General features: G+C 69.4%; 100 protein-coding genes, 5 tRNA genes and 2 pseudogenes (1 of these 107 only partly in view). 69 read left to right on the plus strand and 38 right to left on the minus strand.

Annotated elements, in window-relative coordinates; all coding sequences use genetic code 11:
* Positions 1–414 precede the first annotated feature (414 nt).
* From BLU84_RS08375 to thpR, 7 genes are all read left to right on the plus strand, one after another.
* Positions 415–1,977 (plus strand): protein adenylyltransferase SelO, encoded by a 1,563-nt coding sequence (locus BLU84_RS08375; protein WP_074865153.1) that lies wholly within the window; start codon positions 415–417, stop codon positions 1,975–1,977.
* A gap of 170 nt (positions 1,978–2,147) precedes the next feature.
* Positions 2,148–3,029, plus strand: a complete 882-nt coding sequence (locus BLU84_RS08380) for a GNAT family N-acetyltransferase (protein ID WP_074865157.1) — start codon at positions 2,148–2,150, stop codon at positions 3,027–3,029.
* A gap of 49 nt (positions 3,030–3,078) precedes the next feature.
* Complete coding sequence (locus BLU84_RS08385) at positions 3,079–4,974, plus strand: ATP-binding cassette domain-containing protein (protein WP_074865160.1); 1,896 nt, start codon at positions 3,079–3,081, stop codon at positions 4,972–4,974.
* Between the two features lie 279 nt (positions 4,975–5,253).
* Positions 5,254–5,817 carry an SRPBCC family protein gene (locus tag BLU84_RS08390; protein WP_074865163.1) on the plus strand — a complete coding sequence of 188 codons (564 nt, stop codon included), beginning with the start codon at positions 5,254–5,256 and terminating at the stop codon, positions 5,815–5,817.
* Entirely contained in the window at positions 5,814–6,614 is an 801-nt protein-coding gene (locus BLU84_RS08395; RefSeq protein ID WP_074865166.1) for a helix-turn-helix domain-containing protein, read from the plus strand. Before BLU84_RS08390 ends, BLU84_RS08395 begins: the two co-directional genes overlap by 4 nt.
* 38 nt (positions 6,615–6,652) lie before the next feature.
* Positions 6,653–7,774: a hypothetical protein gene (locus tag BLU84_RS08400; protein WP_139174824.1), complete on the plus strand. Its 1,122-nt coding sequence runs from the start codon at positions 6,653–6,655 to the stop codon at positions 7,772–7,774.
* Between the two features lie 90 nt (positions 7,775–7,864).
* Complete coding sequence (thpR, locus tag BLU84_RS08405; RefSeq protein WP_074865170.1) at positions 7,865–8,455, plus strand: RNA 2',3'-cyclic phosphodiesterase; 591 nt, start codon at positions 7,865–7,867, stop codon at positions 8,453–8,455.
* A gap of 28 nt (positions 8,456–8,483) precedes the next feature.
* Here thpR and BLU84_RS27730 read toward each other — a convergent pair whose 3' ends face one another.
* Entirely contained in the window at positions 8,484–8,876 is a 393-nt protein-coding gene (locus BLU84_RS27730; protein ID WP_170849118.1) for a hypothetical protein, read from the minus strand.
* Positions 8,877–8,916: 40 nt separating this feature from the next.
* Between BLU84_RS27730 and BLU84_RS27735 the strand changes: the two genes are divergently transcribed.
* Positions 8,917–9,462 (plus strand): YdeI/OmpD-associated family protein, encoded by a 546-nt coding sequence (locus BLU84_RS27735; RefSeq protein ID WP_324610478.1) that lies wholly within the window; start codon positions 8,917–8,919, stop codon positions 9,460–9,462.
* 491 nt (positions 9,463–9,953) lie between these two features.
* Here the strand turns inward: BLU84_RS27735 and BLU84_RS08415 are convergent, their stop codons facing one another.
* The gene (locus BLU84_RS08415; protein ID WP_074865173.1) at positions 9,954–10,802 is read right to left on the minus strand and encodes an endonuclease/exonuclease/phosphatase family protein; all 849 of its coding nucleotides are present in this window, start codon (positions 10,800–10,802) and stop codon (positions 9,954–9,956) included.
* A 270-nt stretch (positions 10,803–11,072) separates the two neighbouring features.
* The gene (locus BLU84_RS08420) at positions 11,073–12,842 is read right to left on the minus strand and encodes a M14 family metallopeptidase (RefSeq protein WP_074866476.1); all 1,770 of its coding nucleotides are present in this window, start codon (positions 12,840–12,842) and stop codon (positions 11,073–11,075) included.
* A gap of 308 nt (positions 12,843–13,150) precedes the next feature.
* On the opposite strand from BLU84_RS08420, the gene BLU84_RS08425 reads away from it, so the two are divergent.
* From BLU84_RS08425 to BLU84_RS08435, 3 genes are all read left to right on the plus strand, one after another.
* Positions 13,151–13,792, plus strand: a complete 642-nt coding sequence (locus BLU84_RS08425; RefSeq protein ID WP_074865176.1) for a glutathione S-transferase family protein — start codon at positions 13,151–13,153, stop codon at positions 13,790–13,792.
* 297 nt (positions 13,793–14,089) lie between these two features.
* Positions 14,090–15,712: a POT-type proton-dependent oligopeptide transporter gene (locus BLU84_RS08430; protein ID WP_074865179.1), complete on the plus strand. Its 1,623-nt coding sequence runs from the start codon at positions 14,090–14,092 to the stop codon at positions 15,710–15,712.
* Between the two features lie 94 nt (positions 15,713–15,806).
* Positions 15,807–16,427, plus strand: a complete 621-nt coding sequence (locus tag BLU84_RS08435) for a rhomboid family intramembrane serine protease (protein WP_074865184.1) — start codon at positions 15,807–15,809, stop codon at positions 16,425–16,427.
* Between the two features lie 169 nt (positions 16,428–16,596).
* On the opposite strand, the gene BLU84_RS08440 is transcribed toward BLU84_RS08435, so the two are convergent.
* Positions 16,597–16,788, minus strand: a complete 192-nt coding sequence (locus tag BLU84_RS08440; protein ID WP_074865187.1) for a hypothetical protein — start codon at positions 16,786–16,788, stop codon at positions 16,597–16,599.
* Between the two features lie 284 nt (positions 16,789–17,072).
* On the opposite strand from BLU84_RS08440, the gene BLU84_RS26275 reads away from it, so the two are divergent.
* The 6 genes from BLU84_RS26275 (at position 17,073) to cfa (ending at position 22,661) form a co-directional block, all read left to right on the plus strand.
* Positions 17,073–18,641 carry a histone H1-like repetitive region-containing protein gene (locus BLU84_RS26275; RefSeq protein ID WP_074865190.1) on the plus strand — a complete coding sequence of 523 codons (1,569 nt, stop codon included), beginning with the start codon at positions 17,073–17,075 and terminating at the stop codon, positions 18,639–18,641.
* Between the two features lie 125 nt (positions 18,642–18,766).
* The gene (locus tag BLU84_RS08450; RefSeq protein ID WP_074865195.1) at positions 18,767–19,042 is read left to right on the plus strand and encodes a GNAT family N-acetyltransferase; all 276 of its coding nucleotides are present in this window, start codon (positions 18,767–18,769) and stop codon (positions 19,040–19,042) included.
* Positions 19,043–19,314: 272 nt separating this feature from the next.
* Positions 19,315–20,028, plus strand: coding sequence for a pseudouridine synthase (locus tag BLU84_RS08455; RefSeq protein WP_074865196.1), 714 nt, complete (start codon positions 19,315–19,317; stop codon positions 20,026–20,028).
* Between the two features lie 136 nt (positions 20,029–20,164).
* A complete protein-coding gene (locus BLU84_RS08460; protein ID WP_074865199.1) occupies positions 20,165–21,004 on the plus strand; it encodes a DUF3298 and DUF4163 domain-containing protein in 840 nt (279 codons plus the stop codon).
* Positions 21,005–21,093: 89 nt separating this feature from the next.
* Positions 21,094–21,189 carry a DUF6053 domain-containing protein gene (locus BLU84_RS28410; protein WP_425479353.1) on the plus strand — a complete coding sequence of 32 codons (96 nt, stop codon included), beginning with the start codon at positions 21,094–21,096 and terminating at the stop codon, positions 21,187–21,189.
* A 326-nt stretch (positions 21,190–21,515) separates the two neighbouring features.
* Positions 21,516–22,661: a cyclopropane fatty acyl phospholipid synthase gene (gene cfa, locus BLU84_RS08465; RefSeq protein ID WP_074865201.1), complete on the plus strand. Its 1,146-nt coding sequence runs from the start codon at positions 21,516–21,518 to the stop codon at positions 22,659–22,661.
* A 154-nt stretch (positions 22,662–22,815) separates the two neighbouring features.
* On the opposite strand, the gene BLU84_RS08470 is transcribed toward cfa, so the two are convergent.
* Entirely contained in the window at positions 22,816–24,258 is a 1,443-nt protein-coding gene (locus tag BLU84_RS08470; protein ID WP_074865205.1) for an amino acid permease, read from the minus strand.
* Between the two features lie 216 nt (positions 24,259–24,474).
* Here BLU84_RS08470 and BLU84_RS08475 point away from each other — a divergent pair, with 216 nt between their 5' ends.
* Entirely contained in the window at positions 24,475–24,774 is a 300-nt protein-coding gene (locus BLU84_RS08475) for a hypothetical protein (RefSeq protein ID WP_074865207.1), read from the plus strand.
* A 403-nt stretch (positions 24,775–25,177) separates the two neighbouring features.
* Complete coding sequence (locus tag BLU84_RS08480) at positions 25,178–26,500, plus strand: glycerophosphodiester phosphodiesterase family protein (protein ID WP_074865210.1); 1,323 nt, start codon at positions 25,178–25,180, stop codon at positions 26,498–26,500.
* 124 nt (positions 26,501–26,624) lie between these two features.
* On the opposite strand, the gene BLU84_RS08485 is transcribed toward BLU84_RS08480, so the two are convergent.
* The 5 genes from BLU84_RS08485 to BLU84_RS08505 form a co-directional block, all read right to left on the minus strand.
* Positions 26,625–27,449 (minus strand): NAD-dependent protein deacetylase, encoded by an 825-nt coding sequence (locus BLU84_RS08485; protein ID WP_074865212.1) that lies wholly within the window; start codon positions 27,447–27,449, stop codon positions 26,625–26,627.
* Between the two features lie 35 nt (positions 27,450–27,484).
* The gene (locus tag BLU84_RS08490; RefSeq protein WP_074865214.1) at positions 27,485–28,000 is read right to left on the minus strand and encodes a hypothetical protein; all 516 of its coding nucleotides are present in this window, start codon (positions 27,998–28,000) and stop codon (positions 27,485–27,487) included.
* Between the two features lie 253 nt (positions 28,001–28,253).
* Positions 28,254–31,604: a YadA family autotransporter adhesin gene (locus BLU84_RS08495; RefSeq protein ID WP_074865217.1), complete on the minus strand. Its 3,351-nt coding sequence runs from the start codon at positions 31,602–31,604 to the stop codon at positions 28,254–28,256.
* 319 nt (positions 31,605–31,923) lie between these two features.
* Positions 31,924–32,691 carry a response regulator transcription factor gene (locus tag BLU84_RS08500; RefSeq protein ID WP_074865222.1) on the minus strand — a complete coding sequence of 256 codons (768 nt, stop codon included), beginning with the start codon at positions 32,689–32,691 and terminating at the stop codon, positions 31,924–31,926.
* Positions 32,692–32,990: 299 nt separating this feature from the next.
* The gene (locus tag BLU84_RS08505) at positions 32,991–35,228 is read right to left on the minus strand and encodes a M3 family metallopeptidase (protein ID WP_074865225.1); all 2,238 of its coding nucleotides are present in this window, start codon (positions 35,226–35,228) and stop codon (positions 32,991–32,993) included.
* A 183-nt stretch (positions 35,229–35,411) separates the two neighbouring features.
* Here BLU84_RS08505 and BLU84_RS08510 point away from each other — a divergent pair, with 183 nt between their 5' ends.
* The 3 genes from BLU84_RS08510 to BLU84_RS08520 all read left to right on the plus strand — a co-directional run bounded on the left by BLU84_RS08510 (position 35,412) and on the right by BLU84_RS08520 (position 40,623).
* Positions 35,412–35,801, plus strand: coding sequence for a VOC family protein (locus tag BLU84_RS08510; RefSeq protein WP_074865229.1), 390 nt, complete (start codon positions 35,412–35,414; stop codon positions 35,799–35,801).
* A 70-nt stretch (positions 35,802–35,871) separates the two neighbouring features.
* On the plus strand, positions 35,872–37,926 hold the full coding sequence (locus BLU84_RS08515) for an amidohydrolase family protein (RefSeq protein WP_074865231.1): 2,055 nt from the start codon (positions 35,872–35,874) through the stop codon (positions 37,924–37,926).
* 408 nt (positions 37,927–38,334) lie between these two features.
* On the plus strand, positions 38,335–40,623 hold the full coding sequence (locus BLU84_RS08520) for a TonB-dependent receptor (protein WP_074865234.1): 2,289 nt from the start codon (positions 38,335–38,337) through the stop codon (positions 40,621–40,623).
* Between the two features lie 83 nt (positions 40,624–40,706).
* Here BLU84_RS08520 and BLU84_RS28415 read toward each other — a convergent pair whose 3' ends face one another.
* Positions 40,707–40,955 carry a DUF6053 domain-containing protein gene (locus BLU84_RS28415; RefSeq protein ID WP_425479341.1) on the minus strand — a complete coding sequence of 83 codons (249 nt, stop codon included), beginning with the start codon at positions 40,953–40,955 and terminating at the stop codon, positions 40,707–40,709.
* Between BLU84_RS28415 and BLU84_RS08525 the strand changes: the two genes are divergently transcribed.
* A complete protein-coding gene (locus tag BLU84_RS08525) occupies positions 40,954–41,439 on the plus strand; it encodes a glutathione peroxidase (protein WP_074865236.1) in 486 nt (161 codons plus the stop codon). The two genes, BLU84_RS28415 and BLU84_RS08525, sit on opposite strands and share 2 nt — an antisense overlap.
* Positions 41,440–42,030: 591 nt before the next feature.
* Here BLU84_RS08525 and BLU84_RS08530 read toward each other — a convergent pair.
* Entirely contained in the window at positions 42,031–43,224 is a 1,194-nt protein-coding gene (locus BLU84_RS08530) for an acyltransferase family protein (protein ID WP_074865238.1), read from the minus strand.
* A gap of 153 nt (positions 43,225–43,377) precedes the next feature.
* On the opposite strand from BLU84_RS08530, the gene BLU84_RS08535 reads away from it, so the two are divergent.
* Positions 43,378–44,325: a LytTR family DNA-binding domain-containing protein gene (locus BLU84_RS08535; protein ID WP_083382440.1), complete on the plus strand. Its 948-nt coding sequence runs from the start codon at positions 43,378–43,380 to the stop codon at positions 44,323–44,325.
* 36 nt (positions 44,326–44,361) lie between these two features.
* Here the strand turns inward: BLU84_RS08535 and BLU84_RS08540 are convergent, their stop codons facing one another.
* Positions 44,362–44,799 carry a TlpA family protein disulfide reductase gene (locus BLU84_RS08540; protein ID WP_170849124.1) on the minus strand — a complete coding sequence of 146 codons (438 nt, stop codon included), beginning with the start codon at positions 44,797–44,799 and terminating at the stop codon, positions 44,362–44,364.
* Positions 44,800–44,953: 154 nt separating this feature from the next.
* Positions 44,954–45,748, minus strand: coding sequence for a ferredoxin--NADP reductase (locus BLU84_RS08545; protein ID WP_074865241.1), 795 nt, complete (start codon positions 45,746–45,748; stop codon positions 44,954–44,956).
* A gap of 256 nt (positions 45,749–46,004) precedes the next feature.
* Here BLU84_RS08545 and BLU84_RS08550 point away from each other — a divergent pair, with 256 nt between their 5' ends.
* A complete protein-coding gene (locus tag BLU84_RS08550; protein ID WP_074866484.1) occupies positions 46,005–48,398 on the plus strand; it encodes a Tex family protein in 2,394 nt (797 codons plus the stop codon).
* A 191-nt stretch (positions 48,399–48,589) separates the two neighbouring features.
* On the opposite strand, the gene BLU84_RS08555 is transcribed toward BLU84_RS08550, so the two are convergent.
* Both BLU84_RS08555 and BLU84_RS08560 read right to left on the minus strand, forming a co-directional pair.
* Positions 48,590–49,783, minus strand: coding sequence for a PQQ-dependent sugar dehydrogenase (locus BLU84_RS08555; protein WP_074865244.1), 1,194 nt, complete (start codon positions 49,781–49,783; stop codon positions 48,590–48,592).
* Between the two features lie 246 nt (positions 49,784–50,029).
* Positions 50,030–51,907, minus strand: a complete 1,878-nt coding sequence (locus BLU84_RS08560; protein ID WP_074865247.1) for an ABC transporter ATP-binding protein — start codon at positions 51,905–51,907, stop codon at positions 50,030–50,032.
* Between the two features lie 223 nt (positions 51,908–52,130).
* Here BLU84_RS08560 and BLU84_RS08565 point away from each other — a divergent pair, with 223 nt between their 5' ends.
* From BLU84_RS08565 to BLU84_RS08575, 3 genes are all read left to right on the plus strand, one after another.
* Positions 52,131–52,358, plus strand: coding sequence for a hypothetical protein (locus BLU84_RS08565; RefSeq protein ID WP_074865249.1), 228 nt, complete (start codon positions 52,131–52,133; stop codon positions 52,356–52,358).
* Between the two features lie 132 nt (positions 52,359–52,490).
* Positions 52,491–52,913, plus strand: a complete 423-nt coding sequence (locus BLU84_RS08570; RefSeq protein WP_139174830.1) for a hypothetical protein — start codon at positions 52,491–52,493, stop codon at positions 52,911–52,913.
* A 71-nt stretch (positions 52,914–52,984) separates the two neighbouring features.
* On the plus strand, positions 52,985–54,571 hold the full coding sequence (locus BLU84_RS08575; RefSeq protein WP_233431104.1) for a fumarate hydratase: 1,587 nt from the start codon (positions 52,985–52,987) through the stop codon (positions 54,569–54,571).
* A 199-nt stretch (positions 54,572–54,770) separates the two neighbouring features.
* Here the strand turns inward: BLU84_RS08575 and BLU84_RS08580 are convergent, their stop codons facing one another.
* The 3 genes from BLU84_RS08580 to BLU84_RS08590 all read right to left on the minus strand — a co-directional run bounded on the left by BLU84_RS08580 (position 54,771) and on the right by BLU84_RS08590 (position 57,745).
* Positions 54,771–55,742 (minus strand): patatin-like phospholipase family protein, encoded by a 972-nt coding sequence (locus tag BLU84_RS08580; protein WP_074865254.1) that lies wholly within the window; start codon positions 55,740–55,742, stop codon positions 54,771–54,773.
* A gap of 212 nt (positions 55,743–55,954) precedes the next feature.
* Positions 55,955–57,112, minus strand: a complete 1,158-nt coding sequence (locus tag BLU84_RS08585; protein ID WP_074865257.1) for a phospholipase A — start codon at positions 57,110–57,112, stop codon at positions 55,955–55,957.
* 147 nt (positions 57,113–57,259) lie between these two features.
* On the minus strand, positions 57,260–57,745 hold the full coding sequence (locus BLU84_RS08590; protein WP_074866490.1) for a DUF456 domain-containing protein: 486 nt from the start codon (positions 57,743–57,745) through the stop codon (positions 57,260–57,262).
* Between the two features lie 215 nt (positions 57,746–57,960).
* Between BLU84_RS08590 and BLU84_RS08595 the strand changes: the two genes are divergently transcribed.
* Positions 57,961–58,170, plus strand: a complete 210-nt coding sequence (locus tag BLU84_RS08595) for a cold-shock protein (RefSeq protein WP_057943363.1) — start codon at positions 57,961–57,963, stop codon at positions 58,168–58,170.
* A gap of 552 nt (positions 58,171–58,722) precedes the next feature.
* On the opposite strand, the gene BLU84_RS08600 is transcribed toward BLU84_RS08595, so the two are convergent.
* The 3 genes from BLU84_RS08600 to BLU84_RS08610 all read right to left on the minus strand — a co-directional run bounded on the left by BLU84_RS08600 (position 58,723) and on the right by BLU84_RS08610 (position 61,265).
* Positions 58,723–59,832: a M35 family metalloendopeptidase gene (locus tag BLU84_RS08600; protein ID WP_074865259.1), complete on the minus strand. Its 1,110-nt coding sequence runs from the start codon at positions 59,830–59,832 to the stop codon at positions 58,723–58,725.
* 220 nt (positions 59,833–60,052) lie between these two features.
* Positions 60,053–60,565: a glycine zipper 2TM domain-containing protein gene (locus BLU84_RS08605; protein ID WP_074865263.1), complete on the minus strand. Its 513-nt coding sequence runs from the start codon at positions 60,563–60,565 to the stop codon at positions 60,053–60,055.
* Positions 60,566–60,809: 244 nt separating this feature from the next.
* Positions 60,810–61,265, minus strand: a complete 456-nt coding sequence (locus BLU84_RS08610; RefSeq protein ID WP_074865265.1) for a cytochrome c — start codon at positions 61,263–61,265, stop codon at positions 60,810–60,812.
* Between the two features lie 272 nt (positions 61,266–61,537).
* Between BLU84_RS08610 and BLU84_RS08615 the strand changes: the two genes are divergently transcribed.
* Positions 61,538–62,374: a tRNA threonylcarbamoyladenosine dehydratase gene (locus BLU84_RS08615; protein WP_074865269.1), complete on the plus strand. Its 837-nt coding sequence runs from the start codon at positions 61,538–61,540 to the stop codon at positions 62,372–62,374.
* A 130-nt stretch (positions 62,375–62,504) separates the two neighbouring features.
* On the opposite strand, the gene BLU84_RS08620 is transcribed toward BLU84_RS08615, so the two are convergent.
* Positions 62,505–63,293, minus strand: a complete 789-nt coding sequence (locus tag BLU84_RS08620; RefSeq protein WP_074866493.1) for a TatD family hydrolase — start codon at positions 63,291–63,293, stop codon at positions 62,505–62,507.
* Between the two features lie 25 nt (positions 63,294–63,318).
* Entirely contained in the window at positions 63,319–63,537 is a 219-nt protein-coding gene (locus BLU84_RS08625) for a DUF6116 family protein (protein WP_074865274.1), read from the minus strand.
* Positions 63,538–63,753: 216 nt separating this feature from the next.
* Between BLU84_RS08625 and BLU84_RS08630 the strand changes: the two genes are divergently transcribed.
* The 7 genes from BLU84_RS08630 (at position 63,754) to BLU84_RS08660 (ending at position 73,253) form a co-directional block, all read left to right on the plus strand.
* Positions 63,754–64,590, plus strand: a complete 837-nt coding sequence (locus BLU84_RS08630) for a glycine zipper 2TM domain-containing protein (RefSeq protein ID WP_074865277.1) — start codon at positions 63,754–63,756, stop codon at positions 64,588–64,590.
* 371 nt (positions 64,591–64,961) lie between these two features.
* Positions 64,962–66,125: an acyl-CoA dehydrogenase family protein gene (locus BLU84_RS08635; RefSeq protein ID WP_074865279.1), complete on the plus strand. Its 1,164-nt coding sequence runs from the start codon at positions 64,962–64,964 to the stop codon at positions 66,123–66,125.
* A 181-nt stretch (positions 66,126–66,306) separates the two neighbouring features.
* On the plus strand, positions 66,307–66,864 hold the full coding sequence (locus tag BLU84_RS08640) for a GNAT family N-acetyltransferase (protein ID WP_074866496.1): 558 nt from the start codon (positions 66,307–66,309) through the stop codon (positions 66,862–66,864).
* Positions 66,861–67,511, plus strand: coding sequence for a glutathione S-transferase family protein (locus BLU84_RS08645; RefSeq protein WP_232518461.1), 651 nt, complete (start codon positions 66,861–66,863; stop codon positions 67,509–67,511). Before BLU84_RS08640 ends, BLU84_RS08645 begins: the two co-directional genes overlap by 4 nt.
* A gap of 123 nt (positions 67,512–67,634) precedes the next feature.
* Complete coding sequence (locus BLU84_RS08650; RefSeq protein WP_074866498.1) at positions 67,635–69,872, plus strand: thiamine pyrophosphate-dependent enzyme; 2,238 nt, start codon at positions 67,635–67,637, stop codon at positions 69,870–69,872.
* A gap of 5 nt (positions 69,873–69,877) precedes the next feature.
* The gene (asnB, locus tag BLU84_RS08655) at positions 69,878–71,857 is read left to right on the plus strand and encodes an asparagine synthase (glutamine-hydrolyzing) (RefSeq protein ID WP_074865286.1); all 1,980 of its coding nucleotides are present in this window, start codon (positions 69,878–69,880) and stop codon (positions 71,855–71,857) included.
* 199 nt (positions 71,858–72,056) lie between these two features.
* Positions 72,057–73,253 carry a S1 family peptidase gene (locus BLU84_RS08660; protein WP_074865289.1) on the plus strand — a complete coding sequence of 399 codons (1,197 nt, stop codon included), beginning with the start codon at positions 72,057–72,059 and terminating at the stop codon, positions 73,251–73,253.
* A 65-nt stretch (positions 73,254–73,318) separates the two neighbouring features.
* Here BLU84_RS08660 and BLU84_RS26280 read toward each other — a convergent pair whose 3' ends face one another.
* On the minus strand, positions 73,319–73,534 hold the full coding sequence (locus BLU84_RS26280) for a hypothetical protein (RefSeq protein WP_139174834.1): 216 nt from the start codon (positions 73,532–73,534) through the stop codon (positions 73,319–73,321).
* Between BLU84_RS26280 and BLU84_RS08665 the strand changes: the two genes are divergently transcribed.
* Positions 73,524–73,991: a hypothetical protein gene (locus tag BLU84_RS08665; RefSeq protein ID WP_074865291.1), complete on the plus strand. Its 468-nt coding sequence runs from the start codon at positions 73,524–73,526 to the stop codon at positions 73,989–73,991. The two genes, BLU84_RS26280 and BLU84_RS08665, sit on opposite strands and share 11 nt — an antisense overlap.
* An 81-nt stretch (positions 73,992–74,072) precedes the next feature.
* Here the strand turns inward: BLU84_RS08665 and ygfZ are convergent, their stop codons facing one another.
* On the minus strand, positions 74,073–74,936 hold the full coding sequence (gene ygfZ / locus BLU84_RS08670; RefSeq protein WP_074865294.1) for a CAF17-like 4Fe-4S cluster assembly/insertion protein YgfZ: 864 nt from the start codon (positions 74,934–74,936) through the stop codon (positions 74,073–74,075).
* A gap of 30 nt (positions 74,937–74,966) precedes the next feature.
* Here ygfZ and BLU84_RS08675 point away from each other — a divergent pair, with 30 nt between their 5' ends.
* From BLU84_RS08675 to BLU84_RS08755, 18 genes are all read left to right on the plus strand, one after another.
* Positions 74,967–75,188, plus strand: a complete 222-nt coding sequence (locus BLU84_RS08675) for a DUF1674 domain-containing protein (protein WP_074865297.1) — start codon at positions 74,967–74,969, stop codon at positions 75,186–75,188.
* A gap of 106 nt (positions 75,189–75,294) precedes the next feature.
* Positions 75,295–75,690 carry a succinate dehydrogenase, cytochrome b556 subunit gene (gene sdhC, locus BLU84_RS08680; protein ID WP_074865300.1) on the plus strand — a complete coding sequence of 132 codons (396 nt, stop codon included), beginning with the start codon at positions 75,295–75,297 and terminating at the stop codon, positions 75,688–75,690.
* Positions 75,687–76,085, plus strand: coding sequence for a succinate dehydrogenase, hydrophobic membrane anchor protein (sdhD, locus tag BLU84_RS08685; protein ID WP_074865303.1), 399 nt, complete (start codon positions 75,687–75,689; stop codon positions 76,083–76,085). The genes sdhC and sdhD overlap by 4 nt, the downstream gene beginning before the upstream one ends.
* A 42-nt stretch (positions 76,086–76,127) precedes the next feature.
* Positions 76,128–77,882 carry a succinate dehydrogenase flavoprotein subunit gene (sdhA, locus tag BLU84_RS08690; RefSeq protein WP_232518517.1) on the plus strand — a complete coding sequence of 585 codons (1,755 nt, stop codon included), beginning with the start codon at positions 76,128–76,130 and terminating at the stop codon, positions 77,880–77,882.
* A 15-nt stretch (positions 77,883–77,897) separates the two neighbouring features.
* Positions 77,898–78,686 carry a succinate dehydrogenase iron-sulfur subunit gene (locus BLU84_RS08695; protein WP_074865308.1) on the plus strand — a complete coding sequence of 263 codons (789 nt, stop codon included), beginning with the start codon at positions 77,898–77,900 and terminating at the stop codon, positions 78,684–78,686.
* Between the two features lie 229 nt (positions 78,687–78,915).
* Positions 78,916–79,335 (plus strand): MAPEG family protein, encoded by a 420-nt coding sequence (locus BLU84_RS08700; RefSeq protein WP_074866502.1) that lies wholly within the window; start codon positions 78,916–78,918, stop codon positions 79,333–79,335.
* A gap of 65 nt (positions 79,336–79,400) precedes the next feature.
* Complete coding sequence (locus tag BLU84_RS08705) at positions 79,401–79,673, plus strand: FAD assembly factor SdhE (RefSeq protein WP_074866505.1); 273 nt, start codon at positions 79,401–79,403, stop codon at positions 79,671–79,673.
* A gap of 70 nt (positions 79,674–79,743) precedes the next feature.
* Positions 79,744–80,250 (plus strand): hypothetical protein, encoded by a 507-nt coding sequence (locus tag BLU84_RS08710; RefSeq protein ID WP_233431105.1) that lies wholly within the window; start codon positions 79,744–79,746, stop codon positions 80,248–80,250.
* 102 nt (positions 80,251–80,352) lie between these two features.
* On the plus strand, positions 80,353–81,597 hold the full coding sequence (locus tag BLU84_RS08715; protein ID WP_074865311.1) for a lipoprotein-releasing ABC transporter permease subunit: 1,245 nt from the start codon (positions 80,353–80,355) through the stop codon (positions 81,595–81,597).
* Between the two features lie 79 nt (positions 81,598–81,676).
* The gene (locus BLU84_RS08720) at positions 81,677–82,462 is read left to right on the plus strand and encodes an ATP-binding cassette domain-containing protein (protein WP_074866511.1); all 786 of its coding nucleotides are present in this window, start codon (positions 81,677–81,679) and stop codon (positions 82,460–82,462) included.
* A gap of 307 nt (positions 82,463–82,769) precedes the next feature.
* Positions 82,770–85,175 carry a DNA internalization-related competence protein ComEC/Rec2 gene (locus tag BLU84_RS08725; protein ID WP_074865313.1) on the plus strand — a complete coding sequence of 802 codons (2,406 nt, stop codon included), beginning with the start codon at positions 82,770–82,772 and terminating at the stop codon, positions 85,173–85,175.
* A gap of 27 nt (positions 85,176–85,202) precedes the next feature.
* Positions 85,203–85,862: a MotA/TolQ/ExbB proton channel family protein gene (locus BLU84_RS08730; protein WP_074865316.1), complete on the plus strand. Its 660-nt coding sequence runs from the start codon at positions 85,203–85,205 to the stop codon at positions 85,860–85,862.
* A gap of 12 nt (positions 85,863–85,874) precedes the next feature.
* Positions 85,875–86,348: an ExbD/TolR family protein gene (locus tag BLU84_RS08735; RefSeq protein WP_074865319.1), complete on the plus strand. Its 474-nt coding sequence runs from the start codon at positions 85,875–85,877 to the stop codon at positions 86,346–86,348.
* Positions 86,345–88,099 carry a lipid A export permease/ATP-binding protein MsbA gene (gene msbA / locus BLU84_RS08740; protein WP_074865322.1) on the plus strand — a complete coding sequence of 585 codons (1,755 nt, stop codon included), beginning with the start codon at positions 86,345–86,347 and terminating at the stop codon, positions 88,097–88,099. Before BLU84_RS08735 ends, msbA begins: the two co-directional genes overlap by 4 nt.
* Positions 88,096–88,275: a hypothetical protein gene (locus tag BLU84_RS26285; RefSeq protein WP_139174836.1), complete on the plus strand. Its 180-nt coding sequence runs from the start codon at positions 88,096–88,098 to the stop codon at positions 88,273–88,275. Before msbA ends, BLU84_RS26285 begins: the two co-directional genes overlap by 4 nt.
* Positions 88,272–89,309 carry a tetraacyldisaccharide 4'-kinase gene (gene lpxK / locus BLU84_RS08745; RefSeq protein WP_074865325.1) on the plus strand — a complete coding sequence of 346 codons (1,038 nt, stop codon included), beginning with the start codon at positions 88,272–88,274 and terminating at the stop codon, positions 89,307–89,309. Before BLU84_RS26285 ends, lpxK begins: the two co-directional genes overlap by 4 nt.
* Before the next feature lie 177 nt (positions 89,310–89,486).
* On the plus strand, positions 89,487–90,302 hold the full coding sequence (kdsB, locus tag BLU84_RS08750) for a 3-deoxy-manno-octulosonate cytidylyltransferase (protein WP_074865328.1): 816 nt from the start codon (positions 89,487–89,489) through the stop codon (positions 90,300–90,302).
* A 3-nt stretch (positions 90,303–90,305) separates the two neighbouring features.
* Positions 90,306–90,782, plus strand: a complete 477-nt coding sequence (locus tag BLU84_RS08755; protein WP_074865331.1) for a low molecular weight protein-tyrosine-phosphatase — start codon at positions 90,306–90,308, stop codon at positions 90,780–90,782.
* 51 nt (positions 90,783–90,833) lie between these two features.
* Here BLU84_RS08755 and BLU84_RS28425 read toward each other — a convergent pair whose 3' ends face one another.
* On the minus strand, positions 90,834–91,100 hold the full coding sequence (locus tag BLU84_RS28425; protein ID WP_425479343.1) for a DUF6053 domain-containing protein: 267 nt from the start codon (positions 91,098–91,100) through the stop codon (positions 90,834–90,836).
* A gap of 162 nt (positions 91,101–91,262) precedes the next feature.
* Between BLU84_RS28425 and uvrC the strand changes: the two are divergent.
* The 7 genes and pseudogenes from uvrC to BLU84_RS08790 all read left to right on the plus strand — a co-directional run.
* Positions 91,263–93,203: pseudogene (uvrC, locus tag BLU84_RS08760) on the plus strand (excinuclease ABC subunit UvrC); the annotation flags it as partial.
* An 86-nt stretch (positions 93,204–93,289) separates the two neighbouring features.
* On the plus strand, positions 93,290–93,862 hold the full coding sequence (gene pgsA, locus BLU84_RS08765) for a CDP-diacylglycerol--glycerol-3-phosphate 3-phosphatidyltransferase (protein ID WP_074865335.1): 573 nt from the start codon (positions 93,290–93,292) through the stop codon (positions 93,860–93,862).
* Between the two features lie 139 nt (positions 93,863–94,001).
* A tRNA-Gly gene (locus tag BLU84_RS08770) sits at positions 94,002–94,077 on the plus strand.
* 142 nt (positions 94,078–94,219) lie between these two features.
* A tRNA-Cys gene (locus tag BLU84_RS08775) sits at positions 94,220–94,293 on the plus strand.
* 44 nt (positions 94,294–94,337) lie between these two features.
* A tRNA-Gly gene (locus BLU84_RS08780) sits at positions 94,338–94,413 on the plus strand.
* A 115-nt stretch (positions 94,414–94,528) separates the two neighbouring features.
* Positions 94,529–94,604 (plus strand) — tRNA-Gly (locus BLU84_RS08785).
* Positions 94,605–94,876: 272 nt separating this feature from the next.
* A pseudogene (locus BLU84_RS08790) lies at positions 94,877–95,169 on the plus strand (DUF5713 family protein).
* A gap of 445 nt (positions 95,170–95,614) precedes the next feature.
* Here the strand turns inward: BLU84_RS08790 and BLU84_RS08795 are convergent.
* The 3 genes from BLU84_RS08795 to BLU84_RS08805 form a co-directional block, all read right to left on the minus strand.
* Positions 95,615–97,129 carry a SulP family inorganic anion transporter gene (locus tag BLU84_RS08795; protein WP_074865338.1) on the minus strand — a complete coding sequence of 505 codons (1,515 nt, stop codon included), beginning with the start codon at positions 97,127–97,129 and terminating at the stop codon, positions 95,615–95,617.
* Positions 97,130–97,139: 10 nt separating this feature from the next.
* A complete protein-coding gene (locus BLU84_RS08800) occupies positions 97,140–97,820 on the minus strand; it encodes a carbonic anhydrase (RefSeq protein ID WP_074865341.1) in 681 nt (226 codons plus the stop codon).
* 246 nt (positions 97,821–98,066) lie between these two features.
* Complete coding sequence (locus BLU84_RS08805) at positions 98,067–98,468, minus strand: hypothetical protein (protein ID WP_074865344.1); 402 nt, start codon at positions 98,466–98,468, stop codon at positions 98,067–98,069.
* A gap of 824 nt (positions 98,469–99,292) precedes the next feature.
* On the opposite strand from BLU84_RS08805, the gene BLU84_RS26290 reads away from it, so the two are divergent.
* Positions 99,293–100,063 (plus strand): hypothetical protein, encoded by a 771-nt coding sequence (locus BLU84_RS26290; protein ID WP_139174838.1) that lies wholly within the window; start codon positions 99,293–99,295, stop codon positions 100,061–100,063.
* A 62-nt stretch (positions 100,064–100,125) separates the two neighbouring features.
* Here BLU84_RS26290 and BLU84_RS26295 read toward each other — a convergent pair whose 3' ends face one another.
* From BLU84_RS26295 to BLU84_RS08815, 3 genes are all read right to left on the minus strand, one after another.
* Complete coding sequence (locus BLU84_RS26295) at positions 100,126–100,521, minus strand: hypothetical protein (protein ID WP_139174840.1); 396 nt, start codon at positions 100,519–100,521, stop codon at positions 100,126–100,128.
* Positions 100,522–100,684: 163 nt separating this feature from the next.
* Positions 100,685–100,771: transfer RNA gene (locus BLU84_RS08810), tRNA-Leu, on the minus strand.
* 101 nt (positions 100,772–100,872) lie between these two features.
* Positions 100,873–101,880 carry a VOC family protein gene (locus BLU84_RS08815; RefSeq protein ID WP_074865347.1) on the minus strand — a complete coding sequence of 336 codons (1,008 nt, stop codon included), beginning with the start codon at positions 101,878–101,880 and terminating at the stop codon, positions 100,873–100,875.
* 218 nt (positions 101,881–102,098) lie between these two features.
* On the opposite strand from BLU84_RS08815, the gene BLU84_RS08820 reads away from it, so the two are divergent.
* Positions 102,099–102,968: a helix-turn-helix domain-containing protein gene (locus tag BLU84_RS08820; RefSeq protein ID WP_074865350.1), complete on the plus strand. Its 870-nt coding sequence runs from the start codon at positions 102,099–102,101 to the stop codon at positions 102,966–102,968.
* A gap of 72 nt (positions 102,969–103,040) precedes the next feature.
* Here BLU84_RS08820 and BLU84_RS08825 read toward each other — a convergent pair whose 3' ends face one another.
* The 5 genes from BLU84_RS08825 to BLU84_RS08845 all read right to left on the minus strand — a co-directional run bounded on the left by BLU84_RS08825 (position 103,041) and on the right by BLU84_RS08845 (position 108,442).
* Positions 103,041–103,550, minus strand: coding sequence for a DNA-binding protein (locus tag BLU84_RS08825; protein WP_074865354.1), 510 nt, complete (start codon positions 103,548–103,550; stop codon positions 103,041–103,043).
* A gap of 8 nt (positions 103,551–103,558) precedes the next feature.
* Positions 103,559–104,224 (minus strand): hypothetical protein, encoded by a 666-nt coding sequence (locus tag BLU84_RS08830; RefSeq protein ID WP_074865358.1) that lies wholly within the window; start codon positions 104,222–104,224, stop codon positions 103,559–103,561.
* Complete coding sequence (locus tag BLU84_RS08835; RefSeq protein WP_074865361.1) at positions 104,224–105,840, minus strand: vWA domain-containing protein; 1,617 nt, start codon at positions 105,838–105,840, stop codon at positions 104,224–104,226. The genes BLU84_RS08830 and BLU84_RS08835 overlap by 1 nt, the downstream gene beginning before the upstream one ends.
* 229 nt (positions 105,841–106,069) lie before the next feature.
* Positions 106,070–107,302, minus strand: a complete 1,233-nt coding sequence (locus tag BLU84_RS08840; protein WP_083382445.1) for a toxic anion resistance protein — start codon at positions 107,300–107,302, stop codon at positions 106,070–106,072.
* Positions 107,303–107,314: 12 nt separating this feature from the next.
* Positions 107,315–108,442: a hypothetical protein gene (locus tag BLU84_RS08845; protein WP_074865364.1), complete on the minus strand. Its 1,128-nt coding sequence runs from the start codon at positions 108,440–108,442 to the stop codon at positions 107,315–107,317.
* A gap of 283 nt (positions 108,443–108,725) precedes the next feature.
* Between BLU84_RS08845 and BLU84_RS27100 the strand changes: the two genes are divergently transcribed.
* From BLU84_RS27100 to BLU84_RS08860, 4 genes are all read left to right on the plus strand, one after another.
* On the plus strand, positions 108,726–108,896 hold the full coding sequence (locus tag BLU84_RS27100; protein WP_170849125.1) for a hypothetical protein: 171 nt from the start codon (positions 108,726–108,728) through the stop codon (positions 108,894–108,896).
* 280 nt (positions 108,897–109,176) lie between these two features.
* Complete coding sequence (locus BLU84_RS08850) at positions 109,177–109,701, plus strand: HD domain-containing protein (RefSeq protein WP_074865369.1); 525 nt, start codon at positions 109,177–109,179, stop codon at positions 109,699–109,701.
* Positions 109,702–109,825: 124 nt separating this feature from the next.
* Complete coding sequence (locus BLU84_RS08855; RefSeq protein ID WP_074865371.1) at positions 109,826–110,809, plus strand: NAD-dependent epimerase/dehydratase family protein; 984 nt, start codon at positions 109,826–109,828, stop codon at positions 110,807–110,809.
* A gap of 186 nt (positions 110,810–110,995) precedes the next feature.
* On the plus strand, positions 110,996–111,513 hold the 5' portion of the coding sequence (locus BLU84_RS08860) for a 2-amino-4-hydroxy-6-hydroxymethyldihydropteridine diphosphokinase (protein WP_074865374.1). It continues 43 nt past the right edge of the window; the window shows 518 of its 561 coding nt (coding positions 1–518); its start codon is at positions 110,996–110,998; its stop codon lies off the right edge, out of view.

The following is a 111,513-nucleotide window of genomic DNA, read 5'->3' on the forward strand; positions in this document are numbered from 1 at the left end:
CATGACTCTGAAGTCTCTGGATCCCCGTCTTCGCGGGGATGACGGCTTGGAGCGGGGCGGCGAAACCCGGTTGCCGCTACACCCGCCTATCGGCATGCCCGCGAAGGCGGGCATCCAGGGCTTCACCCAGGCATGACTCTGAAGTCTCTGGATCCCCGCCTTCGCGGGATGACGGGCTGGAAAGGGCGCGACGAAACCTACCTATCGTCATGCCCGCGAAAGCGGGCATCCAGGGCTCCATCGAGGCATGACTCTGAAGTCTCTGGATCCCCGCGTTCGCCGGGATGACGGTCTGGCGGAAACGCCGCGAAGCCCATCTGCCTCCGACTCCGCCTTCGCAACGCTCCATGCCACGGCTTGGGTTCGCCATCGCCGGCACCCATCTCCTTCCCACCTCCAAACCCGCCCCCGCCCATGCACGCTCTGCGCTTCGACAACGCCTTCGTCCGCGACCTGCCGGGCGATCCGGACGCCGCGCCGGGCGTGCGCCAGGTCCACGGCGCGCTGTATTCGCGGGTCGATCCCACGCCGGTGGCGGCGCCGCGCTTGCTCGCGCATTCGGCCGAAATGGCCGCGGCGCTGGGCTTCAGCGAGGCCGAGGTCGCCAGCCCCGCGTTCGCCGAGGCGTTCGGCGGCAATGCGCTGTTGCCGGGCATGCAGCCGTATGCGGCCAACTACGGCGGCCATCAGTTCGGCGCCTGGGCCGGCCAGCTCGGCGACGGGCGCGCGATTTCGCTGGGCGAGGTCGTCGCCGACGACGGCCGGCGCTGGGAACTGCAGCTCAAGGGCGCCGGGCCGACGCCGTACTCGCGCAGCGCCGACGGCCGCGCGGTGTTGCGTTCCTCGATCCGCGAATTCCTGTGCAGCGAAGCCATGCACCACCTCGGCGTGCCGACCACGCGCGCGCTGAGCCTGGTCGGCACCGGCGACAGCGTGGTCCGCGACATGTTCTACGACGGCCACCCGCAGGCCGAGCCCGGCGCGATCGTCTGCCGCGCGGCGCCGTCGTTCATCCGCTTCGGCAACTTCGAGCTGCCGGCCTCGCGCGGCGACACCGCGTTGCTGAAGGCCTTGCTGGATTTCTGCATCCGCCGCGATTTCCCGCACCTGGCCGACGCCGGCGAAAACGCCTACGCGCAGTGGTTCGGCGACGTGGCGCAGCGCACCGCGACGCTGATGGCGCACTGGATGCGGGTCGGCTTCGTGCACGGGGTGATGAACACCGACAACCTGTCGATCCTCGGTCTGACCATCGATTACGGCCCGTACGGCTGGATCGACAACTACGACCCGGACTGGACCCCGAACACCACCGACGCCGGCCGCCGCCGCTACCGCTACGGCCAACAGCCGCAGGTGGCGTACTGGAACCTGAGCCAGCTGGCCGGCGCGCTGTCGCCGCTGATCGCGACGGAGGCCTTGCAGGACGGGCTGCGGCGCTATGTGGAGACCTACAACCAGGCCGAGCGCGACGCGATCGCGCGCAAGCTGGGCCTGCGCGACTGCAGCGACGGCGACGTGGCGCTGATGCAGGAACTGCGCGGCTGGCTGCAGGCCAACGAGATCGACATGACGATCTTCTTCCGCGCGCTGGCCGATATCGACGTGCGTGTCGAACGTCCCGACCCGGCGCCGCTGGCCGAGGCCGCGTACGACCCGGAGCGCGCCGCCGCGGCCGAGCCGGCGCTGCGCGACTGGCTGGCGCGTTACGCCGCGCGGGCGCGCGAGGACGGCTCGCCCGCGGACGAGCGCGAAGCGCGCATGGACGCGGCCAACCCGCGCTACGTGCTGCGCAACTATCTGGCGCAGCAGGCCATCGACCGCGCCGAGCAGGGCGATCTGGCCGGCGTGCATGAATTGCTGGACGTGATGCGCCGGCCTTACCACGACCAGCCCGGCCGCGAAGCGTTCGCCGCCAAGCGCCCGGACTGGGCGCGCGAGCGGGCCGGCTGTTCGATGCTTTCCTGCAGCTCGTAACCGCGTCATTTCCCTGTAGGAGCGGCGCGAGCCGCGACTGCGACAACGCAACCATTGCGCAAGTGTCGGCGTAGTTGCGTTGTCGCGGTCGCGGCTCGCGCCGCTCCTACAGGGGTGCTGCGATACAAAACGAAACGCATGGCGGACAGCGGGCGGCGCACAATCGCGGCATGTCATCGCAACCGACCCTGCGCATCCTCGACCACACCGACCTCGCCCTGCATCCGGCGTACTGCGATTACGTCGCGCAGGTGTTCTCCCAGGCCGATTTCCGCCGCTGGTGCGAATGGGACCAGTGGGCTCCGGGCTATCGCGCCTACAGCCTGTTCGAGGACGGACGCGTCGTCGCCAACGCCTCGACGATGCGCCAGCGCTTGATCGTCGGCGGCGAGGAGATCGTCGCATTCCAGTTCGGCGCCGTCGGTTGCCTGCCCGAACGGCGCGGCCGCGGCCTGGCGCGGCGGGCGATGCAGGCGGCGCTGGCCGAGTGCGGCGACGCCCCGGCGCTGCTGTTCGCCAACGACAGCGTGCTGGCGTTCTACCCGCGCTTCGGCTTCGCGCCCGCGCCGCAGGCCTTGTTCGAGGCGCCGCATGCGGTCGAGCCCGCGCCGCGGCGCGCGCCGCGACTGGATCTGGCCGATCCGGCCGTGCGCGCACGCTTTCTCGCCCTGGCCGCGCGCGCCGCGCCGACCGGCGGGCGCTTCGCCAGCCGCGACTACGGCCGCGTCGCCACCTGGTACGCGGCCAACGGCTTTGCTGCGCCGCTGTTCGAACTCGACCCGGACACCTGGGTTTTCGCCAGGGAAGAAGACGGGGTGCTGGAGATCGAGGACGTGGTCGCCGCCGCGCCCTCGCACGCGGCGCTGGCGGCGGCGTTGCCGCGCCTGATCGAACGCCCGGTGCGGGCGCTGCGCTTCGGTTTCGACCCCGAACGGCTGTGGCCGCAGGCCCGCGCCAGCGGCCCGGACGACGACGCCGGGCTGTTCCTGCGCGGCCTGGACCCGTCCCGGCTCGGGCCGCACAGCCGGTTTCCGGTGCTGGCGCGCACCTGATCGCGGCGCGGACGGCGCGCGCGGCCGCCGCGCCGGCTAGAATGCGCGCATGCCTTTGATCACCGTACAGAACGCCGACTACAGCGTCGGCGGCCCGCTGCTGCTCGAAAACGTCGAATTGGCCATCGAACCGGGCGAACGCATCGCCCTGATCGGCCGCAACGGCGCGGGCAAGTCCACCCTCATGAAACTGCTCGCCGGCGAACTGGTGCCCGACGACGGCGAGATCCGCCGCGAGGGCGGCGTGCGCGTCGCCCGCCTGGAGCAGGAAGTCCCGCCGGGCGCCGCCGGCAGCGTGTTCGACGTGGTCGCCGACGGCCTCGGCGAGCTCGGCCACTGGCTGGCCGAATTCCACCACCTCAGCCACGCCGAGCACTACGACGCCGACGCGGTGGCCAAGGTCCAGACCAAGATCGAGGACGCGCAAGGCTGGGGCCTGGACCAGCGCGTCGAAGAAACCCTGACCCGGCTCGGCCTGGACGGCGAGGCCGAGTTCGCCGGCCTGTCCGGCGGCATGAAGCGGCGGGTGCTGCTGGCGCGCGCGCTGGTGTCGGCGCCCGACCTGCTGTTGCTGGACGAACCGACCAACCACCTCGACATCGAAGCCATCGACTGGCTCGAACAGTTCCTCAAGTCCTGGAGCGGCGCGCTGCTGTTCGTCACCCACGACCGCCGCTTCCTGCGCGCGCTGGCCACCCGCATCGTCGAGATCGACCGCGGCCGCGTCACCAGCTGGCCCGGCGACTGGGACAACTACCTGCGCCGCCGCGAGGAGCGTTTGAACGCCGAGGCGCAGGAAAACGCCCGCTTCGACAAGCTGCTGGCGCAGGAAGAGGTGTGGATCCGCCAGGGCATCAAGGCCCGCCGCACCCGCGACGAAGGCCGCGTGCGCCGGCTCAAGGCGATGCGCAACGAGCGCGCCGTGCGCCGCGACACGGTCGGCAATGTGCGCATGGAGTTCGCCCAGTCCGAGCAGTCCGGGCGCAAGGTGATCGAGGCCAAGGACGTGCTGTTCGACTACGGCGGCCGGCCGATGCTGCGCGATTTCTCCAGCACCGTGTTCCGCGGCGACCGCATCGGCCTGATCGGCCCCAACGGCAGCGGCAAGACCACGCTGCTGAAGGTGCTGCTGGGCGAACTGGCGCCCAAGGCCGGCGAAATGCGCCTGGGCAGCAATCTGCAGATCGCCTATTTCGACCAGTACCGCGCGACCCTGCGCGAGGACTGGAACGCGATCGAGAACGTCGCCGAGGGCCGCGAGTACGTCGAGGTCGGCGGCAAGAGCAAGCACATCATCGGCTACCTGCAGGATTTCCTGTTCACCCCGGAACGCGCGCGCGCGCCGATCACCCGCCTGTCCGGCGGCGAGCGCAACCGTCTGCTGCTGGCCAAGCTGTTCGCCCAGCCGTCGAACCTGCTGGTGATGGACGAACCGACCAACGACCTGGACGTGGAAACCCTGGAGCTGCTGGAAGAGCTGCTCGGCGATTACCCGGGCACGCTGCTGCTGGTCAGCCACGACCGCGACTTCCTCGACAACGTGGTCACCTCGACCCTGGTGATGGAAGGCGAGGGCGAGGTCGGCGAATACGTCGGCGGCTACAGCGACTGGCTGCGCCAGCGTCCGGCCGCGTTCGCGCCGGCCAAGTCCACGGCCGCGGCGATGGCCAAACCGGCGGCGGCGACCGTCGCGGCGCCGGCGGCGGCGCCCGAGCCCGCGGCGGCCAAGCGCAAGCTGAGCTACAAGGACGCGCGCGAGCTGGAACAGTTGCCGGCGCGGATCGAAACGCTGGAAACGCGCCTGGCCGAGCTGACCGAGCAGATGAACCAGCCGGCGTTCTACCAGCGTGACAGCGCGGCGATCAACGCCCACAACGCCGAGCTGGCCAAGACCCAGGCCGAGCTCGACCACGCGTACGCGCGCTGGGCCGAACTGGACGGCTGAGGCGACGGCCGCGGCGGTTGTCGCGGCCGATCGGATGAGTCGGGGCTCGCCGCCCCGACGCGGCGGGCTCGGTGCGAACGTGCATCGGGCCGGCCCGATGCCCGCGCGTTCGCAGCCATCGCGGACCGTTCCGGGCCGGCGCGCCGCACACCCCGCCGCGTCTGCGCCTGCGAACCGCGCCGCGCCGCACGCCATCCCAACTTCCGGCCATTGCCGCCGCCGCGCGCACGGTTCCTAATTCGCCCATCGGCGCCGCAGGCGCGGCGCGGGAGCCAGCCGATGCGCACCGTCCGCCTTGCCCTGATCGCGATCGGCCTCGCCGCCGGCGTCTCCGCGCCCGCCGCCGCGGCGGTGAAGGACGCCGCCGCCAACGGTTTCACGGTCGAAAACGAACGCACCGTCGCGGTCGACGCCGCCACGGCGTGGAAGGCGCTGACCGGCGATGTCGACCGTTGGTGGCCGAAGGACCACACCTGGTGGGGCCGCGACTCGCGCCTGTCGATCGACGCACGCGCCGGCGGCTGCTTCTGCGAGCGCAGCGAAGACGGCCGGCGCCAGGCGGCGCACATGACGGTGAGCTTCGTCGACCCGGGCAAGACCCTGCGCCTGCTCGGCGGGCTCGGCCCGCTGCAAGGCATGGGCCTGAGCGGGGCGATGGAATTCCGGCTCAGCCCGGCCAAGGACGGCGGCACCCGCATCGTCCTGTTCTACCGCGCCGGCGGCTACACGCCCGACGACCTGTCCAAGTTCGCGCCGGTGGTCGACAAGGTCCAGGGCCTGCAACTGGGCGGCCTGGCCGACTACCTCGAGCGCGGCCGCGCGGGCGCCGCGCCGCGCCCATGAGCGAGGCCTACCGCACCCGCCACGAACGCAACGCGGCGCTGGCCACCCATCGCCACCGCGAGGCTTACGCGGCGCTGGTGCTGGACGGCGACTACACCGAATCCAGCCTCGACGGCCCGCTGCCGTGCGCGCCGGGGACGCTGGTGCTGCACCCGCCGTTCCACGCCCACGGCGACCGCTTCGGCCGCAGCGGCGCCAGCGCGATCAACCTGGAACTGAGCGCGAGCCTGACTCCGGGGGTGATCGCCGACGCCGGCTTCGCCGCGCGCGCCTGGCGCGTGCACGACCTGCGCGAGGCGCGCGAAGTGTTCGAACGCGCGCCGCAGCGGCTGGGCGAACTGCTGGCCTGCGCCGCGCCGCAGGCCGCCGCCGCGCTGCCGGACTGGCAGGGCGAACTGCTGCGGCGGATGGCGCAGGACGAGCGCGAGATCGCCGAACTGGCGCGCGAACTCGGGGTCTCGGCCGAACACGCCAGCCGCGCGCTCGGCCGCAGTTTCGGCATGCCGCCGCGCGCGCTGCGGCGCGAGGCGCGCTGGCGCCGAGCGTTGCAGCTGCTCGGCGCGCCGATGGCGCTGGCCGAAGTCGCCGCTGCGGCCGGCTTCGCCGACCAGAGCCATCTGCACCGGATCGTGGTCGCCCACGCCGGCTGCACGCCGCTGCAATTGCGCCGCGAGCTGGCTCAAGCGGCGTCGCCGGCGTCCGCCCGGCCCACCGGCCAGGGCCGCGCCGGTTCGCGGCGGCCCGATGCGGGACACATCAAGTGCGTACAAGATTCGCCGGCCGCGCTGGCCGCCTAATGGGCTCCACAGCCCACCGCGCGAGCCCGGAGTCCCCCATGCGTAATCGTTCCCCGCTGTTGTCCCTGCTGCCGGCGGCCGCATTGCCGGTGTTGATCGGCTGGATGATCGGCGCCACCGCCGCGCCGCTGTCGCCGGGCAGCGGCCCGCAGGCCGCCGACGCGGTCAGCCGCGCGCTCGGCGCGGTGCTGCGCGCGCAGGCGCCCGAGGCGCTGGACGCGCTCAAGGCCGCGCCGGCCGAGCAGTTCGACGGCAAGGACGCGGCCTTCCGCCAGTGCATGCTCGAACGCCACGAGCGCAAGGCGCCGCCGCCGACGGTGGGCGCGCCCAAGGACGCGTTCGCGGCCAAGGTGCTGGACATCTACCAGCGCTACTGGTGGCACGCGGTGCGCGAGCCGCAGCGCCGCGCCGAGCTCGACCGCGCGCTCAAGAACGACCTCGCCGCGGCGATCGGCGAGCCGCCGCCGGGCGAGGGCGACGAGGCCTTCGAAGCGCTCTACGCCAAGATCGACGCGCGCCTGCGCGAGAGCGGCTTGCATCCGCTGCAAGGCCGCACGCCGCCGCTGTACGACCTGTTCCTGTGGGGCGGGCAGGAGGTGCGCGACTACACGGTCGAGCTGCCGGGCGGGGTCGAGCAGCCGGTCAAGGTGTTCGTGATGGACGCCTGGATCAGCCGCGGCTGGAGCCACTACGCCGCTTGCGGCGCCACCGGCGCGGCCGGCTGGGCCAAGCCCGAAGGGCTGTACGCGGTGCGCGAAGCCTACGGCGATCTGCAGGGCGAAGACTTCAAGGTCAGCTTCCTCGGCCACGAAGCGCAGCACTTCGCCGACCTCAAGCGTTGGCCCAAGCTGCCGCCGTGGCGGCTGGAATACCGGGCCAAGCTGGTCGAACTGGCCAAGGCCGACAGCAGCCGCGGCAAGCTGCTCGACCGCTTCTACCGCAGCCAGGACGACAACCTCGATCACCCGCATCCCTACGCCAACAAGAAGGTGCTGGCCGATACCGTCGCCGCGCTCGGTCTGAAGCCCGATGCCGACCTGCGCACGGCCGACCCGGCCGCGGTGCGCCGCGTCGCCGCCGAGATCCTCGGCGCCGACACGCGCAAGATCGAGAGCGAGCCGGCCGGAACTTACGCCGAAGACGCCAAGCCCAAGCCCTGAGCGCATAGCGGGCGCGCGGCCGCAGCGCCGCGCGCCCGTCGCGTCGTGCGCGGCCCACGGCCGGCGCGCCCCAGCGGTTAGACTTCGCGCATGCATCAGTCTTCTTTGTTCGGCGAGCCTTCGCCGCGCCAGCCCGCCGAGCTGCATCGCCTGTTCTTCGCCCTGTGGCCGGACCCCGACGCGCGCGCGCAGATGCGCCAACGCGCGCTGGCGCTGGAGACGGCGCAGCAGCCGGGCGGGCGCATGATCGGCGCCCATCGCTATCACCTCACCCTGCAATTCCTCGGCGATTTCGATGCGTTGCCGCAGTCGCTGGCGCAACGCGCCGCGGCCGCCGCGGCGACGGTGCAGGCCGCGGCCTTCGACCTCGCGCTCGACCGCGCCGGCAGCTTCGCCAATCGCGACATCCCGTGGTGGCTCGGCAGCGCCCAGCCCGATCCGGGCCTGAGCCTGCTGTGGGACCGGCTCGGCGTGGCGCTGGCCAAGCACGGGGTCAAGGTCGTCGCCAGCCATCGAGCGCACGCGCCGCACGTCACCATCGTGCGCCAGGCCGAGCGCGGCCTGGCGGCGATGCCGATCGAGCCGTTGGTGTGGCGGATCGATCGTTTCGTGTTGCTGCATAGCGAGCTGGGGCGGCGCAATGAGTATTCGTTGCTGGGCGAGTGGCGTCTGCCGGATTGAGCGGCGGGGGCGATTGGGCTGGCGCGGATTAAGCCGGTACCGATTGAGCCGGCGCGCGCGGGCGGCGCAGAATGGGCCGTCTTCGGTACGGAGTGCGGGTCATGGCTCGGCGCGAATCGGATCCGGGTAGTGCGCTGCCGGTGAAGGCCGGCGTGAAAAAGGCGGCGAAGAAGGTGGCTACGGGTAGGTCGGTCGCGTCGGCGGCCGCTGCGAAGCGCGCTGAACCGAAAAAAATCGACTCGAAACGAGCCGCCGCGAAGGTATCTGCCCCGAAGACGGCGACTGCGAAGCCGGCCATCGCCAAGAAAACATCGGCGAAGAAAACCGCGCCCGCATCGGCGCCGACCCGGCCGAAACCATCGGCCAAACCCGCAGCGGCATCGGCGCCCGCCGCCACGACGTTCCCGCGCGAGCCGCGCATCGACGCCTACATCGCCCGCGCCGCGCCGTTCGCGCAACCGATCCTGCGCGACCTGCGCGAGCGCGTGCACGCCGCCTGCCCGCCGGTGCAGGAGACGATCAAATGGGGCATGCCCAACTTCGTCTACCGCGGCAAGATCCTGTGCGGTATGGCCGCGTTCAAGCAGCACGCCAGCTTCGGCTTCTGGCAGGGCGCCAACATCGTCGGCGCCGAACAGTCGGCCGGCAGCGACGCGATGGGCCAGTTCGGCCGCCTGACCGCGCCTGCCGACCTGCCGGGCCGGCGCGAGTTCGCGGCGCTGGTGAAGCGGGCGATGGCGCTGATCGAAACCGGCGCCAAGCGCCCGCCGAGCAAAACCGCGCAACCCAAGCCGCCGCCGCGGCCCCCGGCCGACCTGGCCGCGGCATTGGCCGCCAACCCCGCCGCGCGCAAGACCTTCGACGGTTTTCCGCCGAGCCAACAACGCGAGTACGTGGAGTGGGTGGAGACCGCCAAGCGCGAAGAAACCCGGCGCGCGCGGGTGGCGCAGGCGGTGGAGTGGATGGCGCAGGGGAAGGTGCGCAATTGGAAGTACATGGCGAAGTGAGTCCGCGCGATGCGGGGCAGGGCGCTGAAGTCTCTGGATCCCCGCGTTCGCGGGGATGACGGTTTGGAGGGGCGCGGCGAAACCCATTCCCCGCCAAAGCCACCTATCGTCATGCCCGCGAAAGCGGGCATCCAGGGCTTCATCGAGGCATGGCTCTGAAGTCTCTGGATCCCCGCCTTCGCGGGGATGACGGCCTGGAGGGGCGCGGCGAAGCCCATTCGCTATGAAAGCCACCTATCGTCATGCCCGCGAAGGCGGGCATCCAGGGCTTCATCGAGGCATGGCTCTGAAGTCTCTGGATCCCCGCCTTCGCGGGGATGACGGCTTGGAGAGGCGCGGCGAAACCCGTTTGCCGTGCAACCCGCCTATCGTCATGCCCGCGAAGGCGGGCATCCAGGGCTTTATCGCGACATGGCTCTAAAGTCTCTGTATCCCCGCCTACGCGGGGATGACGGTCTTGGAGACGCGCCGCAAAACCCACCGGTCGTCATTCAACGCAACGGCCGCAACCTCACGAACAAGCCGAAGTGATCCGACGGCCACACCCCGTCGCGGCTCTGGTTCAGCACGATCCGCGCCTCGGTCACCGAGAACCCGTGCGGATCGTAGAACACATGATCGATCCGCTGCGCCGGCAGATACGCCGGGTTGAGCGTGCTGGCTCGCCCGGCATCGCCGGCCAGGTCGGGATGCGCGGTGGCGAAGGCATCGGCGTAGCGGGCGCGCAGCGCCGCCAGTTCTGGCGCGTCGGCGTCGGTGTTGAAGTCGCCGGCAAGGATGGTGCGGCGGCCGTGCGCGGTGGCGTCGACGAAGCCGAGCAGGCTGTCGATCTGGCGCCGGCGGATCGCGCCGCCGTCGCGCTCGTTGTGCAGATGCGTCGCGTAGAAATCCACGCCGGGGCGCTGCGCGTCGCCGCCAGCGAGCACATGCGCAGCGGTGCGGTAATCGTTCAAGGGTTCGAGCTTGCGCTCCTGCGCCGGCGAACCGGCGCCGGCGAGCAGGATCGCGTTGCCGTAGCGGCGCGCCGCCGCGGGCGGATCGACCGAGACGAAGCTGACCCGGTAGCCCAGCGCCTGGCCGAGGTCTTCGGCCTGATTGGTCAGGCCCGGGCGTTGCAGCACTTCCTGCAACGCGATCAGGTCGGGCTTGAGCCGGCGCACCTCCTCGACGATCAAGGCGCGCCGCTTGGGCCAGTCGCCCTTGTCGTGCCACAGGTTGAGCGTGAGCACGCGCACCTCGCCGGCCTGCGCAGGTTCGGCGGTGCGTTCGGCGACGGGCGCACCGGCGCAGGCGCTCAGCGCGACGGCCACGGCGGCGAGAAAGAAACGGCGCGTAAGCATGCGGCGTATCCCGATGACGACGATACCGCGAGGATAACGCGACACCGATCGGATCGCCGCACAGCCGCGGCCGCCCCCTGTAGGAGCGGCGCAAGCCGCGACCGCGACACCGCAACTACGCCGCAACTGCGGTTCGCAATGCGCGGGCTGCGATTGCGGCGCGACTACGATGCTGGCGCCGCAAGCGCGGTGTCGCGGTCGCGACTCGCGTCGCTCCTACAGGGAGGCAATCCGGTCGACGCGCGGCGGCGTGCGCGCTGGGGATTGCGCTCAGCGCGGAACGGTCTCGGTGCGCAGCACGGGATACAGGTTGTAGCGCTCGTCCCAAGCGGTGTGGCGGCGGTAGAAGAAGTCCAGGCGCGCCTGCGGGCTCTTGGCGAACGCGGCATCCTCGCGCAGCTTGGTCTCGAACTCGGCCTTGACCTTGGGATCCTTGAGCATCTCGCGCGCCACTTCCTCGGCGACGTAATCCTCCATGTACTCCTTGCGCTCGAAGGCGTTGTTGAACTCGCCCCAGGCCGCCAGCGAATCGGGCGCCTGCGGTTCCAGCAGGGCCATGACCAAGCGCGACTTGGCCTGGGCGATGGGCACGAACAGCGCGCCGGCGACCAAATCCTGGGTTTCGTTCTTCCACTGCCCGCTCAAGGTGTTGCGCTGATGGCCTTCGCTGGACTGCGGCGAGAACTCGGCTTTGTCGGCGCGGAAGGCTTCGACCGGGGCGCCGCTGAGCGCCGCGTCCAGGCGCCGGTATTCGACGCCGTGCTGATCGAGCTTGGCCGCCACCCACGCCGCCTGCGCGGCCGGCACCAGATAACCGCCGCGCGGCGCCGGCACCTGGCGCGAGGGCTGGATGTCGTATTTGAGCGGCACGTTCCACACCTGCGGCTTGCTCTCGTCGTAGCGCGTCATCAGCGCACCGGACACGTCCGACGGCGTGCGCGTGTATTCGTAGCCGCGGAAGGCGACGGTGCGGCTCTTGTCGCTGGCCTTGTAGTCCAGCGCCACGGTCTGCCCGCCGAGCTGCTGCGCGCGGCGGTCGGCGGCGAGCGCATCGCTGCGCCACTGCGCGCCGTCGGCAGCGACCAGTTCCAGCAGGTCGACGATGGTGTTGCGGGTGATCCGCACGCGCGTGGGGTAGTCCTTCCACGAGTGGGTTTCCACCAGCATCGCCAGGCGGTTGCGCAGGTAGAAATAGCCGTGCGAGAAGCGCGGCGGCGGCACGCTGTCCTCGAAGCCGGAGGTCGGGTCGTCGGATTCGACGAAGGACGGGTAATAAGGCAGCGGCAGCGAACCTTGCTTGGACAGACGGGCGATGGTGCCGTCGCGCAGCGCGGTGCCGGCCTTGCGCAGGGCTTCGTCGCCGGCGTGCACCGGCTCGACCTGGATCGACACGTCGTGTTCGAACTTGGCCCCATCGGTGACGTGCAGGTCGATGTAGGCCAGCGGATCCCAGCGCTGCACCAGCTTGAGCATCGCCTGCATTTCCGGCGCGTCGGCCTTGAGGTAATCGCGGTTGAGGTTGTAGTTCTGCGCGGTCGTGCGCCAGCCCATTTCTTCCGGGCCGCGCTGGTTGGGACGGTTCCAGGCGCCGAAGCGCTCGTGGCCGTCGATGTTGAACACCGGCACGAACAGCAGCACCTGCTTGGCCAGCGCGCCCTTGGCCGCTTCGCCGTCGAGCGCCTGGCGCAAGGCCAGGAAGCCGGCGTCCTTGCCGTCGATCTCGCCGGAGTGGATGCCGCCCTGGATCAACAGCACCGGCAGGTTCTTGGCCTGCGCCTGCTGCGGGGTGAACGCGCCGCTGCGGGTCACCACCAGCACCTTCATCGGCCGGCCTTCCGGGGTGGTGCCGAAGTCTTCGCAGCGCACCGCGTCGGGATAGCGCTGGGCGAAGCGCGCGCACAGTTCGATCACTTCCTGGTAGCGGCCGGTCTTGAGGAAGCCGCTGCGCTCGGACACGGTGGTGATCGGCGCATCGGCGGCCCGCGCCGGCGCGGCGAAACCGCCGGCGAAAGCCAGCGCGAGGGCGAGGGCGGAGGGCAGGGCGGCGCGGAACTCGGGCTGGCGGGTCATTGGTACTTCCGAAGGTTGAGAGCGGCGCAGGGCGGCGGCGCGGCGGCCGCGGCGAGGCGCGGACGCGGGCGGCGCCGACGGCCGCGGGATCGGGCTGGGTCGGGCTGAGCAGGGTCGAACGTAGGGCCGGCTAAATGTAAGGGATCGCGCCGGCGCCTGCCTGTGCGCGGATCGGCCTGCTGACGGGAAGTGACAGCAGTCATGCCGCGCGGCTGCGTCCGCGCGCGGCGCCATCGCCTAGACTTCCGCATCCCGCACACCCGCCGTCAGGAGCGTCCATGTACGCGCTGTACTACTCGCCCGGAACCGCCAGCTTGGTCGTCCATTGGCTGTTGATCGAACTCGACCTGCCGCACGAGTTGCGCAGCGTCGATATGGCCGGACGCGCGCACAAGGGCGCGGACTATCTCGCGCTCAATCCCAACGGCGTGGTGCCGACCTTGCTGGTCGACGGCCAGCCGCGCTACGAGGCCGCGGCGTTGACCGTGTATCTGGCCGACCGCCACGGCGACGGCGCGTTCGCGCCGGCACCCGAGGATGCGCAGCGCGCCGAGTACCTGCAGTGGATGTTCAATCTGGTCGCGACCTTGCAGGCGCCGCTGCGCCTGTGGTGGTACCCGGGCGACCTGCAGGCCGACGACGAAGCCGTGCGGCGCGGCGCGCAGGCGCGCATCGAGGCCGCTTGCGAACGCCTGGACGCGCACCTGGGCGCGTCGCTCGCGCAGGGACGCGGGCCGTATCTGCTCGGCGAGCGCCTGAGCGCGGCCGATTTCTATCTGACCATGCTGATGCGCTGGACCCGCAAGCTGCCGCGCCCGGCGCACGAGTGGCCGCACCTGGGCGAACTGGCGCGGCGGATGAAGGCGCGGCCGAGCTTCGCCGAGCTGTACCGGCGCGAAGGCCTGGAGGAGTGGGCCTGAGGCAGGGCCGGGGCGGCGCAAGCCGGGAAACGGCTCGAGCAGGAACGCAGGCGCGCGCGCTCGGGCCTGGCCGTCCCACGCATTTTTTAGCGAGTTGCTGACTCCGCGCCTGTCGTCCCGCGCGGCTGAAATCTGAACGGCCGGTCGCCGGGCCGCTGCGCGGCCCGGCAGCGTTGGCGACCGCGCCGGCCAAGCCGGCGGCGCGGGCGATGGGGTAGTCTGTGGGGCTGGACCGCCCGGCGCATGCGCCGGGTCCCGCGAAGGACGCGCGATTCGACCGACGACCAGGACCGCCGCATGACCCAAGCCGCCACCGCCCCCGCCGATTCGCAGGGCAAGATGCCCCGCCAGATCGCCTTCATCATCGGCAACGAGGCGGCCGAGCGCTTCAGTTTCTACGGCATGCGCAACATCCTGACCGCGTTCCTGGTCGGCACCTTGCTGATGGCCTCCACCGGCGACCTCGCCGAGCGCGAGCGCATGGCCAAGGACGTGTTCCACACGTTCATGATCGGCACCTATTTCTTCCCGCTGCTCGGCGGCTGGCTGGCCGACCGCTACTTCGGCAAGTACAACACCGTCATCTGGTTCTCGCTGGTCTACTGCGCCGGCCACGCCTGTCTGGCCTTGTTCGAGCACAACCAGACCGGCTTCTACACCGGCCTGTTCCTGATCGCGTTCGGCGCCGGCGGCATCAAACCGCTGGTGGTGTCGTTCTGCGGCGACCAGTTCGACCAGAGCAACAAGCACAAAGCCAAGCTGGTGTTCGACGCGTTCTATTGGACGATCAACTTCGGCTCGCTGTTCGCGTCCTTGCTGATGCCGATCTTCCTGCGCGAATACGGCCCCTCGGTCGCCTTCGGCATCCCCGGCGCGCTGATGTTCCTGGCCACCTTCATCTTCTGGCTCGGGCGCAAGCGCTATGTGCTGGTGCCGCCGACGCGCAACGCGCCGGATCCGGATTCGTTCTTCAACGTCGCCCGCACCGCGCTGCGCGCCAAGACCGCGGGCCAGGGCAATCCGGGCGTGGCGGTGGCCGCGGTCGGCGTGGCCCTGGCTGCCGGCGCGCTGGCGCTGATTCCGAGCCTGGGCTTCGTCAAGAGCGCCTGTCTGGCGCTGGGCCTGCTGATCGGCTTCGGCGGCTACGGCATCTCGCTGCAGCTCGAACGCGCGCGCGGCATCCATCCCGACGCGGCCGTCGACGGCGTGCGCGCGGTGCTGCGGATCCTGATCGTGTTCGCCTTCGTCACCCCGTTCTGGTCGCTGTTCGACCAGAAGGCCTCGACCTGGGTGCTGCAGGGCCAGCGCATGGTGGTGCCGACCGAACTGTGGTGGTGGCCGAGCTGGCTGATCTCCGGCGAGGGCGGGGCCAAGGCTGCGGCCTCGCAGATGCAGGCGATCAACCCGCTGCTGGTGATGCTGCTGATCCCGTTCAACAACCTGGCGCTGTACCCGGCGCTGCGCCGGATCGGGATCAACCCCACGCCGCTGCGGCGCATGGGCTTCGGCATCGCGGTCTCGGGCCTGTCGTGGATCGTCGCGGCGGTGCTGCAGTTGTATATGGACGCCGGCCACCCCATGTCGCTGGCATGGCAGATCGTTCCCTACATCCTGCTGACCTTCGGCGAGGTGCTGGTGTCGGCGACCGCGCTGGAATTCGCCTACAGCCAGGCGCCGCCGTCGATGAAGGGCGTGATCATGGCCCTGTGGTACCTGACCAGCACCTTCGGCAACCTGTGGGTGATGCTGACCAACGCCGCGGTGCGCAACGAGGCGGTGACCTCGCACATCGCCGCCACCGGCCTGAGCGAGAACGCGTTCCTGATGTTCTTCTTCGCCGGCTTCGCGTTCGTGGCGGCGGCGGCGTTCGCCTTGTACGCGCGGCGTTATCAGATGCAGGACCATTACCGCGTCGCCTGAATCGCCGCGCCGCTTGAGCTGCGGTGCGGCCTGAACCGCCGCGCCGCTTGAACCGCCCTACTTAGTTCCCTCCACCCGCGAGCCCGACCCGACCATGATCACTTTCGTCCTGATCGCCGTGACCGTGCTGGTGTCGTGGCAGGCCTTCGAGAAGCCCAAGCTGTTCGAGCGACTGGTGCTGTGGCCCCCGGCGGTCGATCGTTTTCATCAGTACGACAGGCTGGTGACTTACGGTTTCGTGCATACCGATTGGCGGCATGTGCTGTTCAACATGATCACCCTGTACTTCTTTGGCCGTTCGGTCGAGAACATCTTTGCGCAGTTGACCGGGCAGGGCATGTTCCTGCTGTTTTATCTGTCGGCGCTGGTGGTTTCCATTCTTCCCAGCTACCTGCGGCATCGCAAAGATCCCGGCTACAGAACCCTGGGCGCGTCGGGTGCGGTGGAAGCGGTGTTGTTCGCGTTCGTGCTGTTCGACCCGTGGAACTGGATCATCTTCTTTGTGATTCCGGTGCCGGCGATCGTTTTCGCGGTGGCCTTCATCGGCTACTCGTATTGGGCCGACAAGCGCGGGGGCGGCAAGTACAACCACAATGCGCACCTGTCCGGGGCCATCTACGGCGTGCTGTTCATGCTGCTGCTGGAGCCGCGCGTGTTCCTGCTGTTCCTGGAAAAGCTGGCCAACCCCCGCGGACCGAGCTTCTTCGGGGGCTGACGGCGGGCGGATCCGGCGTTCGGCCGATCCGATTCCGACGGACCTGCCGAGCCCGGCAGATCGGTTCAAAACAGGCGCGTCGCCCTAAAACCGACGGGCCCGAAGGCCTCCCGCGCAGCGGGACGGACTTCGGGCCCGAGTCGTTTGTTGCGTTGCGGCGAACGGCGGCTCAGGCCGCGATCGAGCGCTCCAGTTCGAGCTCGCCTTCGCCGTAGGCCGCCGCCAGGCCGGCCTGAATCTGCGCGTCGAGCTCGCGCAGCTCGGCATCGTCGCCGATGCCGTCGCGGGCGAGGTCGAACAGGCGGGCGATGACGGCGTTGCTGTGGACGTCGTCGCTGTAGCGGTCGATGTGGCGAGCCATTGGATTTCCCCTTCGTCGTAACTGTGGACTTACGCACAGTTCTACGCAGGTTCCATGCCAGGGTTTTCCCTAGCTTGCATGACCGAAAAGTGACGCGAGAGGTCAACACCGGCCGGACAAGATCAGTCGCGTGACGCAACGCGGCGATACCTCACTTGCGCTCACTCACCATGAAGGTGCCGCGTGCTAACACGAAGGCGTGTTGGCAGCAGCACAGGCTGATGTAGTTACGGGGGCAGCCGCTATCATTCGCGCATTCGCAAACACTCGACGAGGAGTCAAGCATGGCGAGCAAGAAGGCGGGCAAGTCCGCAAGCAAGCAATCGGCAAAGAAACAATCGGCGAAAAAATCGGCCCAGCCGGCGCGCAAGCGCGCCGCGGGCAAGCAGGTCGCGGCCAAGAAGGCGGCGCTGAAGAAGCCCGCGAAGGCCGCCAAGACCGCGGTCAAGAAAGTGAAGCAGGCCGCGGCCAAGCCGGCGGCGAAGAAGACGGCGGCGAAGAAGACCGCCGCGGCGAAGCCGGCCAAGAAGGTCGCGGCGAAGAAGACCGCGAAGAAGGTTTCCGCCGGCAAGGTCGCCAAGCGGGCCACCGGCAAGAAGGTCGCGAACAAGAAGGTCGTGAGCAAGCAGGCCGCAAGCAAGCAGGTCGCGGCGAAGAAGGTCGTCAAGCAGGCGGCCAAGCCCGCGGCCAAGAAGGCGCTGGCGAAGAAATCGGTAAAGAAGGCGGCGACCAAGCAGGTCGTGGCCAAGAAGCCTGCCGCCAAGGCCGCGGCCGCGAAGAAGCCGGTCGCGAAGAAAGCGGCGACGAAGCAGGCGGCCGGCAAGCAGGCCGTCGCCAAGCAGGTCGTCGCCAAGAAGCCTGCGGCGAAGAAGGCCGTGGCGAAGAAGCCGGCCGCCAAGCCGGCGGTGGCGAAGAAGCTCGTCCAGGCGGTGCCGGCGACGGCAGCGGCGAAGCAGCCCGCGATCGCGACGGGCAAGCCGGCCCCGGACAAGGCGACGAAGCCTGCGAAGACCACGAAGCCCGCGGCCGCCAAGCCGGTCGTCGCGGCCAAGCCCGCACCGGCGCCGGTCGCTGCGCCCGCAGCCGCCAAGCCCGCGAAGACCGCCAAGCCCGTCGCGCCGAAGGCCGAAGCCGCGAGCGCGCCCAAACCGGCCGCCGCCAAGCCCGCGCGTCCGCGCGCCGAGCCCAAGCCCGCGCCGAGCGCGCCGGCGCAGGACGCGCCGCAGCGCAGCGGCGAACTGTTCGCCGAACCCGCCGTCGCGGCCAAGCCCAAGGCCGAGCGCAAGCCCAAGGCCAAGCCGGCACCCAAGCCCGAGGCCGAAGCGCCGTCTTCGCTGCCGGCCGGTTCGCTGGTTGCGGCCGGCGCCGCGGCCGAAGCCGCCGCACCGGCGCTGCAGGCCGAGTCGCATCAGGCCGACGAGCCCGCGGCCGCGCCGAGCGCGGTGGCCCAGGGCGCGGCGGAAACCGCGCTGGAAGCCGCCGCGGCGGCCGATAGCGACGAGACCGCCGGCGACGAGCACGCCGATGCCGCCACCGACGTCGCTGCGGCCGAACCGGCCGAGCACGCCGATTCGACCGCAGCCGACGACGAAGCCGCCGCGCACATCACCCCGGAACAGGCGCTGGAAAACACCCGCCGCCTGCTGCAGGCCAAGCAAGAGGCCGCGCGCGAGCCGCAGCCGTGGCAGCAGCTCGATCCGGGCCACGCCCACACGCCGGCGCCGGGCCCGCAGTCCGACAGCGCCGCGCACAAGGCCGGCGAACTGCATGCGGCCGAGAGCCGCATGGACGCGATCCAGGGTTCGATCGGCACCCAGGACCGCCACAACCAGGGCAAGCGCGACAACCGCTGAGCCCGTCCGCCGGCATCGCCGTTCGCGGCGATGCCGGCTCCGGCGCGTCCACGCGGCACAGCAAAGCCGCGGCGGCCCGCCGCCCGGCGCGCACCGATCGATCCGTACAAGAGCAGGAGCCGACCATGCCCGTTGCCGTGAACCACGACCCCGCGCAGCAGCGCTTCACCACCGTCGTCGACGGCGTCGAAGCCGAACTCGATTACCAACTGCGCGGCGACCAGCTCGTCATTACCCACACCGGCGTGCCCGAGGCCATCGGCGGTCGCGGCATCGCCAGCGACCTGGTCCGCGCCGCGTTCGAGTACGCGCGCGGGGCCGGCCTGAAGGTGCGGCCGGCGTGTTCCTATGCCGCGGTCTGGGCCGAGCGTCACCCGGAATACTCGCAACTGCTGGCCTGAGCCGGCCCGGCCTGGCCGGCCCGGCGCGAAGCCGCAACGCCCTGTGGGAGGGGCTTCAGCCCCGACGCTTTTGGCCCGGATCGCCGCGCAACTGAGCCAAAAGCGTCGGGGCTGAAGCCCCTCCCACAAGGGCCTGCCGCCCGGGGAACACGACCCGAAGCCGGCCGTTCGCGCCGCTTCGCCCGCCGCCGCACTCGCCTTCGCCGCGCGACTGTGCCAGCCTACGCGCCCCCCACGCCTTCCGCAGGCCGGTTTTCCGGCATGCTTCGCCCATGCGCCTGAACAAACACATCAGCGACACCGGTTTCTGCTCCCGCCGCGAGGCCGACGGCCTCATCGCCGAGGGCCGGGTCACCGTCAACGGCCTGCGCGGCCGGGTCGGCAGCGAGGTGGGCGAGGGCGACGAAGTGCGCGTGGACGGCGAGATCCTGCGCGTGCGCGCCGTGGTCAAGGGCAAGCGCCAGCACGTCTACATCGTGCTCAACAAGCCGGTCGGCGTGGTCTGCACCACCGAATCCGGGGTCAAGGACAACATCGTCGACTTCGTCGGCCACGACCGCCGGATCTTCCCGATCGGCCGCCTGGACAAGGATTCGGAAGGGCTGATCCTGCTGACCAGCAACGGCGACATCGTCAACGAGATCCTGCGCGCCGAGAACAAGCTGGAAAAGGAATACCTGGTCGCGGTCAACCACGAGGTGACGCCGGAATTCCTGCGCGGCATGGGCCGCGGCGTGCCGATCCACGGCCAGACCACGCTGCCGTGCAAGACCGGCAAGCTCGGCCGCTTCGGCTTCCGCATCGTGCTGGTGCAGGGCCTCAACCGGCAGATCCGCCTGATGGCCGCGCACTTCGGTTTCCGGGTCAAGCAGCTGCTGCGCGTGCGCATCGGCAACGTCAAGCTCGGCCACCTCAAGCCGGGCCAGTGGCGCAACCTCACCGACCCGGAACTGCAAGGCCTGCTGCCGCAACGCACGCAGTGGTGAACGCCGGGCAAACGCGCCTGCGGGCGCGGCCCGCATAACCCCGGACGGACGCTGCGGCCTAGATGCCGGCGTCACGCCTTGGGCGATAATGTCGCGCGCAAACCCCCACGGACGTACTTTCGATAAGGATCGCTGCATGAAGCGCGTCACCGCCGCCGTCTGTCTGCTGGCTCTGGCCCTGGCGGCCTGCAAGAAGGAAGCCGACACGCCCGCGACCAGCCAGTCGAGCGCGCCCGCCTCGACCGCGGCGCTGCCCGCGCCGGTGGTCGATACCGCGACGGCGCCGGTCGAACTCAAGGAAGTGGTCGAGACCACGCCGGGCTATGTGGTCGGCATCACCTACGCGACCCAGGCGGCCAAGTACCCGGGCCTGGCGCGCGAGCTCAAGCGCTATGCCGACGACGCCCGCGCCGAACTCATCGACGCCGCCAGCGGCCGCACCGCCAAGGACAATCCTTCGCCGTACGAGCTGTCGCTGACCTTCGACGACGTGGTCGATTCGCCCGACCTGATGGCGGTCTCGGCCGACGGCAGCAGCTACACCGGCGGCGCCCACGCCGCGCCGCTGATCGCGCGCTTCGTCTGGCTGCCCAAGCAGAACAAGCAGCTGACCGCGCAGGAACTGGTGCCTGACAAGGCCGGCTGGGCCGCGATCTCGCAATACGTGCGCGAACAACTGCACTCGGCGCTGTCGCAGCGCATCGACGCCGACGACCTGGCCCCGGCGGTGCGCGCCGAGCAGATCGAAACCGGTGGCCGCATGATCGACGACGGCACCGGCGCCGACCCGGCCAACTTCGCCATGTTCGAACCGGTGCGCGGCGCCGACGGCAAGCTCAGCGCGCTCAAGTTCGTGTTCGCGCCCTACGAGGTCGGCCCGTATTCGGACGGCACCCAGACGGTGGAAGTGCCGGCCTCGGTGCTGCTGCCGCATTTGGCGCCGGCCTATCGCGGGCTGTTCCTCGGCGGCGTCTAGCCGCTGCGCGAGGCGTCTGAGCTGCTGCGCGACGGCGTTCGCGGCGCCGATGGTCGGATACAGGTTCGGCGGTGCAGACAGGTCCGACTGTGGGAGGGCCTTCAGGCCCGACGCTTTTGTTCCAGATCGCGGCGATCCGAGCGGAAGGCGCCGGGCCTGAAGGCCCTCCCACAATTGGTGCCTGAAGGCTCTCCCACAATCGGCGCCTGAAGGCTCTCGCGCAGTCGGCGCAGCGCCGGGCGCGCGTGCCCCGCAATCGCGCCATCGCGGCAACGCAGCGTTCGCCGTTCGCGGCAGGTTCGGGCACATCGCCGCCGCGCGCCCTTTGCTATCGTAAATTCGCGGCGCCGGCCGCGCGCCCGGCCTCATCGGGCCACGCGCCAGGCGCCTTCGGAAGCCCGCCGCAGCGGGCCGCCGTCTCAGGACGAGCGCAGCGCGCCGCCGGCGCGCCGCAAACATCGCCACAGTCGTCGAGCACTCACCGGGCTTCGCCCCCGAGCATGAGGTCGCCATGTCGCTTGCGTCGCTGCACCAACGAGTCGAAGGATTGCTGGGACAGGCCGATATCCGCATCGGCGGCGACCGGCCCTGGGATCTGCAGGTCGAAGACGAATCGTTTTACCCGCGGGTGATCGCGCAGGGCTCGCTGGGCCTGGGCGAGACCTACATGGACGGCGCCTGGCGCGCGCAGTCGCTGGACGGCCTGCTCGAGCGGCTGATGCGCGCCCACGTCGACGAGCAGGTGCACGGCTGGGCGGCGATCCTCGACGGCCTGCGCGCGCACCTGATCAATCTGCAAAGCCACCGCCGCAGCTTCACCGTCGGCGAGCGCCATTACGACCTGGGCAACGATCTTTACCGCGCCATGCTCGGCAAGCGGCTGGTGTACAGCTGCGGCTATTGGCGCGACCGCAACGGCACGGCGCTGCGCGACCTGGACGCGGCCCAGGAGGCGAAGCTCGATCTGGTCTGTCGCAAGCTCGGGCTCAAGCCCGGCATGCGCGTGCTCGACATCGGCTGCGGCTGGGGCGAGGCCTTGAAGTTCGCCGCCGAGCGCTACGGCATCGTCGGCGTCGGGGTGACCGTGTCGCACGAGCAGGCCGAGTTCGCGCGCGAGCTGTGCGCCGGCCTGCCGGTGGAGATCCGCCTGCAGGATTACCGCGACCTCGACCAGCGCTTCGACCGGATCTTCTCGCTGGGCATGTTCGAGCACGTCGGGATCAAGAACTACAGCGCTTATTTCGACGTGGCGCTGCGCTGCCTGGACCGCGCCAGCGAGGGCGGCGGATTGTTCCTGCTGCACACCATCGGCGGCAACAAATCGGTGAGCCACACCGATCCGTGGATCGCCAAGTACATCTTCCCCAATTCGATGCTGCCCTCGGCGCGGCAGATCGCCGAGCACGTCGAAAACCGTTTCGTGATCGAGGACTGGCATAACTTCGGCGCCGACTACGACCTGACCCTGCAGGCGTGGCGGGCCAACGTGGAAGCGGCCTGGGACGGGCTCGATGCGCGCTACGACGAGCGCTTCCGGCGGATGTGGCGGTTCTACCTGGCCGCGTCGATGGCGACGTTCCGCACCCGGCATGCGCAGTTGTGGCAACTGGTGCTGTCGCCGGGCGGGGTGCCCGGAGGGTATGTCGCGCCGAGATAGGGCGGTTGCGTCGTGGTTGCGGTTTCGCGGTCGCGGCTCGCGCCGCTCCTACAGAGCGAGGCCGCAGTCGCGTATCCCCCTGTAGGAGCGGCGCGAGCCGCGACCGCGACACCACGAACGCCGGCGCGACTCCACCGCGCCGGCGCCGCCGCAATTACTCCTGACTTTCCTGCGCCAGCTTGCTGTGGCGGATGCCGTAAGCGAAATACACCAGCAACCCCAGCGACACCCAGATCAGGAAGATCAGCCAGGTGATCGCCGCCAGCTCGGCCAGCAGCCAGATCGAGAAGGCGATGCCGACGATCGGGATGAACGGCACCAGCGGGGTGCGGAAGCTGCGTTCCAGGTTCGGCTTGCGCACCCGCAGCACCCACACCGAGGCGCAGATGATGATGAAGGCCGAGAGCACGCCGATGTTGACCAGCTTGGCGACCTCGCCGATCGGCAGGAAGCCGGCGACCAGCGCGGTGAACACGCCAAGCGCGATGGTCGGGCGGTGCGGGGTGCCGTACTTGGGATGGATCTTGGCGAACCAGCCCGGCAGCAGGCCGTCGCGCGACAGCGAGTACCAGATCCGCGCCGCGCCGAGCATGAAGGCGAACAGCACGCTGGCGATGCCGACCACGGCCGAGAACGCGATGGTCTTGGCGATCCACGGCAGGCCCAGCGCGGCGAAGGCGTCCGACACCGGCGCGTCGCCGCCGAGGGTGGAGTAGTGGGCGATGCCGGTCAGCACCAGCGACACCGCCAGGTACAGCACCATCGACACGCCCAGCGACAGCAGCACCGCGCGCGGCAGGTCGCGCTGCGGGTTCTTGGATTCCTCCGCCGCGGTGGTCAGGGTGTCGTAGCCGAACACGGCGAAGAACACCACCGCCGCGGCCGTGCCCACGCCCTTCCAGCCGAAGTGGCCGACGCCGTGCTCGTCGACGATGCGCTCGGGGATGAAGGGCACCCAGTTGGCGGTATTGATGTAGAACACGCCCACGCCGATCACCAGCAGCACCGCCAGCACCTTGATGATGACGATCAGGGTGTTGAAGCGCGCGCCCCATTCGGTGCGGAACACCAGCAGCGCGGAGACGGCCAGCGTCACCAGCGCGGCGATCAGGTTGAACACCCGGCCCTCGCCGGTGCCGTAGGCGCCTTGCGCCCACACCGGCAGTTCGATGCCGGCGCCTTCCAGCAGCACCTGCACGTAGCCGGACCAGCCGATCGCCACCACCGCCACGATCAGCGCGTATTCCAGCAGCAAGTCCCAGCCGATCAGCCACGCCGCCAGTTCGCCCAGGGTGGCGTAGCTGTAGGTGTAGGCGCTGCCGGTGACCGGGATCATGCCGGCGAATTCGGCGTAGCACAGCGCCGCGGCGGCGCTGGCGATGCCGGCGATCAGGAACGCCAGGGCCACCGCCGGGCCGGCGTTGGCCGCGGCCTCGTGGCCGGCGAGCACGAACACGCCGACGCCGATGATGCCGCCGATGCCGATGGCGGTGAGCTGCCACAGCCCGAGCACGCGGCGGAAATCCGAACGCTTGCCGGCCTCCGCCTGTAGTTGTTCCACCGATTTGTGCCGCAGGATCTTGGCGACCAGGCTCATCGAGCGCTCCTTCCGAATGTCCGCTGAATCATAGCGGCTGCGCGGGTGCGCGGCGGACGGTGGCGCATGGAGGCGCGCCGGCCCGGTGCAGCGGTGAGGCCGGCGGACCGCGGCGGCTTCACCGCGGCGGCGGCCGGGCGTTGAGCAAGGCGAGGCGTCCGGTCCGCGGGCGCGCCGCAAGCGCGGCGGCTTCCGCGCGCATCGCCAGGAGTATCCATGTCCTACCAGTTCTTCAATCAGGTCACGCCCGAGCAGCTGCAGCAGCTGAGCGATCCGATCCAGGCCTCGGCGGTGATCGAGGAACTCGCCGCGGTGGCCGAGCAGACCACCCCGGACAAGACCGACCAGGTCGAGCAGTGGTTGAAGGCGATCGAAGCCAACGGCATCTCCGCCCAGCGCGGCGGCGGCGCCAATGCGGTGACGGTCCTGCCTGGCGGCACGGGCTCGCCCGACCGCATCGCCACGACCGCGGTCAACGGCGTCGTCACCGTCACCGGGGTCAGCAAGACGCCGTAACCCGGCCGCGGCAGGCGAACCGCCCGCGCGCGGCCGGTCTGCAGGCGAGGCCGCCGTAGGCGAGGCGAGCGCAAGCGCAGCGAGCGCGAGCGCCGCAAACGGCAGTCACGGGCCAGCCCGCGCAGGGGCGGGCGGGGCGGCAGTCCGTGCGGTCGCGGCGGGGCAGGCGAGCGCGGCGATGGCCGTCGCGCTCGCCTTGCGCGAGCGCAACGCTGCAGCGCGCTGTTTCGCAGGAAGCGCAAGGCGAGGGGAGAGCGAGCGTCCTGCCGCGCCGGCAGGCGGTTCGCGGCTGGCCGGCGGTCGCGACGTTCGCGCGCCGCATCGCCTGTCATCGGCCGCGGGCAATCTGGCGGCACGGCCGCGTCGCCGTGCATCCCGCCCGCGTACGATCTAGGATTCCCCGATGCCGCACCTGACCTTCCCGCGCCGGCCGCTGGCCGCGCTCGCGCTGCTGCTCGCCGCCACCGCCGCCGGCGCGGCCGCGCCCGAACGGACCCCGCCGATGCCGCACACCGCCACGCCTCAAGCCACTGCCGCCGCACCGCTCGGCCAGCACGGCCTGATCGTGATCGCCCATCGCGGCGCCAGCGGCTACCGCCCCGAACACACGCTCGAGGCCTATCGCCTGGCCATCGCCCAGGGCGCCGACTTCATCGAGCCGGACCTGGTCGCCACCCGCGACGGCGAGCTGGTGGTGCGCCACGAGAACGAAATCTCTGGCACCACCGACGTCGCCGAGCATCCCGAGTTCGCCGCGCGCAAGGCCACCAAGACCATCGACGGCGAAACCCTGACCGGCTGGTTCACCGAAGACTTCACCCTGGCCGAGCTCAAGACCCTGCGCGCCAAGGAGCGCATCCCGCAGGTGCGCCCCGGCAACACCCGCTTCGATGGCCAGTTCGCCATCGCGACCTTGAAGGAAGTGATCGCGCTGGCCAAGGCCGAAAGCCGCGACGGCCGGGTCATCGGCATCTACCCGGAAACCAAGCACCCGACCTGGTTCGCCAGCGAAGGCAAGCACCTCGACGGCAGTCCCATCGGCATCTCGCTGGGCCGCAAGCTGATCGACACGCTGGTCGCCGAAGGCTTCACCGATCCGCGCCGGGTGTACATCCAGAGCTTCGAGGTCGGCAACCTGATCGAGCTCAAGCGCGAGATCATGCCGCGCGCCGGCGTCGACCTGCCGCTGGTGCAGCTCTACGGCGACTTCGGCCGCGATACGCCCTACGACTTCGTCTACAACCTGCGCACCGGCGCGGACCTGGCGCGCATCTACGGCGACCTCGGCAAGGCCATCCCCGGCGGCCTGGGCAAAGCGACGTTCGGCGCGCTGACCGAAACCGACGCGCTGGCGTGGATGAAGGCGCATTACGTCTCCGGCCTGGGCCCGTCCAAGGCCAGCCTGATCGAACGCGCGCCGTTGCCGGCCAAGCGCGACGCCGACGGCGACGGCCGCGCCTTGCTGGCGACCCGCAACACCGGCTTCGTCCACCCGCTGCTCGGCCGCGCGCTGGCGCTGGGCCTGCAGGTGCATCCCTACACCGTGCGCGCCGAAGAACCGTTCCTGACCCAGACCGCCAACGGCATCGACCAGAGCGCGCTGGGCGAAGCGCTGCAGCTGTACGGCCTGGGCGTGCAGGGCTTCTTCATCGACCAGCCCGACATCGGCGTGGCTGCGCGCAAGCTGTTTCTGGAACAGAGCAAGATCGCCCCGATCGCGAAGTAAAGCGGCAGCCCCCTGTAGGAGCGGCGCGAGCCGCGACCGCGGCAACGCAATGACGACGTAGGTTTCGGCGCAGTTGCGTTGCCGCGGTCGCGGCTCGCGCCGCTCCTACAGGGAGCGAACGCGGCTACGCCAGGGCGGCATCGAGCGTTTCACCGCAGTCGGCTTCCAGCTTCAAGGTCGCGATGTCGTCGGCGCGGGTCACCCCGCGGTTGAGCAGCGCCAGCGGCAGCCCCGCCTCGCGCGCGGCGCGGGCGAAGCGGAAGCCGGAATAGACCATCAGCGACGAACCGACCACGAGCATCGCGTCGGCCGCGGCCAGCGCCTGCTGCGCCGCGCTCACCCGCGCGCGCGGCACGTTTTCGCCGAAGAACACCACGTCGGGCTTGAGCATGCCGGCGCAGGCGGCGCACGGCGGAATGCGGAAGCGTTCGAAATCCAGGCCGTCGAGATCGGCGTCGCCGTCGGGCAGCGCGGCGGCGTCGAGGTCGCGCCAGTCCGGGTTGTCCTGCATCAATCGCTCCTGCACCTGCGCGCGCGGCTGGCGCGCGCCGCAGCCCAGGCAGACCACTTCGTCCAGGCGGCCGTGCAGGTCGACCACGTCCAGGCTGCCGGCGCGGCTGTGCAGCGCATCGACGTTCTGGGTCACCAGCGCGTGCCCGGGCTCGCGCTGCTGCCAGCGCGCCAGCGCGAGATGGCCGGCGTTGGGCTGGGCGCGGTCGAACGCGGGCCAGCCGACGAAGCTGCGCGCCCAGTAGCGCGAACGCGCGCGCGCATCGCCGGTGAAGGCGCGAAAATCGATCGGCGGCTTGCGCTGCCAGGCGCCGCTTTCGTCGCGGTAATGCGGAATGCCCGAACCGGTGCTGATGCCCGCGCCGGTCAGCACGAACACGCGGCGGTGCGGGCGCAGCCAGTCGTGCAGGCGTTGGGCGGCGGAGTCGGCGGAGGTCATGCGGCACTAACCCGAAAAACGGTGGGGGACGGGCCTTACATGGGTGTCGGCTGTGGCCGATCCAAGTGCTCGGCCTGCGGCGCCGGCTCGCGCTCCGGCTGCGCCAACTGCTCCGGCGTCAGCGGATGCAGCAGTTTGATCGGCCCCAATTGTGCGCGCTCTTGCGCAGTCAGTTCGGGCGAATCGTCGCCGAACACGGTGCCGGCGTCGACGCCGAGGTAGGCCTGGCCTTGGTCCCAGACCAGGCACCAGAACGGCGAGGAGAACGACCCGTGCCAGGTGCCGTCGCAAACGGTGCGGCAGCGCAGGGCGATGGACAGCTCCCGGGCGATCCCCATTCCCAGCCGGTAGCAGTCATACGCGGTGAGGTTGATGGTGCCGAGCACGAACGGAAACTCGCTCTTGTTGACGCAGAGTTCGATGAAGATCGCGTTTTCGCAATCCTCGTCGATATCGCACCAGCGCAGCCGCGCGTCCGGGGCATGCTGGGCGAAGGCCGCTGCGACCGCTTCGCGGCTGGGTTCGACGGACACGCCGACGTAGAAAGACATGATCGCGCTTGTGCAGGGTCAGGGCCCGAGGACTGCCATCTTAGCGACCGCACGCGCGCGCCGGTCGGCGATCGGCGGCCGGCGCGGGCCGGCGATTTCCCTCTCGATCCCGAATCCCGGCCGCAAAAAAAAAAGCCGCCCGGATCGCTCCGGGCGGCTGGCTTCCCGCGGGCCGGGGGGCGGGCGGGTCGCCGGGGGGAGGTCCCAGTGATTCAGCGGCGAAGCGCCGGCGCGCATCCTGCGGCCGCCGCGGTCACCACACGATGCCGGCGCCGACGGTCACGCCGACGTCGCCCTTGGAGTTGCTGTTGCCCGAGATCTTGTAGACGTAGCGTCCGTCCTCAGTGATGGTGGAAATGCCGATGGCGAAGCCGCTCTCGCCGCGGAAGCTGCTGGCCGCGATCGCCGCCATGCTCTTGCCGGGCATGTACGACTGCGGCAGGCCGGCCACCGCCATCGCCGAAGCGACGCCGGCGCTGGCCTTGTCGTCGAGCCGGCCGATCTCGTTGCGCAACTGGTTGCCCCAGTTGTCGGTGTACTGGTTGGAAGTGGTGATCGCGCGGTTCACGCCTTCGTTGAGCTGCTGCACGTTGACCGCGTCGGTGTTGGCGGTGCCGGCGCGCACGTTGCGGATCGTCGTCGCCGCGCCGCCGTTGTTGAGCGTCACCTGGGTGGTGTTGACGCTGCCGTCGGGATTGCTGTCGTAGCGCACCGTGCCGGCCTGCGAGGCCTTGAGCTGGGCGACGTTGACCGCGTCGTTGTCCTGGCTGCCGGCAGCGACGTTGACGATCTGGCGCTGCTGGCCGGCGTTGCCCACCGACACGGTATTGGCGCGGTCGGCCACCGCGCCCTGGCCGAGAGCGACCGCGCCGGACGCGCTGACGCTGGCGCTTTCGCCGATCGCGACCGCGTTGGTGGCGCCGGCGGCGACGCTGGAATTGGCGCCCAGCGCGGTGCTGCCGTCGGCGTTGACCCGAGCGTTGCCGCCGATCGCGGTGTCGTTGGCGCCGGCCGCGTAGCTGTCGCCGCCGATCGCGGTGGCGCGGCTGCCGCCGGCGCTGGCGCTGGCGCCGACCGCGACGCCGCGCGAACCGGCCGCGACCGAGGCGTTGCCGGTGCCGTCGATGGCCACGCGCGGGTCGGGCGTGGTCGCCGGCGGCAGGTTGTCGATACGGTTGTTGAGGTTGGTCAGGCTGGCGTCGACCGCGGCGAAGGCGGCGCCGATGTTGGTATAGCTGCCGCCTTGCACGGTGTAGCTGGGCGCGCCGAAGGTCCCGGCGTTGAACAGCGAGCCGCCGCCGAAGATCGACGCGATAGAGTCGCCCATCGTCGAGATCTGCCCGCCGTTGACCGCCTGCAGGCTGCCGGCGGCGATCTGCCCGGCGGCGAGGTTGTCGAGCACGGTGCCGGTGCCGGCCGGGCCGCGCAGGGTGATCGCGGCGTAGTTCGGATTGCCGGCGCCGTCGTCGTCGTATTGCACGGCGAAGGCGTTGCCGTTGCTCTGGCCGTTGTCGAGAGCGGTCAGTGCGGCGCCGACGTCGGTGTAGCTGTTGCCGGCGATGACGTAGTTCGGCGCGGTGAACGTGCCGCCGGCGTTGAACGCGGCGCCGCCGCCGAAAATGCTGGCGATGCCGGTGCCGAGGTTGAACACCTGCCCGCCGTTGACCGCCTGCAGGCTGCCGGCGGCGATCTGCCCGGCGGCGAGGTTGTCGAGCACGGTGCCGGTGCCGGCCGGTCCGCGCAGGGTGATCGCGGCATAGTTCGGATTGCCGGCGCCGTCGTCGTCGTACTGCACGGCGAAGGCGTTGCCGGCGTTGACGCCGCTGTCGAGCGCGCTCAGCGCCGAGCCGACATTGGTGTAGGTGTTGCCGGCGATGACGTAGTTCGGCGCGGTGAACGTGCCGCCGGCGTTGAACGCGGCGCCGCCGCCGAAAATGTTGGCGATGCCGGTGCCCAGGCCGAAGATCTGCCCGCCGTTGATCGCCTGCAGGCTGCCGGCGGCGATCTGCCCGGCGGCGAGATTGCCGAGCGTGGTGCCGGTGCCGGCCGGGCCGCGCAGGGTGATCGCGGCGTAGTTGGGATTGCCGGCGCCGTCGTCGTCGTACTGCACCGCGAACGCGTCCAGCGCCTGCGCATTGCCGTCGAGCGCAGCCAACGCCGCGCCGACGTTGTTGTAGCCGTTGCCGGCGATGACGTAGTTCGGCGCGGTCACCGTGCCGTCGACCGCGACCGCCGCGCCGCCGCCGAGCCGCTGGGCGTTGGATTGGCTGACGGCGAACAGCTGCGCGCCGTTGATCGCCTGGTTGCTGCCGGCGTTGACCGCGCCGGCGCGCAGGTTCGACACCAGCGTGCCGCCGGCACCCTGCAAGCTGATGCTTTGCAGGTTCGGCGAGCCGCCGAGGTTGTCGTACTTGACCGCGAACGGGTCGCTGGCCGCGGTGGCCAGCGCGCCCTGCAACTGGGCCAGATTGACCGCGTCGGTGCCGATGCTGCCGGCGGCGACGTTGCTGAGCTTGCGCGCCGCGCCGGCCGCGCCGATCGAGACTTCGCCGGCGGAGTTCTGCGGCGCGGCCAGGCCGAAGGCGACGTAGCCGGTCTGCGCGCCGACCGAGGTCGACGAGCCGGCGCCGAGCGCGACGCTGTTGGCGTGGGTGGAGGTGGCGCCGAAGCCGAGGATGGTCTGGCGGTCGGCATTGCCGAAGCTGTTGTCGCCGATCACCACCGAATTGCCCAGGCGCGCGGCGTAGTTGGTGTCCGGCCCGCCGGTGAAACCGGCCGCGGCCGCGCTGATCGTGGGCAACTGGTGGCGGGCGTTGGTGCCCATGACGATGGTGTTGGAGCCGTTGGCATAGCTGCCGTCGCCGATCAGCACCTGGTTGTTCTGCGCGGCGTTGGTGCGCCACGTGCAGGCCAGGCCGATCACCACGCACGAGGCGTTGTTGTTGTTGCCCAGGTAGTTGCTGTCCTGGAACTGGATGTAGCTGTCCGACTGCACCGCGCCGATCAGGGTCAGGTGGTTGGCCGGCTGGTTGCCGTCCAGGTCGAGCACGTTGGGCGCCTGGATCAGGTTGAGGATCAGCGACAGGTAGGAGTAGTTGAAGTTGGCGCGGTCGATGGTCAGGCAGCCGCTGCCGAGCAGGCCGCAGGCTTGGTAATCGGCGCCGAGCAGCCAGTTCTGCAGATAGCTGGCCAGGCCGGGCAGGGTGTTGTTGAGCGCCGGCGGCGGCTCGATCACGCTCATTGGCGAGACCATGCCGCCGTCGAAGGCCGCGGCCGAGCTCCAGGTGTCGGCGTTGGGCATGCCGTTGAGCACCAGCGGTAGCAGCGGTGCGGGGCTGGCGAAGGGATCCTCGTCGGCGGGCGGCGTGTTTTCGGCGCCGGATTCGGCAGCAGCGGTTTCGGCGACGACGGCGTCGGCGATTGCGGCATCGGCGATCGCCTCGGCCGCCGCGGCCGGACGCGCGAGCAGCGCGAGGGCCACGCACGCGGCGAGCATCGAGGCGCGCAGCGCGGCGCGGGCGGCGTTGCGGTCGCGGTGGGGTGAGGAGTCGAGGGCAGGCGAGCGCGGCGGGATGGCGCGGGTGTGCGGGTGGCGCGAAGTCATGGCGGCCTCCGTTGTGATCGGTACGGGCCGATCGGCATCGCAGGCGCCAGGGCGCAGCGCGGCCGCGTCGCGACCGCCATCGATTGTCCTGAGTCCCCCGATGCCGGCCGCCGCCCGGGTTCGCTGGCGCGGGCGACGCATCGGCAATCGCAGGCTAGGCAGCGATCGCTAACAAAGCACTCATCCAGCTTCACCCTCGCTCACTTGCGATCACCGTCGCATTACGCGCCGATGCCTGCGACGCGCAGAAACGACGACGGCGGCCGCAGCCGCCGTCGTTTCGCGTTGTTCCCGGCCGCTCAGGCCGCCGGCGCGCGCTTCAACCGTTGGCGCGCACGATGGTGCACAGATAGCCCATGCCGCGCACCGCGCGCAGCGGCAACGGCAGCGGGCTCATCAGCGCGACCTTCTTGCGCAGGCGGTAGATCAGCATTTCCAGCCGGTGCGGATCGAAGTCGTAGACGTCGTTGGTCAGCGAACCGATCAGGCTGTCGTGCGAGACCGGATGGCCGCCGGCGCCGGTGTTGACCAGGCGCAGCAGCACGCTGCGCTCGGGCGCGCTGAGGTCGATGCTGGCGCCGTCGGGCGTGCGCAGGGTCCAGCCGTCCAGGGCCAGTTCCCATTCCGGCTGGCCGCCGCCGCTGCGGGTCGGCAGCGCGCGCATGTGGTGCTGCAGGCTGTGCATCGCGGTGACCACGGTGGCCAGGCCGTCCAGGTCGACCGGCTTGCGGAAACAGGCGTCGGCGATCTCGTGGTAGCCGTCGGACTGGCCGCCGTAACCGGCCTCGGCATCGAGCACGATGATGCCGATGTCCGAATGCTGGCGCAGGTGCAGGGCGACGTTGCGCGGGTTGTCGTCGGGCAGGTCGCTGGCGATGACCGCGATGTCGCACGGCGCGCTCAGCAGGTTGCGGTACAGCGCGGTGGCGTTGGCGCATTCGACGATGGCGAACTGGCGCGTGAGCAGCGAATGCTGGATCTGCTGGCGCAGATTCGGATCGCGCTCGACCACGGCGACCCGGCGGCTGTTGCGGTGGTCGGCGCCGTTGACGCCGGCGCCGGGGTGGACTGGTGAAATGGCGGCCATCCTGATGTCCCCTGTTGATCGAACTCCAAGCTGTTTCGGTGAGTAGAAACAGTGCCGTCGATATCCAATATCAGGTTAGTGGGGGTCCATTGGAATCTAATGTGACATAAATCTTTGTTCGCCAAAACCTCACTAAAAACAGGCAATTAATGCTCAATATTTAGATCGTGATAACGGATCTGATGTGGTCCTTGTGCGCTCCAACGTAAGAAGGGCGACGCACCGGACACGGTACGCCGCCCTTTTTGCGCGGGATCGGCACAAACCGGCCCCGCGGGTCTCACCGATAGCTGCGAGGCTTACTTGGCCTTGCCCGCCCCGGCCTTGGCCGGCTTGCCCGGCTTGGCCGGCGCGGTCAGCCCGCGGCGCTCCAGCAGCGGCTGGATCTGCGGCTCGTGGCCGGCGAAGTCGCGGAACAGCTGCAGCGCGTCCTTGCTGCCGCCGCGCGAGAGCAGGGTGGAGCGGAAGCGGTCGCCGTTCTCGCGGGTCAGACCGCCGTGCTGCTTGATCCATTCCACGGTGTTGGCGTCGAGCACTTCCGACCAGATATACGCGTAATAACCGGCCGCATAACCGCCCATGATGTGGCTGAAATACGTGGTGCGGTAACGCGGCGGCACCGGCGGGTAGTAAATGCCGTCCTGCTTGAGCGAGGCGGTCTCGAACGCGATCACGTCCTTGGCCGCCGGCACCTTCGAGGCGTCGCCGATCTGGTGGTAGTTCTGGTCCAGCATCGCCGCGCCCAGGTATTCGGTGGTGGCGAAGCCCTGGTTGAACTTCGACGCCGCCAGCACCTTGTCGAGCAATTCCTTCGGCATCGGCTGGCCGTTCTGGTAGTGCTTGGCGTAGTTGGCCAGCACCGACGGCCAGTCGGCCCACATCTCGTTGACCTGCGAGGGGAACTCGACGAAGTCGCGCGGCACGCTGGTGCCGGAGAAGTAAGGGTACTTCACGTCCGAGAACATGCCGTGCAGGGCATGGCCGAACTCATGGAACATGGTGGTGACTTCGTCCCAGGTCAGCAGGGTCGGCTTGCCGGCCGGCGGCTTGGGGATGTTGAGGTGGTTGGCCACCACCGGCAGGGTGCCGAACAGCTCGGACTGCTCCACGTAGGAGTTCATCCACGCGCCGCCGCGCTTGGAATCGCGCGCGTACATGTCGGCGATGAAGATCGCCAGCTGCTTGCCGTTGGCGTCGTACACGTCGTAAGCGGTGACGTCGTCGCGGTACAGCGGCAGGTCGGTGCGCTGCTTGAACTTCAGGCCGTAGAGCTGGCCGGCGGCGTAGAACACGCCGTTTTCCAGCACGTTCTTCATCTCGAAGTAGGGCTTGAGCTCGGCTTCGTCGAACGCGAACTTCTCCTTGCGCACCTTTTCGGCGTAGAAGGCCCAGTCCCACGGCTCGAGCTGGAAGCTCTTCTCGCCCTTGGCGGCCTGTTCCTTGTCGATCATCGCCTGCAACGCGGCGGCTTCGCGCTTGGCGTTGGCGACCGCGGCCGGGGCGAGCTGGCCGAGCATCTTGTTGACCGCGGTGGGCGACTTGGCGGTCTCGTCGTCGAGCACGTAGGCGGCGTAGTTCGGATAGCCCAGCATCTTGGCGCGCTGCGCGCGCAGCGTCAGCACCTTGGAGACGATGGCGGTGTTGTCGTACTGGTTGCCGCGGCTGCCGCGGATCACCGAGGCCTTGTGCAGCTTCTCGCGCAGGGCGCGGTTGGTCAGGTCGGTTTCCGGCGGCTGGCCGGTGGTGTTGAGCAGGGTCAGCAGGTACTTGCCGTCCAGACCGCGCGCCTTGGCCGCTTCGGCGGCGGCGGCGATGCGCTCGTCGGACAGGCCGGCCAGTTCTTCCTTGGTGTCGACGACGATCGCCGAATCCTTGACCTCGGCCAGCACGTTCTGGCTGAACTTGGCGCCCAGCTCGGCCAGCTCGGCGTTGATCGCCTTGAGTTGGGTCTTCTGCGCTTCGTCGAGGTTGGCGCCGGCGCGGACGAAGTCGGAGTAGTAGCGCTCGATCAGGCGCACGCCCTCGGCGTCGAGGCCGAGCGATTCGCGCTTGCCGTAGAGCTCCTTGATCCGCGCGAACAGCTTCGGATTCATCGAGATCGTGTCGCGGTGCGCGGCCAGCTTCGGCGCGTAGGTCTGCTGCAGCTTCTCGCGGGTCGGGTTGGTGTCGGTGCCGGCGAGGTTGGCGAAGGTCGTGTACGAGCGGGTCAGGATCTGGCCAGAGCGCTCCAGCGCCACCAGGGTGTTGTCGAAGCTGGCCGGATCGGGGTTGTCGGCGATGGCGTCGACTTCCTTGAGCTGGTCGGCCATGCCGCGATCGAAGGCCGGCGCGAAATCGGCGTCCTTGATCTTGTCGAACTGCGGGAACTGCAGCGGCAGCGGGCTGGGCTGGAAGAACGGGTTCGCGCTCTGCGCGGCGGTATCGGCGGTGGAGGTCACGGTCTTGTCGGTCTTGGCCTGGGCCTGGGCATTGTGGGCCAGGCTCGGGACGGTGGCGATCAGGGCCACGGCCAACGCCACGGCGAGCGGGTGCTTCATGAGCTTCAACCTCGTCAAAGGGAACCTGGGAGCCTACCCCATGGCCCCAGGCACCAGCCCATGACGAAAGGCATGGGCGCCGCCGCGGCGGGCGAACCGGCAGATCGCGCATGACCAACCGCCCGGGTGGAGGCGCCGCGGCGCGGTTTACACTCCGGCCACTTCATGCCGGGAGACGCCAGGATGGTCGCTACCCCCAACGCCCAGGCCTTCGTGCCGATGGTCCACGTCGCCAGCGTGGCGCGCGCGGCCGAGTACTACGCCGTGCTGGGCTTCGCCATGGGCAACGTGCACCGCGTGCCCGAATGCGGCGACGAGCCGGTGTGGGCGTGGATGGAAAGCCCCGGCGGCGCCGAGTTCATGTTGGTGCGCGCCGACGGCCCGGTCGACGACGGCGTCCAGGCGGTGCTGTTCTACGTCTACTGCGACGATGTCGACGCCATGCGCGAGCGGGTCGTCGCCGCCGGCTACGAGGCCGGGCCGATGGGCTACCCGTTCTACCGTCCGCGCGGCGAGTTCCGCTCGCGCGATCCCGATGGCTACGTGCTGATGATCACCCACAGCCAGGACTGAGCCGCGCTCGCACGGCCCTGGTTCCGCGTATTCGCCCGTTCTTCCCATTCCTTCGACCGAGCCCGACTCAATGACCTTCCCGCGTCTCTCCCTGCCGCGCCGCACCCTGGCCCTGGGCCTGCTGTTGAGCTTCAGCGCTTCGGCGCTGGCGGCCGAAACCACGCGTTACCTGGCCCTGGTCGACGGCGGCAAGCGCGCCGGCCAGCAGGTCGTCACCCGCGCCGACGACGGCACCGTCACGGTCGACTACGTGTTCAAGGACAACGGCCGCGGCCCCGAGCTGAAAGAGACCTACACCCTGGCCGAGGACGGCACCTATCGCCGCTACGCGGTGCAGGGCACCTCGACCTTCGGCGCCAAGGTCGAGGAAAGCTTCCAGCGCGACGGCGACACGGCGAGCTGGAAGACCAAGTCCGACCACGGCCAGATGAAAGTCTCGGGCACGGCGCTGTACTCGCCGCTCGGCGGCACGCCCGCCGGCCTGTCGGTGGCGCTGGGCGCGCTGGCCCAGCGCAGCGACGGCCAGTTGCCGCTGCTGCCCGGCGGCAGCCTGAGTTCGCGCAAGCTCGGCGAAGCGCAGGTGACCCGCGACGGCAAGAGCCAGACCGTGCAACTGCTGGCGCTGACCGGGCAGGGCTTCACCCCGAACTTCGTCTGGGCCACGCAAGAGGTGCGGCCGCGCGTGTTCGCGCTGATCTATCCCGGCTTCCTGCAACTGATCGAAGAAGGCTGGCAGGCCAATGCCGAAGCCCTGGAAACCCGGCAGAAAGCCGCCGAAGGCGAGTTGTTGGTGGACCTGCGCAAGAAGCTCGGCCACGACTTCGCCGGCGCCACGTTGATCACCGACGTGCGCGTGTTCGACAGCGAGAAGGCGACGCTGGGCGCGGCCACCGACGTGCTGGTGCGCGACGGCAAGATCGTCTCGGTCGGCAAGGCCGGCAAGGACGTCAAGCCCGACCGCCGCATCGACGGCCGCGGCAAGACCTTGCTGCCGGGCCTGTTCGACATGCACGGCCACGTCTCGCGCTGGGACGGCGGCCTCAACATCGCCGCCGGCGTGACCACGGTGCGCGACATGGGCAACGACAACGCCACCTTGCAGCAGATGATCGGCGAGATCGGCAACGGCACGCTGATGTCGCCGAACGTGGTCCCGGCCGGCTTCATCGAAGGCGAGAGCGACTACTCCGCGCGCAACGGCTTCGTGATCAAGAACCTCGACGAAGCCAAGAAGGCGGTGGACTGGTATTCCGAACACAGCTATCCGCAGATCAAGATCTACAACTCCTTCCCCAAGGCGGTGCTGCGCGACACCGTCGCCTACGCGCACAGCAAGGGCATGCGGGTGAGCGGTCACGTGCCGGCGTTCCTGCGCGCGCAGGACGTGGTCGACCAGGGCTTCGACGAGATCCAGCACATCAATCAGTTGCTGCTGAACTTCTTCGTCGACGACAAGACCGACACGCGCACGCTGCAGCGCTTCTACCTGGTGGCCGAGAAGACCGCCGACCTGGACCTGGATTCCAAGCCGGTGCAGGACTTTATCAACACCTTGGCGGCCAAGAAGATCGCGATCGATCCGACCCTGGCCACGTTCGAGTTCCTGCATCAGCGCGAGGGCGAGCTGTCGCCGATCTTCGTCGCGGTCGACAGCCACCTGCCGCCGGACGTGCAGCGCGGCCGCCGCGCGGCGGAGATGAACATTCCCGACGACGCCACCTGGCAGCGCTACAACAAGTCCTACGACAAGGCGGTGGAGTTCGTCGGCCGCGCCTACAAGGCCGGCGTGCCGCTGCTGGCCGGCACCGACGAGGTGCCCGGCTTCACCCTGCAGCACGAGCTGGCGCTGTACGTGCGCGCCGGCCTGACCCCGGCGCAGGCGCTGCAGGTGGCGACCTGGAACGCGGCCAAGGTCGCGCGCGTGGACGGCGACCGCGGCTCGGTCAGCGCGGGCAAGCGCTCGGACCTGATCCTGATCGACGGCGACCCGACCCGCGACATCGGCGACCTGCGCAAGATCGCGCTGGTGCTGCAGGGGCGCACTGCGTATTTCCCCAGCGAGGTGTACGGGCAGCTTGGGGTGAAGCCGTTTGCGGCGCCGGCGAAGGTGGTTCCGGCGAAGTGAGCGGGGTGGGGCGGCCCTCACCCCAGCCCTCTCCCGCAGGCGGGAGAGGGAGCCTGGACGCGGCCGCCCGAAGCTTCGTCGCACTCCGCCACTACCGCTCCAAAGCCCCTCTCCCGCTTGCGGGAGAGGGGTTGGGGTGAGGGCCGCCCAGTCCCCAACCCCCGCCCTGAACAGGGCTCCCCCGCTCGCGCCCATTCGAGCACCGGCTCTTTAATGATTTGGTAACATTCGCCGGTCAATGAGCCGACCACGGCGCGGGCCGATCCGCGTCACGGCCGCCAAGGGGCGGTCCGATCGACCCACGCCGTCCTGAGCTCGCGCCCCGTCCCCCGACCCAGGGAGCGCAACGCCGCGGCGGTTTCCCAAGCACTGGCGCCGCGCGCGCCTCGTCCACCGAGAAACCCGACCATGTCCAAGCACCTTGGTGCTCCCCGTCGTCATGCCCTGGCCCTTGCCGTCGGCCTGACCTTCGCTTCCGCCGCCGCCTTCGCCCAGGACGCGCCGCCCGCCGCCGCCGCGCCCGCCGCCGGCGAGGCCAAGACCCTCGACGCGCTGATGGTGACCGCCCAGCGCAAGGTCGAGCGCGCCAAGGACGTGCCGGTCGCGCTCACCACCGTCGACCGCGAAAAGCTGCACGTGCTCGGCTCCGGCGGCGGCGACATCCGCTTCCTGTCCGGCCGCCTGCCCAGCCTCAACATCGAATCCTCGTTCGGCCGCGCGTTCCCGCGCTTCTACATCCGCGGCCTGGGCAACACCGACTTCGACTTGAACGCCTCCCAGCCGGTGTCGCTGGTGTACGACGACATCGTGCTCGAGAACCCGCTGCTCAAGGGCTTCCCGGTGTTCGACCTGGAGAACGTCGAACTGCTGCGCGGCCCGCAGGGCACGCTGTTCGGCCGCAACACTCCGGCCGGCGTGGTCAAGTTCGAATCGGCCAAGCCGACCCGCGAGCTGGAAGGCTACGGCCAGATTTCCTACGGCACCTACGGCACCACCAACTTCGAAGGCGCGATCAGCGGCCCGTTGAGCCAGAACTGGTCCGGCCGCGCCTCGGCGATGTTCCAGCGCCGCGACGACTGGGTCGACAACACCAACCCCAACGCGCGCAGCAACAAGAAGCTGGAAGGCTACGACGAATCGGCGCTGCGCCTGCAGCTGCAGTACGACGGCAGCGACACCTTCCACGCGCTGTTCAACGTGCACGCGCGCCGCCTCAACGGCACCGCGCGCCTGTTCCGCGCGATGCTGTTCAAGAAGGGCACCAACGACCTGTTCGACGGCTTCGACGTCGACAAGGTCGGCATCGACGGCCGCAACTTCCAGCACCTCAAGACCTTCGGCGCCAGCGCCAAGCTGAGCTGGGATCTGTCCAACGAACTGACCCTGTACTCGATCACCGGCTACGAGACCGCCGATTCGCTGAGCCGCGGCGACATCGACGGCGGCGTCGGCGCGATGTTCCTGCCCGGCGGCAGCACCCCGGCCGGCATCCCGTTCACCGCCGAATCGGCCGACGGCCTGCCCGACCACCGCCAGTGGACCCAGGAATTCCGCCTGGAATCGAACTACACCGGCCCGTTCAACTGGCAGGCCGGCCTGTTCTATTTCGACGAAGACATCACCGTCGACAGCCTCAACTACGACACCCTGGGCGGCGGCGTGCAGGCCGGCCACGCCCAGCAGAAGCAGCGCAACAAGGCCTGGGCGGTGTTCGGTTCGGCCGAGTACGCGCTGACCGAGCGCTTCAAGCTGCGCGGCGGCCTGCGCTACACCCAGGACAAGAAGAACTTCGCTGCCAGCGTGCTGCAGAGCGCGCCGTTCGGCGCGCCGGTGTCGGGCCCGTTCAAGGTCAACACCGACGTCGACGACGTCAGCTGGGACATCAGCGGCGTGTTCCAGGCCACCGACACGGTGAACCTGTACGCGCGCGTCGCCAAGGGTTTCCGCGCGCCCAGCATCCAGGGCCGCCTGCTGTTCCAGACCCCGCCGCAGCCGTCGGTGGCCGACGCCGAGAAGGTGATCTCCTACGAGGCCGGCGTGAAGGCCGACCTGTTCGACAAGCGCGCGCGCCTGGGCGTGGCGCTGTTCCGCTACAACGTCGACAACCAGCAGATCAACGCCGTCGGCGGCGCGCTCAACCAGACCATCCTGCTCAACGCCGACAAGACCGTCGGCCAGGGCGTGGAAGTCGATTTCGACGCGTACGTCACCGACAACCTGATGGTGACCTTCGGCGCCAGCTACAACGACACCAAGATCAAGGACGCCAACCTGTTCGTCGCCCCGTGCGGCGGCGGCTGCACCGTCACCGATCCGCTGGTGGTGCGCAACGGCCAGACCTTGGCGGCGATTGACGGCAACCCGCTGCCGCAGGCGCCCAAGTGGGTCTACAACCTGACCGCGCGCTACAGCGTGCCGCTGGCCAACGGCAACGAGTTCTACGTGTTCACCGACTGGGCCTACCGCAGCGAAGTGAATTTCTTCCTGTACGAGTCCAAGGAGTTCCGCGGCAAGGCGCTGACCGAAGGCGGCCTGCGCGTGGGCTACATGTGGGACAACGGCCGTTACGACGTGGCCGTGTACGGCCGCAACATCCTCGACCAGGTGCGCGCGGTCGGCGGCATCGACTTCAACAACCTGGTCGGTTTCGTCAACGACCCGCGCATCGTCGGCGTGGAGTTCAAGGCGCAGTTCTGATCGCGTCTGGATCGGCATGAATTGATTCGCGCGAACGATTGCGAAAACGGCCCGCTTCGGCGGGCCGTTTTTTTGCTCGCGCTTCAGTCTGTTGATCCGAACCGCCCGATGCTCGCTCTTGTGGGAGGGCCTTCAGGCCCGACGCTGTTGTGCCAGATCATGGCGACCTGAGCCAAGAGCGTCGGGCCTGAAGGCCCTCCCACACGGGCCGAGAGCACCGAGCCTGAAAACCCCACACCAGCGAAGCGTGACTGCGGTGGCGGCACCGCCCGGCAAACCCAGCGCCGACGCGCTATCGTGGCGCCACCTCCTCCCGCCGCGAGCGCCGCCATGACCACCGCCTACGATTTCTCCGCCGTCGACATCGATGGCCGCGATCAGTCGCTCGACCGTTACCGCGGCAAGGTGCTTCTGGTCGTCAACGTCGCCTCCAAATGCGGCTTCACTCCGCAGTACACCGGCCTGGAAAAGCTCGAGCGCGACTACCAGGCGCGCGGCTTCGAGGTGCTGGGTTTCCCCTGCGACCAGTTCGGCCACCAGGAGCCCGGCGACGAAGCGGAGATCAAGGAATTCTGTGCGCTGACGTACGAGGTGACCTTCCCGATGTACGCCAAGGTCGACGTCAACGGCGATAAGGCGCATCCGCTGTGGAAGTGGCTCAAGGACGAGAAGGGCGGCTTCCTCGGCATCGACGCGATCAAGTGGAACTTCACCAAGTTCCTGATCGGCCGCGACGGGCGGGTGCTCAAGCGTTATGCGCCGACCGACAAGCCCGAATCGATCGCGGCGGACATCGAGAAGGCGCTGGCGGCCTGACTTTGCAGTCGTATCGCGGTGAAGCCCTGGATGCCCACGTTCGCGGGCATGACGGCAGGTAGATTGCGCCGCGTCTGTTGCCGGTCGTCATCCCCGCGAAGGCGGGGATCCAGAGACTTCAGAGTCCTGCCACGGTGAAGCCCTGGATGCCCGCGTTCGCGGGCATGACGGCGGGTAGATTGCGCCGCGTTTGTTGCCAGTCGTCATCCCCGCGGAGGCAGGGATCCAGAGACTTCAGAGTGCTGCCACGATGAAGCCCTGAATGCCCGCGTTCGCGGGCATGACGCTAGGTGGATTGCGCCGCGTCTGTTGCCAGTCGTCATCCCCGCGAAGGCGGGGATCCAGAGACTTCAGAGTCCTGCCACGGTGAAGCCCTGGATGCCCGCATTCGCGGGCATGACGGCAGGTGGATTGCGCCGCGTTTGTTGCCAGTCGTCATCCCCGCGGAGGCGGGGATCCAGAGACTTCAGAGTCCTGCCACGGTGAAGCCCTGGATGCCCGCGTTCGCGGGCATGACGGCAGGTAAGGGCGATGCGCGGCGGTTGCGGCGCGTCATGAGCGATTGTGGCGCGTCATGAAAGGCTTCGCGCCTCAAGCCGGCTTCGGCGCCGGCGCCGAAGTCGGGCCCAAGCTCGCCGGCGCCCGCTCCTTGCGCGCCTTCAACCCGAAGCATGGCCGCAACAGCGGCACCCGGCGGATGATCTCGTACAGCACGAAACAGCCCGCCACGGTGCCGCCCAGCACGATCGCCGGCTCCGCCAGCGGGCCGAACTTCAGCGGCAGGATCCAGTAGGCGATCAGCACGATCAGGCTCTGGTGCAGCACATACCAGGGATAGACCGCCTCGGTCGCCCACGGCAGCCAGCGCAGCGGCCGGTTCAGCAGGTGGTGCGACCACCCCAGGATCGCGCACAGCGCGGTCCAGATGTAGAAGCTGCGCACCGTCCAGATCAGGTACTGCACGCTGTCGGGCATGTCTTCGGGCAGCAGCGTGAACAGCGCTGCGTACACGGCGAACAACAGCGGCGCCAGGGTCAGCGTGCGCCGGCGCAGCCGGGCCAGTTCGGCCCACAGGCCGGCGTCGTTGCCGATCCAGTAGCCGTAGAGGAACACGCTGAAGTAGATCGCGTGGCGGTACCAGTCGTGGATCAGGTCGCCGGTTTCCTTGAAGTGCGGCTGCAGCAGGATCGAGAACAGCGCCAGCGGCAAGGCCGGCAAACTCAGCAGGGCGCCGCCGCGCAGCGAGGCCAGCGCGGCCTGCAGGCGCAGCCCGGCGCGGCTGCGCAGCAGCGGCAACAGCGCGGCCAAGGCCACGGTGTAGACCCACAGGTAGGCCAGGTACCACAGGTGGTTCCAGGTGAAGCCGTATTCCCAGCCGTCGAACGCGCCCTGCGGCCACGGCTTGAACTGGTAGTAGCGCAGCAGGAAGGCGCCGAAGCCCGGCTCGACCAGGCCGTTGGCCACGCCCTGGGCGTAGGGCTGGATCGGCACCACGAACAGGCAGCCGAAGGTCAGCGGCAGCAGCAGGCGCCAGCTGCGTTGGGCCAGGAACCGGCCCGCGCCGGTGCCGCGCAGCAGGAAGTGCACCGACAGGCCGGAGATCAGGAAGATCAGGTCCATGCGCCAGCGGTTGAGCACGAGCATCGGCCACTGCAGGGCCTCGGACTGGTGCGGGCTCTTGAGGTGCCAGCCCCAGTCGGCGACGTAGAGCATGGCGCAGTGATAGAGGATCAGCAGACAGAAGGCGAGGGCGCGCAGGGCGTCGATGTCGTAGCGGCGGTGCATGGTCGGTTCGCGCTGGAAGGTGGACGAACCTTGCGCGTTCAGGCACTTGCGCGGTGCGGCGCGGTGACCGGAAGGGGGGCGGCAGGGACGGAACGCGGCCCGCGGGGACGGCCGGTTGCCGTCCCGGGCCGCTCGCGGGCGAGAATGCGCGGCATGAACGCCGAAGTTTCCACGGCCCTCGCGGCCGCGCCTCCTGTCGTCCCGCCTGTCGTCGCGCCGGCCGCGGCCGCTGCGCCCGCGCGCAGCGCCTGGGACCGCTATCAGCCGTGGCGCCGGCCGCTCGAAGTCGCGTTCTGGGTCGTGCTGTTCGCGGTCAACGCCGCCGCCGGCACCCTGACCGCGATCATCGACATCCACCGTTACGGCCTGGCCATCCCCGACTGGGCGCCGCTGGTGTGGGAGACCAGCAGCTGCGCGACGGCGCTGGCGTTGGTGCCGGCGCTGGTCTGGTTCACCCGCGCGGTGCCGTTGCGCTTCGACCGCTGGCGCCGGGCGCTGGCCCTGCACCTGCTGGCCAGCGTGGTCTGGTCGGTGCTGCACGTGGTCGGCATGGTCGCGATCCGGCAGGCGGTCTACGCCAGCCTGGGCGAGCGCTACGACTGGGGCGACTGGGGCATCAACCTGCTTTACGAGTACCTGAAGGACGTGCGCAGCTACGGCTACATGGTGCTGTGGATCGAGGGCTACCGCCTGCTGCTGCGGCGCTGGCAGGGCGAGGCCAGCGTGCTGGCGGCGCCGGACGATCTGCCCGCGCCGGCCCAGGCCGAGCGCCCGGAGCGCTTTCTGGTGCGCAAGCTGGGCAAGGAATTTCTGGTCGCGGCCAACGAAGTGGAATGGCTGCAGGCCTCGTCCAACTACGTCAACCTGCGCGTGCGCGGCCGCGACTATCCGCTGCGCAGCACGATGGCGGCGATCGAGGTCCAGCTCGACCCGGCCCGGTTCGCGCGCGTGCACCGCAGCTACATCGTCAACCTGGATTGCGTCGGCGAGATCGAACCGCTGGACAGCGGCGATGCCCGCATCACCATGCGCGACGGCAGCCAGGTGCCGTGCAGCCGACGCTATCGCGCGGCGTTGCGGCAGGAGCGGCGGGCGGGGTAGGGCGCAGCAGGACGGGGCGCGCCGTTTTGATGCGGCTCAGCCGCCGGGTTTGCGCGCGGCCTGCGGCGGCAGCAGCGCCGCCAGCTCGCGCACGAACTGCTCGATCTTTTCCGGCGAATAGCCGCGGTGCGCCTGCACCAGCTTGCCGTCGCGATCGACCACGAACAGGTTCGGCACCGTGCGCACGCCGTAGTAGCGCGCGGCGCTGCCGGGATCGCGCACGAAGCTCAGGTCCAGGCCCGGATTGAGGCGCAGGAATTCCTCGTAATCGCGCTGGGGCTCGTTGAGATTGACCGCGATCACCTGCAGATGCTCGCGGCCGACCGACTTGAGCAGGGTCGACAGCATCGGCAGTTCGCGCCGGCACGGCGCGCACCAGCCGGCCCAGAAGCTGATCACCACCAGCTTGCCGCGGTAGTCGCTGACCTTGACCGGCCGGCCGCGGCGATCCAGGCCAAGGAAATCCGGCGCCATTTCGCCCAAGGCCGGTCCCGCGGACGCGGGACGAGCCGGCGAGGGCGGCGCCGCAGACGCCTGCGCCCAGGCCGGCGCGCTCAGGCCCGCGAGCGCGAACGCAAGCGCGAGCGAGAGCGGCAGGCCGCCCCAGCCCGCGCGCCAACGCGCGCTGTCACTTCTCGACGAACGCACGCTCGAACACATACTGCCCCGGCGTGCCGATGCGCGGCGCGGCGACGAAGCCGCGGCGGTCGAGCAGTTCGCGGAAATCGGCCAGCATCTGCGGGCTGCCGCAGATCATCGCGCGGTCGTGCTCGGCGTCCAGCGGCGGCAGGCCGAGCTGGTCGGTCATCCGGCCCGAATCCATCATCTGGGTCAGGCGGCCGCGCTGGTCGCGGCCGTCGAACACGAAGTCCTCGCGCGTTACCGCCGGGTAGTACTTGAGCTTGGCCGCGATCTGCTCGCCGAGGAACTCGTGCTGCGGCAGCTCGTGGACGATGTAGTCGCGATAGGCCAGGTCGCGCTCGCTGCGCACGCCATGGCACAGCACGACGTTGTCGAAGCGCTCGTAGGTTTCCGGATCCTTGATCACCGACAGCCACGGCGCGAAGCCGGTGCCGGTGCCGAGCAGATACAGGTTGCGGCCTTGATGCAGGTCGTGGATCAGCAAGGTGCCGGTGGGCTTGCGCCCGATCAGCACGCTGTCGCCGGGCTGGATCGACTTCAGGCGCGAGGTCAGCGGGCCGCCCGGCACCTTGATGCTGAAGAACTCGAGCTGTTCCTCCCAGTTGGCGCTGGCGATGGAATACGCGCGCAGCAGCGGCTTGCCGTCCACGAGCAGGCCGATCATCACGAACTGGCCGTTCTCGAAGCGGAAACCGTCGTCGCGGGTGGTGGTGAAGCTGAAGTAGTCGTCGGTCCAGTGACGGACGTCCAGCACCGTCTCGGTGCCAAAAGCGGAAGACATTGCCGGGTGGGGTCGGTGGAGCGGGACCGGCATTGTAGCGCAACGGATGAGAGCGATTCTTATCTTGGGACGGCAACGGGCGCAGAGGCTCCGGAACCGAGCGAAAAGCGTCCACCGCGGACTCGCTTCGCGTTGCTGCGCGCTGGTTACCCGTTCCCGTCCCCAAAACCCCAACCCTGTCAATGGGTTTCGCCTTCACCCCAGCATTGCGACAATCCCCGAGCGCCCCGCGGTCGGGGCTAGACGATTGGAAACGATGCAAGACCAGAACCCGCAGTCCGCACAGATCGCCCGCAAGATCGCCCTGCTCATCGCCGGCGAGATCAGCGCCCAGCCCGCCCAGGTTCAGGCCGCGGTCGGCCTGCTCGACGAGGGCGCCACGGTTCCCTTCATCGCCCGTTACCGCAAGGAAGTCACCGGCGGCCTCGACGACATCCAGCTGCGCGATCTGGAATCGCGCCTGCGCTACCTGCGCGAGCTGGAAGACCGCCGCGCCGCGGTGCTGGAGAGCATCGCCGAGCAAGGCAAGCTGAGCGACGAACTGCGCGCGGACATCGAAGCCGCCGACAGCAAGGCGCGCCTGGAAGACTTGTACCTGCCGTACAAGCCCAAGCGCCGGACCAAGGCGCAGATCGCGCGCGAGGCCGGGCTGGAGCCGCTGGCCGATGCGTTGCTGGCCGATCCGATGCTCAAGCCCGAGGATTACGCAGCAGGGTTCGTCAGCGAAGAAAAGCAGGTCGCCGACGTCAAGGCCGCGCTCGACGGCGCGCGCGCGATCCTGATGGAGCGCTGGGCCGAAGACGCCACCTTGGTCGGCGGCCTGCGCACCTGGCTCAGCGAAGTCGGGGTGATCCGCGCGCGCGTGGCCGAGGGCAAGGAGAACGAAGGCGCCAAGTACCGCGACTACTTCGACCACGCCGAATCGCTGGCCAAGATCCCCTCGCATCGATTGCTCGCGCTGTTCCGCGCGCGCCGCGAGGAAATCCTGTTCCTCGACCTCGACCCGGGCAGCGACGCCGAAGCCGGCCACCAGCAGGGCGAAGGCCGCGTTGCGGTCAACGCCGGCATCCGCGACCAGGGCCGTCCGGCCGATCGCTGGCTGCTCGACTGCTGCCGCCTGACCTGGCGCGCCAAGCTGCACCTGCACCTGCTGCTGGACCTGTTCGGCCAGGCGCGCGAGAAGGCCGAAGCCGAAGCCATCGACGTGTTCGGCGACAACCTCAAGGACCTGATGCTGGCCGCGCCGGCCGGCCCGCGCGCGGTGCTCGGCCTCGACCCGGGCCTGCGTACCGGGGTCAAGGTGGCGGTGGTCGACGCCACCGGCAAGTTCGTCGCCCACGACACCATCTACCCGCACGAACCGCGCAAGCAGTGGGACCAGTCGCTGCACACGCTGCGCGCGCTGTGTATCAAGCACGGCGTCGAACTGATCGCGATCGGCAACGGCACCGCCTCGCGCGAAACCGACAAGCTCGCCGGCGATCTGATCAAGCTCATGGCCGACGCCAAGCTGGCCAAGGCGGTCGTCAGCGAAGCCGGCGCGTCGGTGTATTCGGCGTCCGAATTCGCCTCGAAGGAATTCCCGGATCTGGACGTGAGCATCCGCGGCGCGGTGTCGATCGCGCGGCGCTTGCAGGATCCGCTGGCCGAGTTGGTCAAGATCGAGCCCAAGGCGATCGGCGTGGGCCAGTACCAGCACGATGTCGACCAGTACCGCCTGGCGCGCGCGCTCGACGCGCGTGTGGAGGACTGCGTGAACGCGGTCGGCGTGCTGGTCAACACCGCTTCGGCGCCGCTGTTGGCGCGGGTCTCGGGCCTGTCGTCGACCGTGGCCGAGAACATCGTCCGCCACCGCGACGACAACGGCCCGTTCAAGACCCGCAAGGACTTGCTCAAGGTGCCGCGCCTGGGCGAGAAGACCTTCGAGCAATGCGCCGGCTTCCTGCGCATCGTCGACGGCGACGAGCCGCTGGACGCCTCGGCGGTGCATCCGGAGGCCTATCCGGTGGTCGAGCGCATCGTCAAGCAGTGCGGGCGCGAGGTGAAGCAGTTGCTGAGCGATCCGCAGTTCGTGCGCAGCCTGAAGCCGGAGCCCTACACCGACGAGAAGTTCGGCGTGCCGACCGTGCGCGACATCCTCAAGGAAATGGAGAAGCCCGGCCGCGATCCGCGCCCGGAGTTCAAGGCGGCCAAATTCGCCGACGGCGTGGAGGAGCTCAAGGACCTCAAGGTCGGCATGATCCTGGAAGGCGTGATCAGCAACGTCGCCGCGTTCGGCGCGTTCGTCGACATCGGCGTGCACCAGGACGGGCTGATCCACATCTCGGCGCTGTCGGACAAGTACGTCAAAGACCCGCGCGACGTGGTCAAGGCCGGCGACGTGGTCAAGGTGCGGGTGCTGGAAGTGGACATCGCGCGCAAGCGCATCGCCCTGACCCGGCGTCTGGACGATGCGGTGCCGGCGCCGCGCGCGCCGGGCGAACGCGGTGGCGGCGAGCCGCGCGGCAACGACCGCGGCCCGCGCGGCAACGGCGGCCGTCGCGACCAGCCGCAGCAGCGCGGCGGCTCGTTCGCGCCGCCGGGCAAGGGCGCCGCGCCGCTGGGCGGGGCGCTGGCGGATGCGTTCGCGCGGGCCAAGCAGAAGTCCTGATCCGCGGATCGCGTTGAAACGAAAAAGCCGCCTTCGGGCGGCTTTTTCGTTGGCGATCGCGGAGGTTCGCAGTGGTTGGGTTGTCGCGGTCGCGGCTCGCGCCGCTCCTACATGGAGCCCCTGTAGGAGCGGCGCGAGCCGCGACCGCGAACATCCGATGGCGACGACCCCGTCCTACCGCGCCGCCGCCATCACTTCGCCTTGGGCGGATCGATCCGCAACAACTTGCCCTCGCTCTCGTCGGTCAGCACATACACCTTGCCGTCCACCGACACGCGCACGTCGCGGATGCGCCAGCCCAGCGATTTGAGCAGGCGCTCTTCCTTGACGATCTTGTCGCCGTCCAGGCTCAGCCGGATCAGACTGCCGTCGGCGAGCGCGCCGAGGAACAAGCTGTCGTTCCAGGCCGAACCGGCGTGGCCGGTGTAGAAGGCCATGCCCGACAGCGCCGGCGACACCTCCCACACGTGAAAGGGCGGCTCCATGCCGGGCTTTTCCTTGCCTTCGGCTTCGGCGATCTTGAGCCCGCTGTAGTCGATGCCGTGGGTGACGATCGGCCAGCCGTAGTTCTTGCCCGGCTGCGGCAGATTGATCTCGTCGCCGCCGCGCGGGCCGTGCTCGGCTTCCCACAGGGTGCCGGTGCGCGGGTCCACCGCCAGCGACTGCATGTTGCGGTGGCCGTAGCTCCAGATTTCCGGGCGCGCATCGCTGCGGCCGACGAAGGGATTGTCGGCCGGCACGCTGCCATCCAGGTTCAGCCGCACCAGTTTGCCCTGCAGCTTGTCGAGCTGCTGCGAGGCCATGCGCTGCTGGCGCTCGCCCTGGGTGATGAACACGTGGCCCTTGCCGTCGAAGGCGATGCGCGAGCCGAAGTGATTGGGGCCGACCAGCTTGGGCTGCTGCTGGTAGATCCGCTTGACCTCGCTCAGCGCGTCGGCGCCGAGCTTGGCCGTGGCCACCGCGGTACCGGCGCTGCCGTCGGGGCCGGGTTCGGCGTAGCTGAAGTAAATGCGCTGGCTGCTGGCGAAATCCGGCGCCAGCACCACGTCGAGCAGGCCGCCCTGGCCTTCGGCCCACACTTCGGGGACGTTCTTCAGCGGTGCGGAAATCGCGCCGTCGGCGCCGACCCGGCGCAACTGCCCTGAGCGTTCGGTGACCAGGAAGCCGCCGTCGGGCAGCAGCGCCACCGCCCAGGGATGTTCGAGGCCGATGGCGACTTCGGCGACCCGCAGCTCGCCCAGGTCGCTCGGCACGGTGTGGATCGCGGCTTGCATGGGCGCGGGTTTCGGCGCGGCGGCGGCCGCGGCGTCGTTGCCGCGCTGGCAGGCGGCGAGGCTGAGCAGCAGGGCGGCGGCGAGGGCGCCGCGGCGTAGGTAGGAAGTCATGCATCGCTCCAGGGCGCTGAGGGCGTGGGTTCGACCATAGCCCGGCGCGCGGGGCGGGACAATTCGACTTGTGTTTGCGTTTGTAGCTTGCGCGGTAGGTGTGGTGTCGCGGTCGCGGCTCGCGCCGCTCCTACAGGTAGCTCATGTAGCTGCGATTGCTACCTGTAGGAGCGGCGCGAGCCGCGACCGCGACACTGCATACAACGGCGCAACTCCCGCGCAACCCGACTCAGGCAACCGCGCCGCTCACCGATACCCCGCCGCCTGCAACTCGAACAACTCCGCATAACGCCCGCCTTGCGCCAGCAGTTCCTCGTGCGTCCCGCTGGCTTCCAGCCGCCCTTGCGCCAGCACCAGGATGCGGTCGGCCATGCGCACGCTGGAGAAGCGGTGCGAGATCAGCACCGCGGTCTTTTCCTGCGACAGCTCCTTGAAGCGCTGGAACACTTCGAACTCGGCGCGCGCGTCCAGCGCCGCGGTCGGTTCGTCGAGGATCATCACCTGCGCGTCGCGCATGTAGGCGCGGGCGATGGCGATCTTCTGCCATTGCCCGCCCGACAGGTCCACGCCGTTCTTGAAGCGCCGGCCGATGGGTTGCTCGTAACCGCGCGGCAAGCCGGCGATGACTTCGTCGGCCATCGAGCGCCGCGCCGCTTCGCGGATGCGCTCGGCGTCGTCCATCGCATCGATCTGGCCGACGCCGATGTTCTCGCCGGCGGTGAGGTCGTAGCGGACGAAGTCCTGGAAGATCACGCCGATGCTGGCGCGCAGTTGGTCCAGGTCGTACTCGCGCAGGTCGCGGCCGTCGAGCAGAATGCGGCCCTCGTCGGGCTCGTACAGCCGCGCCAGCAGCTTGACCAGGGTGGTCTTGCCGGCGCCGTTCTCGCCGACCAAGGCCAGCACTTCGCCGGCGCGCAGTTCGAAGTCCAGCCCGCGCAGCGCCCAGCGCTCGGCGTCGGGATAACGGAAGCCGACGTTCTCGAACACGAAGCCTGCGCGGATCGGTTGCGGCACCGCAATCGCATCGGCGGGTGAGGCGATCTCCGGTTCGATCCGGAAGAACGAGAACAGGTCGTCGAGATACAGCGCTTGCCCGGCCACTTGCGAGAACCCGACCAGCAGCCCTTCGAGCAACTGGCGCAGCCGGCGAAAGCTGCCGGCCAGGAAGGTGAGGTCGCCGATGCTGAAATCGCCCTTGACCGTGCGCCAGGCGATATAGCCGTAAGCGACGTAGTACCCCAGCGTTCCCAAGCCCGCCAACACCGTGCCCCACAGCGCGCGGCGGCGGGCGAGGCCGCGGTTGGCGGCGAAGAACTTGTCGGCGAGCTGACGATAGCGCGCGATCAGGAAACGGTGGAGGTTGAAGATCTTCACCTCCTTGGCCGTTTCCACGCTCGCGCCCATCTGCCGCACGTATTCCAGTTGGCGCCGCTCCGGCGTCCAGGCGTAGTTGAGCGAATAGCTCAGCGCGTTGAAGTGGGCCTCGCCGACGAAGGCCGGAATCAGCGCTACCGCCAGCAGCGCGATCAGCCACGGCGCGTAGACCAGCAGGCCGACGGCGAAGCTGATCACGGTGATGGTGTCCTGGACTTGGCCGAACAACTGGCTCATCAGGCTCATGCGGCCCACGGTCTGGCGGCGCGCGCGGTCGAGCTTGTCCTGCAGGTCGGGATCTTCGAAATCCTCCAGGTCCAAGGTCGCCGCATGCTCCATCAGGCGCACGCTGGTGGCGTTGGTGAACAACTCCGACAGCATCTGGTCGCCGTAGCTGATGACCCGGCCGAGCAGGTCGGAGGCCACCGCCAATGCGAATTCGAGCAGCAGCAGCGCGCCCAGCGTGTCGAGCTGGCCGCCGTGCCAGGCCTGGGACAGCGAGTCGACGTGGACGCCGGCGCCGACCAGGCGCACCGCCTCGTCGATGATGAGCTTGCCGACGTACAAGGTCGCGATCGGCAACAGCGCGCGGATCAGGCGCAGGCCCAGGGTGATCAGGGTCAGGGTCGGGCTGGTCGCCCAGATCTGGCGCAGGAACGGCGGCAAGTTGCGCAGCGCGGCGAAACGCTCGCGCAGGCTGGGCTTGGCGGCGTGGGCGGACGGCGCGGGCGCGGGGTGGGGGCGGCTCATGGCTCGATTGTGCCAAGTCCCGGCGCGCCCCGGTGTCACGGTGCCGACAGGGCGGGCCGCGCCGCGGCCGAGGCCGCGTTCCTGCGCGCCATCGCGGTTTCGAACATTGGCGCCGTGGTTACTGACAGGTCGCCGTGCGCGCCGTCGCGGTTAAGGTGGAGTGCGCTCCGCGCGGAGCGCCCGGCCGGGGCACGGTCGGTTCGCCATGAAAAGGAGAGTTCGAATGAAACTGCCTGGCATCCTCAAGACCCGCCGCGCCGGCTTCGGCCTGGCCGTGTTCGCGTTTGCGTTCGCCTTCGCCGCCACCGCCGCGCCGCGCGACCTGATCGTCTGCGCCGGCGGCGTGTACTGCTACGACGTGCAGCGCGAATGCGAGCAGGAGCACGGCGCCGGCGCCTACTTCTGCGAACTGCAGTGGCGCTCGTGCGTGCTCGACGCCTGCCCGCAGTAAGGCGGCCGCGGCCCGCTCCGCTGGGGCGGGCCGCTTCGGCGGCACGAACGCAGCGCGTAGCGCAGTCGCCGCGCCTGGCGTATGTTGCCCTCGGCTGGAGACGCCGGCCGACAGGCGCGATGGGAGAGGCCGATGAGCAAGGACTGGCCGCCCGCCATGCGAGCGCTCCCGATTCCGATGGGCATCGCCCTGGCGGCCGCGAGCGCGCCCGCAGCAGCGTCGGATCCGGGGCTGGGAGTGTTCGCGCTGCTTGGCCTGGCCTATCTCGCGGTCTTCCTGTTGGCCTATAGCCTGGTCTGGGCGATCAGCCTGGCGATGCCCGGTCGCTGGCGCTGGTTGACGCGCGCCGTGGCGGTCGCCGCATTTTTCGCTCCGGGCTACGTCTGGGGCGAATGGATGCCGGCCGGGCTGGCGCTGGCGATACCGTTGCGCGAGTTGCCCCAGGGGCTGGTCCCGTGGCTGGCATCGGCGTTCTCGCTCTTTGCATTAGCGCTGTTGCTGTGGTGGCTGGCGCTGCGCTGTTTCGAAACCAAGCGGCCAGCGCGCGACCCATAGCTGCCGCGGCGGCTAGCTTCCAGATCAATAAGTTAGCGCCGGTGTGGGGCAGGGCCGGCCGGGCGGGTAGAATGGGCGCCCCCACCGCCAGCCCTACGCCCGCCGTGACCGCAATTCCGTCTTCGGCCGCTTCCAGCGGCCCCGTCGTCATCCGCCAGGACGACCTGATCCAGTCCGTCGCCGACGCCCTGCAGTACATCAGCTACTACCACCCGGTCGACTACATCAAGAACCTCGCGGCCGCCTACGAGCGCGAGGAAAGCGCGGCGGCCAAGGACGCCATCGCCCAGATCCTGATCAACTCGCGCATGTGCGCCGAGGGCCATCGGCCGATCTGTCAGGACACCGGCATCGTCACCGTGTTCCTCGAAATCGGCATGGACGTGCGCTGGGACGGCGCCACGATGGGCGTGGAGGACATGGTCAACGAAGGCGTGCGCCGCGCCTACAACCATCCCGACAACAAGCTGCGCGCCAGCGTGCTGGCCGATCCCGCCGGCAAGCGCGCCAACACCCGCGACAACACGCCCGCGGTGGTCAACGTCAAGGTCGTCCCGGGCAACGCGGTCGATGTGATCGTCGCGGCCAAGGGCGGCGGCTCGGAGGCGAAGTCGAAGTTCGCCATGCTCAACCCGTCGGATTCCATCGTCGACTGGGTGCTCAAGACCGTGCCGACCATGGGCGCGGGCTGGTGCCCGCCGGGCATGCTCGGCATCGGCATCGGCGGCACTGCCGAGAAGGCGATGCTGTTGGCGAAAGAGTCGCTGATGGAGCCGATCGACATCACCGAGCTGCAGGCGCGAGGCGCCAGCAACCGCGCCGAAGAGCTGCGCCTGGAGCTGTACGAGAAGGTCAACGCGCTCGGCATCGGCGCGCAGGGCCTGGGCGGCCTGACCACGGTGCTCGACATCAAGGTCAAGGACTACCCGACCCACGCCGCCAATCTGCCGGTGGCGATGATCCCGAACTGCGCGGCGACCCGCCACGCCCACTTCACCCTCGACGGCAGCGGCCCGGTCATGCTCGACCCGCCGTCGCTGGAAGACTGGCCGAAGCTGACCTACGACTCGTCCAAGGGCCGCCGCGTCGATCTCGACGCGGTCACGCCGGAAGACGTCGCCAGCTGGAAGCCCGGCGAAGTGCTGCTGCTCAACGGCAAGCTGCTGACCGGCCGCGACGCCGCGCACAAGCGCATCGTCGACATGCTCAACAAGGGCGAAGCGCTGCCGGTCGACTTCAAGGGCCGCTTCATCTACTACGTCGGCCCGGTCGATCCGGTGCGCGACGAAGTCGTCGGCCCGGCCGGCCCGACCACGGCCACGCGCATGGACAAGTTCACCGAACAGGTGCTGGCGCAGACCGGCCTGCTCGGCATGGTCGGCAAGGCCGAGCGCGGCCCGACCGCGATCGAGGCGATCCAGAAGCACAAGTCGGTCTACCTGATGGCGGTCGGCGGTGCGGCCTACCTGGTGTCGAAGGCGATCAAGGCCTCGCGCGTGGTCGGTTTCGCCGACCTCGGCATGGAAGCGATCTACGAATTCACCGTGCAGGACATGCCGGTGACGGTCGCCGTCGACAGCGCCGGCGAGTCGGTGCACAAGACCGGGCCGAAGGAATGGCAGGCGCGCATCGGCAAGATTCCGGTGGTGGTCGAGTAAGCCTCGGCCCGCTGCGATACGTTTCCCACGACGCCCGGCATCTGCCGGGCGTTGTCGTTACGGGGGCGGCGAAAGTTTCGCCGTAGCCGAGGATTCGCGGTCGCGGCTCGCGCCGCTCCTACAGGTAGCCCCTGTAGGAGCGGCGCGAGCCGCGACCGCGAATCCTCAACAACGACGCAACTTCCTGCACCCCGCGCATCTACAGTTTCTTAGCCAACTGCGCGAGCAGCTTCTTGGTCGCCGGCCGGGTCAAATACTCCTTAGCCAACGTCTCCAACGCCAGCACATTCGTCTCGCTGGTATCGTCCAGATCGTCCAACCCCACCAGCAACTCCGCCTGCATCCGGTAATACCCATCGCCGACCAACTGCCGGGCGATGTAATCCACCGAATCGGTATTGCCGTCGAACAAGACATCGATGATCGGCACCGCCCACTCCAGCGCGCCCCAGGTGCGCGCGGACTGCAGATCGATGCTGCGGGTGCGCTCGCCGGTGCCGACCGAAAGCACCACCAGGTCGCGGCTGTTGTCGACCCGCGCGTCCTTGCGCAACGCCTCGGCGATCGCGCAGGCGGTGGGATTGTTGGCGACCACGCCGCCGTCGATCAGCGCGCAGTCGCGGCCTTCCACCCGCATCGGATGCGCCGGGAAATACGTCGGCGCCGCGGTGGAGGCGCGGCAGACTTCCCACACCGGCAGGTCGCGGTGCTGGGGATCGAAACTCTTGAAGATCACCGGCGTGCGGGTGATGGTGTCGTAACTGGTCACCAGCACCGGCGCCTTGAGCTGGCCCAGCGTGGTTTCGCCGAATACCTGGCGCAGCACCTGCTCGATGCCCAGGCCGTCGTAGCGCGGCGCCGAGAAGCCGTCGCTGACCAAGCGATTGGCGCGCGACCACAGCCGGCCGGCGAGGTTGGGGAAGATCGTATGGCGCTGCTCGCGATACAACTGCGCCAGCGCCTCGGGCGAGATCCCGGCGGCCAGGCCGCAGGCGACCAGCGCGCCGGTCGAGGTGCCGGCGAGCAGGTCGAAACTCTCCAGCAGGCCGGACTTGCCGGCCGCGGTCTTGCGCGTTTTCGCCAGCGCGCTTTCCACGCCGGCCAGCCAATGGCAACTCACCAGCCCGCGGATGCCTCCGCCGTCCAGCGAGAGGATGCGCCGCATCTTCATCGAGGTCTCCGTTCGAGCGGGCAGGGTAGCGCGGGGCTCGCGTCGGCCAGGGCGGCCGGCGTCGCAGTTTGCGGGTTCGCCGCCAGTCGCATGCCCTACCTGTAGGAGCGGCGCGAGCCGCGACTGCGACAACGCAACTGCGACGAAAGTTGCGGCGTAGTTGCGTTGTCGCAGTCGCGGCTCGCGCCGCTCCTACAAGAGCTCCAGCAGGCTCAGTACCACTCGAGCAGGGAGATACCCAGGCCGATGTAGGTGGCCTTGTGGTTGTAGTCGATCAGGCTCTCGCCGTAACCGTCGAAAACCTGCAGATGCCCGCGCAACTGGTTGTTGATCGGAAAGCCCCAGTCGAACTGCAGCGCCCCGTGCGAGCGGTCGCCGCCGCGCAGCGAATGCCGCGCCATCAGCGCGAACTCGTGGTCGCCGCGGCGATGGACCAAGGTGAGGTCGCCGCGGCCCATGTAATCGTCGATGTCGGGATTGTCGTCGTCGTTGCCGTCGGAGATGCGGTACCACGGGCGCAGCATCAGCGCCCAGTCCTCGCGGTCCAGGCCGATGTTGAACATCACCCGGTTCCAACTGCGCGAGAGCGGGTCGGCGCGGCCGTTGGACTGGTGGTTGAGCCCGACCGCGAACATGCGGCCCTTCCAGTCGCCGATGCGGTAGTTGTTGCGGAACACCAGCAACACTTCCGGCTCGTAATTGGTTTCGCGGAACGGGCGCGAGTTCTCGCCGTTGTAGACCTGCCAGCGCGAGGACTGGGTGTAGCCCATCCAGAGGTCGCCGTTGTCGCCGAACAGGTTTTCCGCCGCCTTGGTCTTGAAGCTGATCTGGAACTTGGCCTCGACGCTGTCCAGCGACTGCGCTTCGGTCACGGTGTTGCGCGGGTTGGGCGAGTGCGGCAGCGTGTTCGGATCGTTGTTCCAGAACACCGGCAGCAGGTACACCGGCTTGTAGGCGCGGAAGTTGAACACGCCCAGCTTGGAGTCCTTGGCCAGCTCCCAGCGGCTGTCGAGCAGGCCGCCCTTGCCGGCGTTGGCGATGGCGTCGCTGAGCGGCGCGTCGTGCGCGAACACGCCGCCGGTGCTGGCCTGGCGCGCGCGCTCGACCACGCCGGGCTTGGGCTTGCCGGCCAGTTCGTCGCTGAGCTCCAGGTTCTGCTGGATGGCTTTGGCTTCCTTGGCGGCGATGTCGGCCTGGCGCACGCCGGCGCCCTGGCGGCCGAGCGCGGCGTCGTAGCAGGCCAGGCGGTCGGCGTCGACGGTGATGGCCAGGCAGGCCTGCGGCGTGGCCGGCGTCGGCGCGGTCTGCGCCGAGGCCAGCCAGGGCGCGGCGGCCAGCGCGGTCAACAGCAAGGGGCGGGCATGGGGCATGGCGAAAGTCCTGCGTGTGGGGCGCGTGCGGCGGCGAAGGCGGGCGACGACCGTCGCGGAGGGCGGCGGCGCGAGGCGCCGCAGTCTTGCATCGCCGCGCGAACGCAGTGTGAATCCAGCGTGGCTCTCAGGCTCAGGCTATAGGTCTCAAAAGAACCACGCGAACGCGAACACGCCGACCATCGCGAACGCCAGGCCGAGCTTGAACACCGTGCCCACGATGATGCCGACCCAGGTGCCGATGCCGACCTTGGTGGCCTGGTCGAGCTGGCGGGTGTGGATCCACTCGCCGAGCAGCGCGCCGACGAAGGGCCCGACGAACACGCCGATCAGGCCGAACGCCAACCCGGCGAAGGTGCCGATCACCGAACCTATGATCGCCAGCCGGCTGGCGCCGACCCGCTTGGCGCCCATCGCGGTGGCGACGAAGTCCACCACCATCGACAGCACCGTCAGCACGGCCAGCACCGTAAGGGTGATCCAGCCGACTTTTTCGAATCCGGACACCCAGGCCGCCAGCAACATTCCGCCGAACACCAAAGGCATGCCGGGGAGTGCCGGGAGGATGGTTCCGACGATTCCGACGATCACCAGAACTGCGGCCAGGATGTAATAAAACGTGTCCGGATTCATGCTTTCTTCCTGCCCGGACAGGCGGCCCGGGGTGGTTTGCATTTTGACCGATGTCGGGGTACGTTGCGGGCGCTGCGTTTGCCAAGGGTCACCGTGAATCGTGGCCCGATGCGGTAGATCCACCGATCCGCTACATCGTTGCACCTCGCTTCCTCCTTGCAACCAGCACGCGAACGTTCGCGTTAACAACACCACGTTTCAGGGAGAGAGTAGCGATGTCCGGGAAAGAAATCGGAACCGTCAAGTGGTTCAACGATGCCAAGGGTTTTGGCTTTATCAGCCGTGAAAACGGCGAAGACGTCTTCGTGCATTTCCGCGCCATCCAGAGCCAGGGCTTCAAGAGCCTGAAGGAAGGCCAGAAAGTGTCGTTCACCGTGGTCCAGGGCCAGAAGGGCCTGCAGGCCGATGCGGTAGAACCGTTGTAAGACGCTTCATGCTTCATGTTGCGGCGCCGCATAGCCGGCTTGCCGCATAGAAAAGCCCGGCTCAGGCCGGGTTTTTCTTTGCGTATACTTTTGATGGAAATCACAAATACGATTATCGGCCCGAGCGCGCTGCTGGTGCGGTAATCGTGGCTGCCGAACGGCTGCCCAGAAACATAAAGCGGCGGGGACCGTCCGGGTCCCCGCGCGCCGCGACCGCCATCCGTGGCCGCCGGCACCGTCCCTGTGCCGGCGATGCGATCCGGCGAGCCCGTCCTCGCCCCGCGCCGGTATCGCCGCGCGCCGTCCTTGGCACGCAGAGCCTGCCTTCGGAGGTTGCCGCGGGCCTCGCCTCCCGTGCCGCCTCCGCCGCCGTCCTGGCGGGCCACGCGCTTGCTGCGCCGGCTCGAACCATCCAACGCATCGAGCGCGCCTGCGGGGTTGAGTCCCGACACAAAAAAACGGCCCGCACAAGGCGGGCCGCTGGCAGCGTGGGCGATGCGGCGGCAGGCGCCGCCGCATCGCTTCCGGCTGGGTTCGAACGTAAGCGCGAACTCAGTTCTGGAACGGGGTGTTTTCGGCGAAGTACTCGTGGTTGTCGGCGTTGTCGAGCGCGTTGGTCGGGTTGCTCGTGGCCAGGCTCTTGGCCGCGGACTGGCCGTAGGCGTGGTCGTCGGTGCCGGCCACCACGGTGAAGTGGCTCATCTCGTGGACCAGGGTGCCGGCCTTGGAGTCGGTGCCGGTCAGCGGCGCGTTCCAGAACGCGTTGCACACGTAGATCTGGTACGGCTGGTTCGCATACACGTAGGCGTAGGCGCTGCTGGTGCAGCCGCAGTTGATGGTGATCTGGCCGTTGCTCTGATCCAGCGCGGTGTCGATGGCCTGGAAGTGCGAGCGCGCGGTCGAGTAGCGGCTGGAGGTGTAGGCGCCGAACCAGGTGGTGTAGCGCGGGCCGACGGTGCCGCCGTTGAGATAGCCCTTGGCGTTTTCGGCGTAGGCGCGCGCCTGCACCACGGCCTGGCCGGCGCTGCTGGTGCGCGCGCTGGTGCAGCCGACGTAGTTGACGCCGTTGACCACCGCCTTGGTGCCGGCGTCGGGCTTCTTGGCCGCGGCGAGGCTGGCGCCGCCGAGGCGGTCGACGCCGTTGACCCACAGCTGCAGCGGCGCGCTCTGCGCGCTCATCGGCAGGCCGTTGGCCTGGTGCAGCATGACTCGGTCGGATGTGGACGCGTGCTGCAGCGGCGCGCGGAAGGCGACCACGTACTGGCCGGTGCGCGACAGGTCGTAGCCGGCGGCGAGGTCGACGGTGCGGCGCACGGTCTGGCCCGGCCGCAGGATGGTGAAGTCCTTCGCCTCCGGCACGCCGCGCTTGACCATCTTGCCCTCGTAGGCGACCGGCTCGCCGTTGAAGCTGATCGAGAACAGCTTGGCGTCGAACTCGTTGTCCGGCAGCTGCCACGAGGGCAGGCGCAGGGTCTTGTTGCTGGTGTTGGTGAGGGTGATCTCGACCGCGCCGAGGAAATCGTCGCCGGCGCCGGTGGCGGCAACGATGCCGACGCGCAGCGGATTGTTCTGCCCGGCCGACGGCGGCGTGGCCACGGCGGCGGCGATCGCGCCCGACAGCACGGCGCCCACGGAAACCACATGCACGAAGCGAAGGTTCATTCCGATCTCCTGATCTTGCGATGACGAGGCCCGCGATACGGGGCGCAACGACGCTAGCGCAGGGCCGGGCCGATGAAGAGATCGATTAGTGCATTAGTTCCGCGGCCAATCGTGATGTCGTTGGTGGACTTGAAACCTGGCCGACACAAAAAAAACGGCCCGTGATGCGGGCCGTTTTTTCTCGTTACATTGTTTCATCGCGCCCGCGGGCGCGGCGCGCTCAGCGGATGTAGACGCGGCCGTTGGCCACGCGCACATAGGTGTTCTCGCGGATGCCGTCGAGGTTCTTCTGGGTGACGACCTGGGTGCGGCCGTCGTCCATGCGCACGTAGACGTTGTAGCTCGGCGCGCCGACCCGGTTCTGGATGGCGTTGCCGGCGACCGCGCCGGCGACCGCGCCGGCCACGGCGGCGGTGTTCTTGCGGCCGGTGCTGTCGGTGTGGTCGTCGGCGATCTTGCGGCCGGCGACCGCGCCGACCAGACCGCCGAGCACCGCGCCGGTGGCGCTGGGGGCGGTGCTCTGGGTGCTGATCTGCTCGATCCGGGTGACGATGCCGCAGTCGTAGCAGCGGTTCTGGTTGCCGTAGCCCGGCTGCGGCTGCTGCGGATAGTTGTTGTTGTACCCGCCGCCGCCATAACCGCCGCCGCCGCCATAACCCGAGGTGGCGCAGCCGGCCAGGGCCAGCGAAGCCGCCGCAGCGACGCCCAGCAAACGGATGTTCTTGGTATTCATTGCAGGCTCCTGCGTTGTGCGATGCGAAGTGGCGAACCGTCGCCACGCGCTTGCCAAGCTAAAAGCCGCTACGTGAACGGGTGTTCAATTCCGGCGCCTTGGCGGTGCCGGTTGGAGTACGCGTTCAGGTTGCCAGAGGCGACCGGTCGTGCGGTGCCGGGCGCGGATCGGCGCCGGCCCGAAACGCGAACGGCGCGACCCCGAGGGGCCGCGCCGTCGCGGTGCCGCGATGCGGGCGTTGCGCTCAGCCGCGGAAATCCTGATGGCAGGCCTTGCAGGCCTCGCCGATCTGTTCGGCCACGGTGGTGACGCCGGCGCAGCTCACCGGCGGATTGGCCAGGGCGTTGTCGAGCGCGGCGCGCATCTTGGCCGAATGCTGGGAGAAGCGCGGATCGTCCTTGAGCCCGGGGAAGGCCGGGTCGAGGTCGTCGGCCATCGTGCGCAGGGTCTTGATGTGCGGCAGCGTGTCGGTGGCCGCGCAGCGGTTCTGCTTGACCTTGCCGTTGAGCTCGCCCAGATGCCAGGCCTGCACGTGCATGACGCTGTCGGGGAAATGGTCCTTGCGCTGATTCAAGGCGTTCATCGCCATCACCGTGGCGACGATGCCGCCGACCAGGCCGATCAGAAACAGGAACAGGTACTTCGAACCATTGCCTTTGCGCTTCGGCGCGGCGGCGGTGGTGGGCTGGGTGTCGCTCATTGCCTGGCCTCCATCCAAGATCGCGGCACGATAGCACGCGCGGATGTGAGCTTGAGGTCATGCGCGGCGCGGGGGCGGGCAGGGCGCAGGCGACCTTGCGCGGCCGGCGCGCGCGAGTTCTTCGTGCCGGAATCGGGGCTCGCAGCCGGGTCTCGCAACCGGGGCATGCGAGCGCGGCTCGCGGTCGCGGGCGCCGCACCGGCGCGCCTGCGGCCCGCTGTTTTCCACGCCCCGGGACGGCGCGCGCGGCCGCGCCGCTTACAATAGGCGCAATGAACGCCATCGCTTCCGACACTTCCGTTTCCGCCGCCGACGCCATCTGGCAAGAGCGCTTCGCCGGCATCGACCGGCTCTACGGCCAGGGCGCCGTCGCCCGCTTCCGCCAATGCCGCGTGGCCGTGGTCGGCATGGGCGGGGTCGGTTCGTGGGCGGTGGAAGCGCTGGCGCGCACCGGCATCGGCCACCTGACCCTGATCGACGCCGACGACCTGTGCGTGTCCAATACCAACCGCCAGTTGCCGGCGCTGGCCGGGCAGTACGGCCGGGCCAAAGTCGAGGCGATGGCCGAGCGCTGCCGCGCGATCAATCCGGCGATCGAGGTCGATGCGGTGCAGAGTTTTCTCACCCCGTCCAACCTTTCCGAACTGCTCGATCGCGACTTCGATGTGGTCCTGGACGCCTGCGACAGCTTCCGCAGCAAGGTCGAGCTGATCGCCTGGTGCCGGCGGCGCAAGCGGCCGGTGATCGTGGTCGGCTCGGCCGGCGGCCGCACCGATCCGACCCTGGTGCGGGTGCGCGATCTGTCGCGCACCGAGCACGACGCGATGCTGGCGCTGATCCGCAAGAAGCTGCGCAGCGAATTCAATTTCCCCAAGAACGCCAGCCGCTACTTCAGCGTGTCGGCGATCTATTCGCTGGAGAACGTGAAGTACCCGCAGCCAGACGGCACGGTGTGCGGGCTGCGGCCGAAGCTCGACGGCGACGCCGCGCTCAAGCTCGATTGCGGCGCCGGGCTGGGCGCGGCGACGCACATCACCGGGGTGTTCGCGTTCGCGGCGGTGGGGCGGGCGCTGGAGATTTTGTTGAAGGGCAAAGCGGCGACGGTTTGATTCGCGGTGTCTGGCCGACAAGCGTCGGGACTGAAGTCCCTCCCACAAGAGTACGACTGAAGTCGCTGCAGGCAGCGCTTTGTGGGATGGGCTTGCTGTTGTGGGGAAGCTTGCTCTTGTGGGAGGGACTTCAGTCCCGACGCTGTTCTTCCGGCGCTTGCGCATCCAACCCGAACAACCGCCGCGCATTGGCCGAAGTCGCCTGCGCCACTTCCTGCGCCGACACTCCGCGCAACTGCGCGATGGTCGCGCAAACCTCCGCCAGCCGCGCCGGCTCGTTGCGCTGGCCGCGGATGCCGGCATCGGGCTGGTCCGGCGCGTCGGTTTCCAGCAGCAGGAATTCCAGCGGCATCGTCGCCGCGATGCGCCGCAGCCGTTGCGCGCGCTCGTAGGTCACCGGCCCGCCCAGGCCGAGCAGGAAGCCTTGTTTCCACAGCTGCTGGGCCTGCTCTTCGCTGCCCGAATAGCTGTGCACCACGCCGCGCAAGCCGCCGACCCGGCGGATCGCGGCGATCACCGCGTCCACCGCGTGGCGCGCGTGCACGATCAGCGGCAGGTCGAACTCGCGCGCGAGCTCCAGCTGGCCGTCGAAATAGAACGACTGCGCGTCGCGGTCCAGACCTTCGATGTAATAGTCCAGCCCGCATTCGCCGACCGCGCACGGGCGCTCGCGCTGCAGCCATTCGCGCAGCAGCGGCAGGTGCTCGCGGCGGTGCGAGTCCAGGAACATCGGGTGCAGGCCGTAGGCCGGATGCAGTCCCGGCGAGGCGGCGCAGACCTCGCGCAGCTTGGGCCAGCCGGCGGCGTCGATCGCCGGCACCACCTGCGCGTGCACGCCGGCGGCGCGCGCGCGCGCGACCACTTCGGCGCGGTCCGGATCGAATTCCGGCGCGTCGAGGTGGCAGTGGCTGTCGATCAGCACGACGGGCCTGCTGCGGCGCGGTTCAGCGCGGCGCCGGCGGCGGCTCGATGCTCGGCTGCTTGCGCTTCTTCCAGTTGGCCAGCAGCAAGGTGCCCAGGCCGAGCAGCAGCTCGTCGATGAACGGGATGAAGTCGGGCACCACCAGGTCCAGCGCGAACAGGCCGGCGGTCAGCAGGAACAGCCGCGGATAGCTCAGGCGGCCGAGGAAACCCATCAGGGGAGCGAGCAGCGGATTGGCCATGGCGTTGGGCGGGTGGGTGTGATGCAGTTGGCAAACACGCTAGCACGCGGCCGGCGCGGGGTTCATTCCAGGGACAGATTGGCGCCAAATAGGGCCGATTCAATAGGCACCGGTTCAGCTTTCCAGTGGTGGAATTAGTCCGCCCAACGCGATCTTTACAAATTGTAAGGATCGTACCGACGACCACCGCGGTTCCCCCGCTGCAGGAGGCTCCAAATGAACAAGAATTTGATTGCTGTCGCTATCGCGTCGCTGTTGGTAGGCGGCGTGGCGGTCGCGGCTTTCCAGAGCTTCCGCGGCCCCGCCGCGCCGGCGGCCGCGCTGACCCCGGCCACGATCCCGGCGCCGGCGCCGGAGGCGCCGGTCAACGGCGCCACCCCGGCCGGCGACCTCGCCGCCACCGGCGCGATCAACACCCAGCCGCAGGTCGATTACGCCGACGTGGTCAACGTCAAGCCGATCAACCAGAAAGAAAAACTCTATGCGACCGTGATCGGCACCGATCCGGTGCGCGAGACCAACACCGTCTCGACCCCGCGCGAAGTGTGCGAGGACGTGGTGGTGCAAGAGCGCCTGCCCGAGCGCGACGGCAACGTCGGCGGCACCGTGGTCGGCGCGGTGGTCGGCGGCCTGCTCGGCAACCAGATCGGCAAGGGCAACGGCCGCAAGGCCGCGACCGCCGCGGGCGCAGTGGCCGGCGGCTTCGTCGGCAACCGCATCGACCGCAATCACGTCGGCGGCCGCGTGGTCAACAAGACCGAGCGCCAGTGCCACACCGTGTCCGACACCTCGCAGTCGAGCAAGGTGGTCGCCTACAACGTGACCTACCGCAATCCCGACGGCACCACCGGCACCATGCGCACCGAGACCAAGCCCGGCAGCCGCATCTCGCTGGGTTCGGAAAACAAGGTGGTCGGCTACAACGTGACCTACCGTTACCAGGGCCAGGAGCAGACCGTGCGCATGGACGAGCGCCCGACCCAGCGCCTGCCGGTGGTCAACGGCCAGGTGGTGACCCAAACCGCCTCGCTGGCGGCCCCGGGCCGCGGTTGATCGAATCGGCGCCCGCGCAGGGCGCAAGCGTCGCGATAAAGCGGGGCCGGTCGAGCCGGCCCCGTTTTTTTTTGCGTGAAGGGCTGCGCGAAAGAATAAATTTTCTGTGCGGCCGGGCGGCCGGACGCGCGCGGCGATATTTTCTTCGCCGCTGGCGCCGCGCGCCGAAGGCTTTCTCGTGTGCGCCGGAAATCCCTTGAAAACAGCGCTCCCGCGCCGCGTCGCAGGCGCATGCGCGCGCGCACGGAAACCGCTTCCGCCGGCGCGATAAGCGCCGCGTTCGCGGTTATCCGCCCGCTGTGGCCTTACCCCGGCTACGCCCGGCCATTACAATGGCCGTCTTTCTGCCCCGAACAAGGTCTCTGAGCGCGATGGCCCTGCATCCCTACGATCTTTACGACGTCCGTTCCCTGCTCAGCGAAGAGGAGCGCGCCGTACAGGACACCGTGGCCCGCTTCACCGACGAGCGCGTGATCCCGATCATCGGCGACGCCTTCGACCAGGGCCGGTTTCCCAAGGAGCTGGTTCCGGAGATCGCCGGGCTCGGTTTGCTGGGTTCCTCGCTGCCCGAGCAGTACGGTTGCGCCGGCCTCAACGCGGTCAGCTACGGCCTGATCTGCCAGGAGCTCGAGCGCGGCGATAGCGGCATCCGCAGCTTCGTCAGCGTGCAGTCCTCGCTGTGCATGTACCCGATCTACGCCTACGGCAGCGAAGAGCAGCGTCAGCGCTGGCTGCCGGGCATGGCCCGCGGCGAGATCATCGGCTGCTTCGGCCTGACCGAACCGCACGGCGGCTCGGATCCGGCCAACATGAAGACCAACGCCAAGCGCGACGGCGGCGACTGGGTCCTCAACGGCTCCAAGATGTGGATCACCAACGGCAACCTCGCCGACATCGCCATCGTCTGGGCGCAGACCGAGGACGGCATCCAGGGTTTCGTGGTCGAGAAGGGCATGCCCGGTTTCGCCGCCCAGGAAATCAAGCACAAGATGAGCCTGCGCGCGTCGGTGACCTCGTCGCTGTTCTTCGACAACGTGCGCGTGCCCGACGCCAACCGCCTGCCCAACGTCAAAGGCCTCAAGGGCCCGCTGGGCTGCCTGACCCAGGCCCGCTACGGCATCACCTGGGGCCCGATCGGCGCGGCCATCGCCTGCCTGGACGAAGTGCTGGGCTACACCAAGGAACGCATCCTGTTCAACCGTCCGGTCGCGGCGACCCAGTCGGCGCAGATCAAGATGGCCGAGATGGCGCGCCGCATCACCCTGGCGCAGTTGCTGGTGGTGCAGCTCGGCCGCCTCAAGGACGCCGGCAACATGCAGCCGACCCAGGTCTCGCTGGCGAAGTGGAACAACTGCCGCATGGCCATCGACATCGCGCGCGAATGCCGCGACCTGCTCGGCGGCGCCGGCATCACCACCGAGCATTCGGCGATCCGCCACGCGCTGAACCTGGAATCGGTCATCACCTACGAGGGCACCGAGACCGTGCACCAGTTGGTCGTGGGCCGCGAGCTGACCGGGATCAACGCGTTCTGAGGCTGCGCCGCGCGATGCGGCAACGCTGTTCCTTCTCCCGCGTGCAGGAGAAGGTGGCCCGAAGGGCCGGATGAGGGCGCGCGGTGCCGCTGGCCCCAGCGGCCCTCACCCCAACCCCTCTCCCGCAGGCGGGAGAAGGGCTTTACGAAGGCTAGCGGGCGCAAGGGGAAAACGATCCATGATGACGATCGCCGACATCGAACTGGAAACCCCGCGCCTGATCCTGCGCCCGCCGCGGCTGGAGGATTTCGACGCCTGGGCCGATTTCATGAGCGCCGGCGACTATCTGCAGTACATCGGCGGCCCGCAGCCGCGGCCGATAGCCTGGCGCGGGATGATGTCGGTGATCGGCTCCTGGGCCGCGCTCGGCTATGGTTTCTTCTCCGTCTACGAAAAGTCTTCCGGGCGCTGGATCGGCCGGCTCGGCCCGTGGCAGCCGGAAGGCTGGCCGGGCACCGAGGTCGGCTGGGGCATCGTCGAGAGCGAAGGCGGCAAGGGCTACGCCAGCGAAGGCGCGACTGCCGCCATCGACTGGGCCTTCGATCACCTGGGCTGGAGCGAGGTGATCCACACCATCGACGCCGGCAACCTCGCTTCGAAGGGCGTGGCGCGTAAGCTCGGCTCGCGCTACCTGCGCCAGGACCGCTTGCCCGAACCCTTCCACGAGAAAGAAGTGGAAGTGTGGGGGCAAAGCCGCGAGGAATGGCGCGCGCGGCGCAAGGCCGGGGCGGCGGCGTGATCACCGTCCACGGCTTCTCGCCGTCCGGCAACTGCCACAAGCTGCGCCTGCTGCTGGAGCAACTCGGCGAGCGCTATCGCTGGGTCGAGGTCGACAGCAGCCGCGGCGAGACCCGCACCGCGCAGTTCCTCGCCCTCAATCCCAACGGCAAGGTGCCGGTGGTGGATTTCGGCGACGGCCGCACGCTGTGCGAATCCAACGCGATCCTCTACTACCTGGCCGACGGCAGCGCGTTCCTGCCGGCCGACCTGTGGCAGCGCGCGCAGGCGCTGAGCTGGATGAACTTCGAGCAATACAGCCACGAGCCGTGCATCGCCGTGGCCCGCTCCATCGCCGGCTGGACGCCGCTGGATTCGCCGCGCCGCGCCGACCTGCCGGCGCTGCGCGAGCGCGGCCACCAGGCGCTGGCGGTGATGGAGCGCCACTTGCAGACCAATGCGTGGTTCACCGGCGAGCGCTACGGCATCGCCGACATCGCCTTGTTCGCCTATACCGATGTCGCCCCGCACGGCGGCATCGCTTTGGACGCGTATCCGGCGCTGCGCGATTGGCTGGCGCGGGTGCGCGCCACCGCGGGCTTCGTCGCCTTGCCCGAACCCGACGCGCAGGCCGCGCAGCGGATCGCCGCGACCCTCGCTTCTTCCTGAATTCCCCCTAGTCGAGCCGGCCCGCACAGGGCGGCGGAGTCCCCGATGTCAGCGCAACCGCAGTCTTCGATCTTCAGCCAGACGCCGAACTTCAACCCGGTCGCGAGCCCGATTCCGGCGCGCATGAAGGGCCTCAACCGGGCCGAAATCTGCGACGTCAATTTCGTCGAGTTCGTCAAAGCCTGGAACGGCCGCAGCGACGCGCGTCCGGCGCCGGGCGAAGCCATCCTCGACGGCAGCGCGCTGGACGCGCGCGGCTTTCGCGAACTGTTCGAATCGCAGTTGATCAGCCGCCACCTCGACCTGATGGCGCGGGTGCTGCGGGTGCAGAACAAGGTCTTCTACACCATCGGCTCCAGCGGCCACGAAGGCAATGCGATGGTCGCGCGCGCGGCGCGCCACACCGATCCGGCGTTCCTGCACTACCGCAGCGGCGGCTTCATGGCCGAGCGCTTCCGCAAGCTGCCGGGCATGGATCCGGTGATGGATTCGGCGCTGTCGTTCGCCGCCAGCGCCGAAGATCCCGCGTCCGGCGGCCGCCACAAGGTGTGGGGCAGCAAGCCGTTGTGGGTGCTGCCGCAGACCTCGACCATCGCCTCGCATCTGCCCAAGGCGCTGGGCACCGCGGTGGCCATCGAGACCGCGCGCCGCCTCGGCCACGGCCTGCCGATTCCCGACGACAGCATCGCCATCTGCTCGTTCGGCGACGCCTCGGCCAACCACGCCACCGCCCAGACCGCGTTCAACGCCGCCGCCTGGACCGCGTACCAGAAGCTGCCGGCGCCGGTGTTGTTCGTGTGCGAGGACAACGGCATCGGCATCTCGGTGAAGACGCCGGGCGGCTGGATCGGCAACCGTTTCCGCAACATGGACGGGCTGGACTATTTCGCTGCCGACGGCCTGGACCTCGCCAGCGGCTACGCCGACGTGCAGCGCGCAGTCGAGCATTGCCGCAGCACCCGCCGCCCGACCTTCCTGCACCTGCGCACCACCCGCATCATGGGCCACGCCGGCACCGATTTCGAAATCGAATGGCGCTCGGTCGAGGAGCTGTGCGCGGTCGAGGCCAGCGATCCGTTGCTGCGCTCGGCGGCGATCGCGCTGGAGTCGGGCTTGATGTCGAAGGACGACGTGCTCGACCTCTACGAAGCCACGCGCCAGCGTTGCTTCGCCGCGGCCGAGGAAGCCGACCGCCGGCCCAAGATCGAAACGCTGGAACACGTGATCGCGCCGCTGGCGCCGTACACGCCGGCCGCGGTCGCGGCCGAAGCCGGGCGCGCGGATTACAGCGAGCGCCGCCTGCAGGCCTTCGGCAGCGAGGCCAAGCTGCCCGAAGCGCAGCCGCCGCGGCATCTGGCGATCCAGATCAACAACGCGCTGCACGACCTGTTCGCCAAGTACCCCGAAACCTTGCTGTTCGGCGAGGACGTGGCGCAGAAGGGCGGCGTCTACACCGTCACCAAGGGCCTGCAGAAGGCGTTCGGCCCGCGCCGGGTGTTCAACACCTTGCTCGACGAGACCATGATCCTCGGCCTGGCCCAGGGCTTCGCCAACGTCGGCCTGCTGCCGATCCCGGAAATCCAGTACCTGGCGTACTTCCACAACGCCTGCGACCAGATCCGCGGCGAGGCGGCGTCGCTGCAGTTCTTCAGCAACAACCAGTATCAAAACCCGATGGTCGTGCGCATCGCCGGCCTGGGCTATCAGCGCGGTTTCGGCGGCCACTTCCACAACGACAACTCGATCACCGCGCTGCGCGACATCCCCGGCCTCGTCGTGGGTTGCCCCTCGCGCGGCGACGACGCGGCGACCATGCTGCGCACCCTGGCCGCGCTGGCCAAGGTCGACGGCCGCGTGGCCGTGTTCCTGGAGCCGATCGCGTTGTACATGACCAAGGACCTGTACGAAGCCGGCGACGGCCAGTGGCTGACCTCGTACCCGGCGCCGGACCAGGCCATGCCGCTGGGCGAGGGCCGGGTGTATGGTGAGGGCGACGACCTGGTGATCTTCACGTATGGCAACGGTGTCCCGATGAGCTTGCGTGCCGCCCGTCAGATCGAACAGGCCCACGGCTGGAAGGCCCGCGTGGTCGACCTGCGCTGGCTGGTGCCGCTCAACGACGCCTACATCGCCGAGCAGGCGCGCGGCGCCAAGCGGGTGATCGTGGTCGACGAAGGCCGCCGCAGCGCCGGCGTGGGCGAGGGCGTGATCACCGCGTTGGCCGAGGCCGGTTTCGGCGGCGTGCCGATGCAGCGCGTGGTCGGCGTCGACACCTACACCCCGCTGGCCGGCGCGGCGTTCCTGGTGATTCCGGGCGAAGAGGACATCGTCCGCGCCGCCGACGTGCTGGCGAAGGGCTGACGCCGATGTGCGGACTGGCCGGACTGCTGCGTCCGCGCAACGATCTCGACCAGGAGCATCTGCAGGCGCTCGCCGCTTCGATGGGCGAGGCGCTGCATCACCGCGGTCCCGACGACGACGGCGTCTGGGCCGACCCGCAGGCCGGCATCGCGCTCGCGCATCGCCGGCTGAGCATTCTCGACCTGTCGCCGCTGGGCCATCAGCCGATGGCCTCGGCCGACGGGCGTTTTGTCGTCGCCTACAACGGCGAGGTCTACAACTTCGCCGAACTGCGCGAACAGCTGCGCGGGCTCGGCCACGGCTTCCGCGGCCATTCCGACACCGAAGTGCTGTTGGCGGCGGTCTCGCAATGGGGCGTGGAAGCGGCGATCGCGCGCTGCAACGGCATGTTCGCCATCGCCCTGTGGGACCGCGAGCGCGGCGAGCTGTGGCTGGCGCGCGACCGCGTCGGCAAGAAGCCGCTGTACTACGGCTGGGCCGGCGACACCCTGGTGTTCGGCTCCGAACTCAAGGCGTTGTGGCGGCATCCGCAGTTCGACAACGGCGTCGACCGCGACGCGCTGGCGCTGCTGCTGCGCTACGACTACGTGCCTTCGCCGTACTGCATCCACACCGACACCTGGAAGCTGGCGCCGGGCGCGATCGCGCGCTTCGACGCCGCGACCGTCGCGCGCGGCCCCGGCGCGCACGACCCGGCGCGCGACCAGCAGCGTTATTGGGACGCCGCCGAGCGCATGCGCGCGGCGATCGCCGACCCGTTCGACGGCGACATCGACGCCGCCGAGGATCGCCTGGACGAACTGCTGCGCGAAGCGGTCGGCCTGCGCATGGTCGCCGACGTGCCGGTCGGGGTGTTCCTGTCCGGCGGCACCGATTCGTCGGTGGTGACTTCGCTGATGCAGGCGCTCAGCGCCAAGCCGGTGCAGAGCTTCACCATCGGCTTCGAAGGCTCGCACCACGACGAAGCGCCTCTTGCGCTCGAAGTGGCGCGGCACCTGGGCACCGCACACACCGAGCTCTACGTCAGCGGCGGCGATGCGTTGGCGGTGGTGCCGCGGCTGCCGGCGATGTTCGACGAACCCTTCGCCGACGCCTCGCAGGTGCCGACCGCGCTGGTGTGCAAGCTGGCGCGCGATCTGGTCACGGTGGCGCTGTCGGGCGACGGCGGCGACGAATTGTTCTTCGGCTACAAGCGCTACGAGCGCGCGCTGCGCAACCTGAGCCTGCTGCACCGCGTGCCGGCGCCGCTGCGGCGCTGGCTGGCCGGGCGCGCGCAGGGCCACGGCGAAGCCTCGCGCGCCGGCGGCTTCGCCGCGTTCGCCGCGGAAATGGGCGCGCGCGGGATCGGCGATGTCTACCGCAACCGAATCGTGCGCTGGCGCTTCCCGCAGGCGGCGGTGCCCGGCGCGCGGCTGCCGCCGACCCTGTACGACCTGGCCGAACCGCTCGACGGCCGCGGCAGCGCGGCCGACGCGATGATGCTGGCCGACTACAGCGTCTATCTGCCCGACGACCTGCTGTGCAAGGTCGACCGCGCCAGCATGGCGGTCGGGCTGGAAGCGCGCGCGCCGCTGCTGGACACGCGTGTGGCCGAGTTCGCCTGGTCGCTGCCGCTGCACTACAAGCGCGGCGACGACGGCGGCAGCAAGCATCTGCTCAAGCGCGTGCTCAAGCGCTATCTGCCCGACGCGATGGTCGACCGCGGCAAGCGCGGCTTCGGCGCGCCGGTGTCGCAATGGCTGCGCGGCGACCTGCGCGAATGGGCGCAGACGCTGCTGGATCCGGACACGCTGCGCGCGCAAGGCTATTTCGACGTCGATCTGGTCGACGGCCTGTGGCGCGCCTTCGTCGACGGCGAGAAGCGCTGGCACACCCACCTGTGGAATGTGCTGATGTTCCAGGCCTGGCACGAGCACTGGCGCCAGCAGCGCGACCACGCCGGCGAGGCGCTGGCGCGCTCGACCAGCGGAGAAGGCGGGCTCTGACACCCGCGGCGGGGGCGGGCAGGGCGCTGCGCCCGTCCGCGACCGGCGGCGCAAGCGGTGCTGTGATGAGCGCCCGCTCATGGGTAAACTCCGGTCACGGTTGGCCTTAGGGGGAGCCAAGGGCCGGACGTCCCTGTGAATCCGCGCGCCCCGGGTCGCTTCCGCCCGCCGGGTGCGGTCGCGTTAGGAAAACCGACCCATGCGTTTGTCCGTGTCCCCGATCTTCGCTGCGCTGGCGCTCGCCGCGCTGGCCGTGCCCGCGCTGGCCGCGCCGCCGCGCAACAACGCGCCGATCGTGCCCAGCGCCGCCGAGCTGGCGGTGTACGTGCCGCCGTCGATGCTGACCTCCAACACCTACCTGCCGCGCGTGAACATGTGGGTGGAACCGGGCAAGGCCCTGGGCGACGCGCTCGACGAGGTCGGCCGCCGCTATTTCCCCACGTTGCACGTGGTGCCGGCGGCCAAGGACGAGCATTACGGCCTGCTGCTGGACCTGGCGCCGAAGTGGTCGAGCGAAGCCGGCAAGCTGACCCTGACCGTGCCCTTCGATGTCTACGGCGCCGACGGCAAGAAGCTCTACAGCGGCACCAGCGCGCAGAGCACGGCGCTGAAGTACGGCAATTTCAGCGCCAGCGCGCAGGTGGTGACCCGCCAGGCGGTGCAGGAGGTGATGGCGCAGGTGCAGACCGCGCTCAAGCCCGACCCGACCAAGTTCCCGGCCACCGCGGCGACTTCGAAGATCGACCTGACCGCGCTGGTCGACCGCAGCAAGCCGCTGCGCACCGGCACCGCGTTCTTCGTCAACAAGGACGGGCAGCTGCTGACCGCCGCGCATGTGGCGCGCAACTGCGTGGCGTTGGAAGCGCACCAGGACGGCGCGACCTTCCCGGTCAAGGCGCGCGCCGCCAGCGACCTGCTCGATGTCGCCGTGCTCGATTCGGGCAAGCCGCGCGCCACCGCATTGGGGTTGCGCCAGGGCCAGGCGATCGAGCTGGGCGAGTCGGTCACCAGCGTCGGCTATCCGCTCAAGGGCTTGCTCGGCGATTCGCCCAACGTCACCCGCGGCAACGTCAGCGCCAGCCGCGGCCCGCGCGGTTCGATGGGCATGTTCCAGTTCTCCGCGCCGATCCAGCCCGGCAACAGCGGCGGCCCGATCGTGTCGGACAACGGCGAACTGCTCGGCGTGGCGGTGAGCACGCTCAACGCCGAAGCCATGGCCAAGCTCGGGCTGATTCCGCAGAACGTCAATTTCGCCCTCGACGGGCGCTACGTGGCGATGTTCCTGCAGCGCGAGAAGGTGCCGTTCGAAACCATCCGCGCGCAGGGCGTGGGCAGCATGCAGGTCGCCAACCAGGCCGCGCTGTCCAACACCGTCCAGCTCAACTGCTACCAGTAAGGGGCCGCCATGATCCGTTCTTCGTTGCTTGCGCTGTCCCTGCTGGCGCCGTTGGGCGCCGGCGCCTACGAACCGGCGCGCACGCCGATCCAGTCGCCGGTGCCTGCGCCGGCGGTTGCGCCTGCGCCCGTCGCGCCTGCACCCGCTGGCGCACCCGCGTCCGCCGCACAGGCGTCGGCATCCGCATCCGCTGCGGCGGCGCCTGCGCCCGCGCCGGCTACGACGCCGGTCGCCACTGTCGTCGCGCCGAAGCCCGGCGCCTTGCCGGCGATGCGCTTCATCGCCTCGGTCGCCGAGGAAGAGATCTACACCGGGCTCAAGGCCGATCCCAACTTCGCCGCGCTGGACAAGGAGCTGGTCGGCAGCCCGTTGTCGCTGATGGTCACCCACACCCTGCGCCCGACCGCCGGCGGCATGGCCGCGGGCCTGCTCAGCGCGGTGCTGGCCGGCAGCACGCTGGGCCTGATCCCGATGGTCAGCAGCGAACGCCTGGTGATCAAGTACGACGTCATGCTCAACGGCCGCCCGCTGACCAGCTACACCTTCGAGCGCACCGCCACGCGCGCGCAGAACCTGTGGACGGTGGAAGCCGGCGGCCTGGGCAAGGCCGGCATGGAGTGGGTCAAGTCGACCGTGCCCGAGGCGGCCGCCAAGATCGCCAAGGATCCGGCGGTGCTGGCGTTGCGCCAGGAGATGGATTTCTACTTCCCGCCCAACGCGGTCGCCGCGAGCCACTGAGCGCGGCGCGGCCGGACAGGGCGCGGCGATCGCCGCGCGGATGGCCGGACAAGGCGCGGCGATTGCCGCGCCTTGCGCGTTTCAGCGTTCCAGCCCGGCGCTCAGCGCCTGCGGCTGCAACTGCGCGGCGCCGGTCTGAGCCGGCGTGGGCGCGCGGTCCAGGCCGATCACCGCCAGCGCCCACGGCGCGGCGACGGCGACGATTTCTCCCAGCGCATCCTCGCCGGCGAGCGCTTTGGCGCCGGCTTCGAGCTCGCCTTCGCTGCGATAAAGCGCCAACCCGCGCTTGGCCTTGCCGAGGAAGTGGGTGCGGGCGACGATTTCCTGGCCCGGATAGCAGCCTTTCTTGACGCTGTAGGCGCGCAGCCGGTCCAGCGACAGCTGCTGCGGCGTCCATTGCTCGGCCTGCGCAGCCGGCAGGCGCGGCAGGCCGTGGCGCAGATCGGCCTGCGCCCACAGCGCCGCCAGCGCCGCATCGGCGGCCGCGGCCTGCGCAACCGGCACGATACGCAAAGCGCGCGCGCCGCCTTCGCCGCTCATGTCGATTTCCAGCGAATCGTCGGCGTTGCCGGCGATAGAAGCGCCCGCGGCCTGTTCCGGCGCGCCGAAGCGGCCTTCGATCACGCGGTCTTCACGCAGTTCGATCGCGACCTTGCTGCGGAACACGAAGCGCTTGAGCGCCAATGCCAGCGCGCCGGCATCGGCGTCGGGCACGGCCAGCCAGATCTGCTGCTCGGACAGGCGAAGCAGCGCAAACAGCGCCACCACACGGCCTTTGGGCGTGAGCCAGCCGCTCCATTGCCAGTGGCCGTCGGCCAGGGCTTTGACGTCGTTCATGAACTGCGCCTGGGCGAAGACCGCGGCGTCGCGGCCCTCCAGGGCGATGAGTCGCTGGCCGGGCAGGGCGAAGACCTGTCCGGGCAAGGCTTGCGGGTTGTCAGGCATGGGGGCCGGGAATTAATATTTAACGCTGTGATGATAGGCGAAACCACCCCGGAAGCACGTTCGGACCAAGAGTCCGAGACCCCGGCGACTCCCGTACCCGCTACGGGAGGCCACTCGCCTTCCGCCAAGGACGCTTCCCAGGAGCACGACGCTCCCAGGCAGCATGCTCCCAAAGAGCACGGTGGTCGCGAAGGTCTTGAACCGACCCGCTACGGCGACTGGGAAAAGAACGGGCGCTGCATCGACTTCTAGTTGGTCGGTCCGTCCGCGTCGCATTTCAAGCGCACCCCCACACCGGCGTTTTTACACGCTTCCCCGCCACGCGGCGCCGCCGCCCAGCCGAGATTGCCATACCCTCATGGCGAACCGCGAACGACCTTTGTCGCCACACCTGCAGGTTTACCGCTGGCAGGTTCAGATGGTGACCTCGATCCTGCACCGCGCGACCGGTGTCATCCTTTCCATCGGCGCCCTGCTGATCGCCTGGGGCCTGACCGCCCTGGCCGCCGGGCCGGAGGCATGGGCGAGTTTCGTCGCCTGCGCGCGCTCGCCGCTGGGCTTCCTGATCCTGTTCGGCTGGACCTGGGCGTTCGCCTACCACCTGCTCAACGGCATCCGCCACCTGGTCCAAGACGCGGGCTTCGGCTACAAGGTCCAGACCTTCGTGCGCAGCGGCTGGGTCAGCGTCATCGGCAGCCTGGTGCTGACCGCGCTGATCTGGATCGTGGCGATGATGTCGCGAGGTGGCGCATGAGCATCTTCAGCCAAAAAGAACTGCGCACCGCGCTCAAGTCGGCGCGCGGCCTGGGCTCGGCCAAGTACGGCACCGAGCACTTCGTGGTCCAGCGCGTCACCGCGATCGCGCTGATCTTCCTGAGCCTGTACGTGGTCGGCCTAATCGTGTCGTGGATCGGCGGCGACTACGCCAGCGTCCGCGCCAGCGTCGCCCATCCGTGCAACGCGGTGCTGCTGAGCGCGTTCCTGATCGCGATGTTCTGGCACGCCCGGCTCGGCCTGCAGGTCGTGGTCGAGGACTACGTGCACGCGCCGCTGCTGGCGGCCGCGTCGCAGATCGCCATTGTTTTCGTTTGCGTACTCGCGGCCCTGGCCAGCGTGCTCGCCATCATCCGCATCGCGCTGGGAGCCTGATCCGTGGCCTCTGCCTACAAGATTCAAGAACACACTTTCGACATGGTCGTGGTCGGCGCCGGCGGCGCCGGCCTGCGCGCCACCTTCGGCTTGGCCCAGAAGGGCCTGAAGACCGCCTGCATCACCAAGGTGTTCCCGACCCGTTCGCACACCGTGGCGGCGCAGGGCGGCGTGGCCGCGGCGCTGGCCAACATGGGCGACGACAACTGGAAGTACCACTTCTACGACACCGTCAAGGGCTCGGACTGGCTCGGCGACCAGGACGCCATCGAGTACATGTGCCGCGAAGCGATTCCGGCCATCATCGAGCTGGAACACTACGGCGTGCCGTTCTCGCGCACCGACGACGGCAAGATCTACCAGCGTCCGTTCGGCGGCATGACCACCAAGTTCGGCAAGGGCCCGCCGGCGCAGCGCACCTGCGCCGCGGCCGACCGCACCGGCCACGCGATCCTGCACACCCTGTACCAGCAGTCGCTGGCGCACGACGCGCAGTTCTTCATCGAATACTTCGCCCTCGACCTGATCATGGACGAGCACGGCGCCTGCCGCGGCGTGCTCGCGCTGGACATGGCCGAAGGCACTCTGCACCTGTTCAAGGCGCAGGGCACGGTGCTGGCCACTGGCGGTTACGGCCGCGCCTACTTCAGCGCCACCTCGGCCCACACCTGCACCGGCGACGGCGGCGGCATGGCCCTGCGCGCCGGCCTGGGCATGCAGGACATGGAGTTCGTGCAGTTCCACCCGACCGGCATCTACGGCGCCGGCTGCCTGATCACCGAAGGCGTGCGCGGCGAAGGCGGCATCCTGCGCAACGACAGCGGCGAGCGCTTCATGGAGCGCTACGCGCCGAGCGTGAAGGACCTGGCCCCGCGCGACATGGTCAGCCGCGCGATGACCATGGAAATCCGCGACGGCCGCGGCGTCGGCGAGCACAAGGACCACATCCTGCTCGACCTGACCCACCTGGGCCCGGAAGTGATCCACAAGAAGCTGCCGGGCATCGCCGAATCGGCGCGCATCTTCGCCGGCGTCGACGTGGAGAAGCAGCCGATCCCGGTGATCCCGACCGTGCACTACAACATGGGCGGCATCCCGACCAACTATCACGGCGAAGTGGTGCAGCTGCGCGACGGCAACCCCGACGCGGTGGTGCCGGGCCTGTACGCGATCGGCGAAGCGGCCTGCGTGTCGGTGCACGGCGCCAACCGCCTGGGCTCGAACTCGCTGCTCGACCTGGTGGTGTTCGGCCGCGCGGTCGCCAACCGCTGCGCCGAGACCATCACCCCGGACGGCAAGCAGGCGCCGCTCGCCGCCGATGCCTGCGACGTCGCGCTGGCGCGCCTGGACAAGCTGCGCAACGCCAGCGGCAGCACTCCGACCGCGGTCATCCGCGACAAGATGCAGCGCACCATGCAGGCCGACGCGGCGGTGTTCCGCACCAGCCAGACCCTCGCCGAGGGCGTGGCCAAGATGCGCGACATCCACGCGTCGTTCGCCGACGTCAAGGTCACCGACCGCTCGATGGTGTGGAACTCGGACCTGATCGAAACCTTCGAGCTGGCCAACCTGCTCGACCAGGCCCTGGTCACCATCGTCTCGGCCGAGAACCGCAAGGAATCGCGCGGCGCGCACGCGCACGAGGACTTCCCCGAGCGCGACGACCACAACTGGCAGAAGCACACGCTGTGTTGGGTGGACGAGAAGGGCGACACCCGCATCGACTACCGCCCCGTCCACATGCAGCCGATGTCGGGGGATGTCGAATCGATCCCGCCGGCCAAGCGCGTCTACTGATCAGGAGTCGCCGACATGGCCCAATTCTCACTGCCGAAGAACTCCAAGATCCAGAAGGGCCGCCACTGGGCGACGCCGGGCGCCAAGCAGCCGCGCACCTTCAAGGTCTACCGCTGGAACCCCGACGACGGCATGAACCCGCGCGTGGATACGTACGAGGTCGATCTGGCCACGTGCGGCCCGATGGTTCTGGACGCGCTGATCAAGATCAAGAACGAGATCGACCCGACCCTGACCTTCCGCCGCTCCTGCCGCGAAGGCATCTGCGGTTCGTGCGCGATGAACATCGACGGCACCAACACCCTGGCGTGCACCCGCGCCATCGCCGATTGCGGCGACGCCAAGGGCGACGTGCCGATCTATCCGCTGCCGCACATGGACGTGGTCAAGGATCTGGTTCCGGACCTGACCCACTTCTACGCCCAGTACGCCTCGATCCGCCCGTGGCTGCGCACCCAGAGCCCGACCCCGTCGGACCGCGAGCGCCTGCAGTCGCCGGCCGACCGCGAAAAGCTCGACGGCCTGTACGAGTGCATCCTGTGCGCGTGCTGCTCGACCAGCTGCCCGAGCTACTGGTGGAACGGCGACCGCTACCTCGGCCCGGCGATCCTGCTGCAGGCCTACCGCTGGATCATCGACTCGCGCGATGAGGACACCGGCGCGCGTCTGGACGACCTGGAAGACCCGTTCAAGCTCTATCGCTGCCACACCATCATGAACTGCGCGCGTACCTGCCCGAAGGGCTTGAACCCGGCGCAGGCCATCGGCGAGATCAAGAAGCTGATGCTGCAGCGACGGATCTGACGCTCCCGGCTCCCAGCGCCTGAGTCGAGCGCAACGACGCCGCCGTCCGCACCGCGGGCGGCGGCGTTTTCGTTGGCGCCGTCGCATCGGCCACAGGTGCAGTGGCGGCCGCGCGCCGTTTGGCGGAGGATGCGCGCTGGCGCTCGCCGGCCGTGGGCCGGCGCCGCGCCCCGTTCGCATCGCCGCGCCGCGCGCGGCCTTTCAGGGAGCGCAGCATCCGATGGACACGATGGACACCAAAACGATCTTCCTGCCCGCGTTGGCGATGGCCGTGCTGACCTGCGTGGTGTGGCTGCGTCTGTTCTACGTGCGCATCGGCCAGATGAAGCGCGAGCGCATCCATCCGCAATCGGTGGCGACCTCCGCGCAAGCGGTGGCGAAGCTGACCGAGTCGCGGGCCGCGGACAATTTCCGCAACCTGTTCGAGTTGCCGGTGCTGTTCTACCTGGCCCTGGTGGTGATCGCGATCAACGGCCTGACCGACACCGCGACGCTGACCCTGGCCTGGCTGTTCGTCGCCCTGCGCGTCGCCCACAGCGCGATCCAGTGCAGCTACAACAAGGTCATGCACCGCTTCTATGCCTACGCGGCCGGCGGCGCGGTGCTGTGGCTGCTGTGGGCGCTCGTCGGCATCGGTCTGCTGGTGTAAGCGGGCTTGTTGGTACCGCCGGACATCGGCCGCCGGCGCGGATTTTGCGATTGCAGGAGATTTCGATGAGCGACCCCCCCCCCGCCGACGAGCGCGACGAACTCGAACTGCGCCGCCTGCGCTGGCGCTGCCGCCGCGGCATGCGCGAGCTCGACCAATTGTTCGGGCGTTATCTCGACCGCGCATGGCGGCAATCCTCCGACGAGGAGCGCGGGGTTTTCCTACGCCTGCTGGAAACCGAGGACGATAAGCTCTGGCACTGGTTCATGGGCCACGAGGCAGCGCAGGATGCGCGATTGCAGGAACTGGTGGAGAAGATCCGCAACCTCCCGGTCTGAGGCGGATGCGGCTGCGGGATCGCGGCCGGCTTCGGCATCGGGCCGCGCGCGCGAAAACGCGGGCGCGGCGATGCGCGCGATCGTGCGGTGCTGCGAGCGGCTTGCCGGATCGGTGGCGGCGAACCTCGACCGGATCGCCGGCGCTGCCGCGGTCGCCGAATCCTCGCCCGGCTGCGTCGATTGGCGCTCCTCGCGCCTGCTCGCCGCCGGCCTGCTCCTGATCGGCCTGCTCGGCGGCTGCGCCGTCGTCGCCAGCGAGTGCCCGCCGCGGCTGGCGTGGCCCGCGGCCGTGCTGGCGGCGGGGTGGGGCGCGCTGCTGGCCCGGCGCGAACTGCGCCGCCCGCCGCGCCGCTTGCGCCTGGCCGGCGCAAGCGCCTGGCTCGACGAGGCGCCGATCGCGCAGACCCGCCTGTACTGGCGCGGCCCGCTGATCCGGCTGGAATTCCGCGCCGCCGACGGCCGCCGCGGCCGCCTGCTGTGGTGGCCGGACAGCCTGGACGCCCACGGCCGGCGTGAACTCCGGCTGGCCGCCGCGGTCGCAACCGATGCGTGCGTACCGCGTTCGATGGCACCATGAGCGCGGATCAGGGATTCGGGATTCGGGATCGGGACGCGGCCAGATCGCCTCCCGCCCCGGGTTTCCACCCCATCCCCCGTCCCTAATCCCAATCCCGGTTACATGTTCAAACCCATATCAGTCGCCATCGGCCTGCGTTATCTGCGCGCCAAGCGCCGCAACGGCTTCATCTCCTTCATCTCGCTCGCCTCGATCGCCGGCATCGCCCTGGGCGTGACCGCGCTGATCACCACGCTGGCGGTGATGAGCGGTTTCCAGCGCGAGATCCGCGACCGCATGCTGCAGATGGCCGCGCACGCCACGGTCAGCGCCTACGGCGAGCCGTTGGCGGACTGGCGCCACGCGGTCGAGATGGCCACCGCCGACAAGCGCGTCGCCGGCGCCGCACCGTATGTCGAGAAGGAAGCGCTGCTCTCGGCCACGCGCCAGCAACCGGCGATCGTGCGCGGCGTCGATCCGGCGCTGGAAGGCCGGGTCTCGGTGCTGGCCGACAAGATGGTGCAGGGCAAGCTCGACTCGCTCGAGCCGGGCAGCTTCAACATCGTGCTCGGCAAGGAACTGGCGCTGTGGATGGGCGCCCAGGTCGGCGACAGCGTGGTGATGATGACCGCCGACGGCCGCAGCACGCCGATGGGGGCGATGCCGCAGCTCAAGCGCTTCACCGTCAGCGGCATCTTCGAAGCCGGCTACAACGAATACGACAAGGGCATGGCGGTCGCCAACATGCAGGACATGCAGCGGGTGCTGCGCATGGGCGACGGCGTCACCGGCGTGCGCCTGAAACTGCACGACATGGACCAGGCCTGGGACGTGGCGCGCGATCTGGCGGTCAACCTCGGCGGCCCGTACCGGGTCACCGACTGGAGCAGCGACAACGCCAACATGTTCCGCGCGCTCAAGATGGAGAAGACGGTGATGGCGATCCTGCTGTCGCTGATCATCGCCATGGGCGCGTTCAACCTGGTGTCCTCGCAGGTGATGCTGGTCACCGACAAGCAGGCCGACATCGCGATCCAGCGCACCCTCGGCCTCACGCCGATGAGCGTGATGCGCATCTTCGTGGTCCAGGGCACCTTGATCGGCATCATCGGCACCGTGCTCGGCGTGATCGGCGGCATCGTGCTGACCCTGAACCTGGAACACATCCTCAAGGCCATCGAGAGCGTGCTTGGCGTGCAGTTGCTGCCCGAGGACGTCTACTACATCACCGGCCTTCCGACCGACCTGCAAACCAGCGACGTGACCATCATCGCCTGCGTCGCCCTGGCCATGGCGTTCCTGGCCACCATCTATCCCGCCTGGCGCGCTGCGCGCACGGCCCCGGCCGAGGCGCTGCGTTATGAGTGACAAGCGCATCCAATCGGCCGGCGCGCCGAGCGCGGCCGCGACGGCCGACGACATCGTGTTGTCCTGCGAAGGGCTGGCGATGACCTATTCGGAAGGCAAGCTGCACACGCCGGTGTTCGACGGTCTGCAGCTGTCGGTGCGGCGCGGCGAGACAGTCGCGATCCTGGGCGCGTCCGGCGCCGGCAAGAGCACCTTGCTGCATCTGCTTGGCGGACTGGACAAGCCTACCGCCGGCGAGGTCTACGTCTGCGGCCATCGCATGAGCGCGCTGTCGGATCGCTCGCGCGGCATATTGCGCAATGAGTCGCTGGGCTTCGTCTATCAGTTCCACCATCTGCTGCCGGAGTTCACCGCGCTCGAGAACGTGATGCTGCCGATCCTGCTCAGCGGCCAGCCGCTGCGATTGCGCGACTGGTGGTTGAAGGGGCGCACCGGAGCCGTGGGAGTAGGGGCGGTCCTGCTCGGCATCCCGGGCCTGCTGTTCTACGACCTGCCGCGTTATTTGACGCGTTCGTACTCCGAGGTGGAAGCCGCGCGCGAGCGCGCGCTCAGCCTGCTCGAATCGGTCGGCCTGGGGCATCGCCTCAACCACAAGCCCGGCGAACTGTCCGGCGGCGAGCGCCAGCGCGCCGCGGTCGCGCGCGCCCTGGTCAACCGCCCGGCCTGCGTGCTCGGCGATGAACCCACCGGCAACCTCGACGAAAAAACCGCCGCGACCGTGTTCGAGCTGATGCTCGCGCTCAACCGCGACCAGGGCACGAGCCTGGTGATGGTGACCCACGATCGGCGCCTGGCGCGGCGGCTGGACCGGGTGATGGAGCTTCACGAAGGCCGGTTGCGCGAGTTGGCGGCGAGCGAGGTCTGATCCTCGCCCGCGCCAGCTGCGCGATCCGACTGTAGGAGCGGCGCAAGCCGCGACCACGACAATAGAACTACGACGAACCTTCCGGCGCCGGCGCTGACCGTCCGGCGTCGTCGTGCCTGGCCGTCTTGCAGAACGCCCGTCGCCGTTTTCCGACCCGTCGCCGCGCCGAGAGCCTACGCCGATCCCGGATTCCAGGCGATGCGCTCGTCTTTGCCGCATCGCTAAGGTTGTCCACGCCAACCAGCGCGATCCGCGACCTCGCGACCCTGATCGCAATGCAACTGCACCGCCGGCGAAGGAGAACGCCATGTTCGAAGCGGCAAGGACGCCGCCGTTCGGAAAACTCGTCGCGATTACTTTGCTCGCCGGCATCGGCGCCGCATTGGCAGCGCCGCGATTGTTTCCCTGGCAGGCAATGACGCTGCTGCTCTGGCTCGCCGCAGCCGGGTGGTGGCGGCTGCGGCGCGCCCGCGCACTGGCAGTATTCGCATTCGGCTTCGCCCTGGCGAGCCTGCATGCGGCGCACGCGCTGGCGCTGCAACTGCCGTCGGACTGGGAAAAGCGCGACGCGACCCTCAGCGGCCGCATCGTCGATCTGCCCACGCACGAAGCGCGCCGCAGCCAGTTCCGTTTCCGCGTCGACGACGACGCCTTGCAACCCGCGCCGCTGCGCGGACGCTTGTTGCGCCTGGCGTGGTACGACGACGCCTCGCAGCCGCGCGCCGCACTGAAAGCCGGCCAGCGCTGGCGCCTGCAAGCGCGCGTGCGAGCGCCGCGCGGGCTGCGCAACCCTGGCGGCCCGGACGCCGAGAAGTACGCGCTGGCGCAGCGGCTCAGCGCCAACGGTTATCTGCGCGATCCGCAGCTCAGCGCGCGTCTGCTCGCGCCGCCCACCGGGCTGGATGCGTGGCGCGAAGCGATGTGCGCGCGCATCGCCGCGGCGGTGCCGACGCCGGCCGCGCGCTTCGTGCGCGCGCTCGCGCTCGGCGACACGCGCGGCCTCGACGATGCCGACTGGGAGGTGCTGCGCGCCAACGGTTTGACCCACCTGATCGCGATTTCCGGTTTCCACGTCGGCCTCGCCGCAGGCTTCTTCGCCCTGTTCGCACGCGGCTTGTGGTGGTTGTTGCCAGCGCTCGGTCGGCGCGTGCCGGCGGTTGCGGCCGCGTCGGCGGCGGCGATGGCCGGCGGCCTGCTGTACGCCGCGGCGGCCGGTTTCGCCCTGCCGACGGTGCGCACGTGGTTGATGATCGCGGTGGTGGCGGGGTTGCGGCTGCTGCGGCGGCCGCAGCGCGGCGCCGATGCGCTGGCGCTGGCGGCGATCGCGGTGATGTTGGCCGATCCGCTGGCATTGCTCGGCGCGGGTTTCTGGCTGAGCTTCCTCGGCGTGGCCTGGCTGCTGTGGTGTCTGCCGGCGGCGGGCGAGGGCGGTTGGCGCGAACGCCTGGGCGGTTTCGTCTCGGCCCAGGGCGTGGCCAGCCTTGGATTGCTGCCGCTGTGCGCCGCGTTGTTTGGCCAGGCCTCGCTGGCCGGGCCGCTGGCCAACCTGATCGCGGTGCCGTGGTGGAGCCTGGTGGTGGTGCCGCTGGCCTTGATCGGCACCGGCCTGGAAACCGTGCACGCCGGTGTCGGCGCGTTCGCCTGGCGCTGGGCCGCGGCTTGTTTCGAACCCGGCTGGCCCTGGTTCCAGGCCCTGGCCCGCAGCGGCCTGGCGCTGTGGTGGCTGCCGGAGCCGCGCTGGTTCGCCTTGCCGCTGGCCCTGCTCGGCGCGTTCTGGCTGCTGTTGCCGCGCGGCACGCCCGGCAAGGCGCTGGCGCTGCTGCTATGGCTGCCGCTGCTGTGGCCGGACCGGCGCCTGCCCGTGCCGGGCGAGGCCGAACTGGTGGTGCTCGACGTCGGCCAGGGCCTGTCGGTGCTGGTGCGCACGGCCCATCACAGCTTGCTGTTCGACGCCGGCCCGGCGGTGCGCGACGGCTTCGACGCCGGCGAGCGCGCGGTGGTGCCGGCGCTGCATGCCTTGGGCGTGCGCCGGCTCGATGCGGCGGTCGCCAGCCACGGCGATCAGGACCACGCCGGCGGGCTGGCCGCAGTGTTGCGCGCGTTTCCCGCGCCGCTGCGGCTGGGGCCGCCCGATATCGCCGGCGAAGCCGTGCGCGGCTTGGATCTGAAGACTTGCGAGGCCGGCCGCGAATGGCGCTGGGACGGCGTGCGCCTGCGTTTTCTGCATCCGCCCCGACACTTTCCCTATCTGCGCAACGAGTCCAGCTGCGTACTGCGCATCGACAGCGAGCACGGCAGCGCGCTGCTGACCGGCGACATCGGCGAGGTGGTCGAGCGCGATCTGGTCCGGCGCGCGGCGCAAACGCCGGCCGAGACGGTGCGCGCCGACGTGGTCCTGGTCGCTCACCACGGCAGCGCCGAATCGTCCGATCCGGCCTTCGTGCGCGCCGTCGGCGCCCGCTACGCCCTGGTCTCCAGCGGCTACGGCAACCGTTTCGGCCATCCGCGCGCGGACGTGGTCGAGCGCTGGCGCGGGGCCGGCGCGGAGGTCGCCGACACCGCTGCCGGCGGCGCCCTGCGGATCGGCTTGCGCGCGCCGGCGGACGCAGCCGCCCGCAACGCGGGCCTGCGTCTGGAAACGCGACGCCAGGCACACCCAAGGCTGTGGGACGCGAGCCGGCGCGCGCCTGGGCTATCCTATCGGCCGGATTGAAGTCGGCCACGGGCCGGGGGTTCGCGAGTGCTGGAACTGGTGAAGGCCGGCGGTTGGCCGATGATTCCGTTGTTGATCCTGTCGGCCGTGGCCCTGGCGATCATCATCGAGCGGCTGTGGACCCTGCGCCGGCGTGCGGTGCTGCCGCCGAACCTGGGCCAGGAAGTGCGCGCCTGGGCCGCCGGCGGCAAGCTCGATCCGGCCCACATTGAGTCGCTGCGCGCGACCGCGCCGCTGGGCGCGCTGCTGGCCGCCGCGCTCGACGTGCGCGGCCGTCCGCGCGAGGAAATCCGCGAGCGCATCGAAGACGTGGGCCGGCATCTGGTCCACCGCATGGAGCGCTACCTGAACACGCTCGGCACCATCGCCGCCGCCGGTCCGCTGCTGGGCCTGTTCGGCACCGTGGTCGGCATGATCCAGATGTTCCTGGTCATCAACGACCACGGCATCGGCGACGTCAACCAGCTCGCCGGCGGCATCGGCAAGGCGCTGGTGTGCACCGCCACCGGCATGATCGTGGCGATCCCGGCGCTGATGGCGCACCGCTGGTTCCGCGGCCGCATCTCCGAATACATCGTGGCGATGGAGCACGAGGCCATCGCTCTGGTCGACGTGCTGCAGCAGCATCCCGGCGAAGGCCGCGCCAGCGAGCCGCGTCCGGTGCGCCTGGCCGGCGGCCAGGGCTGAGGCGCCGCCCGCATGCGCATTCGCGACCACCGCGCCGACGACGAGCCGGAGATCAACCTGGTCCCGCTGATCGACGTGATCCTGGTGCTGATCATCTTCTTCGTGGTCACCGCCACCTTCGACGCGCGCTCGGTGCTCAAGCTCGAGCTGCCGCGCGCCACCGGCGAGCCGTCCGGCGACGCCAGCCAGGCGCTGGTGGTGCTGGTCAACGCCGAGGGCCGCTATTTCGTCGGCGACCGCGAGGTGCTGCGCGACGATCTGGAATCGCTCAAGACCACCATCGCCGAAGTCGCCGGCGACAACCGCGACCGCACCGTGATGCTGCGCGCCGACGCGCGCACGCCGTACCAGGCCGTGGTCACCGTCTACGATGCGCTCGGCCAGCTCGGCTTTCGCAAGATCATGAGCGCGACCGCGCCGCCGGCGCCGTCCGCAGCGGCAGCCAAGCCCGCTGCCGGCGCGACGCCCTCGGGAGCGACGCGGTGACGGCAGATCCGAACGCTTCGCCGTGGCAGACCTATCGCCGGCTGCTGCGCTTCGCGCTGCCTTACCGCAACCTGCTGTGGCTGGCGGGGATCGGCATGCTGATCGAAGCCGTCGCCGGCGCGGGCTTCACCAAGTTGATGGATCCGATCATCAACCAGACATTCATCGCCAAGAACAGCTCGGTGGCGGTGTGGTTGCCGGCGGCGATCGTCGGCCTGTTCGTGCTGCGCGGCATCGCCGGCTATGTCACCGACTACTACATGGCCAAGTCCGGCCGCGGCGTCGCCCGCGACCTGCGCGTGCAGGTGCTGGGCAAGTACCTGCGCCTGCCGGGCTCGCGCTTCGATACCGAGCCGGTGCCGTCGATGCTGGTGCGGCTGGGCTCCGACAGCGATCAAGTCGCACAGGCCTCGGTCGATGCGATGAAGGTGATGGTGCAGCAGTCGACCCAGGCGCTGGCGTTGCTGGGCGTGATGCTGTGGACCAGCTGGCAGGTCACCGTCGCGGTGTTCCTGATGGCGCCGCCGCTGGCGTGGGTCATGGACAAGGTCGGCCGCCGCTATCGCCGCATCAGCCACCGCATCCAGGAGAGCGGGGCGCAGTTGCTGCTGGCCGCCGATCAGGCCTTGTCGAACCAGCAGGAAGTGAAGGTCTACGGCGCGCAGAAGTCCGAGCTCGACCGTTACGGCGCGATCGCCGATCACTACCTCAAGCTCAGCCTCAAGGTCGAATCCACCCGCTCGATCGCCTCGGGCATGGTCCAGCTGATGGGCTCGGTCGGCCTGGCGCTGCTGCTGTTCGTGGCCGGGCGCGAGGCCTTCGCCGGGCGCCTGGACGCCGGCGGCTTCGTGACGCTGATGGTGTCGATGATGGCGATCATCCCCAACCTGCGCCAGCTCACCAACGTGCAGAACATGCTCCAGCGCGGCGTGGCCTCGGCTGAGCGCCTGTTCGAGGTGCTCGACGCCGCCGAGGAGCCCGACAGCGGCGACCGCGCGCTCGCGCGCAGCCGCGGGCTGATCGAATTCCGCGACGTCACCGCGCGCTATCCGGGCCAGGAGCGTCCGGCGCTGAGCGAGATCAGCTTCGTCGCCCGGCCGGGCACGGTCACCGCCATCGTCGGCCGCTCCGGCAGCGGCAAGTCGAGCCTGATCAAGCTGATCCCGCGTTTCTACGATCCCGAGGCCGGGCAGATCCTGCTCGACGGCCACGACCTCACCGACTACAAGCTCGCCGACCTGCGCCGCCAGATCGCCCTGGTCGGCCAGCAGGTGATGCTGTTCGATGGCACCATCGCGGCCAACGTGGCCTACGGCGAGATGCAGGACGTCGATGCGGCCACGCTCGCGCGCGCGATCCAGGGCGCCAACGCCGCCGAATTCGTCGACAAGCTGCCCGACGGCTTGAACGCGGCGATCGGCGCCAAGGGCGGCAAGCTCTCCGGCGGCCAGCGCCAGCGCCTGGCGATCGCCCGCGCGATGCTCAAGGACGCGCCGATCCTGATCCTCGACGAGGCTACCGCCGCGCTCGACACCGAGTCCGAGCGGCTGGTGCAGGACGCGCTGGAGCGGTTGATGCCCGACCGCACCACCTTGGTCATCGCCCATCGCTTGTCGACGATCGAGCACGCCGACCAGGTGCTGGTGATGGACCAGGGACGCATCGTCGAACGCGGCTCGCACAGCGAACTGCTCGCCCACGGCGGCCTGTACGCGCACCTGCACCGCATGCAGTTCCGCGAGGCCGAATGAACGCGGTGGCCATTGGCGCGATCAAGCGCGCGAGTTCGGATGCTGCGTGTGTGGCGATGGCTCGTGCCGCCGCCGACGATGTCGCGAATCGGTCCGCACGCGCCGCGATGAGCGCCGTTGCGGCGCATCGCCGCGCATCCGCGCTGCATATCGCGACCCGGAGCGCGCAGCGATGAGCGCCGAACGCCGCGGCGGCCCGCCGGCCTACTGGTACGACGACAGCGCGGTGCCGGCGCACGCGCGCCTGCTCGCCGGCCTGTACGCCGCGATCACCGGCCTGCGCCGCAGCCTCTACCGCCGCGGGCTCAAGCGCCGCCGCCATCCCGGCGTGCCGGTGCTGGTGGTCGGCAACATCACCGCCGGCGGCGCCGGCAAGACGCCGCTGACCATCGCCCTGGTCCAGCGTCTGAAACAGGAAGGCTGGAACCCCGGCGTGGCCACCCGCGGCTACGGCCGCGACGACGCGGCCACGCCGCTGTGGGTCGAACGCAACACCGATCCGCGCAGCGGCGGCGACGAGCCGGTGCTGATCGCGCGCCGCACCGGCGTCAAGGTCCGCGCCGACCGCGACCGCGCCAGCGCCGCGCGCGCGCTGGCCGAGGCCGGCTGCGACCTGGTGATCTGCGACGACGGCCTGCAGCACTACCGGCTGGCGCGCGACATCGAGATCGAAGTGGTCGACGGCCGTCGCCGCTACGGCAACGGCCAGTTGCTGCCCGCCGGCCCCTTGCGCGAGCCGCCCGAGCGCGGCGCGCAGTGCGACTTCCGCGTGGTCAATCTGCCCCAGCCCGCCGCCGGCGAAGCGCCGCTCGGCGCCGGCTTCGGCGAATGGCCGATGCGCTTGATCGCCGACCAGGCCCAGCCGCTGCTCGGCGCACGCCCGCTGCGGCTCGACGGCTTCGCCGGCAAGCGTGTGCACGCGGTCGCCGGCATCGGCGACCCGGAGCGCTACTTCGCCATGTTGCGCGGCGTCGGCATCGCCGTCGTCCCGCACGCCTTTCCCGATCACCACCGCTACGCCGCCGCCGATTTCGCCTTCGGCAGCAAACTGCCGGTGCTGATGACCGAGAAGGACGCGGTCAAGATCCCGCTGGACGGGCAGGGCGGCTTCGATCCGGAGTCGTACTACAGCGTGCCGGTGCGGGCGGAGTTGCCGGAAGCGTTCTGGGTGTCGCTGCTGGACAAGCTACAGGCGTTCAAGCGCAAGTGACGCCGCAGTCGGCTTTGCGCGGTCGCAGCTTGCGCAGCTCCTACAGGTAGCCCATGTAGGAGCTGCGCAAGCTGCGACCGCGACACTACGCCAACCGCGCCACCCGCTCCCGCGCCGCGCAACCCTCACGCCGCATTCGCGATACTCGCACCACGCCTCACCGCTCCGGAGCCGAACATGAGCCAGGACTTCGTCGTCGCCATCCCCGCCCGCTACGCCGCCTCGCGCCTGCCGGGCAAGCCGCTGCGCGAGCTCGCCGGCGAACCGCTGGTGTTGCACGTCGCCCGCCGCGCGCTCGCCGCCGGCGCGCGCGAGGTGTGGATCGCCACCGACGACCAGCGCATCGCCGATGCGCTCAAGGACAGCGGCGTGCAAGTGGCGATGACCTCGCCCGACCACGCCTCCGGCACCGACCGCCTGGCCGAATGCGCCGACCTCGCCGGCTGGCGCGACGACGAGGTGGTGGTCAACCTGCAAGGCGACGAACCCTTCGCGCCGGCCGCCGGCATCGTCGCCGTCGCGCAGACGCTGCGCGACAGCGGCGCCGAGATGTCGACCCTGGCGGTGACGGTGACCGAGGTCGAAACCCTGTTCGATCCCAATGCGGTCAAGCTGGTGCGCGCGGCCAACGGCGACGCTCTGTACTTCAGCCGCGCGCCGATCCCGTGGCCGCGCGACGCCTTCGCCAAGGACCGCGAGCGCATGCCCGGCGGCGGCGAATGGCTGCGCCACATCGGCATCTACGGCTACCGCGCCGGCTTCCTGCGCAAGTTCGCCAAGATGCGCCCGGGCCGGCTGGAGCAGATCGAGTCGCTGGAACAACTGCGCGCGCTGGAAGCCGGCTACCGCATCGCGGTCGGGATCAGTCCTGAGGCGTTCCCGCCGGGCGTCGACACGCCCGAAGACCTGGCCCGCGCCGAAGCCTTTCTGGCCGCGCAGGGCGCGGCGGGCGAGGGTGCGGCCAACCAGGATCCGGCCGGTCAGGGCAGGTAAGCCATGCGTCTGCTGGTGGTGTGCCTGGGCAATATCTGCCGCTCGCCGGTGGCCGAGGGCGTGCTGCGCGCGCGCATCGAGGCTTCGTCGTTGCGCGGCCTGATCGAACTGGATTCGGCCGGCACCGGCGACTGGCACGTCGGCGAGCCGCCGGACCGGCGTTCGATCGCCAACGCCGCGCAGCACGGCGTCGACATCGCCGGCCTGCGCGCGCGCCAGCTGGCCGCCGCCGACTACCGCGAATGCGACTGGCTGCTGTGCGCCGACCGCGCCAACCTGCGCGACGTGCGCGCCCGCGCGCCCAAAGACGCGACCGCGCAGAGCGCGCTGCTGCTGGATTGGTGCGGCACCGTCGCCGACGGCGAGGTGCCCGATCCCTACACCGGCGGCGCAGCCCAGTTCGAACATGTCTTCCAACTGCTCGACCGCGCGGCCGACGGCGCCATCGCGCGCCTGCGGCGCGAGTTGCAGCAGCGCTGAGCCGGCATCGGGCCTGGGTCCGACGCCTCCGAGGCTTTTGTGGGAGGGCCTTCAGGCCCGACGCTTTTCGGCCGGCTCGCCGCGGCCGATCGAACAGCGTCGGGGCTGAAGCCCCTCCCACAAGAGCCGCCACCGCGGCGGCCACGGTCGCGAGACAACCTTCGAATCCAGCGCCTGCAGCGCTTTTGTGGGAGGGCCTTCAGGCCCGACGCTTTTCGGCCAGTTCGCCGCGACCGCTCGAACCGCACCGCCCACGACGCCTTGCGATGCCGGCGCATTCAGCCGCGCATCCCATCGCCGCCCCTTGCGCTCGCGCATAATCGACCCAATTCAGTTCCCGCCCCGATTCGCCGGCCCTCGTGCCGGCCGCCAGCCGCCGCCGATGCTTCCACCCGCGACGCCCGCCATCGTTTCCGCCATTTCCAGCCGCGCCTGCGCGGCCGCGTCGTGCTGCGCCCGCACCCCGCGGAGCGCGCGCGCATGAGCGAGGAAGCGCCCGTTCCGGCCAAGCCGGCGCCGTTCGACGGCAAGGCCTTCGTCAAGCAACTGAGCACCGCGCCCGGCGTCTACCGCATGCTCGGCGCCGATGACAAGGCGCTTTACGTCGGCAAGGCCGGCGCGCTCAAGAACCGCGTCTCCAGCTACTTCAACGCCACGCCCAAGTCGGCGCGGATCATGTCGATGCTGGCCCAGACCGTGCGCATGGAAGTCACGGTGACCCGCACCGAGGCCGAAGCGCTGATCCTGGAAAACCAGCTGATCAAGTCGCTCAAGCCGCGCTACAACGTGCTGCTGCGCGACGACAAGAGCTATCCCTACGTGCTGATGACCAGCGAGGCGTGGCCGCGCATCGCCATGCACCGCGGCCCGCGGGCGGTGGCCGGGCGCTATTTCGGCCCCTACGCCAGCGTCGGTGCGGTGCGCGACACGCTCAACCTGATGCACAAGCTGTTCCGCCTGCGCAGTTGCGAGGACAGCGTGTTCCGCAATCGCTCGCGGCCGTGCCTGCAGCACCAGATCGGCCGCTGCAGCGCGCCTTGCGTCGGCCTGGTGCCGGCGCGCGATTATTCCGAAAGCGTGCGCCGCGCCGGCCTGTTCCTGGAAGGCCGCAGCGACGAGCTCACCGACGAACTCGGCCGCGACATGGAAGCGGCCAGCTCGCGCCTGGATTTCGAGGACGCCGCGCGCCTGCGCGACCTCATCGCCGGCATCCGCAGCCTGCAGGCGCGCCAGTACGTCGACGGCCGCGCCGCCGACCTGGACGTGCTGGCGCTGGCGATGTCCGGCGCGGCCGCGTGCGTGCTGCTGCTGGCCTTCCGCGACGGCCGCAACCTCGGCACCCGCGCGTTCTTCCCGCAGACCCGCGGCAGCGACAACCCCGAGGAAGTGCTGACCGCCTTCATCTCGCAGTACTACGGCGAACAGACCCCGCCGGGCGAGATCGTGCTCGACCGCGATCTGCCCGACCGCGAACTGTTCGAGCAGGCCTTCTCCGCCGCCGGCGAGCGTCGCGTGCAGATCAAGACCAGCGTGCGCGGCGAACGCGCCGGCTATCTCGACCTGGCCCGGCGCAACGCCGAGATGGCGCTGGCCACCGAGATGACCAGCCACGCCGCCCAGCTGGCCCGCGCCGAAGCGCTGCGCGACCTGCTGAAGATGCCGGCGCTGCCGCAACGGATCGAATGCTTCGACATCAGCCACACCATGGGCGAGGCCACCGTCGCCTCGTGCGTGGTGTTCGACGCGCAGGGCCCGGTGCGCAGCCAGTACCGCCGCTACAACATCGCCGGCATCACCGAAGGCGACGACTACGCGGCGATGAACCAGGCCATCGCCCGGCGCTTCCGCCGCGCGGTGGAGGGTGAGGCGGCGCGTTTGCGAACCACTGGTTCGCGCGCCGACGAACGCCCGAGCGCGGAGCGCGAGGGCCGGTCAGACGGGGTCATGCCCGACGTGCTGCTGATCGACGGCGGCGCCGGCCAGGTCGCGCAGGCGCGCGCGGCGCTGGACGAGTTGGGCGTGGATGGGGTGATCCTGGTCGGCGTGGCCAAGGGCCCGGCGCGGCGCCCCGGCGACGAGGAACTGCTGCTGCCCGACGGGCGCGCCGTCCACCCTGGCGCCGAGTCGCCGGCGCTGCAACTGGTCCAGCAGGTCCGCGACGAGGCGCACCGTTTCGCCATCACCGGCCATCGCGGACGTCGGCAGAAGACCCGCAACAGCAGTAGGCTGGAAGACATTCCCGGCATCGGGCCGCGCCGACGCGCTAATCTGTTGCGGCATTTCGGCGGCCTGGGCGGGCTCAAGGCGGCCGGAATCGAAGAGATTTCCCGAGTCGAGGGCGTCAACGAAGCCTTGGCCGAGCGCATCTACGCCGCCCTGCACGGGCTGGACGCGCCGGACGAGGCCGCCGCCCCGGGCCCGGCAACGCCGGCGGCCGCCCCCAAGGCGGTCAAGGGCGGCAAGCAGCGCACGGCCGCCGGGCCGGCGGAACCCAAGCGGAGCGAAGGATGAAGTTGACCATACCCACCATGCTGACTCTGGCCCGGATCGTCCTGATCCCGGTGCTGGTGGTGGTGTTCTTCCTCGATTACCCGTGGACCAATTTCGCGGCCGCGTTCATCTTCGCCTTCGCCTCGGTCACCGACTGGCTCGACGGCTGGATCGCCCGCCGCTACAACCAGTATTCGGCCTTCGGCGCCTTCCTCGACCCGGTCGCCGACAAGCTCATGGTCGCCGTGGCCCTGCTGCTGATCGTGCAAAAGCACCCGACCGTGTGGATGACGCTGTGGGCCGCGGTCATCGTCGGCCGCGAGATCGCGGTGTCGGCGCTGCGCGAATGGATGGCCGAGCTCGGCCAGCGCGCCGCGGTCAAGGTCGCCGCGATCGGCAAGATCAAGACCATCGTGCAGATGGTCGCGCTGGTGTGCCTGCTGTACCAGGAGCGCTTCCTCGGCCTGCCGGTGTTCCAGATCGGCGAATGGCTGCTGGCCGCCGCGGCGCTGCTGACGCTGTGGTCGGGCCTGGCCTATCTGCGTGCGGCCTGGCCGATCATGCGCGCCGACAACGGCGGGCCGCGCTGAGCGCGGCCGGGCCGATGAATCCGCGCACCGCGCGGCATCGGGCCGGCAGGGCGGGGAAACCGCCGCCGTCGCGGGCGCCGGGGCGCATTAAGGAAACAGTTGACAGTTTTCTTTCGATGCCTAAAATATCGCTTCCTCCGCGGGAATAGCTCAGTTGGTAGAGCACTACCTTGCCAAGGTAGATGTCGCGAGTTCGAGTCTCGTTTCCCGCTCCAGATTCAAAGACGCTCGGTAATGCGAATGTCTTGAAATCAAACCCCCTCGCGGGGGTTTGTTTTTTTAGACGAGGGTTGCGATCCAGTACGATTCGGGATTGCCAGCCGTCGTAGTGTTAAGGCAACATGTGTCGACGTCACCGGCCGGGTGGCAGAGTGGTTATGCAGCGGACTGCAAATCCGCGTACGCCGGTTCAATTCCGACCTCGGCCTCCAAATTCGCAACGCTGGCAGCGGCATCGCCAGGGTTGAAAAAATCAGCGGGAATAGCTCAGTTGGTAGAGCACTACCTTGCCAAGGTAGATGTCGCGAGTTCGAGTCTCGTTTCCCGCTCCAAATCGATGCGACGCGATGGCGGCGCATCAGCGGCACCCAAGGCGCCCGGCCGAGCCGGACGCCTTTTCTTTCCCCGGCCCGGCCTTCGTCCGGCTGCGGCGGAAGCGAAAAATCAGCGGGAATAGCTCAGTTGGTAGAGCACTACCTTGCCAAGGTAGATGTCGCGAGTTCGAGTCTCGTTTCCCGCTCCAAACCGATGCGACGCGATGGCGGCGCAGATGTTGCAGACGAAGCGGTCGGCGCGAGCCGGCCGCTTTTTCTTTGCGCGTGCGCAACCGAAGGCTCGGGCCGGGCGATGGAGTGGTTTTGCAGCGGAGTGCAAATCCGCTTGCGCCGGCAACGTCGGTGCCGTGCGCGCTTCGTGCGATGGCGGTGCGCTAGCATCGGCGCATCGCCCCCACGCATGGATCGCCGCATGAGCCTGACCAATCCGCAATTGCAGCAGTACGACTTTCTCGCCGAAATGCAGCGCGACGCGTATTTTCCGCCGCATCTGGTGGAGAAGGGGCGGCAGATCCTGATCCGGCTGTGCGAAGCCATCGAGGCCGATCGGCCGCAATCGCTGGACGCGCTGTACGTGTTGAGCCACGCCGCGACCGAGGAATTCAATCGGCTGGCCGAGGAGTTCTACGAGCACGACAGCGAGATCGAGCCGCGGCGCGCGAGAACATCGGTGCGGATTTCGAGGCGGTGGCCAAGGCTTACGGTTTCGATACGGCGGATGTCGAGGAATTGATCGCGCCGCGGGATTGGTGAGGGCGCAGGGGTTGCGCCGGCCGTCCTGACTGCGTTGACCGAGGGTAGGGACTTCGCAGCATCGTCGCGATGAAGCCCTGGATGCCCGCGTTCGCGGGCATGACGGTAGGTGGGCTGCGCGGTGTCGGCCTCAGGGGCGCGGTATCTCCTTTCAGTTCGCAGCATCTCTCTCAAGTCGTCATCCCCGCGAACGCGGGGATCCAGAGACTTCAGAGCCGTGTCGCGGTGAAGCCCTGGATGCCCGCCTTCGCAGGCATGACGATAGGTGGGTTACGCGGCAAGCGGGTTTCGCCGCGCCGCTTCAATCCGTCATCCCCGCGAACGCGGGGATCCAGAGACTTCAGCGCCATGCCGCGCTGAAGCCCTGGACACCCCGCGCCATCGAAGCGAAATGCGGCTCGCCTACGCACCTGCGACGACGCCCGCGACACCCGCATCACCCGCATCACCCGCGCAATCGCGCCCCTTCGACCCGGCGCTGCAACGCCTGCCAATCCACCGCCAGCTCGCAGCCGCGCGCGCCGGCGTTGCGGCCCCAGTCGCGCAACAGCTCCAGGCAGGCCTGGTCGAGATGGTGCAAACGCTCGTGCTGCAGCTCCACGCGCGTGTTCGGCGGCACCCGCTCCAGCGCGCGCGCCATCGCCGGCACCTTGAGGAAGGTGGCCGAGCCTTCCAGGCGTAGCGAGGCGCGGCCGTCGGCGTCGTGGTCCAGCCGCACTTGCAGGCGCGAGGCCTGCAGCGCCAGCCGCAGCAGCGACAGGGCGAAGCCGATCAGTACGCCGATCAGCAAGTCGGTGGCGACGATCGCCGCGACCGTGGCTAGGTAGATGAAGGCCCAGCCCTTGCCGAACGCGGCGAAACTGCGCGCTTGCCGCAGATTGACCATCTTCGCGCCGGTATAGACCAGGATGCCGGCCAGACAGGCCACCGGCGTCATCCGCACCAGCCACGGCAACAGCGCGGCGAACAGCAGGATCAGCAGGCCGTGGAAGATCGTGGCCATGCGCGTGGCCGAACCGGCCTGCACATTGGTCGCGCTGCGCACGATCACCCCGGTCATCGGCAAGGCGCCGAGCGCGCCGCAGATCATATTGCCCACGCCTTGCGCGCCGAGCTCGCGGTCGTACTGGGTGCGCGGCCCGTCGTGCATGCGGTCCACCGCCGCCGCCGACAGCAGCGTTTCGGCGCTGGCGATCAGGGCGAAGGTGAAGGCGGTGGCGAGCATCGCCGGCTCGGCCAGACGCGACAGGCTGTCGGCGCTGGGCAGCGAGATCGCCGCGAGCAGGTTCGACGGCATCTCCACGCGTTTGACGTCCAGCGCCAGCCACTGGCTCAGCGCGGTCAACGCAACCACTGCCAGCAAGGCGCCGGGCAGGAAGCGCAACCGCGCCGGACGCAGCTTGTCCCACAGCAACAGCACGGCGATGGTGGCGATGCCGACCGCCATCGCGCCGGCGCTGGCGCCGCCGCTGCCGGCCAGCGCGGCGCCGAGCGCGGCCGGGAACGCGGCGAAGTTCTCCAGCCCGCGCGCCTTGGGCACCGCGTCGATCAGCACGTGCAACTGCGAGGCGACGATGAGAATGCCGATGCCCGAGAGCATGCCCGCCACCACCGCCGGCGAGGTCATGCGAAACCACACGCCGGCGCGGCACAGGCCGGCGAGCAACTGGATCGCGCCGGCCAGCAGGATCACCGGCCCCAGCGCGGCGGCGCCGTGTTCGCGCACCAGTTCGAACACCAGCACCGCCAGGCCCGCGGCCGGGCCGCTGACTTGCAACGGCGAACCGGCGATGGCGCCGACCACGACGCCGCCGACGATGCCGGTGATCAGGCCCGCCGCCGGCGGCATGTCCGAGGCGATGGCGATGCCCATGCACAGTGGCAGCGCGACCAGGAACACCACCAGCGAACCGAGCAGGTCGCGGCCGAACAGGCCTTGCGAGAAATACGAGGTCAACATGGCCGGGCCCTCATGCGTCGGTGCCGGTCGCGGCGAAGCGCGCCAGCGGCGTGGCGTCGGGCACGGACTCGCCGCCGGGCGGCACGGCGACGAAGCGGCCGCGGGCCGGATCGAACGCGCGCAGATCGGCGTGGGCGATGTCGTAGATCCAGCCGTGGATGGCCAGGCTGCCGTTGGCGATGGCCGCGGCCACTGCCGGCAACGTGCGCAGGTGTTCGAGCTGGCCGACCACGTTCTCCTCGGTCAGACAGCGCAGGCCGAGTTCGCCGTGCAGGGTGGGGCCGTTCTCGGCGACGACGTGGCGGGCGACGTCGGCATGGCGCAGCCACGCCGTCAGCGACGGCATCGAGGCGATGCGTTCGGGTTCCTGCAACGCCTTCATCGCGCCGCAATCGGAATGGCCGCAGATCACGATGTGGCGGACCTTGAGCACGCGCACCGCGTATTCGATCGCCGCCACCACGCTGCTGACGTGCTGGGCGTAGGGCGGCACGATGTTGCCGACGTTGCGGTAGACGAACAGTTCGCCGGGCTGCGCGCACAGGATCAGCTCGGGCATCACCCGCGAATCGGCGCAGGTGATGAACATGGTGTGCGGCTGCTGGCCCTGGGCGAGCTTGTGGAACACCTCGCGCTGATGCGGGAACACTTCGCGGCGGAACTTGTTGAAGCCTTGGATCAGACGGTCCATGGGGGTTTTCTCTTGCAGTGGGGAGGGGGAGAAGCACGCGCTGCCCGGTGCCGCAGCGGACGATGGGCGCGACGGGGCCGCGCCCGGCGAGGGGCCGGACGGTGAGAAGGGCGAGGAAGTCCACGCGTTCGCGGGCGCGCACGGACGTGCGTGCACGAGCGAGCGCGACGCAGGCGTGGAGGCGAGCGCAGGCCCGGCGCGTTGGCGCCGGAATGGGATCAGGCCGGAAAGATCAGGCCCGCAGGCTCAGGCCAAGGGCGGGCGTGGATCGGGCCCGTGCGGCCGCGCCGGCGCGGCGCGGGCGATCTCGGGCAATGCGGCGCCGCAGACGCGGCGGCCGCTGGAGGCGGGAATCTGCGGCAGTACGCCGTGTTCGCAATCGGCGTAGTCGGCGCACAGCGCCGTGTCGTCGTCGGCGGGCGCTGGCGGCGAAGGATCGGTGTCGCCGTCGTAGGCGTGTAGCGCCGCGAGCGCCGTCGCGTTCGCCGCGTGGCTCGTCTCCGCCATCGTCGGCCAAGCGATCAGTTCGGCCAGCAGCGCCAGCGCGATCAGCAGCCGCAACGCCGCCTGCCGCAACGCGCGCAGCGAGGGCATCGGCGCGCGGCGCGCGCGGATCGCATTGGAGGCAGCGCGATCGGCTCCGCGCATGGCGCAGGGTCTCGCGTCGGCAATCGTGTTCACGGCGTATCGGATCAGTGTGCGGGGGAATGCGGCAGACGCGGTCTGCGCGTGCGCTCATGCGTGGCGTGCATGGCGAGGGACTACGCGAACGATGCTAGCGAGCGTGCCGCGAGATGTCAGTGGATGCAGCATGAACGAACGCGGGTTTTTTCCGAACTGGAGCGGGCCGCACATTGGCGATGCGCAACGGCGTTCGTCGCGTTAGGAAAGTTCAGCCGCGCACGGCGCGACAGGCGATGCGGTCGCAAGTTTCGCTGCGTCGTGTGCGGATTTTGGCTGCGTGCGCGTTGTGCTGCGTCGATCACGCTGTCGCTGCGGCTTTGTGCAACTCGCGTTCGCGATCTGCTCGAACGCACAGTCGGACTGTTTAGCGTTCGTGCGAAAGGCCGCACGCGAAGCGGCGGAGGCGATGCGCGCATCGATGCTGCGCGAGTCGAACCGATGCGCGTGGGAATGCGGACGATCGCAGTCCCACAGCCTTGTTCAGCACAGCCCCGCCTTTACCGCGAGTTGCTGCATACAGCAACGCAGTAATGTCATCGATCCATTCATCCGTAACCAGCTCGCAGGGAACGTTTCGGATCATCATTTCGGCGTAGTGCGTCATGGGTATCTCAACTTCCTACAGACACGACAAGCGGCCGCCAGATCGGCTTAGTCAGGAACATGCAAACGCGCACCAGCCGGCCAATCATTAGGGCCGCCATCGCCCCGAGAAAATTCGGCAGCGCTTCTTTACAGTGTGCCGACTCAAACCTACATTGTTCTGCGAGAATGCAATGGAACGAACGATGACCCAGTCGCTTCAAACTGCTTTTTTACACGCCACCGCCATGGAGTCGGCCCTGAGAGGGTACACATCGGGCGTTCTGAGTCTGTCAGTTTTTTTGGAAACATTCCGCGAGGCGTTTGCTGCGTATTCGGCGGCCGTCGATAGCAAACCCTATTATCCACTTGCAGAAATTGCAGCAGCCACTCTGAGCAGATCGTACAACGGGTTGGAAAGCCTCTGTGAACAAGCTCTTGATCGACTCCCCCGAGAGCTGCTCGACCGCACAACTAGGTTGTGGATCACCAACCATCTGATTGACAGTGATGGATTCAATTTTACTGGTCCAGGCGGCGCATCGCACTTCGGAGACATGAGACAACTCTATTCGACTCCGATTAAACGAGAGTCGTTTTTACTATCGGCCCTGGATGGAGCCATCAAGCCGGCGCCATTCAATTACGAAAACCTGCTGGCCGCACTACGCACAGTCGCCGAAGGCGAACTAGCAACTTGGGCTCTTTGCACGGAACCAGACAACGCATTCGCTTACATCGACAGTCTTTGGAGTCTGGGCAATGCATTCCAAGAGCTAGAGCAACTGGCGAAGCTTGAACAATTGAATGCTCGCCATGTCCAAGGGGGGCAATGCTATCTGCTGCTGATTCCGGCCAGTCGGAATTGGCTGCTTGTGAATAGCTACGACTTTAGCGAACTTAGCATTGTCCTTCATGGCGATACTCAATTGCTCGCGCGCGTGTCCGACTGCCTAGCCACCGAAACCCACAGATAGTGCGATCCGCACCTGATCAGATGCCTCGGGGCCTACTCTGTCACGGCCATAGTTTGCGCCTTCTACCCCCGCTTCTTTCGGTTCTGGTATCGATTGCCGTCGCGCCAATCAATGACCTCACCAGCCTTCCAGGCCGCAGGCTTGAGGTTGACCCTCTCCGGGAAAGACTGGGTGTAGGCAATCGTCCGCAAGAATCGATCCTTAGATAGTCCAAAGAGCTCCGCGCACTCGCCAGCACTCATTGCGAGCTCTTGCCACGGGACTTTGGCGGCAACTGGGATTTTTATATTAGCTTCCTGCTCAGGTGCCTTCTGGCCCGAGGTCTCCACCTCATGCTTAATCGTCTTGATAGTGCGGCCTTTCGTTCCTTCGATTGGGAATGGCAGCACTCCGATGAAGCGCAATGCTTCGCGTTTTTTGATGGCTATTGCAGTGAGTTTTCCGCTGTTCGTTGCCATGGGGGCATCGACCTAGGACGGGGACTCCAGCGCCCCCTTATGCCTCCAATGCTGCAAGCGGTCCTGGGCGAACGCCCCCGCACTCCAGGCAATAAAAAAGCCCCGTTTTAAGGGGCTTGGTGTCTACGTCTCGAACTTCGACGAACCGCGACGAACTGGATCGTGGTGCCCGGAGCCGGACTCGAACCGGCACGGCCGCGAGGCCGGCGGATTTTAAGTCCGCTGCGTCTACCGATTTCGCCATCCGGGCAGGATGCGGTGACCGCGCCAGTTTAGCCGATCCGCCTGCGCGCAGCGCCGCGGCCGTGCCGCCGCCGCGGGCGGCGACGGCACGCGACAGCGCAACCGGGTTCAGCCGCCCGCGCCGGCGCAGCCGGCGCTCTTGCCGCGCTCGTGGAACTCGACCCACAGGCCCAGGTCGTCCTGGCTCGGCGCCAGGAACGAGGCGCCGGCGAGGCCGGCATAACGGGTCAACTTGCGCTCGTAGCCGCGTTCGACCCGGCGCTGGGCGCGGGCGAGATCGCTGACGCCGATGCTGAGGCCGGCGATCTGCGCGCCGCCGCGGCGCAGCGCGTCGGCCGCGGCGCCGTCGCCGTCGGGCTGCAGGGCGAGCAGGCGGGTCGGGCCGACCGCGACGCAGTAGCCGCGCGCGCCGATCTGCGCCAGGCGCACCGGCACCGCGTGCGGGTAGCCGAGCCGGGCCAGTTGCGCGCGGTCGGCGTCGGCGTCGGCGGATAGCAGCCACAGCGCCGACAGCTCGCGCGCTCCGTTGGCGTGCTCGCGGGCGATGCGGCGATCAGCGGCGATGTCGGCGCGCGCCGGCGGGTAATGGATGAAGAACAATCGGCCGGACAGCGGCGAGGGATCCAGCGCGAACAGGCTCCAGCGCGGCGCGGTGCCGGGGCCGGTGCCGTCGGGATCGTCGGCGGCGGCGGAAAACACCGGCGTGGCGCTCAGGCCCTGGGCCAGCAGCGCGGTGCGCGCGGCGTCGAGCGCGTCGGTGTGGAGGCCGAAGGTGCGCGCGCCGGCGCCGCCGTGCAGCGCGGCCTGATCGGCCTGGGCGCCGGGATCGAGCGCGCCGTCGTGGCCGCCGAGCGCCAGCAGTTCGATGAAGCGCTCGTCGTCCAGGCGCACGTAGCGGTTGCTCAAGCCGTCCTGGGCGCGGCCGGGCGCGATCTGGAAGCCGAGCTTGACGCTCATCGCGGCGCTGATCTGGTCGAGGCTGCGGCCCCACAGCAGGGCGTGGTCGAGGCGTTCGCCGGCGACCGGCCGGGGCGCGGGCGCGGGCGCCGGCGCTGCGACGGCGAGGGCGGACAGCGACAGGGCCAGAACGGCGGCGAGGGAGGTAAGCGATCGCACGGTGGTCGGACTCGTTGGGGGAGGGAAGGTCGCAGCCCAGGCGTCGCATCGCAAACGCAGCGCTTGTCCGGCGATCCGGCGCTGCAAGGCGGCCTGGGAGACAGGCGCCCAGCCTCGCGTCCGAGCCGCCGCGGCGCGCGCAGGAACGGCCGGCCGTCAGTACGAACGGATGACTTTCGCCTCTGCCGGCCGTTGCCGGCGGCGCCGAGCATCGGCGCATGGCCGATCGTCCCTCGTGCTATCCCGAACCCTCGCTGCCGCCGCCGCGCGAGTACGCCGTCGCCGGTGCGGCGCATCTGGACGTGCTGACCGTGCCGGTGCCGCAGGGGCTGTTCGACACCCCGTTCGACCCGCGCCACGTGCTGTGCCTGCACCAGGGCGGCCCGGTGCCGGTCAGTTATCGCGAAGGCCGTTACGAACGCAGCGGCGTGCGCCTGCAGGGCCAGTACTGCGTGTCGCCGGCCAACGCCAGCACCCGCTGGACGATGTCGGCGCCGGCGACGTCGCTGCTGCTGCGGCTGACGCCCGAACTCATCGACGGGACCGCGCAGGCGATGGGTTCCGGCGGCGGCCATATCGAACTGGCGCCGGCCGCGCACCTGCGCGATGCGCAGATCGAGCGCATCGGCTGGATGATGCAGGCCGAGGATCGCGACCGCTATCCGAGCGGGCGCTTGTTCGTCGACGCGCTGGCCGATGCGCTGGCCGCGCGCCTGCTCGCGCTGCACCGCTTCGCCGCCGCGCCCGCCGCCGCGGCGCGGGCGTTGCCGGCCTGGCGGCTGCGGCGGGTGATCGACTACATCGAAGCGCACCTGGACGCCGACCTGAGCCTGGCCGAGCTCGCCGCGGTCGCCGGTTTCAGCGTGTCGCACTTCAAGCCGCTGTTCAAACGCGCCACCGGGCTGCCGCCGCATCGTTTCGTGCTGGAGCGGCGGGTCGAACGCGCGCGCCAGCGCGTGCTCGACGGCGCGGCGGGGCTCAGCAAGATCGCCCTGGAAACCGGCTTCGCCGACGCCAGCCACATGGCGCGCTGCATGCGTCGGGTGATCGGCATCGGCCCGATGGCGTTGCGGCAGGCGCGCGAGTGAGCGGCGCGGGCGAGCGAGGTAAGCGTTTCGTCGAGCGCGAACGCAGCGCGGAGCTGCGCACGCGCGCCGCGCTCACTCCGCTGCGCCGTCGGCGCGCACGCGCCGCAAGCGCTTGAGCTTGCGCTCCAGCAGCGCTTCGCGTTGCTCCAGTTCGGCCACCCGTTTGCGCAGCGCCTCGGCCTGGGCGTCGTGGCGCTCGCGCACCGCGTCGCTGGCCAGGTCCAGCGCTTGCAGCCACAACTGCCGCAGCGGCGCGGGCACTTCGTCGGCCAGCGGCGCCAGTTGCAGGCGCGTGGCCAGGCCCGCGTAGAAGCGCCGCAGCATCGGGTGCAGGCGGTTGGGCGAGCCGCTGCCGTAGATCGCGCGGATGCCTTCGACCGTGGGCTGCACGCCGGCGCGCAGCATGCGCCAGGCGATTTCGTCGAGCTGCGACTGGTCCAGCGGAATGCGTTCGGACGCGACTCGCTCGGAGCCGGCCGCGCCCGAGGCCGCGCGCGGCGACAGCGCGCGCCCGCCGGGCAGGCGGCCTTCGGCGGCCAGGGCCTGGCGGATCGTCCACAGCGCGTCGTGGTCGGTCGCCATCGCCGCGCCTAGGCCAGCTCGAACGCTGCGGCGGCGTCGAATTTTTCCTTGAGGAAGCGCTCGCTCAGCAGCAGCGATTCGGCGTCGCCGGCGAAGGCCTCGCGCGAGATGCGCTGCAGCGACTGGTCGAGCAACTCCAGTTGCTGCGACAGCGTCTGCGCCGCGGTGCGGCCGTCCTTGAGCGGCTGGGTGCGGGCGAACACCGGCGGCAGCTTGAGATAGCCGCCGAGCATGTCGGGCAGGTAGCGGCGCAGGGTTTCCTGCACCGCGAACGCGGCCGAGGCCGACAGCGCGCCGGAGCCGCGCAACTCGCGCAGCCGCGGCAACAGTTCGGCCAGCGTCTGCTGGATGCTGCGCAGGCTCGCCAGCGCTTCGGCCGGCACGCGCTTGGCGACCTCGCCGATCAATCGGTCGAGGTGTTCGATCAAGGCCTCGGCCGGCAGCTCGGCCTCGGCCACGCGCGCGCCGAGGCGGTCGCGCGGCCAGGCCAGTGCGCCGACTGCGTACAGGCCGAGCACGATCAGCGGCCAGCCGCGCTCGATCACCCCGGCGAACAGCAACGCCAGCCCGACCAGCGCGAGCGCGCAACCGGCGAGGTGGCGGTTGCTGTAGAGATACAGCCGCAGGCGCTGGCCTGCGCTCGGGGCGGTGGGCGGGGCGACCGGCAGGTTCATCACTGGTATCCGCGGATGTCCTTGAACACCAAGGTCAGCGGCTTGTTCTTGGCGTCGAAGACCTGGCCGCCGGTGGCCTGGGCCAGGCCTTTCATCTCTTCCGGATCGGCGTCGCCGAACAGGATCGGGAACACGCGGATCGAGCGCAGCGCCTCGTCCTGGGTCGCGTACCAGCCCAGGAACTGGCGCAGGTCGCTGCCTTCGGTGTTCTCGCCGTCGCTCATCAGCACCACGGTGTAGTAGCGCGGCTCGCGCGCGGCGCGCTTGTCCGCGGCCAGTTCGGTCAGCGCCTGGCGCACGCTGTCGAAGATCGCGGTGCCGCCGTCGGGACGCAGCGGCGCGATTTCGGCGCGGATCGCGGACAGGGCCGCGGCGTTGCTGGCGGCGTCGGCGCCCATGTCGAACACGCGGGTGCGGCCGGGCCGCGAGGAGAAGGTCAGCACGCCGATGCGCTCGCGGTTCTGGAAGCGCGCGTAGCGGTCGGTCAGCGAATCGGCGCGGCCGCCGGCGAGGGTGTCCATCGCCGCCTTCATCGCTTCGATGCGGCCGTCGTTGCCCATCGAGCCGGACAGGTCCAGCACATAGCGCGAGCTGGCCGGAATGCGCAGGTCGGCGAGGAAGCCTTGCAGCAGGCTTTCGATCACCTGCGGCTGGCCGGGGAAGGGCAGTTCGATCAAGGTGCGCTGCGGGATCGCAGCGGCGGCCTGCGCTTCGGGATTGACCGGGCGGCGCAGGGTCGCGGCGGACAAGCGGGTCTGGAACGCCGGCGAGCGCAGGAACCCGACCAGCTTGTCGTACTGCGCGCGCTTGCCGGCTTCCAGCAGCATCAGCGGATAGTCGGCGGTGACGATGCCTTCCTTGGGATACACCAGGGTCAGCGGCTCGCCCAGATGGCCGTCGCGGTTGAGGCTCAGCAGCACCGATTCGTAATTGATCAGGCCGTCGACCTTGCCCTGTTCGCGCGCATACGCCTCGGCCAGCCAGCCCGAGGAACCGGCGGTCATGCGCTGGCCCTGGAAGAAGGCCTTGAGCGCGGGATTGGCGACGTCGGCTTCGGTCAGCGCGTCGGGATTGGCGGCCAGCGCGGCGGCGATGCCGATCAGCGCGGTGAAGCCGGTGTTGCTCGAGGCCGGGTTGGTCATGCCGAAGCTGAAGCGGCCTGCGCGCGAGGCTTCGGCGATGTCCTTCCAGGTCGGGTCGGTCTTGTCCCAGCCCAGCTCGCGCGCCTTGGAGGCCTTCACCCCCAGCGCCACCGGCGACAGCATGATTTTTTCCTGCGCCAGCAGCAGCTGCTTGAGCGCGAGATTCATCGCCAGGTACTTGCCGTGGCTGACCCACACCGCGTCGAACTTCTCGCCCGCGGCGAGGCGGTCGATGGCGTCGAGCGTGCCGGCGTAGGCGAAGCGCGGGCGCACGCCGGTGGCGCGGGCGATCTCGTCGCCGAGCTGGGTGTCGACGTCCTTGAGCTCGGAGCCGGCGAGGATGGTGAAGGCCGTGTTGTCGTCGGCGCGGGCGGTGTCGCTGGCGCCACTGCCGGCGGAGCCGTTGCCGCCGCCGCAGGACGCCAGCAGCAGCGCGGCGAAGGCGAGCAGGGCGCTGCGCAGGAATCGGATCATGGGTGGGCCTTCCTGTGGCGGTCTATTGCTGGTGATCGAACGGTGGAACACGAGCCCTCGAACCTCCCGTTCCCGTCATTCCGGCGGAAGCCGGAATACATTTTGACGCTGCTCTTTTTCGGGTTGGCGCTGGCGGGAGCAACGGCAAGATCAAAATGGATTCCGGCTTTCGCCGGAATGACGGGGTGATGGGGGCGGCGTTGGTTCATTGAGGCGAGCGGCGGCCGGGTCAGAGCGAAACCGGTCCCGACGGCGCGGCGATGCTGTGCTGCACCGCCGCCACCGCCTCGCGTTCGCGGTTCATGCGCGCCTCGCCCTTGGCGATCAGGCCGCGCAACTGTTCGATGTTGCTGCCCATCGCGCCGATCGCCTTGCTGCGGAACTCGTCCATGCGGTCGAGCGCGGCGAAGGTGGTGTCGAAGGCGTTCTGCAAGGTCTGCACGCCGATCAGCGGATTGCTCTGGAACTCGGCGACGCGGTCGACGTGCTGGCCGAACTGGGACGAGGTCGAGGCGATCAGGCCCTCGATCGCGCGCGAGGACGACTTGAGCGCATCCATCACCTGCAACTGATAGCCCTGCGCGCGCGCCAGGGTCGCGGCGATCGACAGGCTGGACATGCCGATGGTGGCCATGCGGTCGCAGCCGTTGCGCAGCTCGCGCCCGGTCTTGCGCAGGCCTTCGAGCATCTTGTAGCCGTTGATGCAGACCAGGATCTGGGTCTTGATGTCGACGCTGGCCTGGCGCACGTAGAACAGCACTTCCTGCTCCACCGCCTTGGCCCGTGCCGGGTCGGACGCCTTGAGCGAATCCAGCGCCGCGCTGAGCTTGCCGTCGAGCTGCTCGGCGAACACGTCGGCGGCCTTGAGCCGGGTCAGCGCCTCCAGCAGTTTCTGCATGGTCGCGTACAGCGCCTGGTCGTCGCGCGCCAGTTCGTCCTGCACCGCGTAGAGGCTGTCGATGGTCTTGCGGATCGAGTCGCCGGCCGAGTCGAAGCGCTGCAGGTAGGCGCGCAGCTTGTTGCCGAACGGGATCAGCCCGAGCAGCTTGTGCGCGGCCAGCAGGTCGCCTTCCTTGGACGGATTGAGGTCCTCGAACAGGATGCGCATCTCGCTCATCACCTTGAACGCCGGGCTGTCGGCGTCGGCGATGAAGTTGCGGTCGAGGAACTTGTTGGTCAGCAAGGTGCTGTCGCCGATCTCCTTGCGGCCCAGACGGAAGGCGCTGTCGACGCGGCTGCGGAAGTCTTCCGAGTGCGGGTCCAGCGCCAGCAAATCGGCGATGAACTGGTCGGCCTGGCTGAGCACCTGGACCCGGGTGTCGTCCTTGAACGGAATCATTGCCGCGGCCTGGTCGGGCGCAGCGATGGTCATGGCCGGCTCGGGCATTTCCAACGTCAGCGGCGCGATGGGTTCGACGAGGGTGGTGGGCGTGGCGGAGTCTTGGGTCGGCGTCGTGCTCATGGCGGCGTTCCTTCAGTGGCCCAGCCGCGATTCGATGCGGCCGATCATGCGTTCGAGGAGGTCGTAGGTCGGCGGATCGACCACATCGACCAGTTGTTGCGGCATGCCGATGCCGCGTTTGGCGGCGTCGGCGAACAGCGCCGCGTTGTCGGGCCCGCGCAGGCCGTAGCGCGCGGCGATCTGCCGCACCTTGGGATTGCGCTCGAAGGCTTCGGCGAAGCGCGCGCCCTTGTCGTTGAGCGCGACGATGGTGTGCTTGGTCAGCACGGTCGGCTGCGGGTACAGCAGCACCATGTCCGCATCCACGCGCGGATGCTTGAAGGCGTATTCCAGGAACTGCTGCTCGTAGATCATCACCAGCGGCGACTTGCCCATCTTCATGGTGACGTAGTCTTCGAACGGCCCCGAGGAACTGGATTCCTGGTAGCCCTGCTTGGAGAACAGGTGCACCAACCGGTCGGCGACCTGATCGGCGGCGCTCTCGCTGGCGACCACGTCGTCGCCGTTGGCCAGATAGCTGGCCAGGGCCAGGTACATCGCCGCCGAATTGCTGGTGCGCACATCCGTGCTGGTGATCAGCACCGACTTGCTCACCGCGTAGTTCGGGTTGGGCTGCAAGTCCTTCCAGCGCGCGCCGCTTTCCATCAGCGCCACCAGCTTGCGCATGTCGACGATGAAGTAGGCCTCGCCGCGCTTGCCGACGATGCCGTTGGCTTCCAGGGTCGGCAGCAGCGGCTTCCAGCTGGCCACCGTCATCGGCGTGTAGAAGCCGTTGTAGATGCGGCGCGAGCCGGTGGCGTCGGCGATCTTGCGCGCCGCGGCGGTGCCAGCGGGGTAGGCGGCGTCGAAGCTCTTGAGGTCCGGGCGGGTGGCGATTTCGCGCGAGCCGGCTTTCTGCACGTCCAGGACGATACGGTCGGCGAGCAGGGCCTGGGCGAGTTCGGGGTCGCGCAGGAAATCGAGCTTTTCCGAGCCGGTGAGCACGCGCACGGTGATCAGTGCGGCGGCGTCGGCCTGCTGCTTCTGCGCCGCCGCGGCAGCGCGGTCGTCGGCGCGCTTGCCGTTGAAAGACATCACGATGCCGGCGATCACACCGACCAACAACACCGCCGCGAACGCGGGGCCGAGGAATTTCCTCATGCGCGAACCTCCTTATTCGCGGGCAGCGTATGGGCTATGTATGACCTATGTTTGACAGCGCAGCCGGTTGGCGACGGACGGCGGCGGGCCGGGCCGGGGGCTTGCGCGCACCTGCCGCGGGCCGCGCGGCGGGGTTTTGCGGGCTGGACGCGGCCGTCACCGCCGTGTCATCCGTCGCCGCCACGCTGAATAGCGGCCGCCGCCGGGTTCCGACATTCGTCCAACATCCTCGGGCCCAGCATGGCCGGCAGCCCCAGGCCGCCCGCACGAGGACGCCACGCGCATGAGCCAGCCGCAGGACCCACGCCGTTACGACCGCCTGGCCGTGGACCTGTCGCGCCTGCGCGACCCGCAGGAGCTGGCGCAGGCCATCGTCGCCGCCGCGCGCGACTCGCAGCCGGCCCCGCCGCCGCCGGTGCGGCGCCAGGGCGAACGGGCCTGGATCGAAGCCTGAGGCGCGCAGCCCGGTTCGTAGTTCCAGCGTGGCGGCAAGCTTCGCGTCGTTGATTCCGACCCTTCGAACGATATCCAAAGCGCTCGCCCTGAGCGCCGCGTGCGGCCGTTCGCGGGCTCCGGTTGCGCGGCAATCCACGCGGGCCGCGCACAGCGCCGGTTCGTAACCGCCAGCGGCGGTCGGCAGGAGCGCCAGCAGTGGGGCAGGTGAGGCGACGCCCGCAGTGGCCGGTCCGTCCCGGGTTTTGCGTCACTATCGCCTCTCCATCACCGAGGCGCGTATGCACCCCACCGACGCCGCACAAGCGCTGGACCTGATCCGTTCCCTCGGCGCGCCCGCGCGCCTGCAACGCCATGTCGAACTGGTCGGCGAGGCCGGGGAAGCGCTGCTCGAACTGCTGCGCGAGCAATCCGTCGCTGTGGACGAACGCTTCGTCCGCATCGGCATCGTCCTGCACGACGCCGGCAAGATCCGCCACCCGGCCGAGTTGAACGCTCCCGGCGGCGAGCACGAGCCGTCCGGCGAGACGATGCTGCTCGCGGCCGGCGTGTCGCCGGAACTGGCCCGGGTCTGCCTGTCGCATGCGCGCTGGGCGGCGATGGACTGCCGGCTGGAAGAGCTGGCCGTCGCCCTGGCCGACAAGCTGTGGAAGGGCGTGCGCAAGACCGAACTGGAAGAGCGTTTCATCGACGCCGCCGCGGCGGCGGGCGAACGCGATCGCTGGAGCCTGTACCTGGCCCTGGACTCGGGCTTCGAGCGCATCGCCGCCGACGGCGGCGAACGCCTCGCGCGCAGCGCGGTGTGACAGTTGTCGGTGGCCGCCGCGCCGGTGCGGCGCTAGGCTAAGCCGCTACGCCATTGCACGCGCCGACGTTGCCCGCAACGCCGGCGCGGCGGCGTTCGAACCGTCCAGATCAAGAGTCCATCGCATGACGCTCATCGTCACCGGCAGCGCCGGCCACCTCGGCGAAGGCCTGATGCGGCTGCTGCGCGCGCAAGGCCGCCCGGCGCGCGGCATCGACATCAAGCCTTCGGCTTTCACCGATCACGTCGGCTCCATCGCCGAGCGCGAGTTCGTCGTCGAGGCGCTGCGCGGCGCCAGCGGCGTGATCCACGCCGCGACCCTGCACAAGCCGCACGTAGCCACCCACAGCTACCAGGATTTCGTCGACACCAACATCACCGGCACGCTCAATCTGCTGCAGTGCGCGCACGAGCAGGGCGTGGAATCGTTCGTGTTCACCAGCACCACCAGCGCGTTCGGCGCGGCGCTGACGCCGGCGCCGGGCGAGCCGGCGACCTGGATCGACGAGAGCGTGGCGCCGATTCCGAAGAACATCTACGGCGCCAGCAAGGTCGCCGCCGAAGGCTTGTGTGAGCTGTTCCACCGCCGCCACCAGCTGCCGGTGCTGGTGCTGCGCACCTCACGCTTCTTTCCCGAGGACGACGACGACGCGGCCCGGCGCAGCGAGTACGACACCGCCAACAGCCAGGCCAACGAACTGCTGTACCGCCGCGCCGATATCGACGATGTGGCCCAGGCCCATCTGTGCGCGATCGCGCGCGCGCCGGCGCTCGGCTTCGGCCGCTACATCGTGTCGGCGACCGCGCCGTTCGCGCGCGAGGATCTGCCCGCGCTGAGCCGCGACGCGGCGGCGGTGGTGGAGCGCCTGTTCCCGCGCTGCCGCGAGCTGTACGCGGCGCGCGGCTGGAAGCTGTTCCCGCATCTGGACCGGGTCTACATCAACGCCGCCGCGCGCCGCGACCTGGGCTGGCAGCCGCGCTACGGCTTCGGCTATGTGCTCGATTGCCTGGAGCGCGGGCTGGATTTCCGCAGCGCGCTGGCGCACGAGGTCGGGGTCAAGGGTTATCACGCGCAGCGTTTCGACGACATGCCGTATCCGGTGGCCTGATGCATCCAGTGGCTTGATGCAGTCGGCGATCCGACTGTGTCGGTGCGCGCGACGACGGCGCCGCCAGCGCGGCCGGCTACAATGGCCCATCGCGCGCCGCCGTTCCCCGCGGCGCAGGAGCCGCCGAATGCCAGGGAGCGCCGCCATGTCCATTTCGACCCCGCCGTCCGCGCGAGCGCTGCGCGCATGAGCTGGACCGCGCTGATCTGCCTGGGCGCCAGCGACGGCCCGCGCGCGGAGAATCTGCTCGAAGCGTCCGCGCAGTTGCTGGCCGAACCCGAGGTTGCGCTGGCGGCGGTGTCCGGGCTGTACGGCGACCGCCACTACCTGCACACCGGCGAGGCCACCTTGAACCTGGTGCTGGCGCTGGAATGGCGCAACGCGCCGCCGCCGGAGGCATTGGAGCGCCGCTTCAAGCGCATCGAAGCCGGGTTCGGCCGCCAGCGCGATCCGCGCCGGCGCATGCCGGTGCCGCTGGACATCGACCTGCTCGGCGCGCTCGACGCCGCCGGCCCGCGCTGGCAGGCGCGCTACGATCCCGGCCGCGGCTATCTGTTCCACGGCCTGAGCCAACTGCCGCTGCCGCCGTTGCAGGCCGCGCTGGACGCGCTGCAACGCCAGCGCGGTTTCCGCAGCGAAGACAACGCGCACGGCTTCTATGCCTACGCCGGCGCCGGCTTCGTGCGCCGTTATCTGCTCGAACG

It is taken from the genome of Lysobacter enzymogenes (genome assembly GCF_900106525.1).
Lineage (GTDB): Bacteria > Pseudomonadota > Gammaproteobacteria > Xanthomonadales > Xanthomonadaceae > Lysobacter > Lysobacter enzymogenes.

Excerpts from the sequence above, each read along its gene's own strand:
- BLU84_RS08375 (WP_074865153.1), top strand. The coding sequence starts at position 415 with ATGCACGCTCTGCGCTTCGACAACGCCTTCGTCCGCGACCTGCCGGGC.
- BLU84_RS08380 (WP_074865157.1), top strand. The coding sequence starts at position 2,148 with ATGTCATCGCAACCGACCCTGCGCATCCTCGACCACACCGACCTCGCC.
- BLU84_RS08385 (WP_074865160.1), top strand. The coding sequence starts at position 3,079 with ATGCCTTTGATCACCGTACAGAACGCCGACTACAGCGTCGGCGGCCCG.
- BLU84_RS08390 (WP_074865163.1), top strand. The coding sequence starts at position 5,254 with ATGCGCACCGTCCGCCTTGCCCTGATCGCGATCGGCCTCGCCGCCGGC.
- BLU84_RS08395 (WP_074865166.1), top strand. The coding sequence starts at position 5,814 with ATGAGCGAGGCCTACCGCACCCGCCACGAACGCAACGCGGCGCTGGCC.
- BLU84_RS08400 (WP_139174824.1), top strand. The coding sequence starts at position 6,653 with ATGCGTAATCGTTCCCCGCTGTTGTCCCTGCTGCCGGCGGCCGCATTG.
- thpR (WP_074865170.1), top strand. The coding sequence starts at position 7,865 with ATGCATCAGTCTTCTTTGTTCGGCGAGCCTTCGCCGCGCCAGCCCGCC.
- BLU84_RS27730 (WP_170849118.1), bottom strand. The coding sequence starts at position 8,876 with ATGCGCGGCTCGCGCGGGAACGTCGTGGCGGCGGGCGCCGATGCCGCT.
- BLU84_RS08415 (WP_074865173.1), bottom strand. The coding sequence starts at position 10,802 with ATGCTTACGCGCCGTTTCTTTCTCGCCGCCGTGGCCGTCGCGCTGAGC.
- BLU84_RS08425 (WP_074865176.1), top strand. The coding sequence starts at position 13,151 with ATGTACGCGCTGTACTACTCGCCCGGAACCGCCAGCTTGGTCGTCCAT.
- BLU84_RS08430 (WP_074865179.1), top strand. The coding sequence starts at position 14,090 with ATGACCCAAGCCGCCACCGCCCCCGCCGATTCGCAGGGCAAGATGCCC.
- BLU84_RS08435 (WP_074865184.1), top strand. The coding sequence starts at position 15,807 with ATGATCACTTTCGTCCTGATCGCCGTGACCGTGCTGGTGTCGTGGCAG.
- BLU84_RS08440 (WP_074865187.1), bottom strand. The coding sequence starts at position 16,788 with ATGGCTCGCCACATCGACCGCTACAGCGACGACGTCCACAGCAACGCC.
- BLU84_RS26275 (WP_074865190.1), top strand. The coding sequence starts at position 17,073 with ATGGCGAGCAAGAAGGCGGGCAAGTCCGCAAGCAAGCAATCGGCAAAG.
- BLU84_RS08450 (WP_074865195.1), top strand. The coding sequence starts at position 18,767 with ATGCCCGTTGCCGTGAACCACGACCCCGCGCAGCAGCGCTTCACCACC.
- BLU84_RS08455 (WP_074865196.1), top strand. The coding sequence starts at position 19,315 with ATGCGCCTGAACAAACACATCAGCGACACCGGTTTCTGCTCCCGCCGC.
- BLU84_RS08460 (WP_074865199.1), top strand. The coding sequence starts at position 20,165 with ATGAAGCGCGTCACCGCCGCCGTCTGTCTGCTGGCTCTGGCCCTGGCG.
- cfa (WP_074865201.1), top strand. The coding sequence starts at position 21,516 with ATGTCGCTTGCGTCGCTGCACCAACGAGTCGAAGGATTGCTGGGACAG.
- BLU84_RS08470 (WP_074865205.1), bottom strand. The coding sequence starts at position 24,258 with ATGAGCCTGGTCGCCAAGATCCTGCGGCACAAATCGGTGGAACAACTA.
- BLU84_RS08475 (WP_074865207.1), top strand. The coding sequence starts at position 24,475 with ATGTCCTACCAGTTCTTCAATCAGGTCACGCCCGAGCAGCTGCAGCAG.
- BLU84_RS08480 (WP_074865210.1), top strand. The coding sequence starts at position 25,178 with ATGCCGCACCTGACCTTCCCGCGCCGGCCGCTGGCCGCGCTCGCGCTG.
- BLU84_RS08485 (WP_074865212.1), bottom strand. The coding sequence starts at position 27,449 with ATGACCTCCGCCGACTCCGCCGCCCAACGCCTGCACGACTGGCTGCGC.
- BLU84_RS08490 (WP_074865214.1), bottom strand. The coding sequence starts at position 28,000 with ATGTCTTTCTACGTCGGCGTGTCCGTCGAACCCAGCCGCGAAGCGGTC.
- BLU84_RS08495 (WP_074865217.1), bottom strand. The coding sequence starts at position 31,604 with ATGACTTCGCGCCACCCGCACACCCGCGCCATCCCGCCGCGCTCGCCT.
- BLU84_RS08500 (WP_074865222.1), bottom strand. The coding sequence starts at position 32,691 with ATGGCCGCCATTTCACCAGTCCACCCCGGCGCCGGCGTCAACGGCGCC.
- BLU84_RS08505 (WP_074865225.1), bottom strand. The coding sequence starts at position 35,228 with ATGAAGCACCCGCTCGCCGTGGCGTTGGCCGTGGCCCTGATCGCCACC.
- BLU84_RS08510 (WP_074865229.1), top strand. The coding sequence starts at position 35,412 with ATGGTCGCTACCCCCAACGCCCAGGCCTTCGTGCCGATGGTCCACGTC.
- BLU84_RS08515 (WP_074865231.1), top strand. The coding sequence starts at position 35,872 with ATGACCTTCCCGCGTCTCTCCCTGCCGCGCCGCACCCTGGCCCTGGGC.
- BLU84_RS08520 (WP_074865234.1), top strand. The coding sequence starts at position 38,335 with ATGTCCAAGCACCTTGGTGCTCCCCGTCGTCATGCCCTGGCCCTTGCC.
- BLU84_RS08525 (WP_074865236.1), top strand. The coding sequence starts at position 40,954 with ATGACCACCGCCTACGATTTCTCCGCCGTCGACATCGATGGCCGCGAT.
- BLU84_RS28415 (WP_425479341.1), bottom strand. The coding sequence starts at position 40,955 with ATGGCGGCGCTCGCGGCGGGAGGAGGTGGCGCCACGATAGCGCGTCGG.
- BLU84_RS08530 (WP_074865238.1), bottom strand. The coding sequence starts at position 43,224 with ATGCACCGCCGCTACGACATCGACGCCCTGCGCGCCCTCGCCTTCTGT.
- BLU84_RS08535 (WP_083382440.1), top strand. The coding sequence starts at position 43,378 with ATGAACGCCGAAGTTTCCACGGCCCTCGCGGCCGCGCCTCCTGTCGTC.
- BLU84_RS08540 (WP_170849124.1), bottom strand. The coding sequence starts at position 44,799 with ATGGCGCCGGATTTCCTTGGCCTGGATCGCCGCGGCCGGCCGGTCAAG.
- BLU84_RS08545 (WP_074865241.1), bottom strand. The coding sequence starts at position 45,748 with ATGTCTTCCGCTTTTGGCACCGAGACGGTGCTGGACGTCCGTCACTGG.
- BLU84_RS08550 (WP_074866484.1), top strand. The coding sequence starts at position 46,005 with ATGCAAGACCAGAACCCGCAGTCCGCACAGATCGCCCGCAAGATCGCC.
- BLU84_RS08555 (WP_074865244.1), bottom strand. The coding sequence starts at position 49,783 with ATGACTTCCTACCTACGCCGCGGCGCCCTCGCCGCCGCCCTGCTGCTC.
- BLU84_RS08560 (WP_074865247.1), bottom strand. The coding sequence starts at position 51,907 with ATGAGCCGCCCCCACCCCGCGCCCGCGCCGTCCGCCCACGCCGCCAAG.
- BLU84_RS08565 (WP_074865249.1), top strand. The coding sequence starts at position 52,131 with ATGAAACTGCCTGGCATCCTCAAGACCCGCCGCGCCGGCTTCGGCCTG.
- BLU84_RS08570 (WP_139174830.1), top strand. The coding sequence starts at position 52,491 with ATGAGCAAGGACTGGCCGCCCGCCATGCGAGCGCTCCCGATTCCGATG.
- BLU84_RS08575 (WP_233431104.1), top strand. The coding sequence starts at position 52,985 with ATGGGCGCCCCCACCGCCAGCCCTACGCCCGCCGTGACCGCAATTCCG.
- BLU84_RS08580 (WP_074865254.1), bottom strand. The coding sequence starts at position 55,742 with ATGAAGATGCGGCGCATCCTCTCGCTGGACGGCGGAGGCATCCGCGGG.
- BLU84_RS08585 (WP_074865257.1), bottom strand. The coding sequence starts at position 57,112 with ATGCCCCATGCCCGCCCCTTGCTGTTGACCGCGCTGGCCGCCGCGCCC.
- BLU84_RS08590 (WP_074866490.1), bottom strand. The coding sequence starts at position 57,745 with ATGAATCCGGACACGTTTTATTACATCCTGGCCGCAGTTCTGGTGATC.
- BLU84_RS08595 (WP_057943363.1), top strand. The coding sequence starts at position 57,961 with ATGTCCGGGAAAGAAATCGGAACCGTCAAGTGGTTCAACGATGCCAAG.
- BLU84_RS08600 (WP_074865259.1), bottom strand. The coding sequence starts at position 59,832 with ATGAACCTTCGCTTCGTGCATGTGGTTTCCGTGGGCGCCGTGCTGTCG.
- BLU84_RS08605 (WP_074865263.1), bottom strand. The coding sequence starts at position 60,565 with ATGAATACCAAGAACATCCGTTTGCTGGGCGTCGCTGCGGCGGCTTCG.
- BLU84_RS08610 (WP_074865265.1), bottom strand. The coding sequence starts at position 61,265 with ATGAGCGACACCCAGCCCACCACCGCCGCCGCGCCGAAGCGCAAAGGC.
- BLU84_RS08615 (WP_074865269.1), top strand. The coding sequence starts at position 61,538 with ATGAACGCCATCGCTTCCGACACTTCCGTTTCCGCCGCCGACGCCATC.
- BLU84_RS08625 (WP_074865274.1), bottom strand. The coding sequence starts at position 63,537 with ATGGCCAATCCGCTGCTCGCTCCCCTGATGGGTTTCCTCGGCCGCCTG.
- BLU84_RS08630 (WP_074865277.1), top strand. The coding sequence starts at position 63,754 with ATGAACAAGAATTTGATTGCTGTCGCTATCGCGTCGCTGTTGGTAGGC.
- BLU84_RS08635 (WP_074865279.1), top strand. The coding sequence starts at position 64,962 with ATGGCCCTGCATCCCTACGATCTTTACGACGTCCGTTCCCTGCTCAGC.
- BLU84_RS08640 (WP_074866496.1), top strand. The coding sequence starts at position 66,307 with ATGACGATCGCCGACATCGAACTGGAAACCCCGCGCCTGATCCTGCGC.
- BLU84_RS08650 (WP_074866498.1), top strand. The coding sequence starts at position 67,635 with ATGAAGGGCCTCAACCGGGCCGAAATCTGCGACGTCAATTTCGTCGAG.
- asnB (WP_074865286.1), top strand. The coding sequence starts at position 69,878 with ATGTGCGGACTGGCCGGACTGCTGCGTCCGCGCAACGATCTCGACCAG.
- BLU84_RS08660 (WP_074865289.1), top strand. The coding sequence starts at position 72,057 with ATGCGTTTGTCCGTGTCCCCGATCTTCGCTGCGCTGGCGCTCGCCGCG.
- BLU84_RS08665 (WP_074865291.1), top strand. The coding sequence starts at position 73,524 with ATGCGCTTCATCGCCTCGGTCGCCGAGGAAGAGATCTACACCGGGCTC.
- BLU84_RS26280 (WP_139174834.1), bottom strand. The coding sequence starts at position 73,534 with ATGAAGCGCATCGCCGGCAAGGCGCCGGGCTTCGGCGCGACGACAGTG.
- ygfZ (WP_074865294.1), bottom strand. The coding sequence starts at position 74,936 with ATGCCTGACAACCCGCAAGCCTTGCCCGGACAGGTCTTCGCCCTGCCC.
- BLU84_RS08675 (WP_074865297.1), top strand. The coding sequence starts at position 74,967 with ATGATAGGCGAAACCACCCCGGAAGCACGTTCGGACCAAGAGTCCGAG.
- sdhC (WP_074865300.1), top strand. The coding sequence starts at position 75,295 with ATGGCGAACCGCGAACGACCTTTGTCGCCACACCTGCAGGTTTACCGC.
- sdhD (WP_074865303.1), top strand. The coding sequence starts at position 75,687 with ATGAGCATCTTCAGCCAAAAAGAACTGCGCACCGCGCTCAAGTCGGCG.
- sdhA (WP_232518517.1), top strand. The coding sequence starts at position 76,128 with ATGGTCGTGGTCGGCGCCGGCGGCGCCGGCCTGCGCGCCACCTTCGGC.
- BLU84_RS08695 (WP_074865308.1), top strand. The coding sequence starts at position 77,898 with ATGGCCCAATTCTCACTGCCGAAGAACTCCAAGATCCAGAAGGGCCGC.
- BLU84_RS08700 (WP_074866502.1), top strand. The coding sequence starts at position 78,916 with ATGGACACCAAAACGATCTTCCTGCCCGCGTTGGCGATGGCCGTGCTG.
- BLU84_RS08705 (WP_074866505.1), top strand. The coding sequence starts at position 79,401 with ATGAGCGACCCCCCCCCCGCCGACGAGCGCGACGAACTCGAACTGCGC.
- BLU84_RS08710 (WP_233431105.1), top strand. The coding sequence starts at position 79,744 with ATGCGCGCGATCGTGCGGTGCTGCGAGCGGCTTGCCGGATCGGTGGCG.
- BLU84_RS08715 (WP_074865311.1), top strand. The coding sequence starts at position 80,353 with ATGTTCAAACCCATATCAGTCGCCATCGGCCTGCGTTATCTGCGCGCC.
- BLU84_RS08720 (WP_074866511.1), top strand. The coding sequence starts at position 81,677 with ATGACCTATTCGGAAGGCAAGCTGCACACGCCGGTGTTCGACGGTCTG.
- BLU84_RS08725 (WP_074865313.1), top strand. The coding sequence starts at position 82,770 with ATGTTCGAAGCGGCAAGGACGCCGCCGTTCGGAAAACTCGTCGCGATT.
- BLU84_RS08735 (WP_074865319.1), top strand. The coding sequence starts at position 85,875 with ATGCGCATTCGCGACCACCGCGCCGACGACGAGCCGGAGATCAACCTG.
- BLU84_RS26285 (WP_139174836.1), top strand. The coding sequence starts at position 88,096 with ATGAACGCGGTGGCCATTGGCGCGATCAAGCGCGCGAGTTCGGATGCT.
- lpxK (WP_074865325.1), top strand. The coding sequence starts at position 88,272 with ATGAGCGCCGAACGCCGCGGCGGCCCGCCGGCCTACTGGTACGACGAC.
- kdsB (WP_074865328.1), top strand. The coding sequence starts at position 89,487 with ATGAGCCAGGACTTCGTCGTCGCCATCCCCGCCCGCTACGCCGCCTCG.
- BLU84_RS08755 (WP_074865331.1), top strand. The coding sequence starts at position 90,306 with ATGCGTCTGCTGGTGGTGTGCCTGGGCAATATCTGCCGCTCGCCGGTG.
- BLU84_RS28425 (WP_425479343.1), bottom strand. The coding sequence starts at position 91,100 with ATGCGCGAGCGCAAGGGGCGGCGATGGGATGCGCGGCTGAATGCGCCG.
- pgsA (WP_074865335.1), top strand. The coding sequence starts at position 93,290 with ATGAAGTTGACCATACCCACCATGCTGACTCTGGCCCGGATCGTCCTG.
- BLU84_RS08795 (WP_074865338.1), bottom strand. The coding sequence starts at position 97,129 with ATGTTGACCTCGTATTTCTCGCAAGGCCTGTTCGGCCGCGACCTGCTC.
- BLU84_RS08800 (WP_074865341.1), bottom strand. The coding sequence starts at position 97,820 with ATGGACCGTCTGATCCAAGGCTTCAACAAGTTCCGCCGCGAAGTGTTC.
- BLU84_RS08805 (WP_074865344.1), bottom strand. The coding sequence starts at position 98,468 with ATGCGCGGAGCCGATCGCGCTGCCTCCAATGCGATCCGCGCGCGCCGC.
- BLU84_RS26290 (WP_139174838.1), top strand. The coding sequence starts at position 99,293 with ATGACCCAGTCGCTTCAAACTGCTTTTTTACACGCCACCGCCATGGAG.
- BLU84_RS26295 (WP_139174840.1), bottom strand. The coding sequence starts at position 100,521 with ATGGCAACGAACAGCGGAAAACTCACTGCAATAGCCATCAAAAAACGC.
- BLU84_RS08820 (WP_074865350.1), top strand. The coding sequence starts at position 102,099 with ATGGCCGATCGTCCCTCGTGCTATCCCGAACCCTCGCTGCCGCCGCCG.
- BLU84_RS08825 (WP_074865354.1), bottom strand. The coding sequence starts at position 103,550 with ATGGCGACCGACCACGACGCGCTGTGGACGATCCGCCAGGCCCTGGCC.
- BLU84_RS08830 (WP_074865358.1), bottom strand. The coding sequence starts at position 104,224 with ATGAACCTGCCGGTCGCCCCGCCCACCGCCCCGAGCGCAGGCCAGCGC.
- BLU84_RS08835 (WP_074865361.1), bottom strand. The coding sequence starts at position 105,840 with ATGATCCGATTCCTGCGCAGCGCCCTGCTCGCCTTCGCCGCGCTGCTG.
- BLU84_RS08840 (WP_083382445.1), bottom strand. The coding sequence starts at position 107,302 with ATGAGCACGACGCCGACCCAAGACTCCGCCACGCCCACCACCCTCGTC.
- BLU84_RS08845 (WP_074865364.1), bottom strand. The coding sequence starts at position 108,442 with ATGAGGAAATTCCTCGGCCCCGCGTTCGCGGCGGTGTTGTTGGTCGGT.
- BLU84_RS27100 (WP_170849125.1), top strand. The coding sequence starts at position 108,726 with ATGAGCCAGCCGCAGGACCCACGCCGTTACGACCGCCTGGCCGTGGAC.
- BLU84_RS08850 (WP_074865369.1), top strand. The coding sequence starts at position 109,177 with ATGCACCCCACCGACGCCGCACAAGCGCTGGACCTGATCCGTTCCCTC.
- BLU84_RS08855 (WP_074865371.1), top strand. The coding sequence starts at position 109,826 with ATGACGCTCATCGTCACCGGCAGCGCCGGCCACCTCGGCGAAGGCCTG.